114 protein-coding genes, 6 tRNA genes and 1 pseudogene (2 of these 121 cut by a window edge) are annotated in these 111,029 nt (G+C 62.0%); 54 read left to right on the forward strand and 67 right to left on the reverse strand.

Going from position 1 to position 111,029, the window contains the following annotated elements:
- The 3 genes from GJR96_RS10900 to GJR96_RS10910 all read right to left on the reverse strand — a co-directional run.
- A protein-coding gene (locus GJR96_RS10900; protein ID WP_058572141.1) for a 30S ribosomal protein S4 crosses the window boundary here: on the reverse strand, nt 1-181 show its beginning. 347 nt of this gene lie to the left of the window's left edge; 181 of the gene's 528 nt are visible here — the first part of the coding sequence; the start codon lies at nt 179-181; its stop codon lies off the left edge, out of view.
- Nucleotides 178-681, reverse strand: coding sequence for a 30S ribosomal protein S13 (locus GJR96_RS10905; RefSeq protein WP_151162950.1), 504 nt, complete (start codon nt 679-681; stop codon nt 178-180). The genes GJR96_RS10900 and GJR96_RS10905 overlap by 4 nt, the downstream gene beginning before the upstream one ends.
- 25 nt (nt 682-706) lie before the next feature.
- Nucleotides 707-791, reverse strand: a tRNA-Ser gene (locus GJR96_RS10910).
- A 204-nt stretch (nt 792-995) separates the two neighbouring features.
- Here GJR96_RS10910 and GJR96_RS10915 point away from each other — a divergent pair.
- The gene (locus tag GJR96_RS10915; protein WP_151162951.1) at nt 996-1,346 is read left to right on the forward strand and encodes a thioredoxin family protein; all 351 of its coding nucleotides are present in this window, start codon (nt 996-998) and stop codon (nt 1,344-1,346) included.
- Between the two features lie 61 nt (nt 1,347-1,407).
- Here the strand turns inward: GJR96_RS10915 and GJR96_RS10920 are convergent, their stop codons facing one another.
- From GJR96_RS10920 to moaA, 6 genes are all read right to left on the reverse strand, one after another.
- Nucleotides 1,408-2,085, reverse strand: coding sequence for a TetR/AcrR family transcriptional regulator (locus GJR96_RS10920; protein ID WP_151162952.1), 678 nt, complete (start codon nt 2,083-2,085; stop codon nt 1,408-1,410).
- 18 nt (nt 2,086-2,103) lie between these two features.
- The gene (locus GJR96_RS10925) at nt 2,104-2,508 is read right to left on the reverse strand and encodes a zinc ribbon domain-containing protein (RefSeq protein WP_151162953.1); all 405 of its coding nucleotides are present in this window, start codon (nt 2,506-2,508) and stop codon (nt 2,104-2,106) included.
- 257 nt (nt 2,509-2,765) lie between these two features.
- Entirely contained in the window at nt 2,766-5,240 is a 2,475-nt protein-coding gene (locus GJR96_RS10930) for an efflux RND transporter permease subunit (RefSeq protein WP_151162954.1), read from the reverse strand.
- 21 nt (nt 5,241-5,261) lie between these two features.
- Nucleotides 5,262-6,887, reverse strand: a complete 1,626-nt coding sequence (locus GJR96_RS10935) for a COG1361 S-layer family protein (RefSeq protein ID WP_151162955.1) — start codon at nt 6,885-6,887, stop codon at nt 5,262-5,264.
- A 225-nt stretch (nt 6,888-7,112) separates the two neighbouring features.
- Nucleotides 7,113-8,006 (reverse strand): universal stress protein, encoded by an 894-nt coding sequence (locus GJR96_RS10940; protein WP_151162956.1) that lies wholly within the window; start codon nt 8,004-8,006, stop codon nt 7,113-7,115.
- Between the two features lie 42 nt (nt 8,007-8,048).
- Nucleotides 8,049-9,011 (reverse strand): GTP 3',8-cyclase MoaA, encoded by a 963-nt coding sequence (gene moaA / locus GJR96_RS10945; RefSeq protein WP_151162957.1) that lies wholly within the window; start codon nt 9,009-9,011, stop codon nt 8,049-8,051.
- Between the two features lie 181 nt (nt 9,012-9,192).
- On the opposite strand from moaA, the gene GJR96_RS10950 reads away from it, so the two are divergent.
- The 9 genes from GJR96_RS10950 to arsN2 all read left to right on the forward strand — a co-directional run bounded on the left by GJR96_RS10950 (nt 9,193) and on the right by arsN2 (nt 16,183).
- On the forward strand, nt 9,193-10,236 hold the full coding sequence (locus GJR96_RS10950) for an Mrp/NBP35 family ATP-binding protein (RefSeq protein ID WP_151162958.1): 1,044 nt from the start codon (nt 9,193-9,195) through the stop codon (nt 10,234-10,236).
- Nucleotides 10,233-10,538 carry a hypothetical protein gene (locus GJR96_RS10955; RefSeq protein ID WP_151162959.1) on the forward strand — a complete coding sequence of 102 codons (306 nt, stop codon included), beginning with the start codon at nt 10,233-10,235 and terminating at the stop codon, nt 10,536-10,538. The genes GJR96_RS10950 and GJR96_RS10955 overlap by 4 nt, the downstream gene beginning before the upstream one ends.
- 175 nt (nt 10,539-10,713) lie before the next feature.
- Nucleotides 10,714-11,406 (forward strand): hypothetical protein, encoded by a 693-nt coding sequence (locus GJR96_RS10960; protein WP_151162960.1) that lies wholly within the window; start codon nt 10,714-10,716, stop codon nt 11,404-11,406.
- On the forward strand, nt 11,406-11,705 hold the full coding sequence (locus tag GJR96_RS10965) for a hypothetical protein (protein WP_191965848.1): 300 nt from the start codon (nt 11,406-11,408) through the stop codon (nt 11,703-11,705). Before GJR96_RS10960 ends, GJR96_RS10965 begins: the two co-directional genes overlap by 1 nt.
- Before the next feature lie 2 nt (nt 11,706-11,707).
- Complete coding sequence (locus tag GJR96_RS10970) at nt 11,708-13,831, forward strand: type B DNA-directed DNA polymerase (RefSeq protein WP_151162961.1); 2,124 nt, start codon at nt 11,708-11,710, stop codon at nt 13,829-13,831.
- Nucleotides 13,832-13,956: 125 nt separating this feature from the next.
- On the forward strand, nt 13,957-14,592 hold the full coding sequence (locus GJR96_RS10975; protein WP_151162962.1) for a uracil-DNA glycosylase: 636 nt from the start codon (nt 13,957-13,959) through the stop codon (nt 14,590-14,592).
- Between the two features lie 53 nt (nt 14,593-14,645).
- Entirely contained in the window at nt 14,646-15,401 is a 756-nt protein-coding gene (locus GJR96_RS10980; RefSeq protein WP_151162963.1) for a TIGR04282 family arsenosugar biosynthesis glycosyltransferase, read from the forward strand.
- Nucleotides 15,402-15,448: 47 nt separating this feature from the next.
- Nucleotides 15,449-15,532: transfer RNA gene (locus tag GJR96_RS10985), tRNA-Ser, on the forward strand.
- Between the two features lie 210 nt (nt 15,533-15,742).
- Nucleotides 15,743-16,183: an arsenic resistance N-acetyltransferase ArsN2 gene (arsN2, locus tag GJR96_RS10990; RefSeq protein WP_151162964.1), complete on the forward strand. Its 441-nt coding sequence runs from the start codon at nt 15,743-15,745 to the stop codon at nt 16,181-16,183.
- Nucleotides 16,184-16,207: 24 nt separating this feature from the next.
- Here arsN2 and GJR96_RS10995 read toward each other — a convergent pair whose 3' ends face one another.
- Complete coding sequence (locus tag GJR96_RS10995; RefSeq protein ID WP_191965849.1) at nt 16,208-17,089, reverse strand: CPBP family intramembrane glutamic endopeptidase; 882 nt, start codon at nt 17,087-17,089, stop codon at nt 16,208-16,210.
- A gap of 150 nt (nt 17,090-17,239) precedes the next feature.
- On the opposite strand from GJR96_RS10995, the gene GJR96_RS11000 reads away from it, so the two are divergent.
- Nucleotides 17,240-17,560, forward strand: coding sequence for a DUF5785 family protein (locus tag GJR96_RS11000; RefSeq protein ID WP_151162966.1), 321 nt, complete (start codon nt 17,240-17,242; stop codon nt 17,558-17,560).
- Nucleotides 17,561-17,596: 36 nt separating this feature from the next.
- Here the strand turns inward: GJR96_RS11000 and udk are convergent, their stop codons facing one another.
- A complete protein-coding gene (udk, locus tag GJR96_RS11005; protein ID WP_151162967.1) occupies nt 17,597-18,292 on the reverse strand; it encodes a uridine kinase in 696 nt (231 codons plus the stop codon).
- Between the two features lie 186 nt (nt 18,293-18,478).
- Between udk and GJR96_RS11010 the strand changes: the two genes are divergently transcribed.
- Both GJR96_RS11010 and GJR96_RS11015 read left to right on the forward strand, forming a co-directional pair.
- A complete protein-coding gene (locus GJR96_RS11010; protein WP_151162968.1) occupies nt 18,479-19,792 on the forward strand; it encodes an ABC transporter substrate-binding protein in 1,314 nt (437 codons plus the stop codon).
- Nucleotides 19,793-19,907: 115 nt separating this feature from the next.
- Complete coding sequence (locus GJR96_RS11015; RefSeq protein ID WP_151162969.1) at nt 19,908-20,987, forward strand: hypothetical protein; 1,080 nt, start codon at nt 19,908-19,910, stop codon at nt 20,985-20,987.
- A 48-nt stretch (nt 20,988-21,035) separates the two neighbouring features.
- Here the strand turns inward: GJR96_RS11015 and GJR96_RS11020 are convergent, their stop codons facing one another.
- From GJR96_RS11020 to GJR96_RS11035, 4 genes are read right to left on the reverse strand one after another with little or no spacing between them, the layout of a single operon-like run.
- Nucleotides 21,036-21,797, reverse strand: coding sequence for an ABC transporter ATP-binding protein (locus tag GJR96_RS11020; protein ID WP_151162970.1), 762 nt, complete (start codon nt 21,795-21,797; stop codon nt 21,036-21,038).
- Nucleotides 21,794-22,657 carry an ABC transporter ATP-binding protein gene (locus tag GJR96_RS11025; RefSeq protein ID WP_151162971.1) on the reverse strand — a complete coding sequence of 288 codons (864 nt, stop codon included), beginning with the start codon at nt 22,655-22,657 and terminating at the stop codon, nt 21,794-21,796. Before GJR96_RS11025 ends, GJR96_RS11020 begins: the two co-directional genes overlap by 4 nt.
- Complete coding sequence (locus GJR96_RS11030; protein ID WP_151162972.1) at nt 22,650-24,035, reverse strand: branched-chain amino acid ABC transporter permease; 1,386 nt, start codon at nt 24,033-24,035, stop codon at nt 22,650-22,652. The genes GJR96_RS11025 and GJR96_RS11030 overlap by 8 nt, the downstream gene beginning before the upstream one ends.
- Nucleotides 24,032-24,970, reverse strand: a complete 939-nt coding sequence (locus GJR96_RS11035) for a branched-chain amino acid ABC transporter permease (RefSeq protein ID WP_191965897.1) — start codon at nt 24,968-24,970, stop codon at nt 24,032-24,034. Before GJR96_RS11035 ends, GJR96_RS11030 begins: the two co-directional genes overlap by 4 nt.
- 331 nt (nt 24,971-25,301) lie before the next feature.
- Here GJR96_RS11035 and GJR96_RS11040 point away from each other — a divergent pair, with 331 nt between their 5' ends.
- Nucleotides 25,302-25,790 (forward strand): GNAT family N-acetyltransferase, encoded by a 489-nt coding sequence (locus GJR96_RS11040; protein WP_151162973.1) that lies wholly within the window; start codon nt 25,302-25,304, stop codon nt 25,788-25,790.
- An 11-nt stretch (nt 25,791-25,801) separates the two neighbouring features.
- Nucleotides 25,802-25,875 (forward strand) — tRNA-Thr (locus tag GJR96_RS11045).
- A gap of 90 nt (nt 25,876-25,965) precedes the next feature.
- On the opposite strand, the gene GJR96_RS11050 is transcribed toward GJR96_RS11045, so the two are convergent.
- Nucleotides 25,966-26,979: an alcohol dehydrogenase catalytic domain-containing protein gene (locus GJR96_RS11050; RefSeq protein ID WP_151162974.1), complete on the reverse strand. Its 1,014-nt coding sequence runs from the start codon at nt 26,977-26,979 to the stop codon at nt 25,966-25,968.
- Nucleotides 26,980-27,043: 64 nt separating this feature from the next.
- Entirely contained in the window at nt 27,044-27,463 is a 420-nt protein-coding gene (locus GJR96_RS11055; RefSeq protein ID WP_151162975.1) for a hypothetical protein, read from the reverse strand.
- 59 nt (nt 27,464-27,522) lie between these two features.
- On the opposite strand from GJR96_RS11055, the gene GJR96_RS11060 reads away from it, so the two are divergent.
- Both GJR96_RS11060 and GJR96_RS18135 read left to right on the forward strand, forming a co-directional pair.
- Nucleotides 27,523-27,684 carry a hypothetical protein gene (locus GJR96_RS11060; protein ID WP_154326218.1) on the forward strand — a complete coding sequence of 54 codons (162 nt, stop codon included), beginning with the start codon at nt 27,523-27,525 and terminating at the stop codon, nt 27,682-27,684.
- Nucleotides 27,685-27,725: 41 nt separating this feature from the next.
- Nucleotides 27,726-27,884 carry a DUF7563 family protein gene (locus GJR96_RS18135; RefSeq protein WP_191965850.1) on the forward strand — a complete coding sequence of 53 codons (159 nt, stop codon included), beginning with the start codon at nt 27,726-27,728 and terminating at the stop codon, nt 27,882-27,884.
- On the opposite strand, the gene GJR96_RS11065 is transcribed toward GJR96_RS18135, so the two are convergent.
- From GJR96_RS11065 to GJR96_RS11095, 7 genes are all read right to left on the reverse strand, one after another.
- Nucleotides 27,878-28,096 carry a TrmB family transcriptional regulator gene (locus GJR96_RS11065; RefSeq protein WP_151162976.1) on the reverse strand — a complete coding sequence of 73 codons (219 nt, stop codon included), beginning with the start codon at nt 28,094-28,096 and terminating at the stop codon, nt 27,878-27,880. The two genes, GJR96_RS18135 and GJR96_RS11065, sit on opposite strands and share 7 nt — an antisense overlap.
- Nucleotides 28,097-28,335: 239 nt before the next feature.
- Nucleotides 28,336-28,434, reverse strand: a tRNA-OTHER gene (locus GJR96_RS11070).
- Nucleotides 28,435-28,599: 165 nt separating this feature from the next.
- Nucleotides 28,600-30,447, reverse strand: a complete 1,848-nt coding sequence (locus tag GJR96_RS11075) for an FAD-binding protein (RefSeq protein WP_151162977.1) — start codon at nt 30,445-30,447, stop codon at nt 28,600-28,602.
- 55 nt (nt 30,448-30,502) lie between these two features.
- Nucleotides 30,503-31,384 carry a succinate dehydrogenase/fumarate reductase iron-sulfur subunit gene (locus GJR96_RS11080; protein WP_151162978.1) on the reverse strand — a complete coding sequence of 294 codons (882 nt, stop codon included), beginning with the start codon at nt 31,382-31,384 and terminating at the stop codon, nt 30,503-30,505.
- Nucleotides 31,385-31,386: 2 nt separating this feature from the next.
- Nucleotides 31,387-31,758: a succinate dehydrogenase hydrophobic membrane anchor subunit gene (locus GJR96_RS11085; protein WP_058572169.1), complete on the reverse strand. Its 372-nt coding sequence runs from the start codon at nt 31,756-31,758 to the stop codon at nt 31,387-31,389.
- Nucleotides 31,758-32,153, reverse strand: a complete 396-nt coding sequence (gene sdhC, locus GJR96_RS11090; RefSeq protein ID WP_058572170.1) for a succinate dehydrogenase, cytochrome b556 subunit — start codon at nt 32,151-32,153, stop codon at nt 31,758-31,760. Before sdhC ends, GJR96_RS11085 begins: the two co-directional genes overlap by 1 nt.
- Nucleotides 32,154-32,264: 111 nt before the next feature.
- Nucleotides 32,265-33,290 (reverse strand): succinylglutamate desuccinylase/aspartoacylase family protein, encoded by a 1,026-nt coding sequence (locus GJR96_RS11095; protein WP_151162979.1) that lies wholly within the window; start codon nt 33,288-33,290, stop codon nt 32,265-32,267.
- Between the two features lie 130 nt (nt 33,291-33,420).
- Here GJR96_RS11095 and GJR96_RS11100 point away from each other — a divergent pair, with 130 nt between their 5' ends.
- From GJR96_RS11100 to GJR96_RS11115, 4 genes are all read left to right on the forward strand, one after another.
- The gene (locus GJR96_RS11100) at nt 33,421-34,785 is read left to right on the forward strand and encodes a putative ATP-dependent zinc protease (RefSeq protein ID WP_151162980.1); all 1,365 of its coding nucleotides are present in this window, start codon (nt 33,421-33,423) and stop codon (nt 34,783-34,785) included.
- 47 nt (nt 34,786-34,832) lie between these two features.
- Complete coding sequence (locus tag GJR96_RS11105; RefSeq protein WP_151162981.1) at nt 34,833-35,414, forward strand: DNA-3-methyladenine glycosylase family protein; 582 nt, start codon at nt 34,833-34,835, stop codon at nt 35,412-35,414.
- A 111-nt stretch (nt 35,415-35,525) separates the two neighbouring features.
- On the forward strand, nt 35,526-37,502 hold the full coding sequence (locus tag GJR96_RS11110) for a 3-hydroxyacyl-CoA dehydrogenase/enoyl-CoA hydratase family protein (protein WP_151162982.1): 1,977 nt from the start codon (nt 35,526-35,528) through the stop codon (nt 37,500-37,502).
- An 86-nt stretch (nt 37,503-37,588) separates the two neighbouring features.
- Nucleotides 37,589-37,663, forward strand: a tRNA-Glu gene (locus tag GJR96_RS11115).
- 238 nt (nt 37,664-37,901) lie between these two features.
- Here the strand turns inward: GJR96_RS11115 and GJR96_RS11120 are convergent.
- The 3 genes from GJR96_RS11120 to GJR96_RS11130 all read right to left on the reverse strand — a co-directional run bounded on the left by GJR96_RS11120 (nt 37,902) and on the right by GJR96_RS11130 (nt 39,530).
- The gene (locus GJR96_RS11120; protein ID WP_151162983.1) at nt 37,902-38,294 is read right to left on the reverse strand and encodes a cupin domain-containing protein; all 393 of its coding nucleotides are present in this window, start codon (nt 38,292-38,294) and stop codon (nt 37,902-37,904) included.
- 360 nt (nt 38,295-38,654) lie between these two features.
- A complete protein-coding gene (locus GJR96_RS11125; protein WP_151162984.1) occupies nt 38,655-38,987 on the reverse strand; it encodes a DUF5789 family protein in 333 nt (110 codons plus the stop codon).
- A gap of 114 nt (nt 38,988-39,101) precedes the next feature.
- Complete coding sequence (locus GJR96_RS11130) at nt 39,102-39,530, reverse strand: DUF7539 family protein (protein WP_151162985.1); 429 nt, start codon at nt 39,528-39,530, stop codon at nt 39,102-39,104.
- Between the two features lie 215 nt (nt 39,531-39,745).
- Between GJR96_RS11130 and GJR96_RS11135 the strand changes: the two genes are divergently transcribed.
- Nucleotides 39,746-39,928, forward strand: a complete 183-nt coding sequence (locus GJR96_RS11135; protein ID WP_151162986.1) for a hypothetical protein — start codon at nt 39,746-39,748, stop codon at nt 39,926-39,928.
- Nucleotides 39,929-39,985: 57 nt separating this feature from the next.
- On the opposite strand, the gene GJR96_RS11140 is transcribed toward GJR96_RS11135, so the two are convergent.
- The 3 genes from GJR96_RS11140 to GJR96_RS11150 all read right to left on the reverse strand — a co-directional run bounded on the left by GJR96_RS11140 (nt 39,986) and on the right by GJR96_RS11150 (nt 44,304).
- Nucleotides 39,986-41,794: an SLC13 family permease gene (locus GJR96_RS11140; RefSeq protein WP_151164013.1), complete on the reverse strand. Its 1,809-nt coding sequence runs from the start codon at nt 41,792-41,794 to the stop codon at nt 39,986-39,988.
- A 579-nt stretch (nt 41,795-42,373) separates the two neighbouring features.
- Nucleotides 42,374-43,714: a hemolysin family protein gene (locus tag GJR96_RS11145; RefSeq protein ID WP_151162988.1), complete on the reverse strand. Its 1,341-nt coding sequence runs from the start codon at nt 43,712-43,714 to the stop codon at nt 42,374-42,376.
- 338 nt (nt 43,715-44,052) lie between these two features.
- A complete protein-coding gene (locus GJR96_RS11150) occupies nt 44,053-44,304 on the reverse strand; it encodes a hypothetical protein (protein WP_151162989.1) in 252 nt (83 codons plus the stop codon).
- A gap of 855 nt (nt 44,305-45,159) precedes the next feature.
- Between GJR96_RS11150 and GJR96_RS11155 the strand changes: the two genes are divergently transcribed.
- Nucleotides 45,160-46,488, forward strand: a complete 1,329-nt coding sequence (locus GJR96_RS11155; protein WP_151162990.1) for an MgtC/SapB family protein — start codon at nt 45,160-45,162, stop codon at nt 46,486-46,488.
- A 308-nt stretch (nt 46,489-46,796) separates the two neighbouring features.
- The gene (locus GJR96_RS11160) at nt 46,797-47,228 is read left to right on the forward strand and encodes a disulfide bond formation protein B (RefSeq protein WP_151162991.1); all 432 of its coding nucleotides are present in this window, start codon (nt 46,797-46,799) and stop codon (nt 47,226-47,228) included.
- Between the two features lie 21 nt (nt 47,229-47,249).
- Here the strand turns inward: GJR96_RS11160 and GJR96_RS11165 are convergent, their stop codons facing one another.
- Genes GJR96_RS11165 through GJR96_RS11190 form a run of 6 tightly spaced genes read right to left on the reverse strand, consistent with a single transcriptional unit; the run spans nt 47,250 to nt 56,960 of the window.
- Nucleotides 47,250-48,710: a DASH family cryptochrome gene (locus GJR96_RS11165; protein ID WP_151162992.1), complete on the reverse strand. Its 1,461-nt coding sequence runs from the start codon at nt 48,708-48,710 to the stop codon at nt 47,250-47,252.
- A gap of 55 nt (nt 48,711-48,765) precedes the next feature.
- Nucleotides 48,766-49,287 (reverse strand): DUF7344 domain-containing protein, encoded by a 522-nt coding sequence (locus GJR96_RS11170; protein ID WP_151162993.1) that lies wholly within the window; start codon nt 49,285-49,287, stop codon nt 48,766-48,768.
- 8 nt (nt 49,288-49,295) lie between these two features.
- Nucleotides 49,296-51,305 carry a SpoVR family protein gene (locus tag GJR96_RS11175; RefSeq protein ID WP_151162994.1) on the reverse strand — a complete coding sequence of 670 codons (2,010 nt, stop codon included), beginning with the start codon at nt 51,303-51,305 and terminating at the stop codon, nt 49,296-49,298.
- A complete protein-coding gene (locus GJR96_RS11180; RefSeq protein WP_151162995.1) occupies nt 51,302-52,621 on the reverse strand; it encodes a YeaH/YhbH family protein in 1,320 nt (439 codons plus the stop codon). Before GJR96_RS11180 ends, GJR96_RS11175 begins: the two co-directional genes overlap by 4 nt.
- Nucleotides 52,612-54,885, reverse strand: coding sequence for a PrkA family serine protein kinase (locus GJR96_RS11185; RefSeq protein ID WP_151162996.1), 2,274 nt, complete (start codon nt 54,883-54,885; stop codon nt 52,612-52,614). Before GJR96_RS11185 ends, GJR96_RS11180 begins: the two co-directional genes overlap by 10 nt.
- 2 nt (nt 54,886-54,887) lie before the next feature.
- Complete coding sequence (locus tag GJR96_RS11190) at nt 54,888-56,960, reverse strand: PrkA family serine protein kinase (RefSeq protein WP_151162997.1); 2,073 nt, start codon at nt 56,958-56,960, stop codon at nt 54,888-54,890.
- A gap of 502 nt (nt 56,961-57,462) precedes the next feature.
- On the opposite strand from GJR96_RS11190, the gene GJR96_RS11195 reads away from it, so the two are divergent.
- The 4 genes from GJR96_RS11195 to GJR96_RS11210 all read left to right on the forward strand — a co-directional run bounded on the left by GJR96_RS11195 (nt 57,463) and on the right by GJR96_RS11210 (nt 60,166).
- Complete coding sequence (locus GJR96_RS11195) at nt 57,463-58,545, forward strand: class I SAM-dependent methyltransferase (protein WP_151162998.1); 1,083 nt, start codon at nt 57,463-57,465, stop codon at nt 58,543-58,545.
- A 93-nt stretch (nt 58,546-58,638) separates the two neighbouring features.
- On the forward strand, nt 58,639-59,019 hold the full coding sequence (locus GJR96_RS11200) for a DUF5820 family protein (protein ID WP_151162999.1): 381 nt from the start codon (nt 58,639-58,641) through the stop codon (nt 59,017-59,019).
- 25 nt (nt 59,020-59,044) lie between these two features.
- Nucleotides 59,045-59,494 carry a UPF0179 family protein gene (locus GJR96_RS11205; protein ID WP_151163000.1) on the forward strand — a complete coding sequence of 150 codons (450 nt, stop codon included), beginning with the start codon at nt 59,045-59,047 and terminating at the stop codon, nt 59,492-59,494.
- A gap of 36 nt (nt 59,495-59,530) precedes the next feature.
- Nucleotides 59,531-60,166 (forward strand): HAD family hydrolase, encoded by a 636-nt coding sequence (locus GJR96_RS11210; RefSeq protein ID WP_151163001.1) that lies wholly within the window; start codon nt 59,531-59,533, stop codon nt 60,164-60,166.
- A gap of 24 nt (nt 60,167-60,190) precedes the next feature.
- Here GJR96_RS11210 and GJR96_RS11215 read toward each other — a convergent pair whose 3' ends face one another.
- Both GJR96_RS11215 and GJR96_RS11220 read right to left on the reverse strand, forming a co-directional pair.
- On the reverse strand, nt 60,191-61,039 hold the full coding sequence (locus GJR96_RS11215; RefSeq protein WP_151163002.1) for a succinylglutamate desuccinylase/aspartoacylase domain-containing protein: 849 nt from the start codon (nt 61,037-61,039) through the stop codon (nt 60,191-60,193).
- Between the two features lie 98 nt (nt 61,040-61,137).
- Complete coding sequence (locus GJR96_RS11220) at nt 61,138-61,623, reverse strand: DUF309 domain-containing protein (protein WP_151163003.1); 486 nt, start codon at nt 61,621-61,623, stop codon at nt 61,138-61,140.
- 91 nt (nt 61,624-61,714) lie between these two features.
- Between GJR96_RS11220 and GJR96_RS11225 the strand changes: the two genes are divergently transcribed.
- The 3 genes from GJR96_RS11225 (at nt 61,715) to GJR96_RS11235 (ending at nt 62,774) form a co-directional block, all read left to right on the forward strand.
- On the forward strand, nt 61,715-61,906 hold the full coding sequence (locus GJR96_RS11225; protein WP_151163004.1) for a hypothetical protein: 192 nt from the start codon (nt 61,715-61,717) through the stop codon (nt 61,904-61,906).
- 79 nt (nt 61,907-61,985) lie between these two features.
- Nucleotides 61,986-62,645, forward strand: coding sequence for a sulfite exporter TauE/SafE family protein (locus GJR96_RS11230; protein ID WP_151163005.1), 660 nt, complete (start codon nt 61,986-61,988; stop codon nt 62,643-62,645).
- Nucleotides 62,646-62,690: 45 nt separating this feature from the next.
- A tRNA-Leu gene (locus tag GJR96_RS11235) sits at nt 62,691-62,774 on the forward strand.
- Nucleotides 62,775-63,584: 810 nt separating this feature from the next.
- Here GJR96_RS11235 and GJR96_RS11240 read toward each other — a convergent pair.
- Nucleotides 63,585-63,866 (reverse strand): hypothetical protein, encoded by a 282-nt coding sequence (locus GJR96_RS11240; protein WP_151163006.1) that lies wholly within the window; start codon nt 63,864-63,866, stop codon nt 63,585-63,587.
- A 163-nt stretch (nt 63,867-64,029) separates the two neighbouring features.
- On the opposite strand from GJR96_RS11240, the gene GJR96_RS11245 reads away from it, so the two are divergent.
- From GJR96_RS11245 to GJR96_RS11255, 3 genes are all read left to right on the forward strand, one after another.
- On the forward strand, nt 64,030-64,827 hold the full coding sequence (locus tag GJR96_RS11245; RefSeq protein WP_151163007.1) for an inositol monophosphatase family protein: 798 nt from the start codon (nt 64,030-64,032) through the stop codon (nt 64,825-64,827).
- 63 nt (nt 64,828-64,890) lie between these two features.
- Nucleotides 64,891-65,361, forward strand: a complete 471-nt coding sequence (locus GJR96_RS11250) for an Lrp/AsnC family transcriptional regulator (RefSeq protein ID WP_151163008.1) — start codon at nt 64,891-64,893, stop codon at nt 65,359-65,361.
- Nucleotides 65,362-65,464: 103 nt separating this feature from the next.
- The gene (locus GJR96_RS11255; RefSeq protein ID WP_151163009.1) at nt 65,465-66,604 is read left to right on the forward strand and encodes a DUF63 family protein; all 1,140 of its coding nucleotides are present in this window, start codon (nt 65,465-65,467) and stop codon (nt 66,602-66,604) included.
- 193 nt (nt 66,605-66,797) lie between these two features.
- Here GJR96_RS11255 and GJR96_RS11260 read toward each other — a convergent pair whose 3' ends face one another.
- Nucleotides 66,798-68,486 carry a YcaO-like family protein gene (locus GJR96_RS11260; RefSeq protein WP_151163010.1) on the reverse strand — a complete coding sequence of 563 codons (1,689 nt, stop codon included), beginning with the start codon at nt 68,484-68,486 and terminating at the stop codon, nt 66,798-66,800.
- Nucleotides 68,487-68,550: 64 nt separating this feature from the next.
- The gene (tbsP, locus tag GJR96_RS11265; protein ID WP_151163011.1) at nt 68,551-69,375 is read right to left on the reverse strand and encodes a transcriptional regulator TbsP; all 825 of its coding nucleotides are present in this window, start codon (nt 69,373-69,375) and stop codon (nt 68,551-68,553) included.
- Between the two features lie 365 nt (nt 69,376-69,740).
- Between tbsP and glyA the strand changes: the two genes are divergently transcribed.
- The 7 genes and pseudogenes from glyA to GJR96_RS11300 all read left to right on the forward strand — a co-directional run bounded on the left by glyA (nt 69,741) and on the right by GJR96_RS11300 (nt 75,267).
- On the forward strand, nt 69,741-70,988 hold the full coding sequence (gene glyA, locus GJR96_RS11270) for a serine hydroxymethyltransferase (protein ID WP_151163012.1): 1,248 nt from the start codon (nt 69,741-69,743) through the stop codon (nt 70,986-70,988).
- Nucleotides 70,989-71,092: 104 nt separating this feature from the next.
- Nucleotides 71,093-71,639: pseudogene (locus GJR96_RS11275) on the forward strand (hypothetical protein).
- Between the two features lie 176 nt (nt 71,640-71,815).
- Nucleotides 71,816-71,965 carry a hypothetical protein gene (locus GJR96_RS11280; RefSeq protein WP_154326220.1) on the forward strand — a complete coding sequence of 50 codons (150 nt, stop codon included), beginning with the start codon at nt 71,816-71,818 and terminating at the stop codon, nt 71,963-71,965.
- Between the two features lie 913 nt (nt 71,966-72,878).
- Nucleotides 72,879-73,178 carry a DUF211 domain-containing protein gene (locus GJR96_RS11285; protein ID WP_151163013.1) on the forward strand — a complete coding sequence of 100 codons (300 nt, stop codon included), beginning with the start codon at nt 72,879-72,881 and terminating at the stop codon, nt 73,176-73,178.
- The gene (locus GJR96_RS11290; RefSeq protein ID WP_151163014.1) at nt 73,175-73,750 is read left to right on the forward strand and encodes a VIT1/CCC1 transporter family protein; all 576 of its coding nucleotides are present in this window, start codon (nt 73,175-73,177) and stop codon (nt 73,748-73,750) included. The genes GJR96_RS11285 and GJR96_RS11290 overlap by 4 nt, the downstream gene beginning before the upstream one ends.
- A 105-nt stretch (nt 73,751-73,855) precedes the next feature.
- Nucleotides 73,856-74,749 carry a bifunctional methylenetetrahydrofolate dehydrogenase/methenyltetrahydrofolate cyclohydrolase gene (locus GJR96_RS11295; RefSeq protein ID WP_151163015.1) on the forward strand — a complete coding sequence of 298 codons (894 nt, stop codon included), beginning with the start codon at nt 73,856-73,858 and terminating at the stop codon, nt 74,747-74,749.
- A gap of 17 nt (nt 74,750-74,766) precedes the next feature.
- Complete coding sequence (locus tag GJR96_RS11300) at nt 74,767-75,267, forward strand: NUDIX domain-containing protein (RefSeq protein WP_151163016.1); 501 nt, start codon at nt 74,767-74,769, stop codon at nt 75,265-75,267.
- Between the two features lie 112 nt (nt 75,268-75,379).
- Here the strand turns inward: GJR96_RS11300 and GJR96_RS11305 are convergent, their stop codons facing one another.
- The 3 genes from GJR96_RS11305 to GJR96_RS11315 all read right to left on the reverse strand — a co-directional run bounded on the left by GJR96_RS11305 (nt 75,380) and on the right by GJR96_RS11315 (nt 76,653).
- Nucleotides 75,380-75,613, reverse strand: coding sequence for a DUF7385 family protein (locus tag GJR96_RS11305; RefSeq protein WP_151163017.1), 234 nt, complete (start codon nt 75,611-75,613; stop codon nt 75,380-75,382).
- A 78-nt stretch (nt 75,614-75,691) separates the two neighbouring features.
- On the reverse strand, nt 75,692-76,402 hold the full coding sequence (locus GJR96_RS11310) for a DUF7117 family protein (protein WP_151163018.1): 711 nt from the start codon (nt 76,400-76,402) through the stop codon (nt 75,692-75,694).
- Nucleotides 76,403-76,443: 41 nt separating this feature from the next.
- Complete coding sequence (locus GJR96_RS11315; protein ID WP_151163019.1) at nt 76,444-76,653, reverse strand: hypothetical protein; 210 nt, start codon at nt 76,651-76,653, stop codon at nt 76,444-76,446.
- A gap of 128 nt (nt 76,654-76,781) precedes the next feature.
- Between GJR96_RS11315 and GJR96_RS18140 the strand changes: the two genes are divergently transcribed.
- Both GJR96_RS18140 and GJR96_RS11320 read left to right on the forward strand, forming a co-directional pair.
- A complete protein-coding gene (locus tag GJR96_RS18140) occupies nt 76,782-76,928 on the forward strand; it encodes a hypothetical protein (RefSeq protein ID WP_191965851.1) in 147 nt (48 codons plus the stop codon).
- Between the two features lie 524 nt (nt 76,929-77,452).
- Entirely contained in the window at nt 77,453-77,740 is a 288-nt protein-coding gene (locus tag GJR96_RS11320) for a helix-turn-helix transcriptional regulator (protein WP_058572205.1), read from the forward strand.
- A 6-nt stretch (nt 77,741-77,746) separates the two neighbouring features.
- Here the strand turns inward: GJR96_RS11320 and GJR96_RS11325 are convergent, their stop codons facing one another.
- Nucleotides 77,747-79,006 (reverse strand): AI-2E family transporter, encoded by a 1,260-nt coding sequence (locus tag GJR96_RS11325; RefSeq protein ID WP_151164015.1) that lies wholly within the window; start codon nt 79,004-79,006, stop codon nt 77,747-77,749.
- A 221-nt stretch (nt 79,007-79,227) separates the two neighbouring features.
- Between GJR96_RS11325 and GJR96_RS11330 the strand changes: the two genes are divergently transcribed.
- Nucleotides 79,228-80,580, forward strand: coding sequence for an aminotransferase class III-fold pyridoxal phosphate-dependent enzyme (locus tag GJR96_RS11330; RefSeq protein WP_151163020.1), 1,353 nt, complete (start codon nt 79,228-79,230; stop codon nt 80,578-80,580).
- Nucleotides 80,581-80,595: 15 nt separating this feature from the next.
- Here GJR96_RS11330 and GJR96_RS11335 read toward each other — a convergent pair whose 3' ends face one another.
- From GJR96_RS11335 to GJR96_RS11345, 3 genes are all read right to left on the reverse strand, one after another.
- Nucleotides 80,596-81,954, reverse strand: a complete 1,359-nt coding sequence (locus GJR96_RS11335; RefSeq protein ID WP_151163021.1) for a transcriptional initiation protein Tat — start codon at nt 81,952-81,954, stop codon at nt 80,596-80,598.
- Between the two features lie 68 nt (nt 81,955-82,022).
- Entirely contained in the window at nt 82,023-83,003 is a 981-nt protein-coding gene (fen, locus tag GJR96_RS11340) for a flap endonuclease-1 (RefSeq protein WP_151163022.1), read from the reverse strand.
- Between the two features lie 73 nt (nt 83,004-83,076).
- Nucleotides 83,077-83,682 carry a GNAT family N-acetyltransferase gene (locus GJR96_RS11345; protein WP_151163023.1) on the reverse strand — a complete coding sequence of 202 codons (606 nt, stop codon included), beginning with the start codon at nt 83,680-83,682 and terminating at the stop codon, nt 83,077-83,079.
- Nucleotides 83,683-83,741: 59 nt separating this feature from the next.
- Between GJR96_RS11345 and GJR96_RS11350 the strand changes: the two genes are divergently transcribed.
- Nucleotides 83,742-84,323, forward strand: coding sequence for a class I SAM-dependent methyltransferase (locus GJR96_RS11350; RefSeq protein ID WP_151163024.1), 582 nt, complete (start codon nt 83,742-83,744; stop codon nt 84,321-84,323).
- Nucleotides 84,324-84,344: 21 nt separating this feature from the next.
- Nucleotides 84,345-84,761 (forward strand): DUF3054 domain-containing protein, encoded by a 417-nt coding sequence (locus GJR96_RS11355; RefSeq protein WP_151163025.1) that lies wholly within the window; start codon nt 84,345-84,347, stop codon nt 84,759-84,761.
- A gap of 32 nt (nt 84,762-84,793) precedes the next feature.
- Here GJR96_RS11355 and GJR96_RS11360 read toward each other — a convergent pair whose 3' ends face one another.
- Entirely contained in the window at nt 84,794-86,074 is a 1,281-nt protein-coding gene (locus GJR96_RS11360) for an MFS transporter (protein ID WP_225317757.1), read from the reverse strand.
- A 299-nt stretch (nt 86,075-86,373) separates the two neighbouring features.
- On the opposite strand from GJR96_RS11360, the gene GJR96_RS11365 reads away from it, so the two are divergent.
- Together GJR96_RS11365 and GJR96_RS11370 are read left to right on the forward strand one after the other, a co-directional pair.
- Entirely contained in the window at nt 86,374-86,622 is a 249-nt protein-coding gene (locus GJR96_RS11365) for a hypothetical protein (RefSeq protein WP_151163027.1), read from the forward strand.
- A 72-nt stretch (nt 86,623-86,694) separates the two neighbouring features.
- Nucleotides 86,695-87,693, forward strand: a complete 999-nt coding sequence (locus tag GJR96_RS11370) for an ornithine cyclodeaminase family protein (protein ID WP_151163028.1) — start codon at nt 86,695-86,697, stop codon at nt 87,691-87,693.
- A 63-nt stretch (nt 87,694-87,756) separates the two neighbouring features.
- On the opposite strand, the gene GJR96_RS11375 is transcribed toward GJR96_RS11370, so the two are convergent.
- From GJR96_RS11375 to rqcH, 7 genes are all read right to left on the reverse strand, one after another.
- Nucleotides 87,757-88,308, reverse strand: coding sequence for a hypothetical protein (locus GJR96_RS11375; protein ID WP_151163029.1), 552 nt, complete (start codon nt 88,306-88,308; stop codon nt 87,757-87,759).
- 248 nt (nt 88,309-88,556) lie between these two features.
- A complete protein-coding gene (locus tag GJR96_RS11380) occupies nt 88,557-88,994 on the reverse strand; it encodes a hypothetical protein (RefSeq protein ID WP_151163030.1) in 438 nt (145 codons plus the stop codon).
- Nucleotides 88,995-89,049: 55 nt separating this feature from the next.
- The gene (locus GJR96_RS11385; RefSeq protein ID WP_058572216.1) at nt 89,050-90,120 is read right to left on the reverse strand and encodes an mRNA surveillance protein pelota; all 1,071 of its coding nucleotides are present in this window, start codon (nt 90,118-90,120) and stop codon (nt 89,050-89,052) included.
- A 45-nt stretch (nt 90,121-90,165) separates the two neighbouring features.
- Nucleotides 90,166-90,855 (reverse strand): DUF4013 domain-containing protein, encoded by a 690-nt coding sequence (locus GJR96_RS11390; protein ID WP_151163031.1) that lies wholly within the window; start codon nt 90,853-90,855, stop codon nt 90,166-90,168.
- Between the two features lie 174 nt (nt 90,856-91,029).
- The gene (locus GJR96_RS11395; protein WP_151163032.1) at nt 91,030-92,928 is read right to left on the reverse strand and encodes an MASE3 domain-containing protein; all 1,899 of its coding nucleotides are present in this window, start codon (nt 92,926-92,928) and stop codon (nt 91,030-91,032) included.
- A 188-nt stretch (nt 92,929-93,116) separates the two neighbouring features.
- Entirely contained in the window at nt 93,117-93,827 is a 711-nt protein-coding gene (locus GJR96_RS11400) for a DUF4013 domain-containing protein (protein ID WP_151163033.1), read from the reverse strand.
- A 178-nt stretch (nt 93,828-94,005) separates the two neighbouring features.
- Entirely contained in the window at nt 94,006-96,111 is a 2,106-nt protein-coding gene (rqcH, locus tag GJR96_RS11405; RefSeq protein WP_151163034.1) for a ribosome rescue protein RqcH, read from the reverse strand.
- A 99-nt stretch (nt 96,112-96,210) separates the two neighbouring features.
- On the opposite strand from rqcH, the gene GJR96_RS11410 reads away from it, so the two are divergent.
- The 3 genes from GJR96_RS11410 to GJR96_RS11420 all read left to right on the forward strand — a co-directional run bounded on the left by GJR96_RS11410 (nt 96,211) and on the right by GJR96_RS11420 (nt 98,269).
- Nucleotides 96,211-97,572, forward strand: coding sequence for a hypothetical protein (locus GJR96_RS11410; RefSeq protein WP_151163035.1), 1,362 nt, complete (start codon nt 96,211-96,213; stop codon nt 97,570-97,572).
- Nucleotides 97,569-98,012: a GNAT family N-acetyltransferase gene (locus tag GJR96_RS11415; RefSeq protein ID WP_151163036.1), complete on the forward strand. Its 444-nt coding sequence runs from the start codon at nt 97,569-97,571 to the stop codon at nt 98,010-98,012. The genes GJR96_RS11410 and GJR96_RS11415 overlap by 4 nt, the downstream gene beginning before the upstream one ends.
- A gap of 89 nt (nt 98,013-98,101) precedes the next feature.
- On the forward strand, nt 98,102-98,269 hold the full coding sequence (locus GJR96_RS11420) for a hypothetical protein (protein WP_154326223.1): 168 nt from the start codon (nt 98,102-98,104) through the stop codon (nt 98,267-98,269).
- Nucleotides 98,270-98,433: 164 nt separating this feature from the next.
- Here the strand turns inward: GJR96_RS11420 and GJR96_RS11425 are convergent, their stop codons facing one another.
- From GJR96_RS11425 to GJR96_RS11455, 7 genes are all read right to left on the reverse strand, one after another.
- Nucleotides 98,434-99,624 carry a mechanosensitive ion channel family protein gene (locus GJR96_RS11425; protein WP_151163037.1) on the reverse strand — a complete coding sequence of 397 codons (1,191 nt, stop codon included), beginning with the start codon at nt 99,622-99,624 and terminating at the stop codon, nt 98,434-98,436.
- Nucleotides 99,625-99,724: 100 nt separating this feature from the next.
- The gene (locus tag GJR96_RS11430; RefSeq protein ID WP_151163038.1) at nt 99,725-99,937 is read right to left on the reverse strand and encodes a hypothetical protein; all 213 of its coding nucleotides are present in this window, start codon (nt 99,935-99,937) and stop codon (nt 99,725-99,727) included.
- 143 nt (nt 99,938-100,080) lie between these two features.
- On the reverse strand, nt 100,081-101,727 hold the full coding sequence (locus GJR96_RS11435) for a tRNA uridine(34) 5-carboxymethylaminomethyl modification radical SAM/GNAT enzyme Elp3 (RefSeq protein ID WP_191965852.1): 1,647 nt from the start codon (nt 101,725-101,727) through the stop codon (nt 100,081-100,083).
- A 138-nt stretch (nt 101,728-101,865) separates the two neighbouring features.
- The gene (locus GJR96_RS11440) at nt 101,866-104,055 is read right to left on the reverse strand and encodes a DHH family phosphoesterase (RefSeq protein WP_151163040.1); all 2,190 of its coding nucleotides are present in this window, start codon (nt 104,053-104,055) and stop codon (nt 101,866-101,868) included.
- A 101-nt stretch (nt 104,056-104,156) separates the two neighbouring features.
- On the reverse strand, nt 104,157-104,759 hold the full coding sequence (locus GJR96_RS11445; protein WP_151163041.1) for a YIP1 family protein: 603 nt from the start codon (nt 104,757-104,759) through the stop codon (nt 104,157-104,159).
- 8 nt (nt 104,760-104,767) lie between these two features.
- On the reverse strand, nt 104,768-105,355 hold the full coding sequence (locus tag GJR96_RS11450) for a thymidine kinase (protein ID WP_151163042.1): 588 nt from the start codon (nt 105,353-105,355) through the stop codon (nt 104,768-104,770).
- A 98-nt stretch (nt 105,356-105,453) separates the two neighbouring features.
- On the reverse strand, nt 105,454-106,032 hold the full coding sequence (locus tag GJR96_RS11455; RefSeq protein ID WP_151163043.1) for an NADPH-dependent FMN reductase: 579 nt from the start codon (nt 106,030-106,032) through the stop codon (nt 105,454-105,456).
- 115 nt (nt 106,033-106,147) lie between these two features.
- Here GJR96_RS11455 and GJR96_RS11460 point away from each other — a divergent pair, with 115 nt between their 5' ends.
- Nucleotides 106,148-106,489, forward strand: coding sequence for a DsrE family protein (locus GJR96_RS11460; protein ID WP_151163044.1), 342 nt, complete (start codon nt 106,148-106,150; stop codon nt 106,487-106,489).
- A gap of 64 nt (nt 106,490-106,553) precedes the next feature.
- On the opposite strand, the gene GJR96_RS11465 is transcribed toward GJR96_RS11460, so the two are convergent.
- The 3 genes from GJR96_RS11465 to GJR96_RS11475 form a co-directional block, all read right to left on the reverse strand.
- On the reverse strand, nt 106,554-107,510 hold the full coding sequence (locus GJR96_RS11465; RefSeq protein ID WP_191965853.1) for a CPBP family glutamic-type intramembrane protease: 957 nt from the start codon (nt 107,508-107,510) through the stop codon (nt 106,554-106,556).
- A 193-nt stretch (nt 107,511-107,703) separates the two neighbouring features.
- Nucleotides 107,704-108,621 carry an A/G-specific adenine glycosylase gene (locus GJR96_RS11470; protein ID WP_151163046.1) on the reverse strand — a complete coding sequence of 306 codons (918 nt, stop codon included), beginning with the start codon at nt 108,619-108,621 and terminating at the stop codon, nt 107,704-107,706.
- Between the two features lie 79 nt (nt 108,622-108,700).
- Nucleotides 108,701-109,711 (reverse strand): hypothetical protein, encoded by a 1,011-nt coding sequence (locus GJR96_RS11475; RefSeq protein WP_151163047.1) that lies wholly within the window; start codon nt 109,709-109,711, stop codon nt 108,701-108,703.
- A gap of 197 nt (nt 109,712-109,908) precedes the next feature.
- Between GJR96_RS11475 and GJR96_RS11480 the strand changes: the two genes are divergently transcribed.
- Nucleotides 109,909-110,232: a hypothetical protein gene (locus GJR96_RS11480; protein WP_151163048.1), complete on the forward strand. Its 324-nt coding sequence runs from the start codon at nt 109,909-109,911 to the stop codon at nt 110,230-110,232.
- A gap of 39 nt (nt 110,233-110,271) precedes the next feature.
- Here GJR96_RS11480 and GJR96_RS11485 read toward each other — a convergent pair whose 3' ends face one another.
- The gene (locus GJR96_RS11485; protein ID WP_151163049.1) at nt 110,272-110,703 is read right to left on the reverse strand and encodes a hypothetical protein; all 432 of its coding nucleotides are present in this window, start codon (nt 110,701-110,703) and stop codon (nt 110,272-110,274) included.
- Between the two features lie 142 nt (nt 110,704-110,845).
- On the opposite strand from GJR96_RS11485, the gene GJR96_RS11490 reads away from it, so the two are divergent.
- On the forward strand, nt 110,846-111,029 hold the 5' portion of the coding sequence (locus tag GJR96_RS11490; RefSeq protein WP_058572233.1) for a BolA family protein. It continues 80 nt past the right edge of the window; only the first 184 of its 264 coding nucleotides appear in the window; its start codon is at nt 110,846-110,848; the stop codon falls past the right edge of the window.

Consider the following 111,029-nt stretch of genomic DNA (forward strand, 5'->3'; position numbering starts at 1 on the left):
CTTCACCGAGGAGGCGACGTGCCTCACGGCGGATGTTGCGCAGTTCAGACTGCGCACGCCAGAGTTCCTCTTTGTTCTTGAGACCGTAGCGAGAGAGGAGGTCCGCTTCCTGAGCGATACGCTCGCCCTGGAACGGGTGGTTCGGAGTCTCGTAGAACTTGGTGTTTTTACCAGTCGTCATTCTTCTGCTTGCGCCTCCTTGATCTCCTCGACGTTGACACCGATGGTGCCTTCAGTACGTCCAGTGGACTTCGTCCGCTGGCCGCGAACCTTCTGGCCGCGCTGGTGTCGAACGCCTTTGTAGGAGCTGATCATCTTCATGCGGTTGATGTCATGACGACGCTTTTCCTCGAGGTCCGAACCCGTGATGTGGGCGGTCTCACCGGAGAAGAAGTCCTTCTGTCGGTTGACCATCCACTCGGGAGAGTGGTCCTCGAAGTTCTCGACGACATCGACGACGGCGTCGATTTCGTCTTCGGGAAGCTTACCGAACAGCGCCGTTCGGTTGACTTCCGCGGCGTCGGCGATGATGCGCGCTGTGCGCTTGCCGATACCCTTCATGTCCGTCAGACTGCGCTCTACCGTCTTCGTTCCGTCAAGGTCGGTCTGACCAATTCGGATGAAGTAACGGAGGTCCTCTTCCTCCTCCGGAGAGCCGTCCTGTGGTTCTTCTGCACTCATGACTTGGAAAGTCTCGTGTTGTGAGCGTTGCGGCGGGGATTCGAACCCCGGGGGCTTGACGCCACTGAGTTAGCAACCCAGCGCCTTGGGCCAGGCTTGGCTACCGCAACACTGCGTTCGTGTGTTATTTTCGCCCTGTCGGACTCGGGGTATACACCCCTACAGCGATTGCATGCGATACGAGACGGGGGCGTTACTTAAACATCACGAAAGGGTTCCCCCGTGGTACGGCGGGACAGTGCCGCTGACGGGTATTGTGGTGTGTTGTGTCGTCTCACCAAAATCATAACTACCCCAGTTACGTATTCTGGACAATGAGTTCGACAGATTCGGTCACCACGCCGACGAAACCGGTTCACATCGACACCAAAGACGAGTTAGACGACCTCGTGGCTGAACACGACCGCGTCCTCCTCGATATCTACACGAGCGGGTGTGCCATCTGTCAGAGCATCGAACCAGTCCTCGGGACCGTCGCGAAAGTGACCGACGTGGTCGTCGCGATGCTCAACCCGAAGACCGACATGTCCGTCGCCGACGAGTACACCATCCGAAGCGTTCCGACGCTCCTCCTGTTCGAAGACGGCGAACAGGTCGGCCGACTCGACGACGGGTTCCAAGGGGCACAGGCTATCATCGACTTCGTCGAGAACCCGGAACAGTAAGCGCGCAGCACGGGAGTGATTTTCGCGGCGCAGTGAGCAAAAACTGACGAACAGCGACCGGTCAGGCGTCGTAGTCGGTCTCTCGGGTGGCTACGTCGCCCGGTTGACCGCCTTTCGGCATCACGTTGTCTAGCAGGAAGTAGACCGACTCTCGCATCGCCTGTGCCGACTCAGGTCGCGTCCCAGTGACACGGACGTCGAGGCTCCGAAACAGAAACGCCATCAGGTTCTCGGCCATCATCTCGGCGTTCATCTCACGGTAGCGTCCGGCTTTTATCTCCCGCTGGATGAGGGTCGCAAAGGTGTCTATCATGTACGATTCCATCTCGCGGAACTTCTGGCGGTAGTCCTCGTCGTGTATCGTCTGCGTCCGAAGTTCGAAGATGACGCGCTGGAACTGTTCGAGTTCGTCGAGTCCCGGCGGAGTGGCGTGCTCACCGTTGCACTCGTCTGTCGGGAGGACGTACCCGACGAACTTCCGAATTTCCGCGTCGGCTTCGTCGGCGTCGGGGTCGATGGTGGCGATGTAGAGGTCGATGACGTAGTCGAGGAACGCCAACAGCAGTTCGTCCTTGTTTTCGTAGTGGTAGTACAGGAGCGACGTGCTCTTTTCGAACTCGGTGCCGATGTTCTTTATCGAGAGGTCGGCGTAGCCGTGTTTAGCGAGCGCTCTGAGCGTGGCGTCCATGATTGCCTGCTCCGTCTCGCTTCGTCCAGTGTCGATTCGGTCGTTTTCCATGATGTCTCGCGTGATTTGTCAGTCGTCTCGTTGTTCGTCGAGTCGGGTCGTACACCAGTGACAGAAGTCGAGGTCAGGGTCGACGTCCCGACCACACTGTGGACACGACACGGCCTCGGACTCGTCGATGACTGCGGTTCCGCTCGGTTCAGACACCTGCTTCATGCCGAGCAAGAACGCGTCGAGGACGCTGACGAGACTCACAGCGAGGACGGGAAGCACGTCCACGAGCGGTGGTATCTCCCCGCCGGTCGCCAGTGATTCGACCGCTCCTGTGGGGACGAAGAAGACAGAGATGGCGAACGCGAGTGCGACCCAGAGGGCGGCACGACGCCATCGCCGCAGGTAGAGGTGGCCCAGTCCCGTGACGGCGAGGCCAAGTATCGCAGCGAGCCACGGACGAACCTTACTGAGTCCGGACATAGTTGAATTCGATTGGTTCTCGGTCATGAGCGTTCCGTTCGAGGAGTTTCGTGCGGGTGTTCGATGGGTGTCGTTGCGTGTGACGCCACGGTGGAGTCGGCGTGTGAGTGGTACGGGTCGTGTGCGGACGATACTTCCTGTTGTTTCGCGTGCGTCGCGTGTGAGCGCGAACCGGCGGGCGATGCGTCCGAGTGGGCTGTTTTGCGGGCGGTTCGGGCGAAGGGGGACAGGGGCGATTGCATGCAGTTGAGGGTGCGTCAGGGGGACGTGGTCGCCGCGGTGGTCGTCTCACGTTGTGTCAGCCGTTCCCAGACGACGAGCGCAGGCGGCGTGACGACGAGCGCGGTGAGGTACGAGTAGAAGATACTCAACGCAGTCACGATACCGAACTGTCCGAGGACGGGCGTGATGGCGATTGCGAGGACGCCGAGACCGGTCGTCGTGGTGAGCATACTTCCGGTCAGTGCGCCACCGGTCCCGCCGACGGTCAAGTGGAGTGCCTCGTAGAGGTCGGAACCCTCGTTGTACTCGTCGGCGAATCGGTGGACGACGTGGGCGGAGTAGTCGATACCCAACCCGATGGCGATGGCGAGAATCGTCGCCGTCAGCGCGTTCAGCGGGATGCCGAAGTAGCGCATCGACCCCGCGAGGAGTGCGAGGGTGACGACGATGGGAACGAGGTTGACCACACCGAGGGTCCACTGGCCTTCGAGGAGTTGGTAGATGAAGACCAAGAACACCGCCGTCGCGACGAGTGCGACGACGAGGCTCTGGATGGCGGACATGAAGATGGTGTCCGAGACGGCCTTGAACACGACGGTGTTCCCTGTCGCGACCCCGCTCATCCGGAGACGGTCGGCGACTTCCTGTCCGTCGGCGACGATGGCGTCTTGCTCGGCGTCGCCTTCGACGGTGTAGACGATTCGGGTCTTCCGGTAGTCCTCGGTGATGTACGAGGACGCCTGTCCGGAGACGGGCGACGACAGGAGTTCGTCGTATATCATGTCGAGGTTGTCGTCGGGGACGCCGTTTCCGTTGGCGTCGTTGCGGGCGACGAGCGCCGCGAACTCGGGGTCCTGCGCGGCGTAACTCTGGATGACTGTGACGATACTCGTCGATTCGGCGCGGCGGTCCTCGGTGATGAACGTCTCCGGTGGGTCCTCACCGTTTCGGTGAATCATCTCCAGCGTCGAGTCTTCCCGTAATTGCCCTTCGATGTATATCGTCACGCTGTCACCCTGCGTCGTCTCGAAGTTGTCTTCGAGGTAGTTGAGGTCCTTTGTGACCGTGTAGACACCGGGCTTGAACGGTTCGGGAAGTTGCTGGAGGTAATCGGCCTGTTCTTCGGGTGGCAGGAAGTCCTCCTGCGAGAACGACGTGTCGACGCCCGTCCCGTAGGACCCCGCCACGACAGTCGTCACGAGGACGAGGACGAGGAACGCACGCGGTGCTCGACGACCGATGAAGACACCGACCGAGAGGACGCGGGCGAGGAGGCCACCTTCGCTGCCGAGTGGTGCCGAGGCGAACTCGGGGACGTTGTACTTCTGGCGGAGTTGGTCCACGTACAGTTTCGCCGCGGGGAGGAACACCCCGAAGACGAGGAACGTAAACAGGATGCCGACGGCGGCGACGAGACCGAAGTCCTGAATCGGGCCGAGGTCACTCGTGACGTTCGCGAGGAACCCGAGGACCGTCGTCCCGGTCACGATGAAGAACGCGACGGAGAGTTGTTTGACCGTCGTCCGCATCGAGGGCACGGGCGCAACGTCCTTGACACGCTCTTCGCGGTAGCGATTGACGGCGTGCAGGCCGAAGTCGATACCGACCGCGAGTAAGAGCGGCGGCACCGCGATGAGCATCTGACTGAACGGGATGTCTGCGAGTCCCATGAACCCGAAGGTCCAGATAATCGCCAAGCCGAGCGAGATGACCCCGAGCAGCAGGTCGATGGGGTCGCGGTAGGCGATGACGAGGAACCCGAAGATGAGGAGCACCGCGGCGGGAACGACGAGCAACAGCGAGTCGGCGATGACGTTGCCCAACTCGCTGGAGATGATGCCGCTCCCGAAGACGGTGATATCGCTCTCTGCGACGGAGGTCATCGTCTGAATCTCGACTTGGATGTCCGTCATCGGACTCGTCCCCGAGGTTCCGGCGCTCGACGAGATGCCGGGGACTTCGTGGCTGACGACGCCGATAGTCGAGGAGGCCTTGACCGACTCACGGTTGAAGTCGTTACTCAGGAGCGAGGCGACGTTGGGGTTCGCCGTCGCCTGCTTCGCTGCGGCACGTACCTCGGCGGGCGACGAAGATTCGAGGACGGCAATCTGTTCTTCGAGTGTGGTCGCCGACGGGTCGAGCGTCTGGGCGACAGTCGAAGCGACGCTCGACGCCGACGTGGCGCGGAGACTCGGGCGGTCCATGATGCGCTCTTGGAGGCGCAACATGTCGAGCATCGCCGGCTTCGAGAGGACGTTCGAATCTTGTTGGATGAGTTGGGTACTCCCGGAACTCGTCTCGAACGCGGGGGAGAACTCGCGGTTGACGTCGTCGAGTGCCTCCTGTGCCGGCGAGCTATCGGTGAACTGTGAGGTACCGGCGTCGGTCGAGATGTTTCCGAGGCCGGCCCCGAAGACGAGCGTCGCCACGAAGAACAGGGCGATGACTCTGCCGGGGTGGGCAGTGATGTACCCACCGAGGCGGTCGACGTACACTTCGTAGTCAATCATTGTGAGGGAGAGGTGGGGCGATTACCGGCGGTACCAGAGGAAGCCAACGATGCCGAGGCCGACGACGAGGACGGCACCGACGAGTGGCATCGAGATACCACCGCCGCCCGTCGATTCAGTCACCTCGACTGCCACGGGGTACGAGTCGGAGAGTTTGCGCTCACCGTCCTCGTTTTCGTACTCGAAGTCGATATCGAACGAGTAGGTCTTCGGACTCGCCGACGCACTGGCGGAGAGTTCGAGGGGAACCTCGGTGGACTCGCCGGGTTCGAGTTCTTGGATGAACGCGGTGTCGTCACCGAGGGCCAGTGGACTGTCGGCGAAGGCCTTCGCGTCGATGTTCCGGTACGTCTCGTCGCCATTGTTGGTCACGACGAGCGTGATGGTCTCGGGACTTCCCGCTTCGAGCGACCCGTTTTTCGTCTCCACGCCGAAGAGGTTCTGTTTGGGCTTCACCTCGGCGTTCATCAGTAACGCCTTCGACTGCTGGGTGTCGCCGTCGGGGTTGCGGTACTCGACGGTGTAACTCAGTTGCCGCTGGCCGGCGTCTGCCGAGTCGGTCACTTCGACCGAGAACGCGAAGTCCGCGGACTCGCCCACGTCGAGCGTTCCGAGGGCGTACTCGGTCTCTTTGATGTTCGTGTTGGGGGACTTCGACGAGATGACGACGACGGCGTCACGGGCAGTCTGTGGGCCATCGTTCGTGATAGTGCCGCTGACCGTCGTCTCGCGTCCGACGCGGAGCGTCGAATCGGTCTCGTCGAGCGAGAACGACTGTTCCGCGAGCGGTGTCACACCGGTCGCGCGGTTCTTGGACTGCTGGGGCACGCCGTCTTCGTCTTCGTAGTTCACGACTGCCGAGAGGGTGTACTGCTGGACTGCCGCCGAGGGAGCGACAACGGTCTCGTATTCGAGTTCGCGCGTCTCGTCGACGCCCCATTCACCGGCGTATCTGGTCGCACTCGCGGCCTGTCCGAACGTGACTTCGGAGTTCTGCGAGGTCAGCGCGACAGAGGAGTCGTAGGCCGTCTGGGACCCGACGTTCTGCATGGTGACTGTCGTCGTCCCGCTTCCGCCGACCTGTGCGGTGGTCTCGACGGAGACGATTTCGAAGCGCGGTGCTTCTTCGATGACGACGGTGACGGGAATCTTGACTGTCTTGTCTTCTTCGTTCTGCACGTCGCCGTTGTCACGAACGGATTCGTCGTGTTCGAACGTGGCGGCGAGCGTCATGTCGTAGGTGCCGGGCGAGGCGTTCTCCTTGACTGACGTGGAGAACGTCGCTTCACGCTGTGTCGCGTGCGGGATGTCGCCGACCGGAAGCGTCGCGGTGTTCACCTCGACCGGTGCGTCACCGGACTTGAGGGTGAGTCGGACGTTCCGGGCGGACCGGACCTGCGCTTCGAGTTTCGCGCGTTGCTGGTCCGAGAGCGACGCAGAACTCTCCGACGAGGTGAACTGTCGGTATTCGGTGTCGCCGCCGTAGTTCGTGACGACGACGTTCAGGGGCGTCTCCTGCCCGGGGACGAGTTTGTTGCTCGGCGCGTATGCCTGAAGATTCGGTTCACCGACGATGCCGGCCATCGCTGGACTCGGGATAGCGACCAGGACGACCAGTAAGACGACGAGTGCTCGTGAGAATTTCATGGAGTGGGAACGGTGGTGAGTTGAGTGGGGTGTTTGGAGGTGGTTGGTTGGCGTTCGGGTGAGATACGGGGTGGGGAGAGTGTGTTGGTTGTTGGGTGGGGTGGGGTGACTACCGACGCACGCTCACGCCGGGTCGCCCCGACTGACTGAACGTACAATCAACATCGGGTTCTGAGGAGCGAACGAATATAAATTGAACGAAACTTCAAAAAACCCTCCAGAAATTTATTCGTCGCTCTTTGTCCGCTCCACACCGGGGTGCCGCGTCACGGACCCCTTCGGGACGACGAGGACCGGGACAGGCGCACGGCGAACGACGCGCCGAGCGACGCTCGTCGCAGTGTGTCGGTCGAGTGAGCGAGATGCGTCGGTGGGGACCACGACGAGGTCAGCACCAACCTCGTCGACGAAGTCGAGCAACTCGGCTGCCGGGACGCCGGTTCGAACGGTCGCAGCGGATTCGACTGCCGCGCGTGCGGCCTCGACGGCGATGTCCTTGACGAGGCCGCGTGCCTCGTCTTCGAGTGCGCGACGTAACCCGGGTGCGTCGCTGAAACGGTTGTCGACGATGGCGAGTGGGTCGAGTTTGGCACCGGTGGCGCTCGCGACGTCGATTGCCCGCGTCGCGGCGGCACGACCGACGGGCGAGTCGTCGACGAGGAGTGCAATCGTCTCGTACGACGGCGTCGCGTCTGCTTCTGCCGGGACGACTAACGTCACCGTCGGCGGGTCGTCGAGAACGCGTTCGGTGACGGACCCGACGAGGAACCGGCCGAGTCCGGTGCGTCCGTGTCGGCCGACGACGAGTACGTCTGCGTCGCGTCCGGCCTCGACGACGACTCTCGCTGGCGACCCGTCGACGACTGCCGTCGTCGTGGGAACGTCGGTCACGAGGGCTTTCCGCGTGACTGCTGCCACGGCCTCTTCGGCTTCGACGGCCGTTCTCGCGCGGACCGAGTCGGCGACTCTGGAGAGTGTCCCGTCGGGTGCACCGGCGGCAGAGACGACGTGCAGTCCGGCGTCGAAGGCGTCGGCGAGGTAGAGTGCGTGGTCCGCCGCGCGCACGGCGTTGTCGCTTCCGTCGGTGGCGAGGACCAGTCGCTCGACAGTCGGTGTCATGAACGCTGATACGTCGCCCGCCGAGAAAAGTTCGCCCGCCGCTCAGACGCCGATGTACTCTTCGTTGATGACCCAGTCGCCGTCGCCGTCGCGGACGAGGTACTCGCCGTAGTAGGGCACGCGGTTTTCCACGACTGCTTCGAACGTCTCGCGAATCTCCTCGCGAGTCATCTCGCCCATCGGGCGCAGGTCGTCGTTGCGGTTCAGACAGCCCTTGAGGTATCCTTTGTGCGTCACGCGCACGCGATGACAGTTCGCACAGAACTCGGGGTTCTCGACGGGGTCCACGATTTCGACCATTCCTTTCCCGACGTAGTAGCGGCGGCGGTGGTGCATGTCGCGTACCTCCACGTCGTCGGCGAGGTCGGTCAACCACCGGTGGACGCGGTCGATGTCGATGTTCCAGTCCGGACGACCCGTGAGTTCGGGCATGTACTGGATGAGTTGGAGTTGGAGGCCCTCGTTCTCGGCGACGTACTCGACCATCTCTTCGACGTACCCGGCCGTCTTCGTGAACACGACCATGTTGAGTTTGACGGGGGTGAGACCGGCCTCGACGGCGGCTTTGACGCCTTCCATCACCTTGTCGTACGCGCCGGATTTGGTAATCTCGGCGAACGCTTCGGGGTCGAGGGCGTCCTGCGAGACGTTCACGCGGTCGAGGCCCGCCGCGACGAGGTCGTCTGCGCGGTCACCGAGGAACGTCCCGTTGGTCGTCAGCGACGTCTCCATCGAGTCCGGCGTCCGACGGATAATGTCTTCGAGGTCGGCGCGGAGCATCGGTTCGCCGCCGGTGAACTTCACCTTGCGGACGCCGTACTCCTCGACGACTTCGAGGAACCGAACCACGTCGTCGGCACTCATCTCCTCGTCGGAGGGGTCCATCGGCCCGCGCGTGTCGCCCAACCCCTCGTTGTGGCAATAGACGCAGTCGAAGTTACATCGGTCTGTCAGAGAGATACGGACTCCGGTTACCTCGCGCCCGAAGTCGTCGACCAGCACCATACGTCGAACTCTGGCAGTGTACGTTGATAAATTCGCTGTCGATTGGGACCACGACGTAAGTGGTATTGGTTACCATTCACCAGAATTCGGAAACGTTCGCGTCAACCGCGTGGAGGGTATCCGATACTGTGTGACCACACCTTACAAAACCCTTATCGGCCACACCGCCGGATGAACCGACATGAACGAATCCGACGTACGCGACCTCTTGCGTGCGGTCGAGGACCCCGACCTCGGAGACGACATCGTCTCGCTCGGACTGGTGAACGCCATCGACGTCGACGGCGACACCGCCCGCATCTCGCTCGCACTCGGTGCACCGTACTCCCCGACCGAGTCCGACATCGGCCGCCAGATTCGAGAGATTCTCGCCGACGAGGGCCTCGAAGCGGACCTCACGGCCAAGATTCCGAATGACCGCGCGCCCGACGAGGAAGAAGTCCTCCCGGGTGTCAAGAACATCATCGCCGTCGCCTCCGGGAAAGGCGGCGTCGGTAAGTCCACCGTCGCGGTCAACCTCGCCGCCGGCCTGTCGAAACTCGGCGCGCGCGTCGGCCTGTTCGACGCGGACATCTACGGGCCGAACGTGCCGCGGATGGTCGCCGCCGAAGAGGCACCGCAGGCGACGCAGGACCAGACCATCATCCCGCCCGAGAAGTACGGCATGAAGCTCATGTCGATGGCGTTCCTCGTCGGCGAGGACGACCCGGTCATCTGGCGCGGTCCGATGGTCCACCAACTGCTCACCCAACTCGTCGACGACGTGCAGTGGGGCAGCCTCGACTACCTCGTTCTCGACCTGCCACCGGGCACGGGCGACACGCAACTGACTATCCTTCAGACGCTCCCGCTCACCGGTGCAGTCATCGTCACGACGCCGCAGAACGTCGCCCTCGACGACGCCAACAAGGGACTTCGCATGTTCGGGAAGCACGACACGAACGTCCTCGGCATCGTCGAGAACATGAGCACGTTCCGGTGTCCTGACTGTGGCAACAGCCACGATATCTTCGGCGCTGGTGGCGGGCGCGAGTTCGCCGCGTCGAACGACCTGCCGTTCCTCGGCGCACTCCCACTCGACCCGGCCGTCCGCGAAGGCGGCGACGGCGGAAAACCCATCGTCCTCGAAGACGACAGCGAGACGGCCGACGCCTTCCGCGTGATGACGGAGAACGTCGCGGACATGACCGGCATCATCCAGCGCCGGAGGGTCAGCGAGCAATGAGCGACGGCGGACGACCGGCCACCGAACAGGACGCAGGCGAGGGTGAAGACCCGGGCGAGGTCGATTGGGAGATGGCCCCCGACTCGGACGCCGAGTTTCCCGCGGACCCCGAGAAGATGGCGTTCATCCGCGAAATCGCCGACGACGTGTACGGCGACTCGTCGGAGAGTCGGCAGGTGTCGGCCATCCTCTATCGCGTGAGCGACCTCTACGACCCAGACGGCGACACCTCGCCAGAGGAGATTTACCTCAACGTCCGCCACATCATGGACATCAAAGCTCAAGGCGGCCTCGACCGGTAAGTCGCGTCTCTCTCCTTCGGATACTCCGTCCGCGTTCACTTTCACTCGCGCCAGACACTCTTTTCGCACGTCAACACACCACTCGGATTCTGAGCCGCCCCAACCCGACAATTTCACTTTCACTCTGCACCCATGGCTCGCACTTTACACGCCACACCACGACGTACGAACCGAGATGGGAACTGACACGCCGTCGGCGTGTCCGCGACTCGAACCGGGGGTGATGCTCCTCAGGCGTCCCCGAGAGGGCCGCCACGCGCTCCACCGACTGGTGACCGCCGAACTCGCCCGGCGTGACGGGAGCGCCTACTGGGTCGATTCGCGGAACGACGCCGTCACGCACGCGCTCTACGAACACGCACAGTCCAGACGGACGCTCCGGGGCCTCCGAATCGCCCGTGCGTTCACCGCCTACCAGCACCACGAACTCGTCTCGTCGCTTCCGGGGCGTGTCTCGTCGCGGACGGCGCTCATCGTCGTCCCGCAACTGCCGGCGCTCTACCGCGACCCAGACGTCCCTGCGGGCGAGGCGCGGACGCTGTTCGACTCGGCGGTGACTATCCTCGATGCACTCGCCGAGTCGCTGTCTGTCCCGATACTCGTGACCGCACGCGAGGGAACGGACGACCAGTTTAGCGACGTACTCGCCAACACTGCGGACCGGACCGTCGAGTGTCGCGACACCCGCGAGGGCGTGGCGTTCACCGGCGAGGACGTGCAGACGCTCGTGTATCACCACCGTGGCTACTGGCAGACGACGATTCCGTACTGGGTCGAACTGCTCGGTGTCGCGCCCGAGGGAGACCTCGCACACGTCGGTCCCACCACCGTTCCGACGCTCGACGCAGTCGCGGCGGAGGGATGGTGATGGGCCGGACGAATCCCACCTATCGGGACGCACTCCGACGGTACCGCGAGTCGTGGTCGCCGTACCGCCGTGCGCTCCGTGCGGAGGCGAAGGCCGACTTCGACCGGTTGTTCGAGCGCGCGCACGAACACGCTGCGGCGGCAGGTCACGCGAACCCCGCCGACCCGCATCGTGCAGTCGTCCTCTCGATGCTCCTCTCGCAGGAGCGCGAACTGCGACGCCTCCGTGAGCGCGTCGGTACAGAGATGGACACCACCCCAGAGACCATCACAGACGCCAGCGACGACACGGGCGAGTAACCGTGTTCGCGGTCGATTTCGACGGCGACGATGTCGTCGAGTGGCACCTCACCGACGACGGTGCCCGCTCGCACCGCGTGACCGACTACACCCCAGAACTGTACGTCTCCGGGCCGGAGTCGGTGCTCACCGACCTCTGTCGGCGTCTCCGCGCCGACCCCACCGTTGCATCGGTCGGCTACGAACGACTGTACCCCCGCCTCGACTCGCGCGAGCGAACCGAGGTGCTCCGCGTCGCTCTCGTGGCCCCGCGAGGTGTCCGCCGACTCGCTCGTCGCCTCCGCGACGACTTGCTCGGCCGGGTCTCGCCTGGTGCCGTCCGCTTCTACAACGTGGACCTCTCGCCGGGGTTTCGGTACTGTGTGCAGACCGAGACACCCCCGGTCCCATCTCGTCGTCCCCGCACACTTCGGCTCTCCTTACCGCAGAAGTCACTCGCCGACGGCGACCTCTCGGTGCTGTCTGTCGCCGGTGACCCGGTCGCTGGCGACGAACGCGGCGTTGTGGAAGTAGTCGCCGAAACACTCGCCGAACAGGACCCGGACGTACTCGTCGTGAACTCGGCGCGCCTCTTGCCACTCCTTCGTGACCGCGCCGCGCAGTTCGAACTCGACTGTCCACTCAGTCGCGACCCGAACCGTGGTCTCGAACGACTCGCCCGCCAGAACACCGTCGTGAGTTACGGGACGGTCCGACACTCGCCGGCGAGATACGCCGTTCCGGGGCGGGCTATCGTCGATACCGGGAACAGTTTCCTGTGGGCGGAGTCACGCCTCGACGGCCTGTGCTACCTCGTCGAGCGCTCGTGGAAACCACTGCAAGAGGCGTCGTGGGCGAGCATCGGGAACGTGCTGACGGCGATGCAAGTGCGCGAAGCGATGGACCGCGACGTGCTCGTGCCGTGGAACAAGCGCCGGCCGGAGACGTTCAAATCCGTCGAGACGCTCCACGCGGCCGACCGCGGCGGGTTCACCTTCGACCCGGTTGTCGGCCTCCACGAGGATGTGGTCGAACTCGACTTCGCCTCGTTGTACCCCCGTATCATCTGTGAGTGGAATATCTCGCCGGATACGCTCGGATGCGACTGTCACGCCGGGCGCGCCGACATCCCGGAACTCGACTACGCCATCTGTGACCGCCGCGGGTTCCTCCCCGACGTGCTCGAACCGCTTCTCGCCGACAGACGACGACTCAAACGCGAAGTCAGCGAAGCAACTGCAACGGGCGACGAGTCTGCCGCCGCCTCTGCGCGGGCGAAGTCGGGTGCCATCAAGTGGGTTCTCGTCTCGTGTTTCGGGTATCAGGGCTACCGGAACGCGAAGTTCGGCCGCATCGAGTGCCACGAAGCCATCAACGCCGTCGCCCGCGACCTGCTCTTGCGGGCCAAAGAAGCGGCAGAAGACGCCGGGTGGCGTGTCGTCCACGGCATCGTCGATAGCTTGTGGCTTGCGCAGGCTTACGAGGACCCGCAACCGCCTGCGGACCTCGCAGCGACGGTGACCGACGACTGTGGCATCCCGCTGGAAGTCGAAGCGACGTACGACTGGGTGTGTTTCGTCCCGACGCGTCAGATGGACCGCGGTGCGCTCACGCGTTACTTCGGCCGAACGAACGGCGGCGACTACGTCTACAAAGGCGTCGAGATTCGCCAGCGAAGCACGCCGACGTTCGTCGCCGACGCCCAACGTGACTTGATTTCGACGCTCGACAGACACCGCGGCCCGGCGGCGGTCTGTGACCGACTGGTCCGCCACCGCGCCCGTCTCCGACGGAGCGACGTTCCAACCGAGGAGTTACTCGTGACGAGTCGCCTCTCGCGGGCACCCGCGGACTACGACCGAAACACGCTCGTCGCCGCTGCCGGGAAGCGTTCCGTCGAACTCGGAGTGCCACGCGAACCGGGTCAGTCCGTCCGGTACGTCGTCGCCGACGAGGACGGGCGCGACACCGACAGAGTTCGACTCGACTTCGAGCGTCCCCGCGCGGACGACGTCGACGTCGACTACTACGACCGTCTCTTGATTCGGGCGGCCGAGAGCGTCGTCTCACCACTCGGGTGGAACCGACAGCGCATTCGCCGATATCTCTCTCCGGGGCGGGATGCGTCGCTGTCGGCGTTCGATTGAACGTAGTGAAATCGAGCATGCCGAGCTGTGCTCGGCAGCGTTCGACTGAGCGAAGCGAACTCGATGCGTGCTGGGCCGACTGCACAGACCGCGTCGATTTTGGTTCCAGAGTCGAAAGGGAGCGTGTGGACGCACACCAACGCCAGTTCCGGAACCCCTTCTCGATGGACACCGACTGCACCAACTGCGAGGCCCTCTGTGCGGCCCGCGAGCAGGTCGTCCACGGGTACGGCGACGTGGGCGCGGAGTTCCTCTTCGTCGGCGAGGCACCGAGTGCCGACGCAGAGCGGACTGGTGTCCCCTTCACCGGCGACGAGGCGGGCGAACGAGTCCAGCGAATTCTCGGTGAACTCGGCTTCTCGCGGTCCGACCCCGACGCCGAAGAACCCGACGTGCAGAACGTGTTTCTCACGTACCTGACTCGCTGTCGTCACCCCGAGCGCGGGCCGACAGAACACGAGATTTCGACGTGTGAGCCGTTCTTGAATGCCGAGATACGGATGATAAATCCGCACATCATCGTCCCCGTGGGACAGGCCGCGCTGGAAGCACTCGCGTTCGATTACACGACGCGCTCTGTGGACAGTTTCGATATCGAGGCTGAGCACGCGACGACCATCCGCGGGCGCGGGTTCGAACTCGTGCCGATGATGGACCCGGCCGAGCAGGCTGACGCGGACACCGAGGCGTTCGTCGAGCACGTCCGCGAGTCGGTCTTCGAGCGGGATTACCGCCAGACGAAGGGCCGCCGAAGTCGCTGACACGGGCAACGACAAGCGGCGGGTTCAAGGGTTCGCCGGCGCGAGGAGAGAGTATGACCGTCATCGCCGTCCTCGCCGAACCACCACGGCCCGGATTGGTTCTTCCAGACCTCGCAGCGACGAGTCCACTCACGGAAGACGACGCCGCAGACCTCTACGCCGCGATGCTGAAAGACATCTGCATCGCCGTCCAGCGCTCGGGCGGCGACCTACTCGTCAACTACCGGACTGACAACGACATCCCCGACGAATTCGTCGGTGAGCACTCGTCCGAAGCCGAGATTCGCAGCGTCGTCGCAGACGCACTCGGCGGAACCGACGACGTCAGATTCGAACCGCAGGTCGGGTCGTCGTTCTCTGCCCGCGCCGGAAACACCGTCACGCACCTCCTCGAAGAGGAAGACGTTCATTCGGTGGCAGTCGTCCGTCCAACCGTGCCACAACTCGGTCGGACACACATCGACAGCGCGGCGATGAAACTCCGCAGTACGCCCGTGGTGCTCGGTCCGTCGACCGAAGGACGGGTCTACTTCGCTGGCTTCCGCGAACCGCTCGACTTCACCGACGTGTACGAGGCCCCTGCAGTCGAGACGCTGGCAGAACGCGCCGACGACGAGGAGTTGGGGCTGGACTACATCCCGATGCTTTCGGTGGTCGAGACGGGTGCTGACCTCGCCACACTCGTCCCGATTCTCCGCTCGCGGGTCGAATCGGAGCGCGTCGTCCCCGAGCACACGACGACGTTCGTCTTCGAGGAGGGCCTTCGCGTCGAATCGACCGACGGGGTCCTCGAACTCGCCCGCGACTAATCGAGAGCGACAGGTCTTAGGTACCTGAATCGAAAGTGTCGGTCGAAGGTGGGATGGCGGAGCGGCCTAACGCGCCTGCCTTGAAAGCAGGTTTCCTCACGGAATCCTGGGTTCAAATCCCAGTCCCACCGCATTCTCAGAGAACCGAGACGCGCAGGTTTAGCTGCGCGTCTCCGGTGAACGTGTGCATAGGAACCGGGCTGGGATTTGAATCAGCGAGCAACGCGAAGCGTTGCGAGTGAGGTTCACAATCCCAGTCCCACCGCATTCTGACGCGACCAACCCAGCGAGCATCGCGCACCGGGAGAAGACATTAGCCGTTCGAGAGTGCGACAGTAGCTATGAGCGACGAGCGTGTGACCCTCCACCCGGCCGAAAGCAACCTCTCGTACGTCGAAAGCCTGCTCGACGCCAACGATTTACCGTCGCGTGACGTTCGGTCGAAGCCAGACTGTTTCTACGTCGGAGACGCTGGTGGGAAGCCAATCGGTGTCGGTGGCATCGAGCGATACGGTCCCGATGGACTGCTTCGGTCAGTCGTCGTCGAATCCGAGTCACGCGGGAAGGGACTCGGGACTGCCCTGTGTGACGCGCTCGAAACCGAGGCACAGTCCGAGGGTATCGATACGCTCTACCTACTCACGACGACGGCCCGCGAGTTCTTCGCCGACCGTGGCTACGAGGAAATCGAGCGAACCGACCCGCCCGCAACGATTCAGCAAACGACGGAGTTCGACGACCTCTGCCCTTCGACGGCCGTCTGTATGAAGAAATCCCTGTGACGTGGGGTCGTGGCGAGCGTTCGCTCACGGCCCTCCATCCGCGGCCACCATCGACGGCCCGGATTGCACGCCGAAGTCGTCCTGTCGGGCACCCGTGGCCCACCGTCGGTAGCCCCACACCGCGACGACGATGAGTGGGAGGACGAAGAGCATCACCTCGGTGACGGGTTCGCCACTGTCTCCCAGTACCAGAATCGGCTGGAAGTTGAACGTTCCGTGGAGGACGCCGGTGAAGACGACGTTCCGAGTGAGTTCGTATATCACGCCGAACAGGAGTCCGAATGCGACGAGGGCGGCGAGCGAGGGGACGAGGTCAGGGAGGGACAGTCCCTGGACGACGAGTCGTTGTGGGATGTGCCACAGGGCAAAGATGACCGTCGCAACGAGGATACTGACGACTTTTCGCGTTCGGTCCGTCCCGCCGTCGAAGAGCGCCACGAACTTGTTCTGGAAGTAGCCACGGAACGCGAACTCTTCGATTGGGCCGACGAAGATGAGTTGCGCAACGACCAGGCTGAGCCACTTCGCGGCGGTGAGCCCTGCGGGGATTCCACCCTCGACGTCACCTCCCACAGCGAGAGCGCCGAGGAGGGTTGCGACGGCCCATATCGCGGCGACGAGGACGACGCCCGGAACCACGTTCTGGAGCGAGAGTCCGACATTCGACGGTCGAAGCCCTTCGCGGCGAAGCGCACGCCACGCGACGAACCCGATGAGGCCGTACCCGAGTGCGAAATAGAGGACCGTCTCAAGTGGGGACATTGGCCCCGAACCGAAGAACCGGTTGGTGACGACGACGAGGACTGCTGCGAGCACTGTGGTGACGACGAGAAACGCACCGAGGGGTTTCAGTCCGCCCTCGAAACGCATCGACGCCGCCGAGCGTGAGGTTCCTGAAGTGGCCATGCCTAGAGAGAGGACCCCTGCCAAAATGTAAACGCGACACCATTCTCTCGTGGTGAGAGCGACGACAGCGCCGGGCACCGACACTGAATTTTCCATGACAGATATCAACAAATGCGTAACGGCTTTGAATCGGCCTCCCAACACTCGGGTATGGATTGGCCACACGACCCGGACGGCGAAGAAGGGAGCGAAGGAGGCCGGAAGTACGGCCAGGCAGTCATCGCCAAGAAAATCGACGAAGACGAGGACTTCCCGCTGAACAAAGCGGCGTTCGTCGACGAATTCGGCGACGACCCGATTCGACTCGACTACGAACGTGTCGTCTCGCTCGCAGACATCTTCGAACACGTCGAAGGCGAGGAGTTCGGCGACTTCGTCGAACTGCACAAGGCCGTCGGGAAAGCGATGCGCGAGAACGGCTTTTGGTTCTACGAAGGCGCGGACAAGTTCGTCAAGGGCAAGAAGGCGTAACGACCGAACAGCGATTTCTCGATTCTCTGCGGGCGATTAGTTGGTCGGCCCGTCGAACGCGGTTCGTTCTTTGACCTCTTGTTCGATAGCCTCGCGTTCCCACGTCCGCGTCTCGTCGCCTTCGACTTCGGCTTGAACCTTCTCTTCGAGGAGCGTCACGGCGACGCTGTTCGCGCCTTCCGGGATGATGAGGTCTGCGTGCTTCTTCGTCGGTTCGATGAACTGTTCGTGCATCGGTTTGACCGTCGAGAGGTACTGGTCCATGACGCCCTGTAGGTCGCGCCCGCGGTCGATGGCGTCGCGTTGGATGCGGCGGAGAATTCGAACGTCGGCGTCCGTCTCGACGTAGAGACGCAAGTCGAGCATCTCGTTGACGTTCTCGTCGTAGAGTGCGAGAATCCCTTCGAGGATGATGACGTCGGTCGGTTCGACGGTCACTCGCTCGGGTTTGCGGTTGTGAACCTCGAAGTCGTACTGCGGCATCTCGACGGGGCGGCCCTCTAGCAGTTCGGCGAGTTGGTCGCGCAGCAAGTCCCACTCGAACGCGGAGGGATGGTCGTAGTTCATCTGCTCGCGTTCGGCCATCTCGAGGTGGCTCTGGTCTTTGTAGTAGTTGTCAATCGGAATCCGCGTGACAGACTCACCGACGTTCTCGGTGATGAGTCGGGCCACGGTGGTCTTCCCGGCACCACTGCCCCCGGCGATGCCGATGACGAACGACGGGATGGTCATCTACCAGAAGACACCCGGCAATCGGTTTGAACGCAGCGATTCACGGCGTTCTCACTCTTCTTATTTAATACACGGTGATTGACGATGACAATCAGTGCTGTCTCGTACCGCCGTCACCCGCAATTTCCAGAGACGCCGAAACGTAGGGAGTAAATTTTATAAGGGGGAGTTGCCATTGCCTCACACATGGTACGTGATATCGTACGCCGCGACTTCCTCAAGGGAGTGGGAGCCGCGGGCGCGGCAGGATTGACTGGACTATCTGGATGTATCGGAGGCGGCGGCGGTGGCGGCGGCCCCGAAGGGCTCGTCGTCATCGGCTACCCGGAAAGTGGTATCCAGCTGTTCCGTGACTACTACAGCGCATCCGACGGGAGCGAAGAAATCCTCGTTCCTGACGGACTTCGCTCCGGGTCGATGCCCGGACAGGTCGGGAACGACATGGCGAACGTAACCGGGACGGCACCGGCGGCAGGCGGTCCGAATCAGGAGACGTTCAACCAACTGTTCCAAGACGAGTACGGTGCGGCACCCGGTGTCTTCACTTCCCAGTGTTACGACTCCGTCGCAGTTCAGCTCCTCGCGAACGCCGCGGCCGGTGAGAACTCCGGTCCGGCAATCAAAGAACAGATGCGTCGCGTCGCCAACCCCGGCGGCATGACCGTCGGCCCAGACAACCTCGTCGAAGGTGTCGAAGCGGCCGCAAACGGCGAAGACATCAGCTACGAGGGCGCGTCCTCGTCGGTCAACTTCGACGAGAAGGGTGACCCGGCAGAGGCAGCGTACTCCATCTGGGAGTTCGACGCCGCGAACAACGCGACCACGGACGTCGAAAAGCAGTCCTTCGAAGGCGAGAGCCCCGATGGTGCTGGTCCGGCGGCGGACAGCGGTCCCGGTGGCTCCGACCGCGAGATGACTGTCGGTATCCTGCTGCCGGAGACCGGTGACCTTGCCGCAGTCGGTCAGCCGATGATTCAGGCCGCCCAGATTCCGGTGATGCAGGTCAACGACGCCAACCCGGCAGGCCTCTCGGTCAACGCCGAAATCGAAGACACGCAGACGTCCCCGGACGCTGGTGTCTCCGCTGCACAGTCGCTTGTCTCCGCAGGCGTGCCGTCTGTGTGTGGGTCCGCGTCGTCCGGTGTGAACGTCCCTGTCTCGCAGCAGGCGTTCATCCCGAACGAGATCGTCGGCTGTTCGCCGTCCTCGACGGCACTGTCGGTCTCGAACCTCGAAGACAACGACTTCATCTTCCGGACTGCGCCGTCTGACTTCCTGCAGGGCCGCGTCATGGCGCAGGTCATGGCCGAACGCCTCGAAGTCAGCACCGTCTCGACGCTGTTCGTCAACAACGACTACGGTCAGCAGCTCTCCGAGCGCTTCTCGAACGTCTTCGCAGACCAGTTCGACGGCGAAGTGTACAACCAGGTCGCCTTCAACATCGGCGAATCCTCGTACTCCTCGGTCATCGAGTCGGCGCTCTCCGGTCCGGAGAACTAAGCGCAAAACTCGGATTTTTCTTTCGACGCAAAGTGGTGAGAGCGGTAGCGCTCTCGTTCGGTTCCAGACCGTGACGGACAGTAGACATTTCACCGCACGTCGAGACGTGTAGACGATGAATCGACGCCGTCTCCTCGGGGTTCTCTCTAGTTCAGTTCTGGTCGGCACCGGCGGCTGTCTCGGGACGACAACGACGACCCCGGAGGACACAACCGTGTCCGACGAGGCGACAGAGACATCCCCTGACGATGGCGTGGAGACACCGGGAGAACCGGTCGTTCGGTTCACTGTCGAAAGCCGCATCTATCGAGAGCGGTTCCTCTCGGTTTCCATCACCCGTGGCGGTGACCCGGTCATCACGCGGACGGTGAACACGCACGGAGTCGGCAAGCGAGGAATGGGCGGCGAACTCACCCCCGGTGAGACGTACCATATCGTCGCTGAACTCGACTCTGGCGACCGATTCGAGTCCGATTGGAAACTCTCGCCGAACGCCCAATTTCTCACCTTCGTCGTCACGGTTGACGAGACGATTTCAGTCGTCGAGGTGACGACCAGTGACCCCCTCGGTGCGGACTTTCCGTACACTATCGCCGGTGCGGAAGACATCTTCGTCCCACCGGGACTCGACGTGCGTAACGAGAGCGACGAGGATGTGACGCTCACCGTCGCACTCGAACACGACGGAGACCGATTTTTCGACCGGATACTCGAACTCGGGAGTGGACGGCAAACCACGACCGACCCCATCGTGGACTCACATGGAACCTACGACGTGGTCGTTGAGACGGCAGACGGGCGGCAGACTATCGACGAGTGGCGCGTTCCCGAGTCGTGGGGGTGGCCAACGTTGGCGGTACTCGTCGCCGAAGACGGGACACTCGGCGTCGGCGGTGGGTGGCCACAGGAAGTCGTCTTTCCCGTCGAAAACGAGGACGAGGCGGCGTCCGAGGTGGTGGCGACGATTACGAACCGCGACGAGGTGGTCGCAGAGACGAGACAGACCGTCGCACCGGGAACTGACCGGTTGACGGCAACGCTGCCACTCGGTGACGAATACGAGGTCACTGTCGAGACAGACGCTGGGAGAGATACCGCCGCCTACGTCGCCTGTGAATGTTGGCACAGCGAGGCGACGATACACATCGAAGACGGCGTCCCATCTGTCGAGACGGTCCAGTACTTCTGTAGCTGAGTGACGACTCTCCGCGTCGTCCAACTGCCAAAAAGGAATTGCCGAAGATTACCCGCCGAGGAAGTCCTGTCGGACCTGTTCGTCTTCGAGGAGCGCCGACCCGCGGTCCATGTAGCGGTTCTGTCCGTTCGCGAGGACGTACCCGCGGTCACAGCGTCGCAGCGCTTCCTTCGCGTTCTGTTCGACCATCAAGATGGCCGTGCCGGCCTCGTTGATTTCGTCGATTTTGTCGAACATCTCTTCGACGAGGTCGGGTGCGAGACCCGCAGACGGTTCGTCGAGGAGCAACAGGTCGGGGTCGAGCATGAGTGCGCGACCCATCGCGAGCATCTGCTGTTGCCCGCCGGACATGGTCCCTGCCTTCTGGTGTTTCCGCTCTTCGAGGATGGGGAAACGGTCGTAGACCGCCCGAATCGCGTCCTGCGGCACCTCGTCGAGGATGTACGCGCCCATCTCGAGATTCTCTTCGACCGTCAGCGTCGGGAAGACGTTGTCGTTCTGTGGGACGTACCCGATGCCGACGTGGATGATTTCTTCGGGTCGTCGGCCGGTGATGTCCTCGTCTTGGAACTGGACAGTCCCACCCATGAGGGCGGTGAGTCCGAAGACGGACTTCATCGTCGTCGACTTGCCGGCCCCGTTCGGCCCGACGATGGTGACGTATTCGCCGTCGAAGACGTCCATGTCGACGTCGGTGAGAATCTGCAGGTCGCCGTACCCCGCGTCGAGGTTGCGGACGCGCAGGAGGACGTCGCTGCGGTCCTCCACTCCTGCACCGCTGGTCGCGTCGGTGTTCGCGTCGACGCTCATACGTTTCCTCCGAGGTAGGCCTCGATGACCTCTTCGTTGCTCCGGATGTCGTCGGGCGTCCCCTCAGTGAGAACCTTCCCCTGGTGGAGGACGATAACGTGTTCACAGTTGTTCATGATGAGGTCCATGTCGTGTTCGACGAGCAGGAACGTGTAGCCCTGTTCGCGAAGTTCGTGGATGTGCGTGAGGAGTTTCTTTTCGAGTGTCGGGTTGACCCCGGCGAACGGTTCGTCGAGGAGCAGCATGTCGGGGTCCGTGAGGAGTGCCCGTGCCATCTCCAGGAGTTTCCGCTGGCCACCGGAGAGGTTGCCCGCGTACTCGTGTGCGATGTGGTCGATGTCGAAGAAGTCGAGGACTGCCCAGACACGTTCGAGGAGTTCTTCTTCTTGCTCGCGAACGTCGTCACGGACGACCGGTGCGACCGACCGCCACAGTTTCTCACCCCGCTGTTGTTTCGGCGCGAGCATCATGTTCTCGAGGACGGTCATATCACTCAGTTCCCGAGCGATTTGGAACGTCCGAACCATGCCACGGTTCGCGATTTCGTGGGGTTCGAGACCCGTGATGTTCTCGCCGTTGAACGTCACAGTCCCCGAGTCGGGTTTGAGCATCCCCGTGATGAGGTTGAACGTCGTGGACTTGCCGGCCCCGTTCGGGCCGATGAGACCGGTGAGCGTCCCCGCTTCGACTTCGAAGGACGCGCCGTCGACGGCGGTGATGCCGCCGAACGACTTGCGGAGTCCCTCGACCTGCAGGGGGAACTGCTCTGTCGTCTCGACGCCGGACGCGAACGCACCGAGTGCGCCATCGTCGGCGTCGTTCGCGACGTCGTCGGCCGGTGGGTTGGCAGCGTCACTCATCAGAGACACCTCCTTCGACAGCGGCCGTGCTGTCGTCTTCGGTGACCCCACCGTCTGTCCGTACCTCTCCATCGGTACCGCCATCGGCGGCGGTCATCGACTTCGGACGGTCGAGCGAGATGACAGAGGCCGTCTCCTTGCGGTGACCGAGGAGTCCCTCCGGCCGGTTGTGCATCAGCCAGATGAGGACGAGACCCATCACCACGAGTTGGAGTTGTCGGATACTGTCGACCGTGTAGAGCATGAGTGGCACGGGGTCGAACTGGGAGATGAGCGGTGAAATCGCCTGTCCGAACCCGGACGGCGAGTCGAGGTTGGGGAAGACGGTTCCCACGAGGTTCTGGAAGTACCGGGGCCCCTGGTAGAGCACCGCGGCGAACACAGCACCGCCGAGAACGCTCCCAGTGTTGGACCCTGCTCCACCGATGATGAGGGCAATCCAGACGAAGAACGTCACGCGCGGACGGAAGAAGTTCGGCGTCACAGCACCCTGTGGCATGAGCCAGAGGATGCCGGCGAGGCCCATGAGGGCACAGCCGAGCATGAACGACTTGATTTTGAAGCCGTCGGTGTTCTTCCCGAGTGCGTTGGCCACGTCTTCGTCTTCGCGAATCGCCTTGAGAACCCGGCCGAACGGCGACTCACCGGTCCGCTTGAGAAGCCAGTAGTACACGGCGACGAATCCGAGGAGCAACGCCCCGTAGATGAGACCGTCGACGACCGGTTTTGGATTCCGCGGAACGATAGTCTGGAACGCATCGACGAACCCGAGGTAGGCACCCCAGAGACCCACAGAGCGGAACAACGCTTCGAGCGGTGGAACGAAGTCGAGGATGAGCCCCGACCCGCCACCGAACCCGACTCTCGTTCCGAACAGGGTGAACTCCTGGAGGTTACCAGAGAGGAAACTGAAGCGGACAATCTCTGACATGGCAATGGTCACGATGGCGAGGTAGTCCGCCCGCAACCGAAGCGCTGGCAGTGCGACCACCAGCCCCAGTATCGCGGCGGCGAGCATGCCGGCGATGATACCGACCCACAGCGGTAGACCGAGTCCACCGACTTGTGCGGCGCCGCCGGCGACGAACACCGGTTTCGAGACGAAGGCCATCACGTACACACCGACGGCCATGAAGCCGACGATACCGATGTTGAACAGCCCCGTGTATCCCCAGTGGAGGTTGAGCGCGAGCGACAGCATCGCGAAGACGCCGATGTAGAACGTCAGCGTCGCGATAGAGTTGAGTTGCCCGCGGAGGTCGTACCCGAGTCCGATACCCGCCAAGATGTACAGCAGGTACGCAGACGCGAGTATCAGGACGATGAGACCCGCGTCGCCACCCGGAATACGGGCGGCGATGTCGTCTCTGACGCTCATGCGGTCGACCTCCCACTGAAGAGACCGGACGGTTTCACGAGCAGGATGACAATCATCACGACGAAGGCTGCTGCCCGAGCGAACGCCGACGGAATCCACAGAACCGCCATCGAGGCGGTGAGGCCGATGACGAGGCCGCCGGTAATCGCTCCGTAGATGGAACCGATACCGCCGAGGATGACCGCGGCGAAGATGAGAAGCAGCAAGAGCCACCCATCGTTGAAGCCGAGGGTTCCCTTCCAGAGGATGAACATGTAACCGGCGATTCCCGTGAGGCCCCCGCCGATAATCCACGTCGAGCGAACGACGCGCTCGGTCGGAATACCGGTGATGAGTGCGAGGTCCTGATTGTCGGCCATCGCACGCATGGCCTTCCCGAGTTTCGTCCGCTGCAAGAGCAGGTGGACGCCAATCATCAGACCGGAAGCGATGACGAGGAGCGTGATGTCGTGCGCGTCGATGAAGACTGTCCCGTCGATAAGGTACAGTCCGATAGACGGCGGTTGCGCGGTCGTTCCGCGAACGTCCGACCCGAAGACGAACTGCATCAGGTAGCGGAGCGCGAACGCGACACCGATACTCGTGATGAGCAGCGTGATGCCGTCCTCGTTCCGCACCGGTTTGAAGATGAACCGGTCGACACCGAGCGACAGCGCGATGGCGAACGCGCCCGCGACGACGATACCGGCGACGACAGCCAGCGGCGTCGAGAGCATCCCGATGCCGATGGTCCCACCGTAGACCGACCCACCAGCACCGACGAGGAGCAGCGCACCGATGTCTGCTCGGCCGAGGCCGGCGATGAGGTACGTGGTTGCCCACCCGGAGAACGCCCCGGCGGTGATGTAATCCCCGTGCGCGAAGTTAGCGAAGTTCAGAATACTGTACGTCATTGACAACCCGATGCCCGCGAGGCCAATTACGAGCCCCCGCATCAGACCATCCCAGACGAGCGTGCCGATATCGGCAAACTGCGTCTGCCCAGTTGCAAGCCCGAGGAGAAGGTCACCGAGCAGTACTGCTGCGATGACTCCGAGTACGAGCGCGAACGGACGCTCGATAGCGAATTCCCTGCCCCGGGAGTAGGTTTCGGCGATACCCATTGATAACTATCCTCATGGTATGTGGGGCCGATTAACGGACATAAATCTTTCTCATGCGATTGCAGGTCAATACCCCCATCTGACTGTCTGCGGCATTGCGATTGGACCTGCCATCCGGGAAATAGCGATACTTAAAAGCGCTCTCGGGGCCGATAGAGCGCATATGCGGGTCACTCCGGCCACGATGTCTGACCTCGAATCCCTCGCCGACCTGTGGGTCGAACTGGCCGCCGACCAGAGGGCGTTCGGGTCGCACCTCCGTGCCGAGGTGAACCGTCCCACGATTCGAGAATCGTTGGCCCGTCACATCACTATCGATGGCGTTCTCGTGGCCCGCGACGAGACAGACGACGGTATCCTCGGGTTCGTCATGTTCGAAGTCGAGGCGGGAACGTACGAACAGGACGTGACACGCGGAACTGTCAGTAACTTGTTCGTCGTTCCAGAGAGACGCGGCGACGGACTGGGTGGTCGTCTCCTCGACGCTGCGGAGACGGAACTCCGTGACGCCGGCGTCGACGTGGTCACACTGGACGTGATGGCGGACAACGAAGCGGCCCGCCGATTCTATCGCCGCCACGGGTATGGTCCACACCGAATCGAACTGGAGAAATCGATACAAAACGATACACACTCAAAGGAGGACCGATAATCGGAAGACGCGCCAGGAGAGCATGGGCGGTTCATGCACTCGACTTGTAATCGAGACTTCGTGGGTTCGAATCCCACTCCTGGCTCTGTTCTGCGGACCGACGTGACGACCGAAGACGGGAGTCACGAGTCGAACTCGACCAGTCACAGACCGACCGAACCGGCCTGTGTGTCTCCTAGATGGTGACGACGAGTTTCCCGACGCTGTCGCGGTTCTGCATGGTCGCAAAGGCGGCACCAGTCTCTTCGAGTGGGTACGTCTCGTCGATTTCGGGGACCAGTGACCCGTCGGCGACGAGGTCAACGAGTGTTTCGAGTTCTGGTTGCGTCCCCATCGTACTCCCGACGAGTCGCTTGTGCTTGAGGAACATACCGGGAACGTCAATCTCAGAGAATCGACCGGCAGTGCCACCGCAGACGACCATCGTCCCACCACGGCGAAGGACGTCGAGACCGACCCGTGTGAACTCACCACCGAGGTGATTCAAGACTGCGTCCGGAGCCCCAATTTCTCGAACCGCGGCGCGTATCTCGTCGGCGTCGGTCGAGTGAATCGCGTGGTCGAGGCCGAGGTGTTCCATTCGGTCGAGTTTCGCACGCGACGACGACGTTCCGATGGTCTCCGCACCGAGGGCGGTGGCGAGTTGGATGCCGGCGACGCCGACGCCGCCCGTCGCACCGGGGACGAAGACGAGGTCCGTCGGCCCGACTGACGCCCGGCGAAGCATGTGGTACGCGGTCATGTACGCTGTCGGAAGAGCGGCGGCGTGCGTCGTCGAGACACCGTCGGGGAGTGCGATGAGACGATTCGCGTCGACGAGGGCGGATTCCGCGAGGCCACCGTGGAAGAGCGAGAACGACTCACACAGATTCTCGGGGCCTTCGTAACAGAATCGGCAGGAACCGCAGGTCTGGTTCGGGCAGAGCACGACGCGGTCGCCGGGAGTGACTCCAGTCACGCCGTCACCGACGGCACTGACGGTGCCAGCGAGGTCGAGGCCGCTGACGAACGGAAGGTCGTCGTCGTCGAACCGCGTGTCTGCACCCTCCAGAATCCAGAGGTCGTGGCGATTAATCGAGGCGGCCTCGACGTCGACGACGGCCTCTCCCGGCCCCGGTTGTGGAGTCGGTCGGTCGAGTATCGAGACACCGTCGGGACCGGTCATGTCGGTGAAGGCTGCAACGCGCATCGCATCGTGATTCGGGTGGACAGACTAAAAGAAGTGAGGCCACTGTAGCGGGGCGGTGTAGGCCTCAGTTCCGCCTCGACGGCGGGCGAACACGGATGAGCAAGAGCGACCCCGGGACACCGAGCACGAGCGCACGAAACGGATTATGTTTGATGATAATATCGGGATTGAGTGGCTCTGACTGGAGGTCGGTGATTCGGATGCACGAGTAGTAGACGGTCACGTGCGTCAGGGTGTAGGCGAACGCCGCCGGAACGACGATTGGATAGTGGATACCGACCAGTGCGAGTCCCTCGAACGCGAACGCAGTGAGTGCCGAGATAGAGAGCAGATTACCGAGTTGGAGCGTCACACCGGTCACCGCGGTGATTGCGGTGTCGAACAGCGAGGCTCCGTACGGCGTGTACGTGAGTGCAGTCACGACTGCGATTGCTCCGAGAAGGAGGCCGACGAGCAACCCAGTCATCGCATACACATACTCCATTAGGCGCTGATACGGTGTCCACGGAGCCCTCGAATTTAGTTCTATCTCCGTCATTATCGATGGAGAAAATCAGAACGACTCGAACACCCCTCGACGTGAGGACGATTTATTTCGACGGAGAACGTCACTCCACTATGAACGCGACAGACCAGTTCATGCTCGCGGTGTCACTGCTCATCTTCGCGCTCCTCGTCATCGGCGGCCTTCTCGCGTATTTGTAGGGAGAAAACTTATGTGACATTCATGATGGATATTAGATACCATGCCGGAATGTCAGAACTGTGAATCGTTCGTGACGCCCGCGTACGCTCGGGTCTTCGCACCCGACGGGATGGACAACCCGCGAGTGTGTCCGTACTGTGAGGACATGGTCCGTGACGGCGCGGACGTCCGGCCGGCGCGGTCTCCGCGCAGTCACTGAGCGACGTGGTATCGCTCGGACTCCTGTCGAACGAGTTCACGCTTACAGAGCGTGCTGAGGATGCTGTAGAGTGAGATTTTCTTCATCTCGAGGCCGTCCTGTAGTTCGGTGATGGACGCCCCGTCGTGGGTTGTGAGATACAGATACACGAGTTTCGCCGAGGGGGATTCGAGCTCGCCAGGGAGTTCGATGGTCGGAACCGTCTGTTGCATAGTCGTCGTCATCCTCTTTGCTTCGACGATAATAAAACTCTCTTACAACAATCGTCGAACATCGAAGGACGCGACTGAGGCCACGAGGTACTCGGAATCGAGCGAATCGTTGTGTTCGTCACGAACGTACATGCGAGAAAACACGGCTTGCGACGGTCTCGACTTCGACTGTCGTCGAAGGTTCGAGTGACCGCTCACGTGGCGGCCACTCGGGAATCAGTCCGCACACGGCGAAGCGACGGAAGGGGCGGGAGTCGAACCACGCGAAGCCATTGAAATCCACCGGATCGACCGCGAGCGGTCACTGCCGGTGTGCTCTACCACTGAGCCACCCTTCCGGGCGAACGTAGGGCACCTCCGGCAAAATAGCCGTTGGTCACCCACCCGGTTCTGATGGGGGATTCAGCCGACGAGGCGAACGAAGAGGGCCACACAGCGCAGTCACTCGACAGGGTGGCGTCGAAAGAATTCGCAGTCGTGAGGCCCGACGGGCCGAAGAGCGCTTAGTAGCTCCGGACCTTCGGTTCGTACGTCTTGTTCTCGCCTTCGAGGATGACCGGCTTGTACCAGAGTTCGGGTTCGCCGTCGTTCCACGAGAGCAGCGTGTGCTTGAGCCACTCTTCGTCGCGGCGTTCCTGGTACTCCTTGCGCCAGTGGGCACCGCGGAACTCGTTGCGCGCGAGTGCACCGAGCGTGATGCCTTCGGCGATATCGAGGATGTTCCGCGTCTCCAGCGTCTGGAGGAGGTCCGTGTTGAACGTCCGAGACTTGTCGCCCACGTAGACGTCCTGATAGAGTTCGCGGGCCTCGCGGATGTCGCGGAGTGCGTCCTTGAGGGCCTCTTCTTCACGGAAGACGTTCACGTTGCGCGTCATCGACTTCTGGACGCGTTCGCGAATCTCGGCGTGCTGGATACCGTCTTCTTTCTCCAGCAGTGCGTCGACGGTCTCACGCTCGTCTTCGACGGTACGTTGGACGAGGTCGGCACCGGAGACGGAGGCACCGGAGTCGGCCGCTGCGCCGCCGTCGGCGACGACGTCCTCGCCGATACCGACTTCACCGAGTTGGACCGGCGATTCGAGCTCGGCTTCCTCGTAGTCGCCGACCTTGCCGGTCGTAATCTTGGCTTCTTCCATGTCCTTGCCTGCGGCGTGGTGGCCGGCGCGCTTCCCGAAGACGATGAGTTCGGGGAGTGCGTTGCCGCCGAGGCGGTTGCCGCCGTGGACGGACGCACAGGCACACTCACCTGCGGCGTAGAGACCGGTGATACACGTCTCGCCGTTCTCGTCGGTTTCGACGCCACCCATCGCGTAGTGCTGGCCGGGTTTGACCGGCATCGGTGCGTCGAGTGGGTTGACGCCCTCGAAGTCCTCTGAGAGGTGGATGATGTTCTCGAGACGGTCGATGATGCGCTCTTCGCCGAGGTGGCGCATGTCGAGGTGGACGTACTCGTCTTCGATACCGCGGCCTTCGTTGACTTCCGTCAGTTCGGCGCGGGAGACGACGTCACGGGAGGCGAGTTCGCCGAGGTTGTTGGCGTACCCGTACTCGAACATGAAGCGTTCGCCGTTCTCGTTGTAGAGGATACCGCCCTCACCGCGGACACCCTCGGTGATGAGGACACCAGTCGAGGGGAGCGTCGTCGGGTGGAACTGGATGAACTCCATATCCTCCATCGGGACGCCGGCGCGGTAGGCCATCGCGACACCGTCACCGGTGTTGGCGACAGCGTTGGTCGTGTGGTCGTACACCTGTCCGAGGCCACCGGTGGCGAGGATGACGCCGTTGCGGGCGCGGAAGCCTTCGATTTTTCCGGTCTGTACGTCGTAGGCAACGATGCCGTGACAGGTCCGGTCTTCCGGCCGCTCTTCGTCGGAGACGGCGAGTCGCGTCACGTGCCACTCGTCGTAGACTTTGATGCCGCGCTTGACGAGTTGCTCGTACATCGTGTGGAGCAACTGGTGACCGGTCTCTGCGCCCGCGTAGGTCGTCCGCGGGAACGAGAGGCCACCGAACGGGCGCTGACTGACGCGTCCGTCGTCGTCACGGGAGAACGCCATCCCCCAGTGTTCGAGTTTGATGGTCTCTTTCGGACTGTCCTTACAGAGGGTCTCGGCCGCCGGTGCGTCGGCGAGATAGTCCGAGCCCTTCATCGTGTCGTAGGCGTGGTCCTCCCACGAGTCGGCCTCGCGGAGTGCGGCGTTGATGCCGCCCTCGGCCGCGCCCGTGTGACTTCGGACCGGGTGAAGCTTCGACACGATGGCCACGTCGGCTCCTTCCTCGTGTGCCGCGATAGCCGCGCGCAGGCCTGCCCCGCCCGCGCCGACTACGATAACGTCGTGTTCGTACATGGTGTGTTTGAGTGTGTCGTAGGGTTGTTCTGACTTCAGGGTTTCACCGAGAAGTTCACCAGAACTTCAGGTTGTTCTTGATTGCCTCACGCTTGAGTTCCTGGATGTGCTCGGTCAGGGGGATGTCCTTCGGGCACACCTCGGTACAGGAGAACTGCGTCTGGCAGCGCCAGACACCGTGTTCCTGCTCGAGAATCTCGAGGCGACGCTGCTTCATGTCCTCACCTTCGCGTTCGTCCATCGCGAAGCGGTAGGCCTTGTTGATGGCCGCCGGGCCGAGGTACTCGTTGTCGCCGGCCGCGATGTTACACGAGGACATACAGGCACTACACCAGATACAGCGCGTCGACATTTTGACCTTCTCGCGGTTCTCGCGCGTCTGGCGCTGTTCGTCGAGTTCGCCGTCGGGAAGCGAGTTCGTCTGGAAGTACGGTTCGACCGCTTCCATCTGGTCGTAGAAGTGCTCCATGTCGACGACGAGGTCCTTGACCACGTCGGCGTGCGGGAGCGGTTCGATGCGGACGGGTTCCGCGAGGTCCGACAACTGCGTCTTACAGCCGAGTCGCTGCGACCCGTTGACGAACAGTGCGTCGGACCCACAGATTGCCTGCCGGCAGGAGTGCCGGAAGGTGAGCGAGGAATCGTAGTGGTCGCGCGCCCACATGAGGGCGTCGAGGACCGTCATCCCCTGTTTGTACGGGACGTAGAAGTCGTCGAAGCGTGGTTCTTGCTTCTCTGGCACCTCGGGGTCGTACCGGAAGACCTTGAGGTGGTACGTGTCGTCCTCGGAGCGCGCTTTCTCGGCCGCTTCGGCCTCACGCTGCTCTTGGATTCGCTGCGCACGTTCGCGCTTCTTCTGGTCGCGCTTCTGTTTGCCGGGTGAGACGGATTCAGCGGACGATTCGTCTTCGACGTGTTCGGGAACTTGCGTACTCATGGTTAGATGGGGACACCTCCGGCCCACGCGAGTGCGGTGCGGACGCCCTGCACGATGAGGACGAGGCTCGCGACACCGAGAATCGCCTTAACCGCCGTCTTCCGGGAGCCCGACAGGCCCATGTTGACGAGGGCGTTGTAGACGCCGTTGACGCCGTGGAACGTCGCGGTGATGAGGAACAGAATCATCAGCGAGAAGTACGTCAACTGCTCCATCCGCGCCTGCGAGAGGGCGAACGTCACTTCGTCCGCGTGGTTCAGGAAGTGAAGCAGGAAGAAGTGGAACGCCAATACGACGACGAGGAACGCGGCGGTGAGGCGCTGCCACAGCCACCGGCGTCCGCCCGGTTCGAAGGACGTGTATCGTTCTGCCATTAGATGCTCACCCCAGAGAGGAAGGTTGGAACGCTCGCGATGACGATGACACCCGTTAGGATGAGCGAGGCGTAGAAGCTCTGGTCCTGTGCTTCCAAGCCGACGCCCAGGTCGACGAACAGCAGTCGCAGCCCATTGAGGATGTGGAACACCGCCACAGCGAGCAGTCCAACTTCGAGGATGCGTACGACGAGAAGGCTCTCCAGTGCCTGAATCGTGTTCGTGTACGCCGCCGCGCCCGAGAGGGCCGTCGATAAGACGGCGATGTGGGTGAATAAGTATCCCACAAGCACCCAGCCGGTGAACTTGTGGAAGATCCAGGCCCACATGCCGGCCGAGAACTCCCGCCATCGACTGAAGTCCTCGATGAGGCCCCGATTGTAAGACTGACTCATGCTCTTGTGAGCGTCGGGACGGGGAGGGTATAGAACTTACGTGTATGATGTATCATCAAGGTTCGCAAAAATCGCCGGACACCGTATCGTCTCCTTTACCCCCCGCTTCGTTCACACGGGCGATTCGGGCGATGCGGACTGTTCACGCTCCACGACGCGCCGAACGTTGTCCTTCAGTTCGACGAGGTGGCACAGCGGATTTCCGGGGTACACGACGGGGTTTTCGAGGACACCGACGAGCAGTCCGGTGAACGGCGCGACGACGGTGACGTTGTCGTCTTTGAACGGGTTGGTGATGGTACAGATACGGTCGCCTCGGTGAACGAGTGCGCCGCGTTCGTGGTGCATGTCGACGATGCCTCCTGCGTCGGCGCGGAGCCACGTCTTCTCGTTCTCGTCGGAGATGACGGTGCGCCACCCGGGCCAGTTGACTGTCGACGTTTCACGGAGGCCGTACTCCGCGAAGACGCTCTCGACGCCCGCGAGTGCCTCGTCGATGAGTTCGCGCTGGAACCGGTGTGCTTCGCCCATCTCGACGGTAATCGCCGGCGTGCCGCGGTTGGACGCTTCGGTACGGAGCATCCCATCGCTCCCGGAACTGTCGATGATGACGTGCGACCCGAAGGCGTTGGCGAGGCGTGCCACTGCGGGGTCGGACATGTCGGCACGGACGTGCAACATGTTCGTTCGCCCACGCGTGGACGTGTGAAAGTCGATACCGAGGTCACAGGGGGCGATGAAGTTCTGATAGATTCGGTGAGCCATTCGTTTCGCTCCCGTCGACGTCTCCGACCCGGGGAACGACCGGTTCAGGTCGCGGTCGTAGATAGGGAGGTATCGCTGCTGGGCGAGGAACGCGGGGACGTTCATCACCGGCATGCAGACGAGGGTCCCCGCGAGGTCCGCGAGGTCCCACTCGTAGGCCACCTCGCGGACGACTTCGATGCCGTTTAATTCGTCTCCGTGGGCGGCGGCGGAGAGGAAGACTGTCGGTCCCGGTCTCTCCCCGTTGATGATGGTGACGGGGATGCGGACCGGGTCACCGAGATACGTCTCCGAGATGCCGTACCGGATGTCTTGTGTCTCACCCGGCTCGACCTTCCCTCCGTTGTAGGTGAAGGCCTCGTTGTCGGCCATGCACACCGATGGGGCGGCCGGGCTTATAAACGGTCGCGCCGCGCCAAACTGGACGATTCTTCTACCTATTAGTCCCTAGACACGGGAATCGACCGTCATACCTTTGAAACCCGCCCGAGTTCGTTTGAGTATGTCCACCAACAACAGCGACGAAGTACGTGTTGGGGTTCTTTCACTCCACAACAGCAAGGAGACGAAAGCAATCCTGAACGCAGTTGAGGACCTCGGCCACGAACCGGTCTGGCTCCGACGTGAGAACGCGGCAGTCAGTATCGAGGACGGCGAGGTGACAGTCGAACCTGAGGTGGACATCATCGCGAATCGACTTCTCCTCTCGAACACCGAGGAACCGGCCGAACTGCTCGGCCTCGCGACGACGTTCAACCGCATCCGACCGATGCTCAACGAACCGGACGCGGTTCTCGCGGCGATTCACAAGTTCGCCACGGCCGCGACGCTCGCCAACTGGAACATCAAAGTCCCGGACGCGCTTCTCGCACTCTCGAACGACCGACTCAACAAGGGCCGAGAGCGATTCGGAGAAGTCGGCGTCTACAAGTCCGCCATCGGGACGCACGGCGGCGGCACGTGGAAGGTCGACCTGACCGAACCGGTCAATCCGAAGGTCGGCAACCGGCAGGCGTTCCTTCAGGAACTCATCGACCACGACGACCAGCGACACCGTGACCTGCGCGTCTACATCGTCGACGGCGAAATCGTCGGTGCGATGTACCGCTATGCGCCGGACGGCGACTGGCGAACGAACGTCGCCCTCGGTGGTGAGGTACTCAACGCGACGGACGAGATGCCCGAAGAAGCCCGCGAAACCGCGCTCTACACGGCCGAAGTCATGGAGATGGACTACGTCGGCGTCGACTTGGTCGAGAGCGACGACGGCTGGTTTGTCCTCGAAGCCAACCCGACTGCCGGGTTCAAAGGACTCTACGAAGCGACGGGCAAGAGTCCCGCGCCGTACATCGCCAAACTCGCTATCGAGCGCGCCGGCGGCGAAGTCGACGAGAAACGTGTCGAGGAACTCTCGGCCACGCTCGACGACTCCGTGCCGTCCTGCGCACCGGCCGAGTCCCCCATCTTCAACGGCGAAGCACCCCTCATCGGCTACATCGAGGAAGTCGTCGTCAACGGGACCAAAGGCTCCCAGCAGACGCTCGCCAAATCAGACACGGGTGCGACCCGGACGAGCATCGACACGAGTCTCGCCGCCGAAATCGGTGCCGGCCCAATCAAGAGCATGACGCGCGTGAAGTCCGGCAGTCTCAAGCGCGGGAAGGCCCGCCCTGTGGTGGACCTCGTCATCGGTATCGGCGGTACCCAGCACACGGTGACTGCGAGCGTCGAAGACCGCTCGCACATGGACTACCCGCTCCTCCTCGGCCGCGACATCCTCGAACACTACCGCGTGGACGTTCGCCGCCGCGCCAACGCTGACCGCGACGACGAGAACGACGAAGAAGAAGAGATGCTCGAAGAGTAGGCGGGCGACGCACGACTTTTCTCTCCGACCGCCGTACCTCGAGCAGAATGAGTGACGACGCCTATCAGGCACTCCGAACCGACCCACACCTCGGCAGTGTCGTCGAAGACCACGGCCCCGTGACACTCGACCCAGCGAACGACCCGTTCGAGCGACTGGTCGTCTCTATCGTCAACCAGCAACTCTCGACGACTGCCGCCGCGACGATTCGTGACCGCCTGTTCGACCGTGTCGAGGTCACACCCGCTGGCGTCCTCGCGGCAGACGAAGACGTGCTTCGGGACTGTGGTCTCTCCGGCCAGAAAGTGGGCTACGTCCGCAACGTGGCCGAAGCGTTTCAGGGCGACCTGTCCGCGGACGCACTCCACGTGATGAGCGACGACGAGGTAATCGACGCACTGACCGAGATTCGCGGCGTCGGCGTCTGGACGGCGAAGATGTTTCTCATCTTCGTGCTCGCGCGTGAGGACGTGTTCCCCGTGGAGGACCTAGGGATTCGGCGCGGGATGGAACACGTCTTCGGCGTCGAAACCGACGCCCTCTCGCGAGGGGAGATGGCCGAACGCGCCGAGACGTGGACGCCGTACCGAAGTTACGCCAGTCTCTACCTCTGGCGGAGCGTTGACTGACCTCGGCAGTCTGCCCTCGAACCGTCGTCAAACGTCTCAATTAAACGAGGAATGAGTTTACATTTCACGTGATGGAAACGTTGAAACCAATGCACACTGTAACGTTTGTCCATGAAGGTAGACGATATCAACACCATCACTGTTCTCGGAGCAGGCAACATGGGCCACGGCATCGCGGAAGTCGCCGCCCTCGCCGGGTACACCGTCGTCCTCCGAGACATCAAAGACGAGTTCGTCCAGAAAGGCTACGAGCAAATCGAGTGGTCGCTGAACAAACTCGCCGAGAAAGACCGACTCTCGCAGGAAGACGCTGACGCCGCGTTCGACCGCGTCACACCGGTCGTCGACCTCGAAGAGGCAGTTGCAGACGCCGACGTCGTCATCGAGGCCGTTCCCGAGAAGATGTCCATCAAGAAGGACGTGTACACGGACCTCGAAGAGTACGCACCGGACCACACCGTCTTCGCGACGAACACGTCCAGTCTCTCTATCACCGAACTTTCGGAAGTCACCGAGCGACCCGAGCGCTTCTGCGGGATGCACTTCTTCAACCCGCCGGTGCGCATGGACCTCGTCGAGGTCATCTCCGGCGCGCACACCGCCGACGAAACGCTCGTCCTCGTCGAGGACCTCGCAGAGAAGATGGGCAAGACGCCCGTCCGCGTCCGCAAGGACAGTCCCGGGTTCATCGTCAACCGCATCCTCGTCCCACTGATGAACGAAGCAGCGTGGATTGTCCACTCCGGTGACGCGACGATGGCCGAAGTCGACGCCACGACGAAGTACGACATGGGCCTCCCGATGGGGAGTTTCGAACTCGCCGACTACGTCGGCATCGACGTGGGCTATCACGTCCTCGAGTACATGCACGAGGTGCTCGGTGACGCGTACAAGCCGTGCCCACTCCTCTCCGAGAAGGTCGAAGAGGGCAACCTCGGCCAGAAGACCGGGAAAGGGTTCTACGACTACGAAGACGGCGAGGGTGCGCAGGTTCCCCACGACGAAGGCAAGGAGTCCGTGAAGAACCGCCTGCTCGGCGTCATGGCGAACGAAGTCGCCGGCCTCGTCGGGAACGACGTCGCCCACGCCGAAGCAATCGACCGCGCCGTCAAACTCGGCGGACGCTTCCCCGACGGCCCAGCCAAGATGGCCGACAACGAGGGTATCGCCACGCTCGTCGGCACGCTCGACAAACTCCACGATGAGACGGGCGAGGACCGCTACGAGGCCGTCGAGTACCTCCGTGACCTCGCCAAATCTGGCGAGGGCTTCTACGGTGGCGAAGCAGAAGGTGAGGCGGAACTCGCCTTCGACGACATCCGCGTCGACGTTCGCGAGGGCGTCGGCCACATCACGCTCGACCGACCACACCGCATGAACACCATCAGTACAGAACTGATGGACGAACTCTCGGAGGCGCTGGACGTCCTCGCGGACGACGACGACGTTCGCGCCGTCCTCCTCACCGGCGCAGGTGACCGCGCGTTCTCGGCAGGTGCCGACGTGACGAGCATCGCCGCAGGTGGTGCAGACCCCGTCAGCGGCGTCGAACTCTCGCGCAAGGGCCAGCAGACCTTCGGCAAACTCGAAGACCTCGACAAGCCGGTCGTCGCCGGCATCGACGGCTTCTGTCTCGGCGGCGGGATGGAACTCTCGATGTGCGCTGACCTTCGTATCGCCACCGAGCGCTCCGAGTTCGGCCAACCCGAACACAACCTCGGCCTGCTCCCCGGATGGGGCGGCACTGTCCGCCTCCAGCGAATCGTCGGCACCGGCCGTGCGAAGGAGATTATCTTCACCGCCGAGCGCTACGACGCGGCGACGATGGCCGACTACGGCTTCGTGAACGAAGTCGTCGGCAACGACGACTTCGAAGACGCGGCGTTCGAGTACGCCAAGCAGTTCGCACAGGGGCCGCCAGTCGCACAGCGCTACACGAAGCGCGCGATGCACAACGGGTGGGAAGACACCGAGTCTGGCCTTGAAGTCGAGGCACAGGCGTTCGGCCTCCTGTTTACCACCTCCGACCTGATGGAGGGTATCGCGGCGTTCACGAGCGACCGCGACCCTGAGTTCACGGGCGAGTAATCGCCCTCCGTGAGTGGGTTCCTCTCACTCACCGGCGACGGAACGCAACTCTTAAAATAGTCCAACTACCACTCGTGAATGCAGAAGCTCGGTTGGTGTAGTCCGGCCAATCATCTTGGCCTTTCGAGCCGAGGACAGGGGTTCAAATCCCCTACCGAGCACTTCTCTGCTGAACTACCTTCCAAGCGACCGCTGTGCGTGTCGCGCGGACTGTGAAGTCAGAAATGTGAGTCAGGGGATTTGAACTAGCGAGCAGCTTGCTTCGACTGAGGTTCAAATCCCCTCCCGGACACTCTCAAAGACTCTAGCGCGTGCGTTCAGCCGTGAGGTGCTAAAACTGTGTGCTCCCCACAGGCCGATTCGATTCGTCGTACCAGCCACCCTGCCCCCGCAGAGTGATTACGAACTCTGTTCCATGTTCCTCTGGATTTGATCCATCACTTCCCCGTGTTCGTGCTGAGGGCTGAACAGAACGAAATCCGTGTCTTCATCGGCCCGGACAGTATGTCCCGGTGGCCAGTAGAACAGGTCTCCGGTTTCGTCGGCTTCGTTGCTTCCATCGGAATATGTGACGGTGAGCGCCCCGCTCACCACGTATCCCCAGTGAGGGGCCTGGCAGAGGTCATCTTTCAGCCCCTTGAGAAGTGGTGTGATGTCGGTTCCCTGTGCGAGTGTGAAGTACTCTGCTCCGAGTGTCCCGTAACCAGTCGTGTCTCCGAAATCCGGTTGTTGGCGGGCGACGGCGACAGGGCTGTCGATTCTGGTCGGTACGGCGTCTTTTGCGACTTTCATGATGTTTGTTGGAGAATCCCTGAGAACGGCGTATTGGGTCGCTCAGAACGGTACCAAAGTGGACGTCTCCTCGGAGTCTCAATAGTATAGACGGCGGGACAGGGGTTAAGTATATGTATTTATTTTTATATATTTAATTTTGTATTAACTGCATTGTTTTTATCTCCAAAAACCCATGCTGTGAGGTTCCGGTTACTCCCAGCCCTTCGAAAAACCGATTCCCCAGCCCAGTAGGACGGCGTCGGACGACAATATAGCTCCTCTCGGATGTAGGGCCTCTACAATTTTCGGAGTCCCACTTTGATGAGCGCCTCTTGTGGCGAGTCTGTGGGAATGAACCGACTCGTGACGAGGGAGGTGTCAACGGTGTATCAGGCCAAGTATCCGGCTTCGGACGTCATCGGCGGAGTCGTACGTTTGGTTATGTGTTGGTCCGAGCACTTCTTCGAGGGATTCCGTCCCGCCCTGCGTTTCGATCTCGTAGTCGCCATAGGCCTCGACCAATTCATCGGTCGTGATTGGGTAGTCCTGGGCTTCGAGTACCGCATCAAGACCACCAAGCCGCCCACCAGGGTCGCCGCTCATCGCTCGGGGTTCACGAGCGCGGTCGCGTACCTCCTCTCGCTTCCGCTCTGGCTGTTGTCGCTGTTCGTCGTCTGGGTTCTCGTCTTGGCCCCGATTGTTGCCAGTCATCCTTCTATATAGGCGCCCGGTTCGCATAACTGTGTGGACACTTGTCGGTGTGAACGCCTCGGGTACATAGAGCATTGACGCGTACGATCATCCGAAAGTGGGTCTAACCGGGGGTTACTGCTGTGTTCGGCGGATGAACTCGTCGAGTTTTGCTTCGATGAGGGTCGCAACCCGTTCGCTATATCGCCAGAGCGCTGCATTGAGTCGCTCTTCGGTCTCGTCGTCAAGTTCGTCTCGCCCCCGAAGGACAGAGTCCTTAGTGATTTGTGGGTGATAGACACAGACTACACCAAGGGAGGTGTCAGAACTCGATGTCCCAGCCGTATGGATTCCGTACTGGTCAGTTCCCCAGACACCATCGCCGCCCTCTCGCTCCAGCTCGGAATCGAGCGCGTCGAGCAGACGGAGTTCCGCTTCGGTGAGGATTGGTCGGTCGCCTTCGAACAGTTCAGCGTATGCCTCCCTCCGGGCATCTCTCGTCCATTGATCTAACTGAGACCGCGCACGCAGTACGATCTGTCGCTCGTCAGGGAACTCTGCCATAGCTCTAGGGAGGGCGGCCAAGTCAATCAACGTTCGTACCGTGGCCCAGACTGACGGATATGCTGACGATGATACTGCGATAAGTAAGACGGGTCTTCGGTAGGGATACCGAGAACAATGGCTCCTCAGCAGACGTTCGGAACGCTCCTGTTCACGACCCTCTCTTAGTGAAGGTGGCCCTCCACGTTATGGACGTGGCCGTTCAACGCTAGGGCATGGCAACAATTGTCTACCAAGGTGTGGACGACACTGTCTCGGAAGAGATCGACGACGAGCAACTGAACTACCGAGAGGACCACTGGCAAATTCATCACGGCGACGACGAGTACACGTACATCCCGAGAGAGCGTATCTATACGGTACAGATGAACGACCCACACGTCATAATGGACGAGTAAACACGGTGAAGAGGACGCTCTGGGTCCTCATCTCACAGCGGAGTCAGAACACCCGTGTCACGCGCGGACGCCCCAGAAGAACGCAATTCCGAGGACAGTTACCACCGACAACAACAACTGCAACGGCGCACCGACCCGTAGGAAGTCCGAGAACTTGTAGCCGCCGGGGCCGTACACGAAGAGGTTCGTCTGGTATCCCACCGGAGTCATGAACGCCGTTGAGGCGGCGAACGTCACGGCGAGGACGAACGCGAATGCATTCGCACCAATCGACTGGGCGGCGCTGGCAGCAACCGGAATCATCAACACGACGCTCGCGTTGTTGCTGATGACGCTCGTCAGTAGACCGGTTGCGACGTAAAACACCCAGAGAACACCGATTGCTGGCAAGAACACCGCGGTCGAAGCGACGAGGTCTCCGAGAAGCGCCGCCGCACCCGTCTGCTGGAGGGCGATACCGAGCGGGATGACGCCAGCGAGGAGGAAAATCACGTTCCACTCGACGGACGAGTAGAGTTCGGTCGGCTTGAGGACGCCAGTGAAGACCATCGCCACGACCCCTGCTAACGCAGAGACGACGATTGGCAGAATGTTCAGTGCTGGGAGTGCGACGACGCCGGCGATGATTCCAACCGCGAAGGGAATCTTGTCGCTCCGATAGGTCACCTCGTCGAACTCGTGGGCGACGATGAAGTCCTCGTTCTCGACGAGGCGGGTGAGGCTATCCGGAGGTGCCTGCACCAAGAGCGTGTCACCAACCCGGATACGGATGTTCTCGAACCGGTCCCGGACGACGTCACCACGGGTTCTGAAGGCGAGGACGTTCGCGTCGTAGCGCTGTCTGAAGGTCGAACTCGCGAGGGTCTCACCGACGAGGAACGACCCCGACGGAATGACGACTTCGACGAGCACGGGTTCTTCGTCGTCTGGATGCAGGTCGTCTTCAGTTCGGGGGCCACCTCTCAAGGTGAGGCCTTCTGTGTCCATGATGTGCTCGAGCGTCTCCCGGTTCGTCCTGAGTCGGAGTGTGTCACTCTCGCGGATCTCCTTGCGAGCGAGCGGTTCCGAATAGCGCTCGCCGTATCGAATCAACTGTAACACGTCGATGTCGAGTTCGTCGTCTCCGAGTGCCTCCTCGACCGTCTTTCCGATCAACGACGAGTCCGCTGGAACGACGACGTCCGCGAGGTACTCCTGAAGGGCGTACTCCTCGACGAGGTCCTCGTCAGCGGGAATCCGTTCGGGGAGCAGTCGAACGCCGACCGTCATCAGATAGAGCGAGCCAACCACGAACACGATGAGTCCGAGTTTGGTGAACTCGAACATGCCGAACGCGTGGAGGCCAAGTTCGGGGGACTCTGCTCCGAGTTGGGCTGCGATATCGCTCGCGAGGATGTTCGTCGACGTCCCGATGAGCGTCAACGTGCCGCCGAGCATCGAAGCGAACGACAGCGGCATCAGCAATTTCGACGGAGAGGTGTTCCCGTTATGTGCGAGGTCGTTGATAACCGGGACCAAGATAGCGACGACCGGCGTGTTGTTGATGAGTCCCGAGATAGGGCCGGTGATGCCAATCGTCGCCGCGAGCTGCTTGCGTCGGTTTGACCCCGCGAACGCGGCCATCTTCCGACCGAGCAACTGGACGATGCCGGTTCGGTTGATTCCGGTACTCAGGATGAGCATGGCGAGGACGGTTATCGTGGCAGGATTCGCAAATCCCGAGATTCCCTCCCGAGCCGATATCTGCGTCCACGGTTGGAGTACAATCAATAGCACCATCACCAGAATCGCGGTGACGTCGATGGGAAACCACTCGGTCGCGAACAACACGAGCGCGAGCAGAATAATCGCAAAAACGACGAGCATCTCGGCCGTTACAGACGGGATGCCGAGACCCTGGACTGCCAACGAAACGATAGAGAAGTCCACACCAAATGGAGACGCTGACGCGGGAAAAGGACTGGTATGCACACCAGCGAGTTGGGTAGCGAAACAGTCCGAAAACTACCTCGGGACGATGTCCCGAGACACTCGCCTCGTTCTTCTGTCGAGATGGGCTGTTCGCTCAGATACCGACCATCCTACGAACGCTTATCGGCTTGTCGCTCACATGCTACCATAGAGGATGGGATTTTTCAGACGCGCCGGGCGACAGGTCGAACAGTTCAAGCAGGCGGCTACCGAAACCGCTACCCAACGGTCAAACTACCGGTGCGAAGCGTGTGAAGCACGCTTCGATACCCGGCACGAGCAGTGCCCGGAGTGCGGGGCAGGGCCTCTCGTTTCGGTAGACTCCGAGGAGTGAAGTCCAGTTTCAATCGGTCCGAATGGAGGCGGTGTCGTAGAACCACTCTTTGTCTCGCTTTGCTCTCTACTTGGTAGTTGGTGACGCCCTTAGAACGTGCGCTACTACCACGCTTTTCGCTCGTGAGTGGCACTCAGACGCTACTCGTCGTCCGAGTCCTGAATTTCCTGTGCCTCTCGAATCACGAGTCGTTCGATTCGAGTATCGTCGACAGCCTCGACCTGAAGCGCGTACCCGTCCGCATCGACCTGGTCGCCCACTTCGGGGACTCTGCCGAGGCGACTGAAGACCAATCCACCGATCGTCTCGACGTCGTCGCTCTCGAATCGAGAGTCGAGTTGGTCGTTCACGTCCTGAATGGAGACCCCTCCGTCGACAACGTACGCTCCGTCGTCCCTCTTCTGGATGGATGGCTCCTGTGCACCCGTATCGAATTCGTCTTGAATATCGCCCACAATCTCTTCGAGGATATCCTCGATGGTCACGATGCCCTCGAAGACACCCCACTCGTCGACGACGACGGCCATCTGGCCTTCTCCACGCGTCTGAAAGTCGGCGAGAATTGCGTCGATACGACGCGTCTCCGGTACCGTGAGGACCCTTCGTGCGAGCTCACGCGCTGTGGTCGTGCTGTCTTCTTCCGTCTCAGCTTCGGTCGCTCGCAGGATGTCCTTGGCGTGGACGAATCCAAGCGGTTGATTCCCGTCCTCGTCGAGCACGAGGTAGCGCGTGTAGGTCCCGTTTGCGACGACCGACCGGAGTTCCGAGAGCGGCATCGAGGCAGTCACAGTTTCCACGTCTGGACGCGGAACCATGACCTCCCGAGCGACCGTGTCCCCGAGTTCGAAGACGCTCTCGATCATCTCGACTTCGTCGAGGTCGATGTGTCCCGTCTCCTCTGAACGGGTGAGAATCATACGAATCTCCGCTTCGGTGTGAGTTTCCTCACTCTCGGACGCCGGAGAGACACCCGCGAGGCGGGTGAAGTAGTTGGCCGTCCCGTTGAAGACGATGATGCCGGGCACGAACGCGTAGTAGAAGAACTTCATGAGTGGGGCGACGAGGAGCGCGATACGTGGGGCCTCCTGAATAGCGAACGTCTTCGGGGCGAGTTCGCCGAACACCACGTGGAGGAACGTGATGAAACCGAACCCGAGGACGAAAGCAACGAGATGAACGATTTCCGCAGGGAGCAACTGGCCCAAGACCGGTTCGATGAGCGCTGCGACAGCCGGTTCACCGATCCAGCCGAGGCCGAGTGACGAGAGCGTGATACCGAGTTGACTGACAGCCAGATAGTCGTCCAGATTCTGGATGACGTCCTGCACGAGTGCTGCCCCCGGTTTGCCTCGTTCGACGAGCGCATTCACCTGCGTGGGACGGACTTTGACGAACGCGAACTCCGCAGCGACGAAGATTCCGTTCATGACGACGAGGAAAAAGGCGAGAAACAGTCCGCCGAGAGAAATCAGATCTACCATAGTCAATTACGGACACGTGGGCACTTGTAGGAATGGATAGTGAATCACTCCTCTGTACTCATTGATGCTTCGACAGCAGCGTCCGGGCCGGTGTCGCCTTCCGCGATGATTCGATGGGCGACATATGTGACTTTGGTCTATTTTGAGACGTCCGTTCACGAGAGCAGGAGCCGTCGCAATCCACCAGTTAGAAGTCAACTAGGGCAACCGAAAATCTACCCGACGGCGAGACAGTAGGCTTGGCGCTGGTGCTCCGGGGTCTTGTTCCCATGTCCGTACCGAGTTTTTCGTAGAAAGTGGAAAGTTCGTCTCGAGGGACAGACACCCGACAAGACCAGTTAGTCGGTAGCGAGGGTATCGAATTCGGTGTCGTACTGCTCATAGGTAATCGTCAGTTTCCCTGTCGTTGGCTCCTTCGCAGCGTCTCGGAGTTCTTTGAACGCGGCTAACAGTTCATTCGCGTCTTCGGACCCTTCTCTGACACTTCGTGACTCCTCGCGGACGGTGTCGTATACCTCTTCCAGAATCCGGCGGGCAGCCTCTAAATCCGTCTTCGAGTCGATGGTGAACGAAGCTTCGTGCAGTGACATACGGAGGGTCGGGTCCCCACACGGTTAATCTTCCTCATACTGAAAGTACGATTGTCACTACCCGGGAATGTCGTCGATATGGGGTATCTCAGAACGATTCCAAAACTGGCGGCAGGTACTTCCCCGTGAAGACGCTATATAATAGCACGGACCAAACACACTGTGCGTTTGGCCCTCGACGTGAGGGCCGCTTGAAACGGGACGACCGTTTTCCAACATTCCACTTCTCTTCGCGTTACACCGCGCGGAACGCATCACTAGTGAGATGTTCCGCAACAGAGACAATCAAAGAATGTCCGCACGAACACGCTCCGGAGGAACGATTTCACTTAGTGATTTGTTCAACGCCATGAGCCACGAATACCGCCGTCGCATCCTGTGGACACTAGCCAACCAGGGTTCAGGAACTGACGGAGGAATCAGGCTGAATCGGTTCGCAGGCGACGATAGTGAACCAGATATCCTCCACCTCGAACTCGTCCACAACCACTTCCCCAAGTTAGAACAGTACGGACTCATACACTGGAATCCTCGGACAGAAACGGTGACACGAGGACCGCTGTTCGAGGATGTCAAACCGTTTCTCACGTTGATGGATTCTCATCAAGACAAGTTACCAGACGATTGGCCATAGTCATCCACAACGTTCTGCTATCACACCCTCGGAGTTTGGATTACTGTTGGGTGTCTTATCTCACATCAGTTGAGTATGGTTAGGCTCACATCTATCATTCTTCGAGTTCGCCAATAACCGAGGCGTGACGAGGTTACACGTTTTTATCATTCCGAGATGAATGGATTATATAGGATGCTTCTCAGTCGCCCCCGAAGGAACGTGGCTACGGACGTGCTGTGATGGTTCAAGAGGTGTTCGCGTCTGTCGACCCCATCGTCGCCCGGTTGTTCATCGCAGCGGCACTGGGGATGTTCCTTGGATTGGAACGCGAGCGGTCGGGAAAGACCGCTGGGATGCGGACGTTCACGCTGACGAGTCTCGTCGGAGGAATCGCGGTCGCAATCGACAGCGAGGTCATCCTCGCAGTGGGCGGGTTGCTCGTGGTCGTCCAAGCGGTCTTGCTCGGGAGCCGCGGAATCGCCAAACTACGGACTGGGCGCGACGATTCCGATGCAGATACGTCCGAGTTGGACCGGACCGACACGGTCGACGCTGGCGTGTCCGACAGCACAGTGAGCGCGAGTCTGTCACTGACCACGTCCACGTCGCTCCTCGTCGCGTACGCAGTCGGTGCCGCAGTCGTGGGGGGGTACGTCATCGAGGGGGTAATCGTCGCACTCACGACCTCACTCCTGTTAGTACTCCGCCGGGAACTCCACGGGTTCGCCCACCGGCTGACCTCCGACGAAGTTCGGAGCGCAGTCGAATTAGCCATTATCGCGTTCGTCGTCTATCCATTGCTTCCGAACGAGGCGCTGGGTCCGTGGGGCGCGGTCAACCCGAGAACGGTCTGGCTCCTCGTCATCGCAGTGAGCGCCATCGGCTTCGTCAACTACGTCATCATCAGACGGTACGGCGAACGCGGTATCGCCATCACGGGATTCTTCGGTGGCCTCGTCAACTCCACAGCCGTCATCGGTGAAATCGCGGGGCGTGCGGAGCGAAATCCCTCGATTCGACCGCTCGCCGTCGGCGCGATTCTTATGGCCGACGCCGCGATGGCGGTCCGAAACCTCGCACTCATCGTCGTCTTCGTACCCGAAATCGCGTGGCAAGTGGGGATTCCACTCGCGCTCATCACACTCGTGGGTGTCGGCTACGCACTCGCCACGCGCGAATGGGGCGTCGACCTGGACGTGGCGTTCGAGTCTCCGTTCAGCCTCGAAGGTGCACTCAGATTCGGACTCTTCTTCCTCGTGGTCTTGCTCGTCTCTGCGGCGGCACAGGAGTACTTCGGAGCCACCGGATTCGTGGTGACGAGTTTCCTCGGGGGGTTGGTCTCCAGTGGGTCGGTCGTCACGACGACAGTCACACTCTACGGCGGTGGACACATCGAAAGCACGACCGCCATCGTGGGCGTGTTGGCGGGGACAGCAGCGAGTATCTTCGTCAAGATTTTCCTCGCTGCGAGCATCGACCGCGAACTCCTCGCACCCGTCGCTCGAAAGAGCGCGCTCCTCGTCACGAGTGGAATCGTCGGCGTCTTCCTCGTCGTGTCTCTGTCGTGAATTCGTCGCCGACACAAACTTCATAACCTATTGCCCCACCAGTCAAGACGCACTGGTTCGGTGCATACCGTTCCGTACGTGAGTCGACCCCCGAAGATTCGCCCGACTGGTCGTCCCCCGGTCGGGCGAGGGTCGCTCATAGACTCACCCATCTAGCCGATGGTTTCAGGTAGACTGCCTCGTATCGTGTGCCAGAGCAGCAGACAGCCAATGAGCCGTTACGTCACACACGACTGGAAGGTGGGGGCACTGCCAGCGAAGCGACAACGCGTACTCGGGGTGCGCGACACGACCGACGGAGGCCGACCGTGAACGATTCGATACGAGCGATGCTCGCCGTGGGCACACTCGTCGCACTCGGCGCGACGGCGGGCAGTCTCTACTTCAGTCTCGGACTCGGACTCACGCCCTGTGACCTCTGTTGGTACCAACGCATCTTGATGTACCCACTCGTCGTCGTCCTCGGAGTGGCCGCCGTCGAAGACCGAGGCGGTGTCTGGAAGACGGTGTTGCCACTCTCACTCGGCGGTGCTGCACTCGCGGGGTACCACACCTACCTGCAAATCACACCGGGCGCGACCTGCACGGTTGGCGGGCCGTGTACGAGCATCCAGTACCCGATGCTCGATGGACTGCTCACGATTCCGCGACTCTCGCTCGTCGCCTTCGTGCTCCTGACGCTCCTCTCGATTGTCGTCGGGTGGTACAACAAACCGAGCGACAACATGTGGGTCGCCTGAGCACGCTTCAGATTCGCCGACTTACCTGAGTTTCTCGTAAGATTTCTCGAGGTGTATCATCGGTTCGGGGTAGTCGTCACCCAGTTCGACGCCGTACTCGGCCTGTTCTGCGGGCGTCATCGTCCACGGTTCGTGGGCGTAGTTCGGCGGGAGGGCAGCGAGTTCCGGAATCCAGTGTTTCACGTACGCGGCGTCGCCGTCGTACTGCCGCGCCTGTTTGACGAGGTTGAAATAGCGGTCCCGCGAGTCGTTGCCGACGCCCGCGATGTACGCCCAGTTGCCGTAGTTCGACGCGGGGTCGTAGTCGACGAGGTGCGTCTCGAAGTACGCCGCGCCGCGCCGCCAGTCGAGGCGGAGATTGTTCGCGAGGAACGACGCGACGTTCTGCCGACCACGGTTCGACACGTACCCCGTCGCGTTCAACTCCCGCATGTTCGCGTCGACGAAGGGGATACCCGTCTGGCCGGACGCCCACCGCTCGAACTGTGCGTCGTCGACCCGCCAGTCGATGTCGGTTCGGTGCCTGATGCCGCCACGCTGGAAGAACTCCGACCCGTGTTTGGCGAATTGGAACTGGAAGAAGTCGCGCCACTGGAGTTCGAACGTGAGCCAGTACGTCGAGTCGTTCTTCACCCGCCGGACTTCGTAGCGGTCGACTTCGGACTGTACGTACCGAGGCGAGAGACACCCCTCGTTCAGCCACGGAGAGAACTTCGAGGAGTAGTCTGACCCGAGCATCCCGTTTCGCGTCTCTTTGTACGCCCGGAGGTGGTCACCCTCCCAGATGTACGACTCCACTCGGTCGAGTGCTGCTGTCTCACCGCCGTCGAATGGAAGGACGCCTCGGTCGTCGTGTGTCGGCGGCGAGAGTGTTGAATCGAGGTCGGAGACGGTCGGAATGTCACCCGCGATGGGTGCATCCGCCGGCAACGGGGGCAACTCGGGAATCGGACTCGGTGTGCGAATCTTCGACTCCGCTTCGACTGCTTTCCGGAACGTCGTGTAGGTGTCCGGTACGTCGGCGAGGCCCATCGGCAGGTCGTCGACGTGGGTGAGCGTGTGGCCCCAGAACTGCCGTGACCCGACTCCTGCCTCGTCGAGCGTCTTCGTGACTGCTGCTTCGACCTGTCGCTCCTCGGCCGTCGGCCACGTGTGCATGGTGACGACGTCGGCGTCGACGGCGTCTGCGACCGAAGAGAGCACAGATTCCGGGTGTCCCACGCGGACCACGAGTTCGCTCCCACGGTCACGCAGCGACGACCGGAGGTCGGCGACCGATTCGAGGCGGAAGCGGGCGCGGTGTGCACCGGTCTTCCGGAACACGAAGGAGTCAGTGCCGCCAAAGTCGCAGGGGCCGTAGTCTCGTGGGTCGAAGCAGTAGACGGGAACGACGTGGTCTGCCTCGCACGCCGCGGCGAGGGCGTCGTTGTCGTGGAGGCGAAGGTCGCGTCGAAACCACACGAGCGCAGTCGAAGCAGGCATCTCAGCGGCGCTTAGGACGGTGAGAACTTGAGTCGAGCGGCCGTTTCACCGGGGGTTACATCCGACCTCGCGTCGCGAGGCCGAGTTCCGCCCCAGTGACCAGAGTGACGAGAACGAGGGCCACGATAGCGACCAGTCTCGGGTCGACACGGTCGATGACTGGCATGCCCATCCAGCCTGCGAAGACGAGTGCGAGGCCAGCGAGACAGGTGGTGAACGTGAGCATCGCGAAGGGCGACTGGACGGTGTCGTCGACGAGGTACGGTTCGAGTTCGACGGCGCTCGTCCCGAGTGAGACGACTTTCGCCGACGAGTCGTAGGTGACGATGTGGAGCGTGTCGAGTTTCGGGAGGTGCGTCTGGTGCAACGAGATGTAGACGCTCTGGCGAACCTTTCGCGGCGGCGGTGACTCACCGGACTCAACTTCGGCGATGTGCTCGGCGAGGTCACCGACGGCCTGTTCGTCGTCAGTGTCCCGAAGTCGTTCGAGGACGAGTCGGCGTCGTTCGTTCCGGAGCACGTCGTGGATGACCGCCTCGTCGAGCGTCCCGTCGGCGTGGCGGTCAGCGAATCCCATCTCCCTGTTCAGAGCCAGTCATCGGGCTTCGTGTCGTAGTCGATATCGCTCGCGGCGATACGCGCTTCGAGTTCCGGGTCTAGGTCCCTGACGGTGAACTCGGTTCCGTCGTACCGGATGCGAATCGCGCGCTCTACCGGCGTCGGTTCGCGCCCGCGGCGACGGGCGACTTCTACTTCGTGTTCGTCGAACTCTTTGATGATGGTCATCAGGTTGACCGGGCGGCCCCACAGGTGGTAGACCCGTTCGATGACGCCGCGGGCTTGCTTCACGTCGAGGATGACGCCGTTGTACTGGTGGCCGAGCAGCAGTTCACCGCGGTTGTCGAAGTTGCCGTCGTAGACGGCGATAGTCGGCTTTCCGAAGTTCGTGAACTGGAACAGCAGTTTCTTCTTCACGTCTTCGTACTGCGTCGACGAGACGCGGAACTGCCGCGACGACTGGGAGAACTCGTACGCGAAGTAGTGGTTCACGCGGACGAACTCTTCGGTGAGGAAGGCGTCGAGGAACGTCACGTCGTTGTGACTCTCGCGAATCTCGCGCATGCGGTCCCACCCCGCGGCCTTGTCGACGTCCGCGATGGCGTCTTCGACAGTCTCGTACAGTTCGTCGTCGAACATGTAGCGCGACAACTGTTCGAGTTCGGACCGGCGGATGCGCCGGAGGAATCCGCGGTTCTGTGGTTTGACGAGCGAGTAGTGTCGCGCTGCGAGGCCCTCGTACGAGAGGACTTTCCACGGATACGCGTCCACGTCGATGGACTCGTCACCCGAGAGCGCTCTGTCGAGCATCTCGTGGTCCACTCGCGGGTCGTCCGGACCGAGTGCGGCGAGTTCGTCCAGCGAGTCGGCGTCAACACCGTCGATGACGGGGTCGGTCCGAAGCGACGACTGCACCTCGTCGAAGTCGACGACTTCGTGGAAGTTGCGCCACGTGATTCCCTCGACGCGGAGGAGTTTCTCGGCGACTTCGGCGCGGTTCGTCGTGTTCTCGATGTACTCCCAGAGTTCCTTGCCCAACTTGTACGGGTTGAGGCCGGGCGACCCGAGGACGCGCGACTGGTGGTCGGCGTACGTGATGAACTCGTCCGTGCCGGCGAACCGTTCGTCGCCCATCATGAGCGACTCCCAGTAGGCGGCCCACCCCTCGTTCATGACTTTCGTCATCTTCTGGGCGGCGAAGTAGTACGCCTCTTCGCGGAGCATGTCGAGGACGTCCTTCTGCCACGGTTCCATCTCCTCTGCCTTCCCCGTCTCTTCGTCGAAGCGCATGCCGTGTTCGCGGATGTACGCGAGCACGTCTTTCCGGGGGTCGGTGAGTTTCGCGGCCTCACGTTCGGCCTCCTCGATTCGGTCCATCCACGCGTCGTCGAACACCTCACGGCGCACGTCGTCAGAGATGTTGAGGCTCTTCAGTTGTGACCGGATGTCCTCGGGAATACGGCCGTCGTCGTCTTTGGCCGCCTCACGAATCGACCGATGTTGGTCGATGGTGTCTTCGAGACAGAGAATCGCGTCGATGAACTTCTCGACTTCGTCGCGACTGATGTCCGGGTTCTGGACGTAGCGCTCTATCGATTGTGCGTGCCGTTCGAGCATCGCGGCGGCGTCGAACTGCCCCTCGTCGGAGAACAGGCCGAACCACTGGTTCTTGTTGAAGAAGTCCGAGTGGGCCTCGACGTGGGTGATGACGGCCTTCTGGTCGGCCAGCGAGTTCGACTCCTGTAAGAAGGCGTTCGCCGGTTCGTCGTTGTTGACGATTTCGAACGCCTTGCCCATGCCGAACTGGTCGGTCTTTCGTTGCCGGTCGTAGGCCATCCCCCATCGCCAGTGCGGATAGCGCTCTTGGAACCCGCCGTAGGCGATGAGTTGGTTCATCTCGTCGTAGTTGACCACCCAGTAGTTCACCGGGTACGGGTCCAACCCGAGTTTCCGGGCGAGTGCGCCCGCTTCACGAACCGGTTCGTCGAGGCGAGCGGCCTCTTTCTGTGCGTCTCTGCGGTGTCGTCTGAAACTCATTCTACTGTCGCCTCCGTGCTGAGGATGCGGTATATCGCGTCGATGACGTCGTCGGGGTCGGAGACGTACGCGACGACGACGTTGCCCTCGTCGCCGAGGGTCCGTTCGACTTCCTCGGCGTGGGTCGCGTTGATGGCGGTGCCACCGGGTTGTGTCTCGACGTACGCGTGGAGGTTCGCGTCGATTTCCTGCATCATCGGGATGACGCGCTCTTTGGTGTCGTTCGAGGAGTTCTCGGAGTCACCAGCGGCGAAGACGTAGCGGTTCCACTCGCGCCACGGGTAGCGTTCTTCGAGCACCTCTTTGGCCAGTTCGTAGGCCGAGGAGATGCGCGTCCCACCGCCCGAGCGGATGCCGAAGAACTCGTCGCGTTCGACTTCCCACGCCTCCGCGTCGTGGGCGATGTAGACGAACTCGGCGTGGTCGTACTTGCCTGTGAGGTACCAGTCCAGTGGCGTGAAGGTGCGCTCGACGAGTTCGCGTTTCGTCTCGCGCATCGACCCGGACACGTCGCGGATGTTGACCACGACGACGTTCGAACGCTTCTTCTCGATTATCTCGGGGTGACGGTAGCGTTCGTCCTCGCGGCGGAACGGAATCTCTTTGAGGCCGTCGCGGCGGATGCGCTGGACCGTCGTCGTTCGCTCGACGTTCGCTTCCATCTCCTCGAACGAGGCCCACGTGTCGCGTTCGTCGTCGGGGATGCGTGTCCACTCGTCGTCGACCCATGCGAGCGAGACGAGGATGTTGTTCTCGCGGCACCAGCGGTAGACGTCGTCCGGTGTCGTGTCTGCGACTTTCATCGCCTCGCGGACGAAGTCTTCGTCGAAGTCCATCGCCAGTTTGCGCTTGAGACCCTCTTTGAACAGGCGTTCGAAGTCGAGGGTGCTGTGCGGGCCGCTTCGGGTGATGTCGGTGAAGTCGCCTTCGACTTCCTCGATGACCTCCTTTCCCTTCGGTTCGAGTTGCAAGCCGAGTTCTTCGTCGAGAGCCTCGGCGAACTGCTCGGGGTCCATCTCGTAGTACTCGTGTTCGGCCCCTTCTTCGCCGGGTTCGCCCTCGTCACCGTCGCCGGGTGCGGGTTGTGGTTGGCCGAGCGGTTGTCCCACGTCTGGCGTGCCACCCTTTCCTTGGCCGACGCCGCCCATGTCGAGGCGGTCGTAGCGGAACTCCGGGAGGTCTACGACCTTGATTGGTATCTTGATGTCTTTCGCGCCGGACGCGCCGAGGTCACCGTAGGAGATGAACTCCTTGAGGTCTTCGCGGCGTTGTTCGCCGACTTCGCGGAATCGTTCGAGGTCGTCTCTCAGTCCCATGTGTGGCTCACCTCCTTCATCACGACACGACTCGTGAGTTCGGCAGACGCGGCGGAGTAACCGCGGTGTCTCATCTCGTCGATGGTCCGTTCTTTGACGCGGGCCGTCTCGGTGTTCGCCGGCGGGTCGTCCCACTGCCGGGGGTCGAGGTCCGAGAAGAGACGGCGCACGTCCTCCCACGCGTGCGTCTCGAGAACCGTCCGAATGACGGGAATCTCGGTGAGGTCCACGTCGGAGACGGTGAATCCTTCGTCGCGGTTCTCCCACGCGTAGCGGTTGAGTGCGGTGATGACCTTCTCGTTGCGGAAGGCTTCGACCGCCGCAGACGGGTCGTTCCCCTCGTACTCGTTCTTCGAGAACCGACCGAGGTGTTCGGTCTCGAAGAGTTTCATCAGCAGGGGGTCGGGGTCGATGGGACCGCGTTCGGTCTCGATTTGGCCGTCGGAGGCCCACGCGTAGACGTGTTCGACGTACTCTTCGACCGTCTCGCGTTGGACGCCCTTGTCGGCCAACAACGCGTCGAGCACGTCGCGTTCCTGCTGGTCGAAGATGTACGACTTGACCATCGCGATGCGGCCTTCGTACTCGGACGACTCGGCGCGTGAGAACACCGGCGCGTCGGGCAACTCGTCGACCATCGCGTCGAGCACGTCTGCGGGCATGACCACGGCCGACACGTCGAGGTCGGGGTGGTGCCTGTCGACTCGGTCGTGGAGCAAGTCGGCGATGACGTCGCGGGTGAAGGTCACGGGAATCCCGTGTGTCCCCTCGGTGTCGCCGATGAACTCGAACGCGGATACGTCGCGGCGCTGGTCGCCGACCTGCAGGTAGCCACGGTCGAACAACAGCGCCTTGTCCACGAGGTTCAACTCCAGTTCGGGGTCGAGCGGAACGTCTTCCGCGTCGAGGCGGGTCACGACGCTGTAGAGCGCCGCCGCCTCGATGGTGTGGGGTGCGAGTTCGCGTGTGCGGACGGCACCCGGTCCTTCTCGAACGTCCAGCGCAATCGCTTCGGCGACGCGTTCGGCCATCACCTCGGGCGAATCGGTCCAGACGCTCGTCTCGTTCGCCAGTTCACGTCGGATGAGTTCAGCCTCCAGCGAGAGGTTCGTCAGGTAGCGGAACTCGTGTTTGTTCAGGCGACGCTTGAGCGCCTTCAACGGGTCGCGCCCGTTCCTGTCGGCGAACTTGTCGAGTTCGGCGTCGAGGTCCGGGTTCGAGATGATGACGAGTTGGGTATCGATATCCATCCCGATTCCCTTGTCCAGTTTGACGTGGCCTTCGTCGGGCACGTTCAGGAGTTTCTGAAGCAAGTCGGCGTGCTGGGTCGCGTCTTCGACGATTGTCAGGAGGCCGTTCCCCTGCGAGAGGACGCCGTCGTAACTGAACGCCTGTGGGTTCTTCCGGCCGCGGGAGTTCAGTTCACGGAGCATACTCGGCATCCACGACCCGACGAGTCGCTCTTTCGGCGACCCGTCGTCTTCGGAGTGGAGGACGCCGATGCCGCGCCCAACGTCGACGACGTAGTTCTTCACGCGGAGGTGCTTGTCGTCGGTGGCGGCGCTGAAGAGGTCCTGTCTCCCGGCGCGTCGGTACTCCTCTTCGAGGTAGACGTACGCCTCGCGGCAGAACGGGTCGAGAGCCTCGTCGACATCGACGGGAACGTGGTCGCCGTTCTCGCGGTTGAGGTCTTCGAGCAATCGCTTTCGCACGTCGCTCGGGAAGACCGAGAGTGGATGTGACTGGACTGGACTCTCGTACCAGTCTTCGTCGTCTGACTCGACTTCGCCACCGTACGAAAGACCGCGAGTGTCTGCGGCGTTCGCGATGTTCCACTCGACGGTGTATCGTCGGCCGGCGTCGGTCTTCGAATACTCTCGGAGGCCGTTGATGAGACAGCGTTTCAACTCGGACTTGCCCGTCGCCGTCGGCCCGTCGAACCAGACGATTTTCTCGGCTTTGCCGCGGTCGGCGGCGATGGTTCGCAGGTCGTCGACGAACGCGTTCAACACGTCCGTGTTGCCGAGGACGGCGTGTTCACCGTCGTTGGCGGGGTCGTCGAAGAAGCGGTAACGCTCCTTCTGTTCTCCCTGTTCGACCACCGAGCGGGTCCCCATCGACTCGATTGCTTCGAGGAGGTACTTCGACGCGTGCGACGCGATAGATGGCGACTGGAAGGCCGCTTCGACGTACTCGCCGAGGCTCATGGGCTCCTCGTAGGTGCCGCGGAGGGCCTCGTCGGCGTCGCGAATGTAATCTCGCATGGTCAGCCTTCGAGTTCGCTCTTCGCCACCTCCGCACCGGCGAACTCGAGCACCTCCCGGGCTCCGTCGCGCGAGTATCCTTGGTCGACGAGTGCGTCGACCCACGCGTTGCGTTCGTCGTCGTCGAGTTCGTTCGCACTCACGAGCGCCGAGAAGTTGATGTTGTGTTTCTTGTCTTCCCAGAGTTTGCGCTCGAGGGCGCGGCGGAGTCTGTCGTTATCTTGCGGGTTGAACGAGGTACCCTCGCGTGCGCGCCGCGAGACCCAGTTGGAGACTTCCTGCCGGAAGTCGTCCTTGCGGTCCTCGGGGATGTTGAGTTTCTCTTCGACCGCTCGGAGGAACTTCTCGTCTGGCTCTTGGTCGCGACCCGTCAGTTCGTCTTCGACCGTCGCGTCGTCGATGTAGGCCATGACGTGGTCCATGTACTTCTCGCCCTGCCGGCGAATCTCGTCGATGTCGTACGCGAGGGCGTGGCGAACGTCCTCGATGGCGCGTTCTTTGTACTCTTCGCGGACCATCTCGAGGTAGCGGTGGTACCGTTCGAGATTCTCTTCGGGAATCGACCCGTGGTTCTCGAGGTTTTCTTCGAGGTGGGTGAACGACGAGAGCGGTGAGAGGTACTTGCGACCACGGTGGGTCGCGTCCATGATTGCCTCGGCAATCTCGTCGCCGATGAACCGGGCCGAGACACCGTCCATCCCCTCGGCGATATCGGCTTTCTTCTCACCCTCCTCGCGGAGTTTGCGCACGTCGACGTCGTCACCGTCGTCTAACTCGCCGTTGTAGGCTTTCGCCTTCTGGACGAGCGTGATGGTGTCCGAATCGGGTTCGACGATACGGGTGAGGACGCCGAAGAGGCCGGACATCTCCAGCGTGTGGGGTTCGACGTGGATGTCGGGAACGTCGGCGTTCCGGAGCATCTTGCGGTAAATCTCCGCTTCCTGCTCGTATTCGAGGACGTACGGGAAGTCGATGCGCTTCGTCCGGTCGTTGAACGCCTCCATCTTCTCGTCGCCTTTCTTCTCGCGGTACTCGGGCATGTTCGTCCGCCCGACGATGACCTGGTCGATGTCGATACGCGGGTTGTTCTTCGGCTTGATAGTCTGTTCCTGCGACGCGTGCAGGAAGTCGTAGAGGAACTCACGCTGGAGTTTCAGCAGTTCCTCGCCGGAGAAGATGCCGCGATTGGCGTTACAGAACGCCCCCGCGTAGTCGAACGCTCGCGGGTCGGACTCGCCGTAGACAGCGAGTTTCGAGTAGTTGACGTCACCGGTCAGTTCGGTCTCGTCTTGGTTCTTCTTGTCCTTCGGTTCGAACGTCTCGACGCACTGCCGTTTGTTCTCGGAGGCGACGAGGCGGATGATTTCGATGTGGTTCTCCACCACCGACTCCAGGTCGTCGTCGTAGTGGGCGAGCAGTCGGTCCATGTAGAACTCCGAGGCAGGGTCGAGTGCCTGGTCGTTCCTGATGGTGTACGGTGCGTCGAGATTCTCGTTGAGTTGCTCGATGACGATGTCACGCTGCTCTTGGGGGAGCAACACGAGTGGGTCTTGATTCATCGGCGACTGGACCACGGTGTCGGAGGGGTCCTGGTCGCGGATGACGTCGCCGAGGTTCGTCCACCGGAAGGTGTACATGCGGCCCTCGTCCCGCATCGTGTAGTCCTCGAAGTAGCGTCGGGAGAGCCAATCGAAGTGTGACTTCCCGGACCCGACGGGTCCCAAGAGGAGTTTGATGCGTTTTTCGGGGCCGAGGCCGCGGGCCCCTGATTTCACCTTGTTGACGAACTCGTGTATCGACTCGTGGACTTCGCGGCCGTAGAAGACGTTCTCTCCGTCGTGTAACGAGTCCTCGGAGGCCATGAGGTACTCCACGACACCCGCGTCTTCGTCGTAACGGGTGCCGTAGAAGTCGAACATGTCCGCCACGCGTTGGTGGGCGTTGCGAGCGATTTTCGGGTCTGCGTAGACCTCTTCGAGATACCACTCGAAACTCTTTGCCTCGCGCAGGTCTGCGGGCACGGAGTCTCTGTAGTGTTTGCTCAGGTCTGCGAGTGTTTCAATTTCGCCGGTCATTGTTCGTGGAGCCTCGTCGGACCGGCCGTCCGGAGACGGTCGAAGGCGACGCGCCCGCGTCTGCGGGTCGCAGACGACACCGACCGACCCGAACGTCGCGTAGCACAGGGCTACGAGCGACGGGGCGATGGGCACCGCCGTCGCTCCGCGCGAGCGACATGGACGGCGACTGGCGACAGAATCGGCGATTGGGACACGATGCGCGGGGCGACTCGCTCGGTCCAGTGACCGAGACTAATTCTCAATGAGAGACGTTAACATATAACGCTTTCTCTGTAAATAGTCAGGATATTGTCTAGACCGAGATTATTTCCGGATTCATACCACTCGTTGTGACCCTCCGGACGACCGACGTGTGTCGATTTAATCGCTGGTTCAGCGACGTGACGGAGTCGTTAATCGAGTCGTCTCGAAATCATGTCCTCCTTCATAGGACGTTTTATCGACGGTTTTCCGGCATACTCGGCAGGTATTTGAGACTGTTCGACATCTCTCACGACGAATGGGGGATTCACCATCTCGGCGGGCCGAACTCGTCGAACGGATTACGGACGCGACGCTGGGGTCACTACTCCTCTACACGATATACATCGGCGACGAACTCGGCCTGTACGAGGTACTTGCGGAGGGCGACGCACTCACGTCAGTCACACTGGCCGAACGGACAGGAACCGACGAACGATACGTCCGTGAATGGCTCGAACAGCAAGCCGTCACGGGCGTTCTGGACGTCGACGACGAGCACGCAGCCGCGACGGAGCGACGATTCAGGCTCCCATCGGCACTCGAACCGGTTCTACTGGAGCAAGAGAGCGTTCACTACATGGCGCAGCAGGCACATCTCGTCGTCGGCGGTGCGCAACCCCTCGACGACGTCGTCGCCGCATTCCGTACCGGTGGCGGAGTCCCGTACGACGCCTACGGGCCGCTACGAGAGGGGCAGGCACGAACCAATCGGGCCGAGATGCGGTACCGACTCGGCACCGAGTGGGTGCCGTCGATTCCCGACGTCGATGATACGCTGAAATCGGGTGACTCCCCCGCAGTGGCCGACATCGGTTGTGGTGCGGGGTGGGCGTGTATCGGTATCGCCGAGGGCTACCCCGACGTCGCCGTCGACGGGTTCGATATCGACGGGCCGTCCGTGGAACGCGCCCGAGAGAACGTGACTGCCGCCGGCCTCGACGACAGGGTGACGATTCACGAACGGGACGCGGGGTCCCTCGCCGCCGAGCAATCGTACGACCTCGTGACGGCGATAGAAGTCCTCCACGACCTCTCGGACCCCGTCGGTGTCCTGCGGACGATGCGGCGTCTCGTCCGCCCGGGTGGAAGTGCCCTCGTCGTCGACCAGCGCGTCGGAGAGACGTTCAGCACCGACGTCTCACTCGCTGAGGAGATGATGTACGGGTGGAGCGTGGTTCATTGTCTGCCGGTCGGAAGGGACGCCGACCACTCTGCCGCGACAGGGACGATTATGCGAGAACGAACCGTCCGCGAGTACGCCGACGAGGCGGGATTCGAGGACGTCGAGGTACTCCCCATCGAGCACGACGGGTTCCGTTTCTACCGACTCACTCCATAGGACCGAGGACCGCCAGACAGTGACGTACTGCGCGGCAGTCCGTCCCGCTCTCCGACCGAGAAGGCTTAGGAACCCGGGTCACTAGGCGGGTGTATGACCGACCTGCCCGACGGGTGGACGCTCTGGAACGACGAACACCAAGGCCGTCGAATCCTCGCGTATCGGCCGGACGTGTTCAACGAAGCGTCGTTCCCCGCGGAGTGTATGCCCACCATCTTCGTGTGGAACGGGTCGCGGGCCAAGCGCCCCGGTGCGTCGCAAATCCGCACCGACACGTGGCACGCCGTCCTCTTCATGGAACCCGAAATCGAAGTCCACGTCGAGGAGTTCGACTCGCGTGAGGCGGCAGTCGAGGGTGCGACAGAGATTGCTGGACGGTTCTCCGAGGGCGAGTTCGACTACCGTGAAGCGTACCAAATCCCGCGCGAGGACTACTTCGACAAACTCGACGAACTGACCGGGCGGGAACCTTAACCACCCCGCGAGTCAACGGAGTGGCATGACCTCCGTCACTCTCGTCGGTGCCCGCCTGACTGAACCGGGTACCGAGTTCGTCTACCACGGTGAATCGAGCGCCTGCGAGGGGTGTCCGTATCGTCGGCAGTGTCTCAACCTCACCGAGGGCGTTCGCTACCGTGTCATCGGTGTCCGCGAGAACACCCAAGTCCTCGACTGCGCCGTCCACGACGAAGGCGTTCGCGCCGTCGAAATCGAAACCGCCGCTGTGACGGCAAACGTCCCGTCGAAAGGGGCCTACGCCGGCAGTAAGGCTAGTTTACAGGGACCGTGTCCCCACACCGAGTGCCCAAGTCACCAGTACTGCGTTCCCGAAGGCGCGGAGTTCGACCAGGAGTACCGCATCAGCGAAGTCGTCGGCGACCCGCCGCACGACCACTGTTACCTCGACCGGAACCTGACGCTCGTCGAGTTCGAAGCGGCAGACGAGTAGCCCGGTTCTTTACGTCTCTGACGTCATCTCTCTGGCATGACACGGGCAGTCTTCTTCGACCTCGATTTGACGCTCCTCCAGTACACAGAGGAGTTCGAGACGATATTCGAGACCGCAGTTCCGAACGCGCCAGATGGTTCCTACGAACACTACCTCTCCGTGTTCTTCGAGGCGTTCGAGCACCTCTCGACGACTCCCTACCGTGACGGCTTCGAGGCCGTGGTCTCCGAGTTCGACGTCGATGCCGACCCAGAGGCACTCGCGGCGCGGTACCACGAAGCCGAACTCGCGGCGACGACGGTCCGCGAATCAGCACGTTCGGCCGTCGTCCGCGCCGCATCGCGAGGGCCGGTCGGAATCCTGACGAACGGTGCCCCAGCGATGCAACGTGCGAAACTCGAACGCCACGGACTCGACTCGGAAGTGGACGCCATCGTGATATCGAACGACCCAGACGTCGCCGCTCGGAAGCCCGATACAGGTATCTTCGAGGCAGCCGAGACTGCTCTCACGGCCGACGAGTACGTCTACGTCGGCGACACGTACGACGAAGATATCGTAGGTGCACGTCGTGCTGGTTGGGACGCGATACACGTCGGGGACGACGGGCCGGCAGAGGACCCAGCACGAGTCGAGTCGGTCGACGACGCAGTCGCTCGATTGTTCGACTGAGGGCAGAACGGAGAGCGAGACTGACTACGGCAGTTCGCCGACTTTCTCACCAGCGTAGCCGAAGATGTCGGCGTACCCGTATGCAGAGAGTAAGATTGGGTAGAAGTCGCGCTCGGCGGCGAACGTCTCGGCGTCGGCACGTGCGAACACCTCCCCGGATTCGACCGGTTCGAAGTTGTGTGCGAGAACCTCGTACTCGTCGGCGTCCGGCTTGGGGAGTCGTTCGAGGAGTTTGAACACGTCGAGGCTGTTCTCTCGGGGGGCGGCGAGTTTCAAGCGGTCGTCTTCGGTCTGTGATTCGATATCGTCGCCGCCGTCGCTGGCGACTGTCGGGGCGGGGAGGACGTTCGTCGCCGTGAGGAACGCGCGGATGAGCCAGTAGGCGTTTTCGGCCGCTTCGTCGGACTTCTGGAGGCCCGCTTCGACTTCGACGGTGTGGGCGTGTTCGATGAGTCGCCCCTCTGCGAAGTTGTTCGTCTCGACGGCGACGTCGACGGGGAGACGTGGGAGAATCGACCGCGCGATTGCGTCGACGGTGTCGACGATGGCGAACGGTTCGGCGTACGACTGCGTCGAGTGGATAGAAAAGGCAGTCGTGCCGCGGACTTCCCGGCCCAAGTCGTGCGCGAGGCGACGCTCGTGACTCTCCGCGTGTGGGTCGCCGGGGAAGGCGCGGTTGAGGTCCTCGTCGAGGTACCGAACGTCCGCGTCAAGGGCCTCCTCGTTGGCGATGATGAGTTTCACCGGGCGTTCGACGTCTGGGTCTTCCGCAACGAACCGTTCGATGGCGCGCGCGCCACACGGTTCGTCACCGTGAATCGACCCGACGACCGACACTTCCGGGGTGCCGTCACCGAGTTCGTAGATTCGCATTGCCGGGTCCTAGAGCCAGGGGCTAAAGGCCTTTAAGATTCTTCCTGTGTGTTCACAGACAAAATTTGGTCGACTCCGACGGTACCGACTGCGGGGCGTCAGTGGTCCAACTGCGCCGCGTAGTCGTAATCGGCAGGGTAGGCAGTCGCCTGCTGTCCATCGAGTGTAATCTGCCACTCGTGGAGTTCTGTTGGGTCGTCGAGTGCCGCCCGGAGTGTCGCTCGAACGTCGTCTACGTCCACGCCGTAGAAGTCGCTCGGAGTGCCGCGGAGGTACTGCAAGGCCGTTTCGAACAGCGAGCGCATCCCGACGTCGTTCTCGAAGTCGAAGTGCTTGTACGCGCCTGCGGCCACCTGTACCATCCCGTGGAGGAAGGCGCTCTCTGTCGTTCCCGCGCCGTAGTTGTACCATTCGTCTTCGAAACAGTCGTGACTCTCGTGGAAGTCGGCCGAGTTGAACAGGCGGACGCCGTGTTCGACTGCTCTCCGGAGCGTCGCGTGTTCCCACATCCGTACGTCCGCGTTCCACCCAGACGGGTTCCCGAGTGGCGGGGCAACACTCGGGTCTCGGGTGTGTTCGTCCATGGAGAGGAACAGGTCGGGTGTCCCGGTAATACCATCGGTGGTGCGGTAGCGCCGCAGAGACCTTTACTGGGTCGGCGACCAACCACCGTATATGACCGACTCAGGGACCGAGTGTACCTACTGCGGATGCGACGTGTACCGACACGACCCCGTCTTCGTCGAGGAACTGGAGAATGGCGAACGCGTCTCCGCCGGTTCGTTCTGTAACTACGCGTGTCTCACGTCCTACGTCGAGGCCGAGAACCTCTCGCTCGGCGCGACCTGTGAATTACCTCCAGAGTGACCGAGACCGGACGCGGGTTCACCAGACACTTCGCCGCAATGCACGTCATATTTACGTCCAGTTCGCACACTCGGTAGCAATGGCACTCGCATCTGCACTCGTGGCAGGCGGCGTCATCGGTATCCGGCACGCGCTGGAGGCCGACCACCTCGCCGCCGTCGCGACGATGGTCGAAGACGACGGAAACCCGAGCATCGTCGGCGCTTCGTGGGGCGTCGGTCACTCGATTCCAATCGTCGTCGTCGGTCTCCTGTTCGTCGCACTCGGTGTTCGCCTGCCCGAGTCGGTGACGCACTTCTTCGAGGTCACCGTCGGTGCGATACTCGTCGTCCTCGGGGCTCGAATGCTCCTTCGTGCTGCTGGCGTATCGTTCCCGACGTTCCGGAATCACGACCACGGAGCGCAGACCCATCGACACGTCTCGCTCGGCAGCGTCGCACTCGGGACGAAACACACACACGTCCACGACGAGTCGTTCGCCGTCGGCGTCCTCCACGGATTCGCCGGCAGTGGAGCACTCGTCATCGCGATGGTGTCCGCCGCACCCGGAATGGGGCAAGCCGTCGCGTTCCTCACCGCGTTTAGTCTGCTGACGGTGGCGACGATGGCGACTGTCTCAACGCTCTGGGGGCGGTCGATGGACGTTGGCGGGACGCGCCTCCTTCGCGCTACAGCAGGCGTCGTCGGCGTGGTCGTGGGCGGACTCCTCGTCGTCGAGCAGGTTGGACTCTTCGTCTAACGATTCGCAACGTTTTAGCGGTCCCCCTGACCTATCTTCATACGCGCGAGGGTAGCTAAGTCAGGAAAAAGCGGCGGACTCAAGATCCGCTCTCGTAGGAGTCCGTGGGTTCAAATCCCTCCCCTCGCACTTGCTCCGAGAAACGAAGTGACGAGTGGCAAGTGTGCACGAGGGATTTGAATCAGGAAGCGTCAGCGACCGTGGTTCAAATCCCTCCCCTCATACACAGAATCGACACGGCCACTGCCACAGTCTGACGACTCCGCACTGTCACCAACATACCCACGAATATGTCTAAACCATCAGTAATTTTACTACCAATTAAGCCACCATTTATCACGACCGTGTATATCCGTCGTCGTCTCGAGTCGGGTCTCGCGCTCACTCGTGGGGCGTGGTACCAACAGACCACGTTTCTCGTGAAAACCACGAGACTGCGGTCTAATCGGTACGACATTCGTGGTGTGATAGAAGGAGCGACGAGCGCATGAAAGTCCAGTTAGGAGACCTGAATTTCGGTCGCCACTGACGTATCAGAGAATATCAGAAACATTCATTATGTTATCGAGCATACTATAGTATTGCCGGAAGCGCAAGGACGCACCGGATGACCAAACCGAATCCAATCGGGCGGTGTGAAAGGCACCGACGATGGTACGCATCGCAAGATGCGGAGGAATGGGATCGACATGAACACCGAGTCTTTCGTAAAAGGAAGACGAGGTCAAAGTGCCGAAGAGGAACCGAAGCAACCCCGCTAACCACACTGCGAGTGTGTGGCACGAAAGCCAAGTACCGGACCACGAGGAATCGGAGTTCGGGAAGTCGGCGCAAGCCGAAAAAGGCTGTGAGGGTTGTGGAAAACGTCTTCCGTCCGGGTTCTAATTGCGAATTCTGGCGTTTTCCGTTATCCACCCGCCGAGCGAGTGGACCGTGTTTTCAATCGTCGTCAGACTCAGTGAGCAGTCGCTTCATCGCGCGGAGGTACTCGGATGCGACGACCGGTTCGTCCGCCGCAGTTCGCTCGACTGCGGCAAGTCCGTGTTCCAATCGTTCGTTCACCAATCCCGGCGGCACCTTGTGGTGGACGATACGTCGTGCTTCGTCGGTACACTCCAGTGCAGTGCCGGTATCACCACGTCGAACAGCGTCGCGTGCCTCGTCGAAGGCCGTCGTGAGCGAATCACGGACGCTCACCGGGAGGTCGCCTGCATCTCTCACGGATACCGATAGGCGAGTCAGTGTGAAAAGCCACCGGGCCGACGTCGTCGCGCCGCAGGCGGCCGATTAGCCACCAGTCAGTTGCGCCGCCACGTCGTCAGCGACCGCGTGCCGACGCTGACCGGTCGATGGATATAGGCCGCTTCCCGCTCCTGTCACGTCCATGAACGAACTCGGTGCCCGTGCGGACCGTGCGCAACGCGCGGCACGTGACGGCGGCGCAGTCGCGCGACGAGCCTTCCGAACCGACATCGCCGTCGAGACGAAAGGCGGAAAGACGGACGTCGTCACGGAGGCGGACCGGGCCACCCAACGACGCGTTATCGACCGTATCCACGGTTCGTTCCCGGACGACGCCATCGTCGGGGAAGAAGAAGACGAGCTGAAGTCGGTCCCAGACGAGGGGGCCTCGTGGGTCATCGACCCTATCGACGGGACGAACAACTTCGTCCGCGACATCCCCGTGTGGGCGACATCCGTCGCGGCCGTCGTCGACGGCGACCCCGTCGCGTCCGCGAACTTCCTCCCCGCCCTCGAAGACCTCTATGCCGCCGACGACGAGGCCGCCTACCGGAACGGTGAGAAACTCTCTGTGAGCCAACGCGACGACCCAGAGACGTGTACGGTCTGCCCGACGTTCTGGTGGAACTACGACGCTCGCGACGAGTACGCAGCAGCGACGCGGGCCATCGTCACACGATTCGGAGACATGCGTCGCTACGGGAGCATGCAGATAGCACTCTCGTTCGTCGCCGACGGCGCACTCGACGGCGTCATCACGAACAAGCGTGCGAACCCGTGGGACTCGGTGGCCGGTGTCCACCTCGTTCGGATGGCCGGCGGACGTGTCACCGACCTTGACGGCAACGAGTGGCGACACGACTCGGAGGGACTCGTCGCGTCGAACGGACACGTTCACGACACGGTCCTCGAAGCGGCCCGCGAGATTGCGGACCTGTAACTGACATTTAACGTCGTTCGCGCTTCCGCAAATGCGAAGTTAGCCCCCTCAGTACATGGCCGTATGGAACTCGACGCGACGGACAGGGCTATTCTCCGCCTCCTGATGGAGGATGCGCGGACACCATTCAGTGAGATTGCTCGCCAAATCGATATGTCGAGTGCGACGGTCCACGACCGAGTCGGACGAATGGAAGACGCAGGCGTCATTCAGGGGTATCACGCACACGTCGACCCGCGGAAAGTCGGGTTGGGCACGTCGGCACTCGTGGGATTCCGCGTCAAGCAAGGACGCGAAAAAGAGGCACTCCAGCAACTCCGCGAGATAGAGGGCGTCCAGGAGATAAACCTCACCACGGGCGAGTGGGACGTGATGCTTCGCGTGTACGCCGAAGACACCGACGCTCTTCGCGAACTCATGTTCGACCACATCGCGGAACTGGAAGGCTTCTCTCGGTCACAGACGATGGTCATCCTCGGAACCGAGTACGACGACCCGGTCTTACCGATTCAGGGCCCCGAAGACGACGGGTGACCGGGAACTGACCGACCGTGTTCACCACGGCGCGCAGACGTGGCGTGCAGTGAGAGTGCGATAGACCGGAACCCTAAACAGTCCCGCCGTCGGGGTTTCGGCTATGGCAACGGTATCAGAGCGAATTGGTCTCGACCCCGAACGCCTCTGGGGCCTCGGCGTCGCGGCCATCCTCGTCGCACTCGTCGGCGGGTCGCTCGCGTTCCCTCGCGTCGTCTACGACGGCTTCATCTGGAAATACTTCTGGGGCCCGGTCCAGGCGGACGCGAACTCGGCGGTCTGTGCGACGCGGGCAACCGGCGTCACGGAGTACCTCGGTAGTTCGTCGGCGTGCGCCGCCGCGGCCCAACCGGTCGCGTATCCCGGCTACACGCTCGTCTCGGAAGTCGGGTACATGGTCACGCTCGTCATCGCCCTCACGGGCGTGGTGTTCCTCCTTCGTCGTCTCGACATCGGCGAGAAACCACGGTTCTTCTACGCCCTCATTCCGTTCATGTTCTTCGGCGGCGCGTTCCGTGTCGTCGAGGACGCGAACGACGCACCGGGAATGGTGGACGCACTCATCACCTACCCGTGGAACACGCTCGTCATCAGCCCGGTCATCTACGTGACCGTCTTCGCGATTACACTCGTCGCCGTCCTCGGGAGCGTCGTCGCCGAACGGTCGGGTGTCATCGACGACTACGTGAAACCGCTGTTCGGGGCTGGCGTCGCCATCCTCGCAGTCACGCTGGGCTACCTGCTGTTCATCGGTGTCACGGGCGCGCAGGGCGCGACGTTCTACCCGCAAGTTCTCGTCGTCATCCTCGCCGGAGCGACTGCCGTCGCCGGGGTGACATGGGTCCTCCTCGAACGGTTCGCACCCGAAGTGAACGCCGGAACCGGTCTCATCGGCCTCGTCATCATCTGGGGTCACGCCGTCGACGGTGTCGCGAACGTCGTCGGACTCGACTGGATGACGGCGCTCGGTGCCGGAAACAACCTCATCCCGAAGCACCCGGTCAACAGGGCCGTCGTCGACTTCACCGCCTCGACGCTTCCGGAGTCTATCCTCGCCGTCACCGGTGACGCGTGGCCGTTCTTACTCGTCAAACTCGTCGCCGCGACGGCCGTCGTCTGGGTGTTCGACGAACAGATATTCGAGGACAGTCCGCGCTACGCCATCTTGCTCCTCATCGCCGTCCTCGCCGTCGGTCTCGGACCGGGGACGCGTGACATGCTTCGCGCGACGTTCGGCGTCTAGGCACCCAGCGGGACGATTACTCTTCTCTCACGTCCGCCGGCTTACTGCCCGCCGTAGGTTCATATACGAATCGGCGGCCAGACCGCGTGTGCTGTAACGACTACCGCACGACGGTACGCGGGTGTCCGACACTCCGTCGTGTGGCCTGCGGTGTGTCGGCTGTCAGCCACGAGTCAGTTATCGAACCGGTTACCTACGGGAACGGGTGGTACTCGCGGTCCAATCGAGGCTCAAAGCCGAGTTCGCGCGGGACGGACTCGGCGCGGTCAGCGAAGAACGGGTCGCCGATGAACAGGGGTTGCGCCTGCGGAACCAGCACGCGGACCGCCTCGAAGCCCAGTTGCTCCACATCTCTCGGCGTGGTTCGTGCGACGTAGGCGTCGAGGCCGGCGTCTGTGATGTGTTCGACGACTGCATCGAGTTCTCCCTCACCTTCGGGAACTTCGTCCGGTCCGACGGAGTCAGCGGGGATGGTCGCGTCGGGCGTGACGAACGCCTCGGCCGCCTCGGGGAAGTCTGCGTACGTTGCAATCGCACCGCCCTGTGTCGCCGCCTGTTCGGGGCCCATCGCTCGGAGTTCAGTCCAGTTCTGAAGTGCCTCTGCGAGTGCCGACCGAGCGGCGCTGTTGGCGTCGAGGTCCGCGCCAGAACCCATCGCGAACTGTGGCCACTCGTCGTCGCGGTGGACCGCGACGGCGACGACGGGCACGTCGACGTCCTGCGTGACCAGCAGTGCCGTCACGTCGAGGGCTTCCGACCGTGCTCGGGCAGCCAAGGTCTGGAACGTCTCGTCGGCCACGTCGAGCCCCAACGGGTCGAACGTCGAGTACCACGCGAGCATCGTCGCGTCGCGTTCGATGGTCTCGTAGAGGCCCGAGAGAATCGCTTCGGTCCCGGAGTTCCCGAGACCGAGTCCCGTCGTAATCGACGGTTTGTGTCGCTCTGTCGGCGGCGGGTAGTGGACGAACTCAGCGGGAAGCGACACAGACTCACCCGTGGCAAGGTGCTCGCCTTCGACCCACTGAATCGGTTCGTCTGGGTCAGGGTCACGGTACGAGTCGGGACGGACGAACCGACTCGGCGGGACCGCCCCCGGCCGTGAGGCGGCGGGTGCGACGGCGAATTCGCTCGACCGATAGACGCCCGCCGAGTAGCGTTCGAGCGCTTCGCCGAGTGCCTTCATGTAGGCTTCGTCCCACCCGGCGGCAGCGCCGCCGGCGAGTTCCGCCGCACGGGTATCCGCGTACGCCGTCGTGTCGGCGGTCTGTGCCATGTAGTACGGCAACGGGAACGACTCCCGTTCGCCGACCTGCGTGACGATACCGACACGCTCGTCGACGGCCATCTCGGCCCGTGCGAGTGCATCGTCTAGCTCGACGCTACGGAAGTCGCGTCGGACGGTCCGGTCGCGGTCGGTCGGCGATGGTGCCGGCAGAAACGACCGCTCCCGGCCGGGGACTTCGACGACGGTGCCTGCGATATCGTCTCCGGAGAGGAGCGAGATACCGCGCCGACCAGCAACCGCCCCGGCGAGACGGACCGCCGCCCGGTCACCCGAGGGCCGCCCGCTCGATTCGGTGGTCGACGCGACGCGCGCACGGAGGTCAGTGAATCCGCCACTGTCGTCGTCGAACGCCGAGACGGCGGCATCGATGTCGGCGATGGCGTGCCCTCCGATGCCGCCGATTTCGACCGCAATCCAGCGTCCGGCGGCGTCGTCTGCCACGTCGAAGGCCTCGTCACCGACTGCTGACACGACGAACCCGAGGTCGAACCCATCGAGGGCGTCAGGGGTCGTCTCGGTGACCGGTGCGTCGATGTCGGAACAGGCCGCGCGAATCGACTCGGCGGCGGGACCGCTCCCGACGAGTCCGATGTTCATACACGCGACGACGAACGGTGACGCAAAAAAGCGGGGGGTATCGGCGGACGGGTACCGACGTGCGTTATTCGAGGAGGCTCTGTGCGACCTCGGCGAGGTCGTCCACGTCAGCGTCGGCGAGTCGGTCGTCGCCGAGTTTCAGGCGGAGACGCGGGCGGCCAACGTCGATGGGGACCTTCTCGGTGTCGATGAGGCCGAGTTCTTCGAGTTTCGTCTTCGTCCGGGAGAACGTCGCCTTGCTGGCGATGCCGACGTCTTCGCCCCACTTGGAGATATCGTAGAGAAGCACTTCGTTCCGTGCGGCGACGAGGAGCGAGATGGTCACTTCGTCGAGGCCGTCGCCGTCACCGCGTGCGGACGAGAGCGACGCGAGCACGGCGTCGAAGTCGGAAAGCGTGTCCTCACCGATGTCTTCGGAGAGTGTCTCGCGGACGCGGGAGAGTGGTGGCGTGCGGAGTTTGAACTCGGGTGCGTCTTCCCAGTGCGCGCGGTGCGCGTCGAGTGCCGTCTCGACGAAGTCTTCGTCGTCGGTGACGAGGCCGGCAACTTTGCCGCCCGCGCCGACGAGTGCGACGACGGAGTTGGGTGTGACGAACAGCGTGTTCTCGACCTCGTCACGCGCGGTGCGCATCGAGAGTGCGCCGTCGACGACGAGGTTGGCGGCGTTGGAGGCGACGATGAAGTCGTCCATCACGTCTTTCAACACACTCTCTTCGGCGACAAGACGAATCTGTGGGAGGTCAGACTCAATCTCGGTGGCGACGGCCACGAGTCCCTCGATTACTTCGGCGGTCGGGTTTGCGACTAAAACCTCGTCCGCCGTCGAGGAGAGGACCGATTCGATGATATCCTCTACCCCCTCAGCGAGTAGATTAGAACGAATAGCCATGGCTTGAATATCGCCAGTAATATATTTAATATTAACGCAAGACGACCATCAGAACGTATCCGAATTCGAGTTGTACCAACTGTTTTACGGGCGAATTGAGCAACTTATTTCAGAAATTTTACTGCTGGATGCTCGTGGGAAAACTGGTATCGTCGGGGGTGGACTGCCGTAGTCGAATTAGACGGGGTTCGGCCGACTACGGAACCGGGTTCGGCGGTGAGACAGGTCAGTATCAGACACTCTCTACGCGTTCGTGCATTTGTCACCGCGCCCCACGAGGGGTGTATACATCACCGTGCAACACAACACCGGCAGGCGTAGCCAAAGGGGACACATTTATGCCCTAATTGGGCTGGATACTACACATGGACTACAGCCACGTCCGCGACGTCGACCCCGCTGTGGCAGACGCCCTCGAAGGTGAGGTCGAACGCCAGCGCGACACACTCGCGATGATTGCCTCGGAGAACCACGTCAGTGAAGCGGTCCTCGAAGCACAGGGAAGTGCGCTGACGAACAAGTACGCCGAAGGCTATCCCGGCAAGCGCTACTACGCTGGCTGTGAGTACGCCGACGAGGTAGAGAACCTCGCCATCGAGCGCGCCAAAGAACTCTGGGGTGCCGAGCACGTCAACGTCCAACCGCACTCCGGCACGCAGGCGAACATGGGCGTCTACCTCGCCATGCTCGAACCCGGCGACAAGATTCTCTCGCTCGACTTGACCCACGGTGGCCACCTGAGCCACGGTCACCCGGCGAACTTCACGGGCAAACTCTACGACGTAGAGCAGTACGAAGTCGACGCCGAGACTGGCTACATCGACTACGACCAGTTGGCAGAAAAGGCCGAGTCGTTCGAACCGGACATCATCGTCTCTGGCTACTCCGCGTACCCGCGCGCCGTCGAGTGGGAGACGATTCAGGACGTCGCCGACTCTGTCGACGCACTCCACCTCGCCGACATCGCCCACATCACGGGCCTCGTCGCCGCCGGTGTCCACCCCTCGCCCGTCGGCGTCGCCGACTTCGTCACGGGCTCCACGCACAAGACCATCCGCGCTGGCCGTGGTGGCATCATCATGTGCAACGAAGAGTACGCCTCCGACATCGACAGCGCCGTCTTCCCCGGCGGTCAGGGCGGCCCGCTCATGCACAACGTCGCCGGCAAGGCGGTCGGTTTCAAAGAGGCACTCGAACCTGAGTTCGAGGAGTACGCCCAGCAGGTCGTCGACAACGCGAAGGTCCTCTCCGAGACGTTCGAAGAACACGGCCTCAGCGTCGTCTCCGGCGGCACCGACACGCACCTCGTCCTCGTCGACCTGCGTGACTCCCACCCGGACCTCACCGGTGGCGACGCCGAAGACGCGCTCGAATCGACGGGCATCGTCCTCAACGCGAACACCGTCCCCGGCGAGACACGCTCCGCGTTCAACCCGAGTGGCATCCGCGCCGGCACGCCCGCACTGACGACCCGTGGCTTCGGCGAAGAGGAGATTCGAGAAGTCGGCGAACTCATCGTGAAGGTCGTCAACGACCCCGAGGACGACGACGTTCTCGCCGACGTCTCCGACAGCGTGCAGGAACTCTGCGACGCGCACCCGCTGTACGAGTAAGCGCATCCCACTGTTCTGTCTTTTTGACGTCCCCGTGAGTCGTGCGTCCGACCCGACACAGCGACCCGCTTTTTGTGGGCACCGGTCGTATCTCCTGTCTCCCAATGCGCAGACGTACCCTCCTCGACACACTCACAGCGTCGCTCGCCGAAGTGGCCGGATGTACGTCGCCGGGTGGAAGCCAACCCATGACCGACGAGACCGACAGCGAGGCGACGCCGACGCAGACAGGCGACGCCGACACCACGGCCCTACCGGACGAGACGACGGATCCGGATTCGACAGAATCCACCGTGACCGACGGTGGTCAACCCGAAGACGGGGACAGCGCTGGCGACAGTGACGAACTTGACTTGCGCGAAGCGAACGTGATGGCCGTCTCCGTCGAGCAATCGGGCGACGACTATCGATTCTCCGTGACGCTCCTCCACGACGTTCACGAGAGCATTGCTCTCGTGAGCCAACCAGAACGCTTAGCGTTCTGGTGACGACGACGGCGAAGATGGCTACGCGAACTGGTGGGTCGTCCGCGGGCACGACCAGACCCACGGGTACGGGGGGCAAGCGATGCTCGTGAACCTCGAAAGCGGTACGACGCGCGCCGAGCGACAGGGGCCGGAGCCTCGGTCGTTCGCCGACGCGACGTGCTGAGAGACAGATTCTGTTGAACTACTCTGTTGCTTGGTACTTTGTCGGGTCTGTGCTGAATACAGCGCGCGTATCGGTCACCAACGGGTGGTCAATACCAACATATCTGGATGGGCCGATTGAGAGGGTACACCTACCGTGGAAAAATTTATAATGATTTGTCAGTCTCTATTAAAGTAATGCCAGATTTTGAAGGGGGGTATGCCGCTGTCGGTGCCGCACTCGGGATACTGTTTGGCCTGATGCTCGGTGGCCCGTTTGGTGTGGTCTTGGGAGCCTTAGTCGGTGGAGGAATCGGGTGGTACCTCGAACGCAATTCGGCCGACTAGCTACCGACAATACCGACGGAGTCATCGGTCACGACGTGAAACTAACCGGCACCGAGTGCTGAACTCTCCCCTCTATTCAGCACGCTTCTTCAGACAGTGTTCGGTGAGATTTCTGTGGTTGTGCTGAATTGATGGTGCTTATACACCATAGGAGAGTGACAGAAAGCAAGTCATCATATCATGGATAATCGAAAAAATCGAGGCGCCGTATACCTCGTTGTTGGCTTAGGCCTGCTAATTAGTGCCGTCTCCCAATTGTTAGGTTGGGTTGTGATTACGCTACCGCCAATCGTCTATCTCGTACTGGGGATTGGCATATTCATTTACGGGCTGTTGCAAGCCACGTAACTGCAAGACGAACTCCCTGTATGTTACACTCCTTCTGACAGTGTTCGGTGAGGTTTCTGTGGCCGTGCTGAATACAGGGCGCGAGTCAAGCAGTTGCATGTACTACGTTCTTCTTAGACCTCTGAGATTTCAACAGGACTGAAAAATGATGTTTGGGCATCACATTTAATAGTGTGTGTGTAACATGCACAATGCCGGGGTGCCTCTGACATTAAACGCCGGCGTCTTACCTAACCGAGATGCCCGCTCGGTTAAGGGTATGGTGGTGGGGTATTCCCTCACCCTTTGTACAAGTACCAGAAGTTGGATAATCGAAATAGGATATTCGGTATTTCAAAGTTTGAACTAGACTCCTGTCGGAAATGGAACTGTGAGAAACGCGGAGTGACAACTCAATTAACCTCCTAATCGATGACCATATCTCCGAGGCCATGCTGAACTCACCCTCTGTCTGTGTCACGCCATTCCTGACAACGTCTGAGGATTTCAACAGAGTCGAGAGACGAGGTACTAACACATCCCCTGAGTAACACTATTACACACGGGGCCGTACACCCGGACGACTATGCCACCGATTCGTCGCCTCGTCCTCGACGTGCTGAAACCACACGCTCCGTCGACGGTGGAGTTCGCTCGGAAAGTGGCGGCCGCATCCGGCGTGGACGGAGCGAACGCCCTGCTCCTCGAAACCGACCGCGAGGTGCAGAACATCCGACTCGTCGTCGAAGGAGACTCCATCGACGTGGACGAAGTCGAAGACAGAATCACGAATCTCGGCGGGACGGTCCACTCCATCGACGAAGTCGTCGCCGGCGACGAGATGGTCGAGTCGCGAGACGTGCCACAAGACTGGTTACCGCCGTGACCCCGGACCGCGTCGTCGAACTTCTCCGGCAAGACAGCGTCCGCGCCATCTCTCGACGCTACCTCGTCTCGAACGGGTTCGACGGGGCGTTGACCTGCATCGGCATCGTCGTGGGCGCGTTTCTCACAGGCGTCACAGACGGGGTGACAGTCGTCAAAATCGGTCTCGGTGCCGCCGTCGGCCTCACGACATCCGGCGTCTGGAGCGTCTGGGAGATAGAACGTGCCGAGAAGTTGGCCGAACTCGAACGCATCGAAGAAGCGATGCTGACCGACCTGCGTGGGACTGTCGTCGAACGCGACAAGACCGCCGCGAGAGCCATCAATGCCACGGCAAGCGGACTCGGCCCCCTCGTCAGCATCGTCGTTCCGTTGCTCCCGTTCCTCGCTGTCGGGTCGCTCTTCTCGATGTTCACCGCGACGGCTCTCTCCGTCGGACTCGGGACGACCATCCTGTTCGTCTTCGGGTCCTACATGGGTTCCATCTCCGGCCAGCGGTGGTACGTCGCTGGCGTTCGGATGGCACTCGCCGGTGTCGCCGTGGCGGCCGTAAACCTGTTGTTTGGCGGGTAGGTCAGCGAGCAAATAATCACAAATGTGTATATTTACTCCGTTTTGAAACGCAGAATAGGCACGATTCCGAATCTTTGAAATGGTCGGGGCACGGTGTCTGAGCCAATGACGACTATCATCGACGGGAACGCCGTCGCCGAGGAGATTCGGTCCGGTCTGACCGACGCCATCGACGCCCTCGAAGACGCCGGCGTGAAACCGGGTCTCGCGACAGTGCTGATGAGCGACGACCCAGCAAGCCAGACGTACGTCTCGATGAAACAGCGCGATTGCGAAGAAGTCGGCATCGAGGCACTCGACTACGAACTCGACCCGGACACGCCCGCAGACGAACTCTACTCGCTCGTCGACGACCTGAACGCAGATGACGACGTCCACGGCATCCTCGTCCAGATGCCCGTCCCCGACCACGTCGACGACCGGACCGTCCTCCGCCGTATCGACCCCGCGAAAGACGTGGACGGGTTCCACCCCGAGAACGTGGGTCGCCTCGTCGCCGGTGACGCACGTTTCAAGCCCTGCACGCCCCACGGCGTCCAGAAACTCCTCGCGTCCGTCGACGTGGAGACCGAAGGCGCTGACGTGGTCGTCGTCGGACGCTCCGACATCGTCGGCAAGCCGATGGCGAACCTGCTCATCCAGAAGGCCGACGACGGAAACGCGACGGTGACGGTCTGTCACTCCCGCACGAAGGACCTCGCCGCGAAGACCCGTGAGGCGGACATCGTCGTCGCCGCCGTCGGCGTCCCCGAACTCATCACGGGCGACATGCTCTCGGACGATACCGTCGTCATCGACGTGGGCGTCAACCGTGTCGACGCGGACAACGAGAAGGGCTACGAACTCGTCGGCGACGTAGACTTCGACTCCGCGAAGGAGAAGGCGAGCGCCATCACGCCCGTTCCCGGCGGCGTCGGCCCGATGACGCGCGCGATGCTCCTCTGGAACACGGTCAAAGCGGCCGCAGAAGCAGAAGGCGTGGACGTCGACCTTCCCTGACGCGGAGCGGGTTTCACATGGGTTCTCCGCCCGGAATCGATGGTGAGTGGCACGTCGACGACGATGGCGTCGTCCAGCGACGCAGTCGCCGCTCTCTCGATGCCGACACGTTCGAGCGAATCGCCGCCCGAATCCGCGACGGCCTCGAGTGGGGCGTGGCCGGATTGGCCGTGCGAGACGGGGCGGTGCTCCTCGTCCGACAGGATGGCCGCTGGGTGCTCCCCGGTGGCGGCGTCGAATCAGGCGAGGCGAAGACGGCGGCCCTCGTCCGCGAGATGCGAGAAGAGACAGGTCTCGACGCGACGGTCGGCCCACTGCGAGTCGTTACGGAACAGACGTTCACCCATGGAGACGAGGAGGTGATGTTCCACTTCGCCATCTACGACGTCGCCGTCGAGGGCGAACTCACTGGCGACCCCGGCCTCGAAGACGAGTCGGTGACCGACGTGTCGTGGTTCGAGACGCTCCCCGACGACACACTCGATAGACCACTCGTTCGATTCTTACGCGACGACTGACGCCGCTCACAGGCTATCGACGCGGCCGCTTCGCTGCAATCGTTCTCTCGTTCACGTCTTCGTTCTCTCGTTCACGTCTTCGTCCTCTCGCACCGTCTTCGTTCTCTCGTTCTCACTCGTGTGTAGCGATGAGCATCCGTTCGTCCTCCCGCCGGACGCAAAATCTCGTGTCGGCATCGATATCGAAACTGTGCGCCGGGCGCTCGGAGATGAGCAACTGTGAGAAGGTGTCGCCGCAGGCCGGACAGGCCACGCCCTTTCGGTTCTCGATGAGCATGGTGTCGCCGTCGTCGCGGAGCAGTTTCACACGGTGCCGAACCTCGTGTACGTCGAACCCGGCAGTCATCGTCGGCGAAGGGTCGCCGGAGGGCAAAAACGTTCGGTGAACAGATGAGTGGAAGTGGCGGAGGGCGTCGAGTAGCGTTTAGAAGAGCGCCGAAAGTTGGTCACGCGCCGATGCGAGTGCGTCTAGGTCGTCGTCGGTGAGGTAGGTGTAGATGTCGCGTGCGACGCGAACGAGGGCGTCGGACTCGTCAAGCGGAATATCGCCTTCGAGCGCTTCGACGCGTTTGAGGTGGTTCGAGAGCGTTTCGAGCGTCGTTCGGGCCTCCCGGTCGGGGTGGTCGTCGAGCCACATCGTGAGGTCGGCGTGGTACGCTTCGAGCGCGTTCGCGTAGGCGAGTCCGCGAGCGTCGGTGAGGGACGACGGGACGGCCTGTTTGTCGGGGCGCGTCCCTTCGTCGGCACCGCGAAGCAAGTCGAGGACGTAGAGTTGTTCGTCGTCAGATGGGCGATTCGACCGTGCGACCACGTCGACGGCGTGGAGTAGTTCGTGGGCAGACAGCGACGTGTCGTCGAGCGGAAGGAGTTCGCCACCGTGGATGTACCCCGTCTTCCGAATGTACTCGCGGAGGTCGGACTTCAGCGCCGGTGCGGCGTCGCGGACCGTGCCGTCAGCGACGGCGGCACGATGCGCAGAGAGGTCGAGAACTGCCTGCGCGGCAGTGTGGCGTTCCCTGTCGCCGACGCCGACACTTCGAAGGCTTCCGCAGTACGGACACGACACACTCCCAGTTTCGTAGTACGACCACTGGCGGCCGCAGTCTTTGCACTCACGCTCGCCGCGTATCTCCATGTCGCGGTGTTCGTTCTACCGGCGCAAAAACACGACGACACTCAGACGAAGAGTGCCGCCACGACGGTGGCCGCCCCGAGGACGGCACAGACCAGTCCGGCCAGACGCCAGCGACATCGACTGCGACTGTCGAGGGCCGACTCTGGGTGGGAGACGTCACGAAAGTCACAGAATGGGGAAGGGTCGTAGGCGACGAGGACGCCGACGGTTCCGAGGAAACTTCCGATGGAGACGAGCAGGATGGGGACCATACTCGGGGCGTCGAATCGAGCCCACATAATAGTTAGACAAATTACACGAATCGGGGAGATGACGACAATAGTTGGACAGGTTACACGAATGCCGTGTGTACATACGTCCGGGGGACCAGGGGCGATACATGCGCAGTGAATCGGAGGTCCGCGAGCAGTACGAGTTTCTGAAAGACGAACTCGAATCCGAAGAGATGCGGCACGAAGGCGTTCGAAAACTCCTCACACACTACAAACGGGCGCTCGGGTGGGTTCTCGAAGAAGAGCACATGTGAGTACGGGAGAGACAACCGTATCCGTACAGTATTGGTATCGTATACGTATCGTTCTGTTGTCAGTGATTGTCACTCGTCGTTATCTTTAAGTGAAACCGACGGGTAGCCGATAGTGACGCTTCGCTTTGGAGGGCCGAAGCGTCAGCGGGGACCAATTCAGGGCGGCACGCCGTGCCGGAGATTTCCGGCACGGCTTGCTTTCCTTCTGCTGAAACTCACGACGAGAGAGTCACGACGCTGTCTTCTCGTCCCGGTTCCGACACAGAATCAGAGTGCTGTCACTACCAGCCGTGAGTGCCGTCTCACCCGCCAAATCGTGACACAGTATACCAATTAGCATGCGAGAGTCATCCAGATATGGACATATCCGGTTCCCGAAACCGAATATCGTCTCGATTAGTAAATCGAACAACACAAAATAGATACGCATATTCTGGTGTGTCGGGCCGTACGAACTGAGAATCACCGATTGAGGCCGACATGTTTATTTGAATTAGACAATAACATACAGTTCGAATTTACCGATGTACGACTTGACAGGATTCCAGCGAGACCTTCTGTACGTCATCGCAGGACTGGACGAGCCACACGGATTGGCAATCAAAGAGGAACTCGAAGCGTACTACGAAAAAGAGATTCACCACGGGCGGCTTTACCCGAACCTCGATACGCTCGTCGAGAAGGGTCTGGTAGACAAAGGGCAACGAGACCGTCGGACCAACTACTACTCGCTGACCCGACGTGGCCGCCGCGAAATCAAGGCGCGCGACGAGTGGGAAGCAGAGTACATCACCGAAGATTTCGAAGCCTGAGTCGGCTTATCCGTCGAGGCTCGCGTCTGAGGTCGACCGCGAGTCTCGACTCGAGAGGTCACTATCTCGTTCTGACAGTTCCGTCGCGATGTCGAAGTCGTCCTCGGCGTCTTCTTCTCCGTTCACAGCACTTTCCGCGTCTGCGACAGCGACTGCGCTGTCTACCGTGTTCTCGTCGACGAGGTACGCTGGGTCGACCGTATAGGGGCGAATCGGCTTGCCGGCCAGTAACTCCGGGAGCACGAGGCGGGCGAAGTTCACGAGCAACACGAGAATCATCGGCATGAGGAAGATGCCGTACCACCCGAACATCAGCGGACCGAAGGTGTAGGCTATCATCACGGCCCCGACGTGGAGACTCCGACCGGAGACGTACGGTCTGAGGACGAGGTCCGGAATCGTATCGACGATGACGAACGAGACGGCCGCGAAGAGGAAGACGAACCACAGGCCCGGTGGATTCGCGATAAAGGCCTCTCCGCCCATGTATATCGCGACCGGAACGTAGACGAGTTTCATCCCGACGACGGGGATGAGGCTCGCGACACCGGCGAGCAACCCGACGAGCGCCGGTGCAGGAATCGAGACGCCGGGAGGTGCGATGACGTTCAAGAGCGAGTAGGCGATGACGCCGATCGTACCGGTGAGAACCGCGTTGAGGATGTTGCCGAAGAAGATGTTGTTGAAGTCTCGGTCGACGGCACGGACGTACGCCTCCAAGATTCCCTGGTCGTCGGCGAACATCGACCGCCCCCAGCGACTGAGTTTGTGGTCGTCGCGGAGGAGATAGAAGGCGAACGCGATCATGATAAACAGGTGAATCGCGCCGATACCGAGGAACGTGAACGTGTTCGCGGCCACACTGAGCGAATCGAACACGGACGACGCGGCACTCGGGGTGAGGAGTGATTGAAAGTCGTACTCCAAGAGGGCCTGCGGACTGGCGATACTTTCGACGAGTTTCGGGTCGATGCCGTACGCGGCGAGGTTGATAGACGTGCCGTCAGCCGAGACACGATTCGCGTACTTCACGAACTCACGGAGGGCAATCGTCGAGGCGTAGGCCATCAAGCCGAGTGCGGGCAGTGCGAGGGCGAAGAGCGCCACAGTCGCCGCGAGACTCGGCGGTCGAATCTGTCGCCGAATGCGGCGATAGATGGGACGCGTCGCGTAGTAGATGAAGAGACCGAAGACGAACGTCCCGATGAACGAGTAGACGACGTAGACGAACGCGCCGGCGAGGGCAAACGCGACGGCCCACCACATAGCACGGGAACGCTGAATGTCACGGAGAGCCATACACAACAACGGAGTGGGAAGCGGCAAAAGCCTATCGCGAGTTCGACAGGTCTGGACACCAGTCCGTCACGTTTGCCTGTCGTGTACGAAAGACTGAGCATCGAAATCGATAGACATCGGTACGTCCTCGCCGATATTGCACCATTGATAACGAATATCTTAACACATGGGTCTCCGTAGCGCCCCGCATGGACCGAGAGACGGTGGTTCCCCACGTCGATTCGATGCCCGGCGACCGGGCCAAAGAGTGGGTTTCGTACCATCAGGAACACGCCGCACCGAGCACCTACGTCTACGACTTCGTCTGGGACATCACCGAAGACGCCGAAGGACCGTTCTGTACGGACGTCGACGGCAACGTCCTCCTCGACTTCACGAGCCACGTCGCCGCCGCGCCCCTCGGCTACAACAACCCGAAAATCATGGACCGGATGGCCGAGTTCGACCTGGTCGACCCGACCAAGATAGCGGGACAAGACTTCTACGTGAGTGACGGGTCACGCCCCGGCGAGGAGCAGTTCCCCGGCCCCGCCGCACTCATGGACAAACTGACCGACCTCACGAGTCACTACGGCATGGACACGGTCTTCCTCTCGAACTCTGGCGCAGAAGCCGTCGAGAACGCCATCAAAATCTGCTACGACAACTCCGGTGGCGGCAAGTACGGCATCACCTTCGAAGGTGCCTTCCACGGCCGGACACTCGGTGCGCTCTCGCTCAATCGTTCGAAATCCGTCTACCGCCGCGACTACCCCGAAATCTCGGGTGTCGTCGACGTGCCGTTCTGTGACGACCGGTCGTGTACCGCCGAGACCTGTTCGTGTGGGTTCTTCGCCGACCACGAGTTGGCCATCTCGAAACTCCGGCAGAAACTCCACCCCGAGAAGGGCAGCATCGACGCCTCGGAAGTCTCCTACGTCATCGTCGAACCGATACAGGGCGAAGGTGGCTATCGCTTCCCCTCGGACGACTTCGCCGACGAATTGGCGTCTGTCGTCGACGACTACGACCTGACGCTCATCGCCGACGAGATTCAGACCGGTGTGGGCCGAACCGGCGAGATGTGGGGGTCGGACCACTACCCGATGGAACCCGACGTCATCACGGGTGCGAAGGGTCTCCGCGTCGGTGCGACCATCTCCAACGCGGATATCTTCCCCGGCGAGAAGAGTCGCCTCTCGTCGACGTGGGGTGCCGGTGATATCATCTCCTCCATGCAGGGTGTCTTCACCCTCGAAGCCATCGAGGACTACGACTTGCTCGACAACGCCGTCGCTCGTGGCCGGCAGTTCAAAGAGACGATGCGCGACGACGCGCCCGACACCGTCGTCGACGTGCGCGGGAAAGGCCTCCTCCTCGCCGTCGAGTTCGACACCAAAGAACGCCGCAACGCTGTGCAGGAAGCGGCACTCAAGCGTGGACTCCTCACCCTCGCATGTGGGTACAAGGTCCTCCGTATCCTCCCACCACTCGACGTGACTGAGCGCGAAATCGACATCGGCGCGACCATGCTCCTCGACGCTATCGAGGACGTGTCGTAAGGCAATTTCTCGGTTTTACCTGCTGTTTTCGGCCGATAAGAGAGGGTCGACAACGTCCCCGAGATTTCGCATCATCCCCTCGCCGACGAAATAGTACACCGCAGATTCGACGCGAAGTTGCCACCGCGGAACACCGTCGCCGATTTCGAGGCCCACGTCACCACCGCGGATTCGACTCGCCGCCTCGCTCGCGACGACGCCAGCGAAGTGCGAGTCGAGCTCGCGGTGCGTCTCTCGAAACTCGTGCATGGCACGGCGCTTCGCACGGAACGACCGGCCCGAGTCGTAGTCGGAGTCCTCGGGTTCCACGTCGAGTTCGGAGAGGGCGAACTCGTGGGCCTGCCGGGCGAGCAGACTCTGGGCGCTGTCGACGAGGTGTTTCATGGTCAGGTCGCGCTCGAAGTCTCCGATGTACCGAAAGTCGTTGTCGAAACACAGCGTGAATAATTCCCAACGGGCGGCCCCGTAGGGCGTCGACTGGTCGAGGTCGAGTTCGTCTTCGAGTTTCGTTCGCATCTCGTCGCGCGTTGGGTAGCGGTCGATTTCGGCGAGGATGCCGAGCAGCGCGTCGTCCAGTCGCTCTCTATGCGACCGTGGGTCGTCTCCGAGACCCGAACGATACTGCTCGCGGTAGTACCGGGCGGTTCGAATTCGCTGTTTCGCCTGCAGATGCGACCCCCATTCGGCGGCGAAGTCCCGCGGCGAGTAGTCGTCTACCACGTTAGACTCGTCGTCAGCGGACCGGTCCCATCCGATGTTGATGCGCGCGAATGAGAGGAGTCGTTCGACCGAATAGAGGTATGCGAGGTCGCGACCCGGATCAGAGACGCGGTATTCGGAGATGGAATCGACGGTTTCGTCGGTCGTTCGCTCTAGTTCACGGGAGCGCTCGACGAGGAACTCGGGGTCGTCTTCCCCGAGAGCGACCTTCGCGTAGCCGATCGTCTCACCGGCATACTGGAGGCCGGTGGTCGCATGCTGGAGTCGGTCGCGAGCGTTCAGCTTGTCCCTCGCAGATTCGAGATGGCCGCCTGCTGGCGACCCGCGGAGGTGAAAACGCATGTCTTCGTCGATTGTATCGAAATCGACCTGTGAGGCCAACACCGTCGCACGCTCGACAGTCTCTTCGAGTCGCTGCACCGCCTCGTCGGCGTGTTCGTCGCTGACAGGTGGCCGCCAGACGTAGTTACTCGACGGGTCTGGATACATCGTCGTCAGGGTGTCCGTCACGGGGTCGGGAAGCCACTCGGGGGCGAACCAGCCGATGCCAGCGAGAGCACCGCCGCCGCCGAGCAAACCGAGGAGTTGGCGGCGTGAGAGGGTCGAACGCTGGTCGTCAGAGTGGGTGGAGGGACGCTGCTCGTCGGGGGACATACGCCGGACCTCGAAAGCGACCGACCTAAACGTGTTGGCTTGCCGTTACGTTTGTTGGAGCAGGTCGCCTACGTCCAGCGGTCCAGTCCCGTCTGCGTGACGGACTCCTCGATGCGCTCGAACCCACGGCGGACTTCGTCGGCGTCGACGTCCCACGTCTCGGTGACGTACTCGCGGGCGGCGGCCACGTCCGGGTCGATGCTCGTGCCGTAGTCGTAGTCGTCGGTGACCGGCGGGTCGAGGAAGAACTCGCGCACGCGGTCCGCGTTGGGAATCGTCTCTTCGCGCGCTTCGAGGACGGCCCACAGGTCGCCGTGTTTCTTGACTTCCTTCACGGCCGTCTTCGGCCCGACGCCCGTGATTCCCTCGTTGAAGTCGGTGCCGCAGAGCATGGCGATATCGACCAGTTGCTCGTAAGAGATGTCGTGTTTCTCCAGCGTGCCTTCGAGGTCCATCAGTTCCGGGTCACCCTTGCTCGTGAGTTGCCGGAGCGTGTACGGCGCGCCGAAGAGGAGTGTGTCGTAGTCCTCGCTACCGACATAGTCGGCGTCGCCCTTGCGGGCCATGTAGGAGGCCTGTGCCTCGCCCTCTGCGGGTGCTTCGACCACCGGCACGTCGAGGAGACAGAGGAGTTCCCGACTCGTGTCCTGAATCGTCTGCGTGAGTCGTTGCGTGCGCGCTTCCATCCGTGCGGCCTCGACGGCATCGCCCGCTTCTCGTGCCTCTTCGAGACGTTCTTCGGCCTTTTCGCGCTGTTCGCGTCGCTTGGCCACCTCGTCGTCTTTCATCTCGGTTACGCCGCCGTCGAAGACGAACACGGGCGTCAGGTCGTGTTCGAAGAACTTGGGGAGACCCTGAACGATGCCGACGAGGTTGGCGACTTCCTCACCCTCGCTCGTCGTGTATTTCTCCGAACTCGTCCACTTGACCGTCGTCGTGAGATAGCGATACAGCCAGTTGTGCGCGTCCACAGCGACGACGCTCCCGGCCACCTCGTCGAACGAGACGTCGGAGAGTGCCGCGAGGGTCCGCAAGTCTGCGTTTCCCATTTGCCGGCAGTTCGGGGGGCGAGGGTTTCAATGGTGCGAGTGTGTGCGCGACGTGGACGGGACGGTCCGAGAGTCACTGTCCGTCCATCGCAGGCGGGTCTGTCCCCTCACGTGCCGCCAGAAACGACTGTTCTCGGTCGTCGTTGGCACGGCCACGGTAGCGGTCCAATCCCGCCTGATACGTCTCTCGTGATACTGTAGCGGGTTCTGTGGCCGGGCGCTCCAAGACCAGTTCGGCCATCCCCGTCTCGCGCCCGGTGAACTCGAACCCAGCCTTGTGGCACGCCTCGTAGGCGAACGAGTTGTTCGTGGCGATACGGACCGTCTCGTAGCCCCGTGATGCGGCGGCGTCGGCAGTGCGTCGGAGGAGTTCGGGGCCGAGACCCTCGCCACGTCTGTCTCGTCTGACGGTCACGTACCTGAACCACAGCGTCGTCGGGTCGGTCTGGTCTTCGTTGAAGGCGACTGCTGCGACGACATCCTCGGCGAGTGGCGGAAGCGAGTCCGGCCCACCTGTCGGTGGGGGTCGTTCGTCGTCGAGCGGTGGCAACGGCGCGTCGTCCCGGAGGACCGCTTTCCCCGTCTTCGCCGTGACGAACTTCCCGGCGTAGGAGAACCGCCGGTAATCGAGACGGAGTCGTGGGCCGTCCTCCGGCCACCCGAGGAGCGCGAAGTTCATACCTGCACGAGGGTCTCCATCGCGGAAGAACCTTCCCCGGCGGACGCGTCGAATCGTGCATGCACGGCGTCGGCGACGTACGCTTCTTCGACCGAATCGCACCGCTCTACGACCTCGTAATGCCGTCCGCCGAGGCGGAGACGCTCAACGCCGCCCTCGCTCGCGCCGACAACCCGGTCGAACGCGTTGTCGACATCGGCGGTGGGTCCGGTCGGGCGACGCTCGCCCTCGACGCACCCGAGCGAATCGTCCTCGATAGGTCTGCGGGAATGCTCGGCCGAGCACAGAACCGGGGCCTCGACTGCGTGCGCGGTGACGCCCGGTCCCTCCCGTTCGACGACGACTCGGTCGATGCGGTGACCGTCGTCGACGCCTTCCACCACATGCCGAACCAGCAGACCGTCGCCGAGGAAGTCTATCGAGTGCTCGCTCCCGGCGGTGTCTTCGCCATCAGTGAGTTCGACCCTGAGACACTCCTCGGGAAGGGATTAGTCGTCGCCGAGCGACTCGTGGGGTTCGGGTCGTCGTTCGCGGCACCGCGCGAACTCGCTCGGTTTCTCGAACGAGTCGGATTCGAGGTGTCACTGCTCGACACGGGGTTCGAGTACACGATGGTCGCGAAAAAACGGGAGAGCCATTAGGGGGGCCACGAATTCACGCGTATGGCAACCTCGACGTCCTTCCTTGAGGAGCGACTCGATTCCGGGGCCTTGCCGCTCGCCGTGGGCGACATCCTCGTCATCTTCCTCCTCGTGACCGTCGGCGTGGTTCAGCACAATGGCGTGTCGTACCTCTCGGCCAACCCGGTCGGATGGGTTCTCACCGCCGTTCCGTTCATCATCGCGTGGGCACTCGTCGCGCCACTGTTGGGTGCGTACTCCCCCGGTGCCGCCGAGTCGGCGAAGTCGGCCGTTCCGCTCGCCATCCGGTCGTGGCTCGTCGCCGCGATTCTCGGGGCCGTGATTCGGTGGACGCCGCTGTTCGAAGGCGGCGCAGAACCCGTGTTCATCGCCGTCATGCTCGTCCTCGGGTCGCTCGCGCTGGGTGTGTGGCGAACCGTGTACTTCCGTATCGTCTGAAAACGAATCTTTTCGATGACCGCCTCGCCGTCTCAGGCGGAGGCGGGCCGCTTTCGTAACAACGTCACACCGAGGAGCGACGCGACTGCTGCGAACCCGGCGAGGACGAAGAAGAGCGTCGTCGGCGTGGCGACGGTGAGGATGAACCCCGCGATTGCACCGCCGAGTGCGCCCACGCCGAACACGCCGAGGTAGGTGAATCCGTAGGAGAGGCCCCGAAGGCCGGCGGGCGTATACTCGGCGACTGTCGCCTGATAGAACGGTTGGACCATGAAGAGGAAGAAACCCAGGAGGGCGCAGATGGCCAGGAGTGGAATGATTCCGAGACTCGCGACGGGGAGGAACGCGAGTGCGACGACGGCCAGTGCGGCGAACCCGACGACGATACCGCGTTCGGTTCGGATTCTGTCGGTGAGTTTGCCGCCGACATACTGCCCGAGGACGCCGATGGTGAGGAGGCCAGCGTAGACGTACAGTTCGACTTCGAGGGTCGGGGCGGCGGCGGCAGACCCCGGGAGCAGGAAGGCAGGGAGCAGCGCAGCGATTGGAATCGGTTCGATGCCGATGACGTTGCCGATGAGGTCGGGGAGGAACGTCGTGACCCCCCGGTAGTAGAGACCGGAGAACATCACGACGGCGAAGACGAGTGCGAACCCGCCTGCGAAGAGGGCTTTCGACTCGGTGACGAACTCACCGAACGACGAGACGCCCGTCGAGGACTTGTCGTCGCCGCCGCCTCCACTCCCGTCTGCCGCCGCGACGGCGGCCTGTTCTTCGAAGTCAGCACGCGTCGCGAACACCGCCGCGGCGAGTGCTGGGATGGCGAGGACGCCGGCGACGACGTGCCAGTCGAAGAAGAGCAACAAGAGTGCCGTGAGGAACGGCCCGAATCCGATGCCGAGGTTACCCGCGATACCGTGGTACGCGAATCCCGTCCCACGTTCTTCGACACCCGTGCTGATGAGACGGAGTCCGGCCGGGTGGTAGACGCTCGCTGCCGCACCCCAGAGGACGAGAGCGAGGGCGACGACGACGAGATTCGGCGCTGCTGCGAGGAGGAAGAACGACCCCGACATCCCAGCGAGACACCCGACGATGAGGCGTTTCGAACCCACACGGTCGACGAGAATTCCACCGGGAAGGGCACCTAACCCGAACAACGCGAATCCGAGGCCGGTCATCACGCCCAGTGAGGCCGCCGTCACGGGAATCGCCGAGAGGCCGAGGTCGATGATGGCGTACTCGCGAAGCCAGATGGCAACGAAGATGGGAATAGACAGTTCGTAGGTGTGGACCATCCCGTGTGCGAGCATCACCAGAGCGACGATTGCGCGGTCGTTACGGTTCACGTGCGCTGGCAGGAGTCCAACACGGTTAACCGTGTGGAGTCGCGGCAGTTCCCGCGCGCACAGAAAGTTGTGTGCTTTCTGTTCAACACAGCACACGACCGACATTCTCGGGGGTCTGAAATTCTCACACAGCGTATAGGTCTACGCTGTCCGTCGATTTTTCTTCTATAACTTATGAGAATGTATTCTCGAAGCCACAGCGAGAATATCAATCATCTATGGGAAAGAACTATACCAGTTACACACGTATAATAATATATATTATGACCGGATATTACGACTACATTCTTGGGCTCATCCCGCTCGCACTCATCGGAATTACTGGCACCCTCGTCTTCGCAGGGTTGCAGTTAACCACGGCAGTTCCGATGGCTGCAGGTGTGTCCGCGCTCCTCACCGGCCACGCCCTCTTCGTGAACGGCCCATCGACGTCCGCTCCAGTTCACCGACAGGTTCGCAACTCCGGTCCATCCGACGCAGCACCGGCCCCCTCCGTTCTCGACGCAGACTAACCACGCTCGCTGCACCGACCGACCGCCAGTTCGGCCCGCAGGGTTTTGACCGAAGGTCACGTCTCGCTATACATGACAGAGACATTGTTCCTCACGAGCGACGACGTGAGCGGGTTAGCGACACCCGCCGAGTACGTCGAAGCGGTTCGAGCAGGCTATCGACAGCGCGGAAACGGGGCTCCTGCGGAACCCCGGACGAAACTTCTCAACCGTGAGCCACCGGGGATGTTCACCACCTACGCCGCGGTACTCCCCGAGACGGGCGCGATGGGCGGGTACATGTACTCCGCAGGGTTCGGCGCGACGGACGCGTGGTTCATGACGCCGTTGTTCGACGCCGAGTCAGGCGAACCGCTCGCACTCCTCGACGGCGCGAGTATGAACCCGTTCAAGACAGGCGCAGCAGGGGGCGTCGCAGTCGACGTCCTCGCCCGCGACGACGCCTCGACGGTGGCAGTCGTCGGAAGCGGTCCGCAAGCGAAGGGCCAACTCCGCGCCATCGACGCCGTTCGTGACCTCGAAACGGTCTGGGTCTACTCGCCGACGAAATCCAACCGTGAGGAGTTCGCTGGGGAGATGGACCGCCTACTTGACGCGAGCGTCGCCGCCGTCGCCTCCAGCGCCGCGGCAGTCGAAGGGGCAGATATCGTGGTGACGGCGACCACCGCCGCAGAACCCGTCTTCGACGGCGACCTGCTCGAACCCGGTACCCACGTCACGGCGATGGGGCAGTACCACCCGGACAAGCGCGAACTCGACACGACGACCATCGCCCGGGCGAAGTACGTCCCCGACCTGCGGGAACGCGCCACTATGGACGCTGGGTCGTTCCTCGCCGCCGTCGAGGAGGGCGTCGTCGACGAGGACCACATCTACGCCGAACTCGGCGAGGTGGTCGCTGGGGCTGTCCCCGGCCGCGAAGACGACGACGAGATTACCGTCTTCGACAGCGGTGGAACGGGTATCGAGACGGTCGCAGCGGCGCACATGCTCTCCGAGAAAGCCCGCGACGAGGGCCTCGGGACGACGATATACTTCTCACCCGCGAGCGAGTCACTGACGGGCGAATAAAGCGGATAAGTGTCGTCCATCGCCACTGCACAAAAATTGGTCGTCTCTGGTGTCGACTCTGGCTCAGAACGTCTCTGGCCACGGACGGGGGAAGTCTTCCGATAGTTCGGTGTTCCCCGGTGCGTCTGCGACACGTTCCGGAACGATGGGGCACAGGACGACGGCACCGGGCTTCGAAATCGTGACCAGTCCAGCGTCTTCCGCCGCCCGAATGTCTTCGACGTCGTCGAAGAGTGCCTCCGGATAGTGTTCCGAGACGTACGGTGAGGCGACGATATCCGCTACCGTAACCCCCGTTTCCGTTTTGACGAGGTTGACGTTCCAATGGGGTGAGTATCCGGACTCTCCGGGAATGAATTCGACGACCTGCGCTTGCCACACCCTGTCTCCACCGATGAGGTAGATGTCGTTTTCTCCGCGTTCCGTCACTCCTTCCTCCACCCCGTGAGCGACGTAGTATATCTCTTCACCTTCGTACCACCCGTTTGCGACGGGGACACCCGCCGCGACGGTTCCAGTCGCACCGACGCCGATGGCGAGTCCGCCTACGAGCAGTCCGGACGTTCGGAGGAACCGACGGCGGGTCGGTCCTCCGGTGTCTTCTGTGTTCGTCATAATCGTTCTCCTCACGAACCGACGAGAGATGGGTAATCGCGCCCGACTCGCCGGTTCGACCGAACGATGACCGAGAGGATTGATAGTGATTTTTCGAAATCTCGCACCACTCTGTGTTGATTCTCTTCCAAATCAGGAGTGAATGTGTTCCCGACGCACGCACCGAGTCGAGTACTGGTGATGTCTCTCGGAACTCGGCTTTCACAAACGGCCCGAGATTGCGGACAGACCGACTGAACCGCGGCCAGTCACAGCGTCAATCGTGCGGTCTGTTCGACGCGCTCGACAACCGCCGGCAACAGCGCCAACGCGCCGGTGACGACGATTGCAGGGACGACGATGCCGGCCCAGAACCACCCAGAGTGGACCTGTACTGCGGCTCCGAGCAGCGACGTGCCACCGACCACGAGACTGTAGTACGCAGACCGCAGGGGAAGCGTCGGGAGATGACCGGGACGCGGCCACGACCCCGTCGAGACGTACTGGCCACGAAAGGTCCCGACGGCCGCAGCACTCACGACGAGTGCCGTGATGCCGGACAGCGACACCGCTTCCGGTGGTGTCGCGGCCAAGAGCATCCAGAGTATCGGAATCACGAGGACCGACACCTCCCACCCGGCGAAGAACACCTGGTCGAGCCATCGGTCGACCCGTTTGATGGTCTTCGTGAACACGCCCGATTCCACACTAGACCCTCGGTCGCAGGCGTCTAAACGATTGCTCCGCGTGTGCAGAACGACGTTACTGGAGTCGGTACCGAAGGATAGCCGCGATGCCGCCGAGGTTTTTCAACTGCTCACCGGGTTGGAACTCGGCCGAGAAGACGGTCACCTCGCCGCCTTTCTGTTCGACCGAGTCGATGATGTCGTTCACGTCCACGTCCCAGTCTCCCTCGCCCTGTCGCTCCGCGCGGAGTCGAGAGTCGAGGAGGAGAAGGTTCTCGACGGCCCCGAACTCGGCCGCTTCGGCGACCTGTTCGACGCCGTAGGCGGCCTTCGCGCCGGTCGAGATGTTCTCCATCAACTCGTCGATGAGGTTGGCTTCCTCGGCGATACGCGTCTGTTTCTGCACGTCGTCGACGGCACCGCGTTTGAGGACTTCGTGGACGCCGCGGTCACCGACACCGGCGGTGTCGACGGTGGTGACGATGTTCTCGGCCACGTCGGCGTAGTTCTCTTGGAGGTAGTCCATCGCGTCGTTCTTCGTGAAGCCCGGACCGGCGAGGATGATGGCGTCCACGTCGAGGTGCGAGAGGGCCGACCCGAGTTCGTCGAACAGTTCGGAACGAGGACGAGCGTATTCGCCTTTGCCGGTCGGTTTCGTGAGCGACGCGTACTCTTCGGTTCCGTACTGGGCGACAGTGTGGATGTACGCGGCCCCTTCTTCGACCGTCGCGATAGCCACGTCGGGGTTCTCTGCGGCCTGTTCTGCCGTCTCGATACGGTCTATCTGGTCGGCTTTGAAGTGCTTCTCGATGGTTATCTCGGCCCGCTCTTCGACGTTGATTGTGTGGTGGTGGCCGAGTTGGTCTTCGCGGGAACACGAGGTGATGACGCCGCCGACGCGGAGGCGATTGGCGAAGCGGGCGAACTCGATATCGTCGACTTCGATGGTCACGTGGAGGTGTTCACGCTCGCCACCAGTGTCTCGCATCTGTTCGTCGTCGCGCTGGATGCGGCGGGTGGTGTCACCGGAGACGAGGTCACCCGGTTCGAGGACGTACGAGAGATGCCAGAGGTCGTCGACGTTCTCGGGGACGAGCGTGATTCGCTCGCGCCCCTCTTCGCCCCGACCGCGACTCGAGATGCGCATATACGTCCGGTCGTCGCGGAACGGAAAAGAGTCCTGCTATCGCGGTTACCAGCCCGACTGTTGTCCGACGCCGTCGGCGTACCCTCTCGCCCACAGGTAGTACGTCGTCACCTGGACGTAGAACAGGATGAAGACGCCGACGAGGATAATCGAGAGGAGACTCCCGATTGTGCCGAGGACGAGTGCGACGACGATGGCGAGAACCCACGCGACGGCGTACTCGGCCGTGAACGCACCACTGAGAATCGTCCGGACGTCGAAGCCTGCACCGAGGTTCCCTTCGATGGCGAAGTTCGCGCCCGCGGCGGGGACGATGTACCCGACGACGAGCGAGAGTGCGAAGACGAGCAGGCTTCCGAGAATGGCGACGATTCCGATTCCGAAGTTGCTCGCCGGTTCGGGTGGCATGCCCGCGCTGGTCGTCGTTTCGGCGACTGCAAACGTGCTGAGTCCGATAATAGCCGAGAAACCGATGATGGGGATAATCGCGAGGAGCGCCCAGACGAACGTGACGACGAACAACTTCAGGCCGTCGACGAAGAGTGCACCCCAATCGGTGAACGAGGGTGCCGCTTCCTCGCCGCGGGCCGCCGCCTGCATGGCCCGCACGTAGTATCCTTGCAAGATAATCGCGGGGAGGATGAGGACGGAGAGGAGCGAGAGCACACCGCCGATAATCGTAGTCGCAACCCAGTCGTCGCTTCGCTTGAGGAACGACAGTGCTTCGGAGAGCATGGTGAGAAGGTGTCGCTCCGCTACCGGCTTAGATATTCCGTCGAAACTGAGACTTCTGCGTTTCGGAACCCGTCCGAACCCGGCGTGGTCGCATCGGAGACCAAACGAGGGTGGGTGCTGTGGTTGTGGCGTTGGCCGTGGCAGCCACTGCCCGCACAGTGATGGCACATCTGGTCAGTTCAAGGATGCCGTGGGTGTCGCTTCGTCGGCGTGCGGGCTGAACGGGACAGTCAGAGTGACGACACTCCCTTGGGGCTCCTTGTCGGTGATATCGACACTCCCACCGGCCTCCGAAACGATGTGGTTGACTACTCGCAAGCCCATCCCACTGCTATGGTTTAACGCGTCGATATCTTCACGACCCGTCACGAGTTCTCGTTCGACAGCAGGGATACCGGGGCCGTCGTCTTCGATTACTATCTCCACGCACTCGGCCGTCGACGCGAGGGCGATATCGACGCGTGGGGTGTCGCTATCGGTGTGTACGACGGCGTTCTCGACGACTTCCACGAGCGCAAGTTCGAGTTCCGGAATCGTCTCGACCGACAACTCGTCTGGCATCTCGACAGCGAAGGTGGCGTCGGGGAATCGCTCTTCGAACTGGTCGACGACTGAAGTAACGACCACGGTGAGGTCCGTGGGGACGGGCGACGGTGGGTCGAGCAACAGATTGACGATGCGGCGCTCCTTTCGAACCTGATTCAACAGTCGTGTGCCAGCGCCTTGGATTCGACTTCCCACGCGGTCGGTGTCTGCTTCGCCGTCACCGAGCATTTCTGCGTACCCGAGTACGATATTCAACTCGTTGCGGATGTTGTGTCTGAGCACCCGGTCCAGCACTTGGAGATGGTCGGCCGACCGCTGGAGGTCCTCTTCGAGTTCATCTCGGTAGGCAACTCGTTCGGAGATATCCGCGTTGATACTGACGAAGTTCTCGATGTCACCATCGGTGCCGAAGACGGGCGCAATCGTCTGGTGGACGACGAATGCGTCGCCGTCTTTGTCGACGTTTACGACATTACCCTCCCAAGTCTCGCCCGCAAAGATGGTCGCCCAGAGGTCCTCGTAGAACGCGTCGTCGTGTTTTCCCGAAGAGACCAGCCGTGGATTCATCCCGACACACTCCTCGGCGGTGTAGCCGGTCAACTCCTCCCATGCCCGATTAACGTACTGAATGGTCCCGTCTCTGTCAGTGATGAGGATGGCGTGACCCGAGTAATCCGCGGCCTTCTCGAACTTACGCGCCTCACTTTCGCGTTCTGCGAGGCGTCGGTAGAACGTTCGCTGTGGTTCTTTGATGCTCGTTTTGACGATGGCGAGGTACAACAGATAAAACGAACAAATCTTCAACGTGTGGCCGACTGCATTCGAGAGGTCGTACACGTCGATGTAGAGCGTGAATGCGAGTTCCGACACCATGCTCAACATCAATGAGGCCGCAAGTAGCTGGAAGATGCGCCGAGAGAAGGCGGCACGCTGACGAACTAACAGGCCGAGTGCGACCCCGAAGAGACCGATGATAGCGTACTCACTGTAAATTTTGAACGTCGTCAACCCCTCACCAGCGACGTACGCAGTCGGAAAGACGTCCCAGGCGAATATCGACGCGAGTCCGAAACCGACGACTGCGGTGTAGCCCCCGGCGAGCCAGACGAGTTGCCGAGAACCCAAGTCGACGGTGACAGCATCGTGTTCGACGATAGAGTAGCTGAGAACCCCCGCTCCGACGAGCGTGAACGCCTCGATACCGCGTCCGAACACCCACAACTGCGTCGGGAGGTCTGCGCCTGCCGCGGGGAACACTCCCATGCCCTTGTATGCGAGCGTGTGGAGGAGGTCGATGCCACCGATAAACAGATACCCGATGCCCAACACGGCGAGGTACGGGTCGTCCAACTGGTCGGCGGCGTTCCAAACGAGGATGAAGACGGCGAACGCGATGAGGATACTGAGAATTTCCGTGATTGCGTGGAACAACAGAAAGTTTTCGACCAACACGAGAGCGGAGACGACGGCGGCGCTACTTCCGACTAAGAGAGTGAGATACTGTTCTCTGTTTAAAAGCGGAAGCATGGGCAAGTCTCCTAGTCGGCATGAAATCGGAGACAACGGTTGAAAAACAATCAGGTCCAATTACAAAAGTTGAGAACGAACACAGACGAGACGACGACCATTCTCTCCGTTGGTGGTCTGTCCTCGGCGAACAGAGTCCAGGCTCAGAACGTGTCGCCAACAAAAATTGTGAGAAACAGACGGCGGGTTCAGACGGCGGGTTGCTCGCCGGGTGTCTCGCCTTCGTCCATCATCTCGATATCGTGGAGTTCGCCCCACGTCTTGCCGATGATGTAGTAGGCGGCCACCGAGGCGTAGAACGTCACGAACGCGCCGACGACGAAGCCGAGCATCGGGATGACGTTCAGGATGCCGACGACGAGGGACGCCGCGAACAGCACCACGAACGCCGTGAGCCACGCAGTGGCGTACTTACCCGAGGTGAGGATGGGCCGGAGCGTCCCGAAGTCGAAGCCTGCACCGAGGCGGTCCGTCTCCGCGTAGTTCGCGAGGGCCGCCGGGACGAGGTACGCGGCGGCGAGGCTGAGGACGAACGCGACCAACAGGCCGAGCAGCGTCACGATGCCGCCGAAGGCACCCGCGGCGTCAGAGCCACCGCCGGCGACGATGCCGACGAGGCCTGCGAAACCGAACGCCAGCGCCACGATAGCGGGGATGAGGAAGTACACGAACACGATAGCGAAGCCTTTCAGGCCATCGACTAACATGTCACCCCATTCGTCGAACTCAGGCGGTTCTTCGTCTCCTCGCATCGTCACACGGACGACGCGAAGGAGATAGCCGATGACGAGGAACGTCGGGATGATGAGGAAGCTTAGCAGGCCGAGTACACCGCCGATGAGGACCGTCTTGACCCAGTCCTCTCCGTTACGGAGATAATTGATTGATTCTGAAATCATTGGAATTCACCGAGCGCCGTCACCCGACCACGAGGCACCGAGCCAACTGATGTGTTAGGTATCGCGCATGCGCTCAGGGATACGTTACGGTGAGAAAGTATATAATCTTGCGCCAAACACCCACGAATAATGGACTATTAATCGACTAAACGTCGATTTCTGGGCGGCAGGGGCGGATTCAGTCGTCGAGGATATCGCTTCCACCCGGCGGCAAGAACTCCTGAATTTGGTCGGGAGACGCAATCTTTCTGACGAACGACTTGTCCGCGAAGCGTTCACGGAGTCGCCGGTAACAGAGTTTGGCCGCGTCGTTTTGCGCGTACTGGCCGGGTGTGAGCGTCAGCATCGTCTCCGCACGCGTCTCGATTGCCGACGGCGGGCCGCCGACGACACGCGTCTCGTCCTCACACTGGATGCCGACGGCGACTTTCGCGGGGATGTCTTCGAAGTACCGACGGTCCCCGCGGACGACGAAACTCCCCTTCTCGACGTATTCGCCCGACTCCGGCGTCTTCGACACCTGTGACGGTTCGACCATGTAGGCGTCGTCGGCGAAGCGGCCTTCTTTCCAGATAGAGGAGTACGACACGGCGAACTGGGCGGCCTCTCGAAGCGTCTCTTCGGAGAAGTCGACCTTCTGTGCGGGTTCGCTCGGCCCGGTGGCCTTCAGGAGTGTGACGGGGCCACCGTGCGCCTGCGTGTGGAAGAACCGGTCGTGTTTGCTCATGTACTTCTTCACCAACTCCTCGTTCTGGTCGGCGTTGCGTCCGCCGACGACGAGGTACCCGTCGGAGGTGTGGAACCACCGGAAGCGCTCGAACCAGTGTTCGGTCGATTTGACCGGGACCGAATCGAGCGAGAGCCAATCGGTCTCTTCGGGTTCTTCGTCCTCGTCTTCGTCTTCGTCCTCGTCGTCTGCTTCCCACTCGTCGCGGCGTCGTTTGGCCGCTTCGAGTTCCTCTCGCGTGTCTTCGATAGCCGCGAGGGCACCCTGTTTCTTCTCTTGGATGCGCTTGGCTTCGGTGTACAGGCGGTCGGCGTTCTTTTCGACGCCCATCGACACGTCGACGGTGACTGTCGTGTCGTCGAGGGCGATGGTGGCCGTTCCGTTCGCACCGTCGACGTCTTTGACGGCCTCTGCGGCGGGGATTCCCTGTTCGGCACCTGCGTCGAGTTTCGTGGCGATGTCGTCCCACGGGACGCCCTCCTCGCGTGCACCACGAATGGTCTCGATAACGTCGTCGACGAGGTCGTAGTTCGCGTAGAGCAGTTCGGCCCGGTGGCGTTCTTCGTTCGCCTGCTCGTCGAAGCCTTCGATGGCCTGTTCTTGTTGTTCGATGATGCGCTGTTGCTTGGCGATTTGTTCCTCGAAGTCCGGGCGGTTCGAGGTCGCCTCTTGCTCGTCTGCGGTCAAATCGAGGCGGAAGAAGTAGTCGTCGAGCGCATCGTTGAACGAATCGTGGGCCTCCTCGTCGAGGCCCTCGTTCTGGTGTTCTTCGAGTGGGAACGGCGTCACGTCCACGACTGCCCCCTCGTCGTCGAGGTAGACGCGCGGTTCGAACTCACCGGACCGGACTTGATGGCGAAGTTCGACGATGGCGTCGTAGATTTTGTCGTAGTCTTCGTCCGACGCGTCGGTGATGTCGAGCGTCTTCTCCACGCCGGCGCGGGTACAGATTTCCTCGGCGTACAGGCCGCCGAGGTTTAGTTGCGTCGCGATGGTGCGGACTACGTCGGTGTCCGACTGGTCCATGTGGCGGCCGAGTGCGTCGCGACTGATGGTCAGCGGGTCGAGTCGAGAGGAGGGATACTCGTACTGTGACCCCGGTGCGACGGTCCGCGATTTGAGACGAACGGTCTCCAGACTGCGGACGACTTCGCCCGTCTCGTCGAGGACGGCGATGTTGCCCTGGCCGAACAGTTCGACCACGATTTTCGTGTTTTCGTCGCCGCGTTCGAACGAGAATGTGAGGATGCGGTCGAACTCGTACTGTTCGACGCCGGCGAAGTCCGCCCCGTTGAGTCGGTTACGGAGCATCATCGCGAAGTTCGGTGGCCGACCGGGGGCGTCCGGGACGTGCTCCTGTGCGGCGAGGTGTGCCCGCTTGATGTCGCCGACTTCTAAGAGGAGTTCGAGACGCCCACGGTCGAAGTCCCGCATCTTGAGGCGAAGCAGGTCGTCGCCGTAGAGGTACGCCTTGTCGACCTTCGCACCCTCGTACCGGTTCAACTCGGTGACGAGAGCCGCGAGGTCGACGCTCGTGAGTTCCCGCTTCGGGTCCATGGACTCGCTTTTCGGCGGCGACGGAAAAGGGGTGTCGTTTCCGCAGGTGGAGTCGTCGGGGAGAAGACACTTATCACCGAGTCGAAATCTATGCGGTAGATGAGACTCCGCGCTGCCTTCTTCGCCCTCCTCGTCGTCGCTTCCGTGCTTCCAGTTGCGGTGGGGCCGACGACAGCTAGCTCGCCGCCGGAACCGGTGTGTGGCGTCTGTAGCGACCCCTTCACCGCTGCCGCCGACGATGCAGGTGTCGACCTCACCATCGAATCCAGCGAACTCGACGTTCAGGTCGGCGACGACGGAGTCGGCTACTGGACTGCCTTCGTCACCGTCGACGAGCAGTCTGCGGCAACCTTCCGCGAGAATCCGACCCTCCTCGACAGCGTCGTCCGACAGACGTTCGAGAGCCATCGCCCGTTCGTGGACGACCCGCGAAACCTCGACAGCCGAATCGACGGCCGCACCGTCGTCGTCACGTTCGACGTTCCGGAGATGGCCTATCGAGGCTACGGTGACGTCCTCCTCGTGGACTACTTCAACGCCGACGGCGACACGCGGTACGTCTACGTGGACGCAGACCGGTTCAGGGTCAGTGGTCCCGAGGGAACCGTCCTCGTCAACGACCCAGAGCGGTTACACACTGGCGACGACACGAAGGCGACGTGGATTGGCGGTGAACGTGACCGGACATCCATCGACGACGAGACCTACCTCGCGTTCGGCCCCGACAAGGGGATTTCGACGCAAACCGCCGCCTACGCCAGCATCGCTGTCGACTCAGCACCGTATCTCGTCTCCGACCTCGTCGGTGCGGCGTTGGTCCCGACGCTCCTGATGGCACTCGGTGTTGCGGGAATCCAGTACGCGACACGGCGATTCGACACGAGGGCAGACTCGGTTCGAACGCTCGGATACCTCGTTTCGGGCCTCGGCGTCGCGTGGATGTTGGGTCTCGTCGCCCTCGGGGTGTTCGCTGGCGGACTCAGCGCAATCGCGTGGACGCTCGGCCTCCAGTTCGTCGTCATCGGTCTCGTCGGTGTTCGGCGGCCGGATTGGCTGACGTTCTGGCGACTCGTCGCCGCGACTGTCGGCCCTCCACTCGTGGTTGCAAGCGCTGTCTCACTCTTCACGAGGACGGGCCAACTCTGGGGCATCCCGAGCGCCCTCTCTCTCGGCACGACAGTCGCGTTGTTCCTTCCGCTCGGCTACGCGGCCCGGCGGAAAATCGACGCTCGTCCGCTGGCGCTCGCCATCGTCGCCGCGCCCGTCGTCTTCACCATCCCGACGCTCCCAATCGGCGGGTTCGGTCCCGCGTTCATGGCGATGCTCCTCGTCGGGTGGACGCTTCTTACGCTCGCCGCGGGGATACTCGTCTACCGACTCGGGTGGGCGCTCGGTGGCGAGACGACCGGCGAGTCGCCTCCGAAATCGTCAGGTAGTCACCCGCAAAACCACCGGGCATGACCGAGACCGAAGTCCGCGTCGTCTCGACTGACGACGAGCGCGAGGACGCCTTCGCCGTCAGAAAGGCCGTCTTCGTGGACGAACAGGGCGTCGACGAAGAGATAGAGTGGGACGAGTACGACGAACCCGAGTCGGACGCGGTTCACTTCGTGGGCTATCGGGGCGGCGAGGCAGTCGGTGCGGCACGACTCCGCGAGTACGAACCCGGCGTCGGAAAGGTCGAACGCGTCGCGGTCCTCGAATCTGCTCGCGGAGAGGGATGGGGGAGACGGTTGATGGAGACACTGGAATCCGAGGCACGGAGTCGCGGGTTCGACACACTCGTGCTTCACGGACAGACCTCTGCAGAAGGTTTCTACCACGGATTGAACTACGAGACGACGAGCGACGTGTTCGACGAAGCTGGGATTCCGCACGTCGAGATGGAAAAGAACCTCTGACGGACGGGAATGGCGGTAGGTACGCCAGACCTGAACGATTGCTCGGGTTTATGCTACAACTTAGCATAGTCCCTAGTGGGGTGGGACAGATGTCCGCCGTTCAAACCCTGAAAGCGGTCCTCTTTGGAACCGTCGATACCGAACAGTACAACTATCAGTGTGAGGTGTGCCACGCCGAGTTCACCTCGGAAGAACAGTCAGTACAGACAGTCGCGTGTCCGGAGTGTGGGTCATACAACATCCGTGAACGCCTCTAACAGGTGGTACTGCGTACCAGAGGCGTTTGCCGAAATGGAGTCGAAGACCCAGTCGGCGTGAGTCGAATCCACGACACGAACCGAGTCTTTCGCTTCCACACCCACGCGTCAGTTTTTCGAGCAGAACGCCGAGAGGGCACGGAATCAGACGTGAGGCGGTGCGTTCAGTCCTCGTTCGAGACCGACTTCGACACGGGTTGACTGCGGCGTTCGTTCCGGAGTTGGAACCCGTCGGCCTCCTCGCGGGCGAGGAGTTCGCGCTGCGGGAAGGGTATCTTGATTCCTTCGCGGTCGAACGCCGTCTTGACGTTCCGAAGCACCTCGGCTTTCGCTCGCATTCGGCGCGGGGCCGAGGGGTTCGTAATCCAGAACAACAGTTGCAGGCCGATAGACGAGTCACCGAACGTGGTCGGCACCACCTGTGGTTCCGGTACGCTCTCGACGAACTGGAGGTCGGTCAACGCCTCCCGGGCGACGTCTTCGGCGTGGTCGATGTCTGTCTCGTAATCGATACCGACATCCATTCTGAGTCGGAGTCGGTTGCGCTTCGTGCGGTTCGTAATCTTGGCGTTCGTCACCCGGTCGTTGGGGAAGACGACCGTCTCACCGTCGGCGTTGCTCAGACGGGTGTTGATGATAGTGATGTCGGTGACGATACCCTCCGCGTCGTCGATTTTGACCCAGTCACCGAGTTCGAACGGCCGAGAGAACATCAGGACAAACCCCGCGATGAGAGAGCCGAGGGTCTGTCGGGCGGCCATACCGACGACGATACCGAGGAACCCGGCACCGACGAGGATGCCACCGATTTCGAAGTCCCAGACCGTGAGCGTTGCCATACCGACGGCGAGGAGGACGACCACCTGAAGGACACGGAAGGCGATTCCCTGTTGATGAGCGTTGATGTTCTCCGAATTCTTCGCGTACGCGTCCAGTTGTTCTTCGAGGACGTTCGTCCCAGCGAGCGCGCCTGCGAAGAGGACCAGTGTCACCCCGATTTTAGCGAGGTTCGGAACCGCGACTTGAAGCACAGCCACGACGTCGTCGGCGAGGCCGGTGAATCCCCAGAGCCACAGTAACGACAATCCAGTTCCGACGAAGATAGCGACTTGAAGTGTCCGCACGATGATCGTGGTCGGGAACATCCACGTCACGTCGGTGACTGGGTCGGGAACTTTCGAATGTTCGAGGACCCGGTCGTGGAACTCCACCCTCACGCGTGAGACGATTCGCGGCGCGAGGAACAACGCGATTCCAAGCGCGAGTACCACGAGCGCCGCCGAGAGACCGATTCGTTCTTCTGTCGAGACGAACTGCGCCAGCGTCGACCTGAGGTCCTCTACCCACGGTGTCACGTCTGGCGACCCCCCTTTCCTGCCATCGTACCAGTCAGTCGTCTGAAAAAGCAAAAACGTGGCGGAGCGAGTCTCAAGAGTGAAAATCACTTTTAGACGTTCATCGTTCTTTCAGACCCTCTTCGAGGAGCGAGAGCACCCAAAACACACAGCCGACGAGTACTCCGAGACTGACCAGACCAAGGACGTACTGCCCCGACCCGAGTGCGCGAAAGGTCGTTCCGAACGCGATGATACCGACGACGGCGAGGAGACCACCGAGAATCGCCCGGTGGACAGACGACACGAGTTGGTCAGTGTGTGACGAGTCCATCGCCCCGGAAAAACAGTTGCTTCGCTGATAAATATGTCCGTGTTGCCGCTCACTACAACCGCTTCGACACGGACGACCCAGTCCCACCTTTTTCCGGCCCTCACTTCGTTCGGGCCACAAAAATCTGGACCAAAAAGACTCACCTACAACCGCTTCGACACGTACGGACCGTCCTGATAGTACCCGAGTTTCTCCTTGTAGTACTGGCGGACACCGATACCCGAGATGACCGAAATCTTGTCGTACCCGGCGTCACGGGAGAGTTCTTCGGCGTGAGCGAGAAGTTTGCGGCCGTAGCCCTTGTGCTGCCAGTCGCCGTCTGCGCCGATGCCGGCTTCCGACCCGTAGACGTGGAGTTCACGGACGAGCGCGGCGTTCTGAAGCTCTTTCCGAACCGGGTTTCCGGGGAACCTAAGGCGACAAAAGCCGATGAGCAGGTCTTCGACGGGGTCTTCGAACGAGATGAAGTGTTCCGTCCCGCCGGCGACTTCGTACGTCATCACGTCGAGTTCGACGCGGTCGAGGTCCGGGTCAGCCTCGTTCATCCCGACTTCGCGGGCGCGAATGTCGCGCGGGACGATACCCTTCTCTTCTGCCCGCTGGCTGGCGAGTTGGCGGAGGTTGGACTTCCAGACGCCGGCGTCGATGAAGTCCGCAGGGATGTCGCGCTGGACGCGCTGGAGGCGCGTGTACTTCGGAATCATACCCATGACTTCGGCGACGATGTCGGCGGCCTCCTCGTTGTTCAGCGGTTCGTACTCGCCGCGGCGCCACATGTCGTAGGTGATGGTGTCGCGGACAATGAGCGTCGGGTAGATTTTGAGGTAGTCCGGCCGCCAATCGCTGTTCTCGAACAGTTGGCGGAAGTCCTCCAGACACATCTCTTTCGTCATGCCCGGTTGCCCCGGCATCATGTGGAACCCGACTTTGAACGCCGAGTCGCGGAGGCGGCGGTTGGCGTCGATGGACGCCTGCACGCCGTGGCCGCGGTGCATCTCACGGTTGATGCGCTCGTAGGTCGTCTGGACGCCGACTTCGACCTTCGTCGCACCCAAATCGAGCATGCGGTCGATTTGCTCGGGGTCGCACCAGTCTGGCTTGGTCTCGAACGTCGTCCCGATGTTGCGGATGTCGGCCGTCTCGTTCTCGGCGATGACGTCTTCGAGATATTTGAACTCGACATCCTCGGGGTCGGGCTTGAACGACTCGTTCTCGGCGGGTGCGGGTTCCTTCGAGAGGTCGTAGTCGTTCATCGCTTCGAGCGCCCGCTTGACGAACCACTCTTGATAGTCGTGGCTCCGGGCGGTCATCGTCCCGCCCATCAAGATGAGTTCGACCTTGTCCACTGGGTGGCCGATGTGTCGGAGTTGTTCGAGGCGAAGCGTGACCTGTCCGTAGGGGTCGTAGTCGTTCTGGACGCCACGGGCGGCGGCGGGTTCGTGACCGGTGTACGACTGCGACGAGGAGAACTCGCTCGCTGGGCCACCGGGACAGTAGAGACACTTCCCGTGCGGGCACATGTGCGGCGAGGTCATGATGGCGACTGGTGAGACGCCGGAGGCGGTTCTGACGGGCTTGCGTCGGACGACCTCTTTGACCTCCTCGCGGCGGTCTTTGGGTGCGTACTGGAGAATCTCGGTGTTCTTCGGCACCTTTGGCGAGGAGTGTTCCGAACAGGCGTCGAGTTTCGCCGACTCGAGGTCGTCGCGGTCGACTTCGCCCGCGAGGATGCGCTCGACGAGCGCTTCGCAGGTCCGCTCGAACGCCTCGGACTCGGTTTCGGCGCTCACGGACTCACCTCCCGGGTGGCGACGTGGTGACGGTTCATGGGCGCGAATCGGGTCGTTTCGTGGATAAGCGTGTCGCTCGACGGTGTCGAAGTCGCGGTCCTCCGTCGAGAACGAACGAGGAGGAATCTGGATTGTGGCTTAGAACTGCTCTGCCGCGGCCTCGAAGACGGCGTCGAGGGCCTCGTCACGAGCGCCGGAGAGGAACTCGATGCGGCCTTCGCGGATGCCGGCGGCGGCGAGGCCTGCTGCGGGGGCCTTCGCGGACGCCGATTCCACGAGTGCGCGGAAGTCGAGGTCGCCCGTGCTACGGAGGTACAGTTCGTCCGTGCCGAGTGCGATGGTCAGGAAGTGGTCACCCTCGCGGTTGCGGCGGTGGAGTTCGTCGACGAGGAGCCCAGTCGGCGGGAAGTCGAAGCGGTGACTGTAGGCGTCGGAGTCGAGGACGACGCCGGAGACGTCGTCGTAGCCACGAACCGTGAGGTTCGCTTCCGCGGTCTCGACTTCCGCTTCGACCTTGATGCGGAACTGTTCGGAGACGTGGCCAGCGAGGGCCTCGTCGGCATCGAACAGGAGGTCTGCGATGAGTTCGCGCTTGTCCTGGTACGACTGGTAGTACGCTTCCAGCGCGATTGCCTCGCGGAGTTCGCGGACGAGGTCGGCGTCGAATCCGTGGTCTGCGGCGAGGTCGAGGTACTGCTGCGGGCAGTTCTCCCAGTAACTGACGGCGGGGAGATGCGACACGTCGTCGCGCACGTCCTCGTTGACGGCAGCGGCAAGCGTCGCGGCCAGCGCACCGACCGAGAGGTCGCTCGCGTCGGCACCCTCGCGGGCGGGGTTGACGAGAACGTCCACTTCGGCGGCGACTTCTTCGTCTGCGGGCGCGGCGTCGACGACGACTCGCTCGGAGCCGTAGACGCCGAGCAGGCCGAGTCCGTCGAGGGATTCGGCGGTCGACCCGGCACCGAGGAGGAGTACGAGTGGAAGCTTCTCGTCGTGGCGGTCACGGTCTTCGAGCATCCGCGTCACGTCGTTCGTGGCGGCATCCATGCCGTAGACGGCCTCTTCGAGCGGACGGCGGGTGAAGTAGTGGTACTCGGCGTCGTCGCGTGGGTGTTCCGCGCGAATGAGCGGGAGCACGGCACGTTCGACGGCGGCACCGGCGACGTAGCCGTCTGCCGTGGCGGTGTGGCGGACGACGATGGGGCGCGATTCGAGGACTGCACGGCGAATGGCCTCTGTGGCGTCGAGCAGCGACTTGCCGACGGCGGCGACCGGTTCGTGGGCCGCGAGCGGTGCGATTGCCTCGGGGCGCGCTTCGTCAGAGAGCGCGTCTGCGAGTCGCTGGGAGATGGTCTCAGCGGCGTCGCCGTCGAGAACGGTCAGTTCCTCGGTCTCGATTTGGAGTTCGCCGCGACGTCGTTCGACTTCGCCGTCGATGCGGACGTAGTCGCCCACTTCGACTTCGGGGTACGCACGGACGCCGGCCTCGACGAAGGCAGCACAGTCGGCGACGGCCGTCTCGTCACGGAGTTCGAAGACGGTCGGACCGCCAGTCTGGCGAACGCTCGCAACTTCGCCTTCGACGCGAACGTCGTTGCCAACGTGGTTCTCGATGTCGGCGAGCGTGACGCGTTCGAGTTCGGCCGGTTCGTCTTCCGCTTCGTCCTCAGTTTCGACAGGGTCGGCTTCGACGGCCTCGGCTTCAGACTCGGCCTCGGTCGCTTCGGTCTCTGCCTCTTCGATGTCACCGACGACATCCTTGGCGGTCGGCGCGCGGCCTTCCTCGGCAGGTTCTTCGGAGACCTCTTCTGTCTGTGCGGGTTCGGCAGACTCTTTGGAGACCTCTTCCGCCTGTGCGGGTTCGGCAGCCTCTTCGACAGGTTCGGCTTCAGATTCAGTCTTCAGACCGACGGGGCGCGTCGTTTTGCCCGTCTTCGGGCGCGTCTTGACCGTCGTGGGGCCACTGTCCGACACCTGCTTTTCGATGGGTTCGCCGTCGTGGTCGCCGTCCGGGTCGTGGACGCGAGCGCCGCGGAACTCGGATTCGGTCTCTCGAATCGACCATCCGAGGTCGACGTTCCCGTTGTCGCGGACGTTCTTGACTTGGACGAACACGTCGTCGCCGGGTTCCCACTCGAGGGTCTCGAGGCGGCGGTCCAGTTCGCTACGGTGCAGTAGTCCAGTCACGTTCGGAGCGAGGTCGACGAAGACACCGAAGTCGGCGTACCCGTCGACGGTGCCCTTGTAGAATCGGCCGGGAACGAGTTGATGGGGACTATTTCCCCGGAACTCGAACCAGACGTCCTCCTCGTGCGTAATCCAATCCATTGGATTTAGCAAACAACCCCTAACTAAAACGATTGTCGAAAAGCGCTCAGGCTAGAGAGACGCGCGTACGAGCGAATTCCCCCGGCGTTTCGACGGGAAATCTACACCAGTGCGAGTGCGGCGGCGAGGTCCGAAACCGCCCGAAACCCACCGAAGGCGTAGCCAAAGACGACTCCTGCGGGAACTGCCGAGGCCAGCACGGCCTTCGCGAGCGACGTTTGATGGACCTCACTGATGCCGATTGCGAGGAGTGCGGCACCGTATACCGCACAGAGTGCGCGGAGACCGGGGATGGGCAGACTCGCGAGGGCACACGGGGCGGCGGCGTAGGCGATGACCTGAACTGTCTCACTGACGCCGGCACGCCGCGACAGCAACGGAATGAGAAGTGCCGTCTGTATCGCTGCGGTCAGGTGGAGGAGCGCCGGCGCGACGAAGAGGGCGATGACGAGGAGTGCGACCACCGCAGAGACGACTGGCCCGCCTTCGATGGCGGGGATGGTCGATGGGGTGAGGGCGTACTGGAGACTCTGGTAGACGAGGGCGACCGAAATCGCAAACAGCAGTCCCGGTGCCTGGTCGCCGGGTGCGACGCCGTCGCGGAAGAACTGGCGGGGGCGAACGAGAACGGCGACCCACGCGCGGAGGACGCCAGCGACGCCGCGGTCACGGCCCTCCCGGGGGGTCTCGACCCAAGTAGTCACGCTAGCCTCTAGTCACGCCGGAGCGTATGACAGTTCCGGCACCGTGCTTCGTAGGACTCCTCTGCGCCGACGAGGACAGTCGGTTCGTCTACGTGGGCAGGTTCACCGTCGATGAGGCGTTGGTTCCGGGTCGCCGGTTCCCCACAGATAGTACAGATTGCCTGCAGTTTGTCCACGTACTCGGCGAGTGCCATCAGTTGCGGGAGTGGTTCGAACGGTTCGCCGCGGTACGTCTGGTCTAGCCCGGAGATGACGACGCGCTTTCCGTCGGCGGCCAATCGCTCACACACGTCGACCAACTCGGTGGAGAAGAAGTTCGCCTCGTCGATGGCGACGACGTCCTCACCGTTCAGTTCGTCCACGATTTGCCAGACGCCTTCGCCTTCGGAGGGGACGACACTCGCTTCCCACGACCGACCGGCGTGGGACCCGACAGTCGTCTCACCGTATCGGTCGTCGACTTCCGGTTTGAACACGGAAATCTCCTGCCCCGCAATCTCCGCGCGACGGAGGCGTCGAAGCAACTCCTCTGTCTTGCCCGAGAACATCGACCCAGTGATGACCTCTATCCACCCACTCTGTGTGATGGCGTGCATATCTCATGAGGGAGACGAGGAGGGTCAAAACGATTGTTCATCTCCGGCGACTCTCGACGACTGGTGACTGTCACCAGACACGACGCGTCGATGTGGCGTCAGTCGTCGGCACCGACGTTCTCGTCGCTCTCGAACGTCGACGGTTCGGGTTCGATGTTGGCGTACATGACGGCGTCGCGGCCGAGTCGTTCGATTCGGTCACGGAGGCCACCGTCTACGAGTTCTTCCCCGTCGAACGCCGAAGAGGCTCGCGGGACTGCGGCCTGATGCGGGAGGACCCACGCGTTCAACGACCGGCAGACAGAACGAAGATGTTCGAGTGCCGTGACCGGGAACGACCCACCGGCGACTGCGAGCAACCCGACGGTCTTCTCACTGAACTCGTCGAACCCACAGTAGTCGAGGGCGTTCTTGAGGACCCCAGAGTACGACCCGTGATACACAGGCGTGCCGAGGATGACGGCATCTGCGTCGTCGATGATGGAGGCGAACTCGACGGAGTCACCCTGTTCGTCGTAGTCGGCGTTCAGTGGCGGGAGGTCGAAGTCGCGGAGGTCCACGAGTTCGGTCGTCGCGCCGGCGGCCTCGGCACCGTCGAGCGCGTAACGGAGCGCGTACCGAGTAAAACTGTGGTCGCGGAGACTACCGACGACAGCGACCACGTGTGTCTGGTCCATACGCTGTCTCACCGGGTCGGGAGTAAAAACAGCGTCGGCCCGGCGCAGGGACGTCACGCGACCGCAGACGCGAACAGGCGCAACAGACACGAGACTCGCGGTCGAATCAGAGACGATGAACGTCGTCTTCCACCTGTCAAGCGGGACCGAATCGGAGGTCCGTCACGCCCTCGCCAACGTCAGCAATCTCCGCGACGACGAGACAGTCGAAACCGAGTCGGTCACACTGCTCGCGAACGGCGACGCCGTCTCGTACTTTCTCGGCGAGTCACCCGTCGCAGACCGAATCGAATCACTCCTCGGAGATGGCGTGCGCTGTCGCGTCTGTCAGAATTCGTTGGACACCCGTAACATCGACGCGGCGTCCCTCGTCGCCGGCGCGGAGGTGGTCCCGTCGGGTGTCGGTGAACTCGTCACGCGACAGGCCGCGGGTGATGCGTATCTGAAAGTGCCGTGACGGTCGAACGAGACCCATCGCCGGGGGGAGAAGTCCGGCCGTTAGACGTGCCGGGACGCAGTCGTTAGGACGCCACCCCCGAACTCTTCGCCCGCCAGTGCGCGATATCCGACTCGATAGCGAGTTCTCCGCGAGTCAGGTATACCCACGTCAACAGGCAGGCAGCCCCGACAACGACCTTCCCAATCGTCAACTCGTACAGACTCGCCGTATAGGCCACCTGCCCGAGCGCTGGTGGCGTCGGCGTGACCCCCGTTGGTTGCAACACGACAGCGGCCCAGACGTTGTGTCCGAAGTGGAGACCGACTGCGACCGACAATCGGCCGGTCAGAACGTACGCTCCGCCCCACAGCAACCCCAACAGCGCGCTCGTGAGTACGATTTGGACGCTCCGTCCTTCGACTCCGCCCCCTCCCTGACGAACGACGTGCATCACGCCGAAGAGCAGCGAACTGAGCAGGAGAGCGGCACCCACAGCCGCCTCGTCTGAGACGTCTCTGGCTGTGAGTCCTTCGGCGAAGTTTGTGAGCATGGCGCTCCGGAAGACGAACTCTTCGAACGTGACCTGAAACCCGAAGGTGACGATAGCTGCCACGGCCAGTACCGCGACGACGCGAGGGGCGCTCACAGGAGAGACGAGCGTCCGTTTCAGTTCGGCATCGCCGGTGAAGAGAAACACGCCCGTGGGGACCGCATACGTGAGCCCACCGATGACGGTCCCAGCGAGCAAATCGAGTCTATCGATTCGAGAAACACCGAGACCGTATCCCGACAGCGTTCGCTCGTCTAGCCGGCGAGCGACGACGACCGCACAGAGCAGTCCGATGGCAGAGACGAGACCGAGCAACCCGAGGTTTATCATCTGTCTGAGTTCGGGTCCGAACTCGGCCACCTCGAACAGCGTGCGGATGGTGGAGGCGAGACCGGCCAGTGCGAGCAGTTGTATTCCGAACCCGACTCCGAGGGGGATGAGACTCCGCCACGTCGCTCTCACCCGCGTCTCCTCCGAACCGTTCGTCAAAAGGCGTACCCATCGTTTCAACGATTGCATAGGCCTTACAGACAGGAGATAGGCGGGTGCCAACAATGACACCTTTGATACTATAGAATTCTAACAGTTTTTCACAGTTCGGGAGACACTCCGCCGGGCGTGTGCTTCGCTGTCCATCTCGTTCAGCGGGGACAAGTGACCGATTTCGGACCGCTCAGATGGGTCATCGGCGGAGGCTGGCAGTTGTCTCGCCGCCGCGTTCCTCGATGGCGACGAGGCCATCAGCGGAGAGGTCGTCGAGGAGTCCACGGAGCCACTCCTCACCCGTCTCGCCACCGTAATCCACTCGCACACGCGGCCCGAGTTCATCTAATCCTAATTCGTCGTACTCGCCCAGAATGCGAACCACGCGGCCTCGCATCTGTCTCCTGCTCCCCTCGAACTTCGGTTGCGTCGGGACGTCGGGCGCGGTGAAATCACCCGTCTCGTAGGCGTGGCAGAACTGCCGCCACGGACACCCAGACTCGTCGCACCTCGGCGTCTTCCCGCAGGCGACGCCGCCGAGTTCCATGATGGCGTTGTTCCAGACTCGGGATTCGCCCTCGGGCATGAGTTCTGACGCCGCCACCTCGAACACCGAATCGTCGTCTGGGACGGCGAAGGCGCGGTGGAGGACGCGCTTGACGTTGGTGTCGACGACGGCGTCACCGTTGTTGAACGCGAAAGAGGCGACTGCGTTGGCCGTGTACGGGCCGACGCCCATGAGTTCCGAGAGGCCGTCCGGGTCCTCGGGGAACGACCTATCGTGGTCTTCTGTAACCTGTCGCGCCGCTTCGTGGAGGTACTTCGCTCGGTTGTTGTAGCCGAGGCTGTGACTCGTCCAGAAGGCGACCACGTCCGCTCTGTCGGCCGCCGCGAGGTCCGACACCGTCGGCCACTCGGCGAGGAATGCGTCCCACGCCTCGACCACACGTCCGAGTTGCGTCTGTTGGCTCATCACCTCGGAGACGAGAATCTCGTAGGGGTCGTCGGTACGACGCCACGGGAAGTCCCGGTGGTCGGCTTCGTACCACTCGACCAGCGCCGTCTGGACTGCGTTGCGGTCGAGGTCAGAGGGGAGTGCGGACTCCGCGTCGCTCATCGCCCCGGCTTAGGACGGGGCGCGTTTAGCCGTGGCGATGCAAGGTAACTATTCGGTGGTCACCCACCGGCCCTCCCGTTCACTCCACGGAGACGATTGGGCAGTTGACGTTCGCCGCACCCGACGCGAGTTGCTCGGCGTCGGTTGCCGAACCGAGGTCCGAGACGGCGTCGAAGTCGGCGTTGTCGTAGATGTTCACGAACCACAGCGGCGAGTACCCGGAGTCGTCCGGCAGCGTGGCGACGACGTTGTGCGTTTGGTCGCTCCCGTCTTCGGTCACGAAGCCAGATGGCGGGCCACCGCCGTCCTCGCCGGGGTTCACGTTGAACGTGACGTAGATTGGCGACAGCGGGACGCTGTCTCCACTCAGTGTGAGGGCCGCTTCGGTGAACTGGAAGTACGAGACGACCATACCCTGATACCAGCCTTCGACGAGACCCGTGTCTTCGTCGCCGTAGCGCATCGAGGCAGTCGACCCGTCGGGGACGACGGGGCAGTTCACGAGCATGTCGGTCGCCTCCATCTCGTACCCGGCGTCTTCGATGTCGGCCAGACTCGTCGCCGTGTTCGCTTCGTAGTCCTCGGGGACCGTCACCTTGTGAACGTGCCAGAAGTCGTTGTAGCCCTCGTCTCCCGGAATCACGTCGATGACGTTGAGTTGTCCTTCGACCGGCGTGTCCTCACCCTCGCGGAAGAGTGCGTAGATGGGTGCCGGCGTCGTCGCCTGCACGTCGAAGTTGTAGTATCGGACGACTTCGCCGTCTGGGCCGAGTCCCTGCGTGATGAAGGGGCCGCCGTCGAAGTCGACTGCTTCGTCCGGGCCGGGCAGGCCGTTTTCGTCGGTGCGGACCATCAGCGTCCCCGCCGCCTCGCTGAACCGGTCGACGGTTGCTCTGGGGGCCGACTCGGGGTCGGTGGGGGTCGAACCACTCTGTTCGGTCGTCGACTCAGTTGTCATCTCTTCGGTGGTCGCCGTGCCCATCGTGCCACCGTTCCCGCCACCGGTCGACCCGGTGCACCCTGCGAGGAGCGTCGTTCCAGCCAATCCTGCTGCGACGAGGAATCGTCGGCGTGTCGTGTGTTTCGACATTGTCGATAGAGAGGACTCCCCCACGACGGATAGCGATTTTTTCACTTTCGACCGCACTCTGGACAGAATCGGTACGTACTCTGTTTCGACTCTCTACCAAATTCGTCTCGGGAGCGGTTGGTGGCGGACCCGACGTGGTCGTCGCGGACGTTCCGCGGTCGAAACGCGTATGCCCCTGACGACCCCATCGCCGGCCGATGACACTCGACGAACTCTCAGACGACGTGACGGACGCCTACAGCGACCTTGGCGAGGAAGTGGCGGTCTCGCTGGACCGCGAGACACGCCACGAACTCGCGATGCTCGTCGCCCTCTACGATACCGACGACGTGAGCGAACTCGTCCGTCGCGGGATTCACGCGCTCTTCCAGTCGGAACTGGACCGCGGCAAACTCGACTTTCACATCCGACAGGGATACGATGTGACCTACGACGAGTACCTCGCGGGGATGACCTACGACGAGATGACCGGGCAGGCGCAAGCACCCCCGCGGGACGACGTTCGACGCTACCAGATGTAAGTCTCGGCCGGCGTGTCGGAATCGCCGAACGAGTCGGCCTTAGCACACCTCGATTTCTATCGATACGTCCTCCGTCCTGACGTAGCGTTCCGACTCGTCGGACGTGACGTCGAACGTCCGCAGGAGTATCACGAGTCGTTCGTCGCCGACTGTCGCGCGAAGGACGACACCTTCGCCAGTGACGACGACGTACGGTGGGGCAGCGACCGGTGGCGCAGGCATCGGGCGTCCGGTGGCAGTCACCGCGTCTGCGAGTGCGCGCGGGAGTCGCGAGAGTGCGCCAGACCCGTCGAGTGCGCGGGCGAACGGCGGCACGACACGGTCACGGTCGGCAACCGAATCGCCGTCCCACTCGGCGACGACGGCGTCTGCGCACTGTCCAACGACTGTCAGCAGTCGGTCGTGTTCATCGCGGAGCACTCGCTCCACCTCGTCGAGGGCCGTCGTGAGTGGTGTCGTCCCGTCTGTCACAGGTCGGGGTGAGTCGGCATCGGGTATAAACCTCCGCAGAATCGAGAGGGTCGAATCGTCGTCTCGCTAGTCCCTCGGCCGAGTCGTCACCACCGGTGACGCTCCCGGACGATTTTTCCCGCCGCACACCCCGAGTACGCACATGGATATCGCAGACATCGAGGCACTCATCGAGTCGAACATCGAAGACGCCGAGGCGACCGTCTCCCGTCCACGGTCGGTCGACGAGAACCACGAAGACGCCCACTTCGCGGCCCTCGTCATCTCGCCTGCCTTCGAGGGGAAGTCGCTCGTCCAGCAGCACCAACTCGTCTACGACGCCCTCG

This window comes from Haloferax litoreum (assembly GCF_009674605.1).
Classification (GTDB): Archaea; Halobacteriota; Halobacteria; order Halobacteriales; family Haloferacaceae; genus Haloferax; species Haloferax litoreum.

Bases quoted from the DNA above. Each gene is read 5' to 3' on its own strand.
- GJR96_RS10905 (WP_151162950.1), bottom strand. From the start codon at position 681: ATGAGTGCAGAAGAACCACAGGACGGCTCTCCGGAGGAGGAAGAGGAC.
- GJR96_RS10915 (WP_151162951.1), top strand. From the start codon at position 996: ATGAGTTCGACAGATTCGGTCACCACGCCGACGAAACCGGTTCACATC.
- GJR96_RS10920 (WP_151162952.1), bottom strand. From the start codon at position 2,085: ATGGAAAACGACCGAATCGACACTGGACGAAGCGAGACGGAGCAGGCA.
- GJR96_RS10925 (WP_151162953.1), bottom strand. From the start codon at position 2,508: ATGTCCGGACTCAGTAAGGTTCGTCCGTGGCTCGCTGCGATACTTGGC.
- GJR96_RS10930 (WP_151162954.1), bottom strand. From the start codon at position 5,240: ATGATTGACTACGAAGTGTACGTCGACCGCCTCGGTGGGTACATCACT.
- GJR96_RS10935 (WP_151162955.1), bottom strand. From the start codon at position 6,887: ATGAAATTCTCACGAGCACTCGTCGTCTTACTGGTCGTCCTGGTCGCT.
- GJR96_RS10940 (WP_151162956.1), bottom strand. From the start codon at position 8,006: ATGACACCGACTGTCGAGCGACTGGTCCTCGCCACCGACGGAAGCGAC.
- moaA (WP_151162957.1), bottom strand. From the start codon at position 9,011: ATGGTGCTGGTCGACGACTTCGGGCGCGAGGTAACCGGAGTCCGTATC.
- GJR96_RS10950 (WP_151162958.1), top strand. From the start codon at position 9,193: ATGAACGAATCCGACGTACGCGACCTCTTGCGTGCGGTCGAGGACCCC.
- GJR96_RS10955 (WP_151162959.1), top strand. From the start codon at position 10,233: ATGAGCGACGGCGGACGACCGGCCACCGAACAGGACGCAGGCGAGGGT.
- GJR96_RS10960 (WP_151162960.1), top strand. From the start codon at position 10,714: ATGGGAACTGACACGCCGTCGGCGTGTCCGCGACTCGAACCGGGGGTG.
- GJR96_RS10965 (WP_191965848.1), top strand. From the start codon at position 11,406: ATGGGCCGGACGAATCCCACCTATCGGGACGCACTCCGACGGTACCGC.
- GJR96_RS10980 (WP_151162963.1), top strand. From the start codon at position 14,646: ATGACCGTCATCGCCGTCCTCGCCGAACCACCACGGCCCGGATTGGTT.
- arsN2 (WP_151162964.1), top strand. From the start codon at position 15,743: ATGAGCGACGAGCGTGTGACCCTCCACCCGGCCGAAAGCAACCTCTCG.
- GJR96_RS10995 (WP_191965849.1), bottom strand. From the start codon at position 17,089: ATGGCCACTTCAGGAACCTCACGCTCGGCGGCGTCGATGCGTTTCGAG.
- GJR96_RS11000 (WP_151162966.1), top strand. From the start codon at position 17,240: ATGGATTGGCCACACGACCCGGACGGCGAAGAAGGGAGCGAAGGAGGC.
- udk (WP_151162967.1), bottom strand. From the start codon at position 18,292: ATGACCATCCCGTCGTTCGTCATCGGCATCGCCGGGGGCAGTGGTGCC.
- GJR96_RS11010 (WP_151162968.1), top strand. From the start codon at position 18,479: ATGGTACGTGATATCGTACGCCGCGACTTCCTCAAGGGAGTGGGAGCC.
- GJR96_RS11015 (WP_151162969.1), top strand. From the start codon at position 19,908: ATGAATCGACGCCGTCTCCTCGGGGTTCTCTCTAGTTCAGTTCTGGTC.
- GJR96_RS11020 (WP_151162970.1), bottom strand. From the start codon at position 21,797: ATGAGCGTCGACGCGAACACCGACGCGACCAGCGGTGCAGGAGTGGAG.
- GJR96_RS11025 (WP_151162971.1), bottom strand. From the start codon at position 22,657: ATGAGTGACGCTGCCAACCCACCGGCCGACGACGTCGCGAACGACGCC.
- GJR96_RS11030 (WP_151162972.1), bottom strand. From the start codon at position 24,035: ATGAGCGTCAGAGACGACATCGCCGCCCGTATTCCGGGTGGCGACGCG.
- GJR96_RS11035 (WP_191965897.1), bottom strand. From the start codon at position 24,970: ATGCGGGGGCTCGTAATTGGCCTCGCGGGCATCGGGTTGTCAATGACG.
- GJR96_RS11040 (WP_151162973.1), top strand. From the start codon at position 25,302: ATGCGGGTCACTCCGGCCACGATGTCTGACCTCGAATCCCTCGCCGAC.
- GJR96_RS11050 (WP_151162974.1), bottom strand. From the start codon at position 26,979: ATGCGCGTTGCAGCCTTCACCGACATGACCGGTCCCGACGGTGTCTCG.
- GJR96_RS11055 (WP_151162975.1), bottom strand. From the start codon at position 27,463: ATGGAGTATGTGTATGCGATGACTGGGTTGCTCGTCGGCCTCCTTCTC.
- GJR96_RS11060 (WP_154326218.1), top strand. From the start codon at position 27,523: ATGGAGAAAATCAGAACGACTCGAACACCCCTCGACGTGAGGACGATT.
- GJR96_RS18135 (WP_191965850.1), top strand. From the start codon at position 27,726: ATGCCGGAATGTCAGAACTGTGAATCGTTCGTGACGCCCGCGTACGCT.
- GJR96_RS11065 (WP_151162976.1), bottom strand. From the start codon at position 28,096: ATGCAACAGACGGTTCCGACCATCGAACTCCCTGGCGAGCTCGAATCC.
- GJR96_RS11075 (WP_151162977.1), bottom strand. From the start codon at position 30,447: ATGTACGAACACGACGTTATCGTAGTCGGCGCGGGCGGGGCAGGCCTG.
- GJR96_RS11080 (WP_151162978.1), bottom strand. From the start codon at position 31,384: ATGAGTACGCAAGTTCCCGAACACGTCGAAGACGAATCGTCCGCTGAA.
- GJR96_RS11085 (WP_058572169.1), bottom strand. From the start codon at position 31,758: ATGGCAGAACGATACACGTCCTTCGAACCGGGCGGACGCCGGTGGCTG.
- sdhC (WP_058572170.1), bottom strand. From the start codon at position 32,153: ATGAGTCAGTCTTACAATCGGGGCCTCATCGAGGACTTCAGTCGATGG.
- GJR96_RS11095 (WP_151162979.1), bottom strand. From the start codon at position 33,290: ATGGCCGACAACGAGGCCTTCACCTACAACGGAGGGAAGGTCGAGCCG.
- GJR96_RS11100 (WP_151162980.1), top strand. From the start codon at position 33,421: ATGTCCACCAACAACAGCGACGAAGTACGTGTTGGGGTTCTTTCACTC.
- GJR96_RS11105 (WP_151162981.1), top strand. From the start codon at position 34,833: ATGAGTGACGACGCCTATCAGGCACTCCGAACCGACCCACACCTCGGC.
- GJR96_RS11110 (WP_151162982.1), top strand. From the start codon at position 35,526: ATGAAGGTAGACGATATCAACACCATCACTGTTCTCGGAGCAGGCAAC.
- GJR96_RS11120 (WP_151162983.1), bottom strand. From the start codon at position 38,294: ATGAAAGTCGCAAAAGACGCCGTACCGACCAGAATCGACAGCCCTGTC.
- GJR96_RS11125 (WP_151162984.1), bottom strand. From the start codon at position 38,987: ATGACTGGCAACAATCGGGGCCAAGACGAGAACCCAGACGACGAACAG.
- GJR96_RS11130 (WP_151162985.1), bottom strand. From the start codon at position 39,530: ATGGCAGAGTTCCCTGACGAGCGACAGATCGTACTGCGTGCGCGGTCT.
- GJR96_RS11135 (WP_151162986.1), top strand. From the start codon at position 39,746: ATGGCAACAATTGTCTACCAAGGTGTGGACGACACTGTCTCGGAAGAG.
- GJR96_RS11140 (WP_151164013.1), bottom strand. From the start codon at position 41,794: ATGCTCGTCGTTTTTGCGATTATTCTGCTCGCGCTCGTGTTGTTCGCG.
- GJR96_RS11145 (WP_151162988.1), bottom strand. From the start codon at position 43,714: ATGGTAGATCTGATTTCTCTCGGCGGACTGTTTCTCGCCTTTTTCCTC.
- GJR96_RS11150 (WP_151162989.1), bottom strand. From the start codon at position 44,304: ATGTCACTGCACGAAGCTTCGTTCACCATCGACTCGAAGACGGATTTA.
- GJR96_RS11155 (WP_151162990.1), top strand. From the start codon at position 45,160: ATGGTTCAAGAGGTGTTCGCGTCTGTCGACCCCATCGTCGCCCGGTTG.
- GJR96_RS11165 (WP_151162992.1), bottom strand. From the start codon at position 48,710: ATGCCTGCTTCGACTGCGCTCGTGTGGTTTCGACGCGACCTTCGCCTC.
- GJR96_RS11170 (WP_151162993.1), bottom strand. From the start codon at position 49,287: ATGGGATTCGCTGACCGCCACGCCGACGGGACGCTCGACGAGGCGGTC.
- GJR96_RS11175 (WP_151162994.1), bottom strand. From the start codon at position 51,305: ATGAGTTTCAGACGACACCGCAGAGACGCACAGAAAGAGGCCGCTCGC.
- GJR96_RS11180 (WP_151162995.1), bottom strand. From the start codon at position 52,621: ATGGGACTGAGAGACGACCTCGAACGATTCCGCGAAGTCGGCGAACAA.
- GJR96_RS11185 (WP_151162996.1), bottom strand. From the start codon at position 54,885: ATGCGAGATTACATTCGCGACGCCGACGAGGCCCTCCGCGGCACCTAC.
- GJR96_RS11190 (WP_151162997.1), bottom strand. From the start codon at position 56,960: ATGACCGGCGAAATTGAAACACTCGCAGACCTGAGCAAACACTACAGA.
- GJR96_RS11195 (WP_151162998.1), top strand. From the start codon at position 57,463: ATGGGGGATTCACCATCTCGGCGGGCCGAACTCGTCGAACGGATTACG.
- GJR96_RS11200 (WP_151162999.1), top strand. From the start codon at position 58,639: ATGACCGACCTGCCCGACGGGTGGACGCTCTGGAACGACGAACACCAA.
- GJR96_RS11205 (WP_151163000.1), top strand. From the start codon at position 59,045: ATGACCTCCGTCACTCTCGTCGGTGCCCGCCTGACTGAACCGGGTACC.
- GJR96_RS11210 (WP_151163001.1), top strand. From the start codon at position 59,531: ATGACACGGGCAGTCTTCTTCGACCTCGATTTGACGCTCCTCCAGTAC.
- GJR96_RS11215 (WP_151163002.1), bottom strand. From the start codon at position 61,039: ATGCGAATCTACGAACTCGGTGACGGCACCCCGGAAGTGTCGGTCGTC.
- GJR96_RS11220 (WP_151163003.1), bottom strand. From the start codon at position 61,623: ATGGACGAACACACCCGAGACCCGAGTGTTGCCCCGCCACTCGGGAAC.
- GJR96_RS11225 (WP_151163004.1), top strand. From the start codon at position 61,715: ATGACCGACTCAGGGACCGAGTGTACCTACTGCGGATGCGACGTGTAC.
- GJR96_RS11230 (WP_151163005.1), top strand. From the start codon at position 61,986: ATGGCACTCGCATCTGCACTCGTGGCAGGCGGCGTCATCGGTATCCGG.
- GJR96_RS11245 (WP_151163007.1), top strand. From the start codon at position 64,030: ATGAACGAACTCGGTGCCCGTGCGGACCGTGCGCAACGCGCGGCACGT.
- GJR96_RS11250 (WP_151163008.1), top strand. From the start codon at position 64,891: ATGGAACTCGACGCGACGGACAGGGCTATTCTCCGCCTCCTGATGGAG.
- GJR96_RS11255 (WP_151163009.1), top strand. From the start codon at position 65,465: ATGGCAACGGTATCAGAGCGAATTGGTCTCGACCCCGAACGCCTCTGG.
- GJR96_RS11260 (WP_151163010.1), bottom strand. From the start codon at position 68,486: ATGAACATCGGACTCGTCGGGAGCGGTCCCGCCGCCGAGTCGATTCGC.
- tbsP (WP_151163011.1), bottom strand. From the start codon at position 69,375: ATGGCTATTCGTTCTAATCTACTCGCTGAGGGGGTAGAGGATATCATC.
- glyA (WP_151163012.1), top strand. From the start codon at position 69,741: ATGGACTACAGCCACGTCCGCGACGTCGACCCCGCTGTGGCAGACGCC.
- GJR96_RS11280 (WP_154326220.1), top strand. From the start codon at position 71,816: ATGCCAGATTTTGAAGGGGGGTATGCCGCTGTCGGTGCCGCACTCGGG.
- GJR96_RS11285 (WP_151163013.1), top strand. From the start codon at position 72,879: ATGCCACCGATTCGTCGCCTCGTCCTCGACGTGCTGAAACCACACGCT.
- GJR96_RS11295 (WP_151163015.1), top strand. From the start codon at position 73,856: ATGACGACTATCATCGACGGGAACGCCGTCGCCGAGGAGATTCGGTCC.
- GJR96_RS11300 (WP_151163016.1), top strand. From the start codon at position 74,767: ATGGGTTCTCCGCCCGGAATCGATGGTGAGTGGCACGTCGACGACGAT.
- GJR96_RS11305 (WP_151163017.1), bottom strand. From the start codon at position 75,613: ATGACTGCCGGGTTCGACGTACACGAGGTTCGGCACCGTGTGAAACTG.
- GJR96_RS11310 (WP_151163018.1), bottom strand. From the start codon at position 76,402: ATGGAGATACGCGGCGAGCGTGAGTGCAAAGACTGCGGCCGCCAGTGG.
- GJR96_RS11315 (WP_151163019.1), bottom strand. From the start codon at position 76,653: ATGGTCCCCATCCTGCTCGTCTCCATCGGAAGTTTCCTCGGAACCGTC.
- GJR96_RS18140 (WP_191965851.1), top strand. From the start codon at position 76,782: ATGCGCAGTGAATCGGAGGTCCGCGAGCAGTACGAGTTTCTGAAAGAC.
- GJR96_RS11320 (WP_058572205.1), top strand. From the start codon at position 77,453: ATGTACGACTTGACAGGATTCCAGCGAGACCTTCTGTACGTCATCGCA.
- GJR96_RS11325 (WP_151164015.1), bottom strand. From the start codon at position 79,006: ATGTGGTGGGCCGTCGCGTTTGCCCTCGCCGGCGCGTTCGTCTACGTC.
- GJR96_RS11330 (WP_151163020.1), top strand. From the start codon at position 79,228: ATGGACCGAGAGACGGTGGTTCCCCACGTCGATTCGATGCCCGGCGAC.
- GJR96_RS11335 (WP_151163021.1), bottom strand. From the start codon at position 81,954: ATGTCCCCCGACGAGCAGCGTCCCTCCACCCACTCTGACGACCAGCGT.
- fen (WP_151163022.1), bottom strand. From the start codon at position 83,003: ATGGGAAACGCAGACTTGCGGACCCTCGCGGCACTCTCCGACGTCTCG.
- GJR96_RS11345 (WP_151163023.1), bottom strand. From the start codon at position 83,682: ATGAACTTCGCGCTCCTCGGGTGGCCGGAGGACGGCCCACGACTCCGT.
- GJR96_RS11350 (WP_151163024.1), top strand. From the start codon at position 83,742: ATGCACGGCGTCGGCGACGTACGCTTCTTCGACCGAATCGCACCGCTC.
- GJR96_RS11355 (WP_151163025.1), top strand. From the start codon at position 84,345: ATGGCAACCTCGACGTCCTTCCTTGAGGAGCGACTCGATTCCGGGGCC.
- GJR96_RS11360 (WP_225317757.1), bottom strand. From the start codon at position 86,074: ATGCTCGCACACGGGATGGTCCACACCTACGAACTGTCTATTCCCATC.
- GJR96_RS11365 (WP_151163027.1), top strand. From the start codon at position 86,374: ATGACCGGATATTACGACTACATTCTTGGGCTCATCCCGCTCGCACTC.
- GJR96_RS11370 (WP_151163028.1), top strand. From the start codon at position 86,695: ATGACAGAGACATTGTTCCTCACGAGCGACGACGTGAGCGGGTTAGCG.
- GJR96_RS11375 (WP_151163029.1), bottom strand. From the start codon at position 88,308: ATGACGAACACAGAAGACACCGGAGGACCGACCCGCCGTCGGTTCCTC.
- GJR96_RS11385 (WP_058572216.1), bottom strand. From the start codon at position 90,120: ATGCGCATCTCGAGTCGCGGTCGGGGCGAAGAGGGGCGCGAGCGAATC.
- GJR96_RS11390 (WP_151163031.1), bottom strand. From the start codon at position 90,855: ATGCTCTCCGAAGCACTGTCGTTCCTCAAGCGAAGCGACGACTGGGTT.
- GJR96_RS11395 (WP_151163032.1), bottom strand. From the start codon at position 92,928: ATGCTTCCGCTTTTAAACAGAGAACAGTATCTCACTCTCTTAGTCGGA.
- GJR96_RS11400 (WP_151163033.1), bottom strand. From the start codon at position 93,827: ATGATTTCAGAATCAATCAATTATCTCCGTAACGGAGAGGACTGGGTC.
- rqcH (WP_151163034.1), bottom strand. From the start codon at position 96,111: ATGGACCCGAAGCGGGAACTCACGAGCGTCGACCTCGCGGCTCTCGTC.
- GJR96_RS11410 (WP_151163035.1), top strand. From the start codon at position 96,211: ATGAGACTCCGCGCTGCCTTCTTCGCCCTCCTCGTCGTCGCTTCCGTG.
- GJR96_RS11415 (WP_151163036.1), top strand. From the start codon at position 97,569: ATGACCGAGACCGAAGTCCGCGTCGTCTCGACTGACGACGAGCGCGAG.
- GJR96_RS11420 (WP_154326223.1), top strand. From the start codon at position 98,102: ATGTCCGCCGTTCAAACCCTGAAAGCGGTCCTCTTTGGAACCGTCGAT.
- GJR96_RS11430 (WP_151163038.1), bottom strand. From the start codon at position 99,937: ATGGACTCGTCACACACTGACCAACTCGTGTCGTCTGTCCACCGGGCG.
- GJR96_RS11440 (WP_151163040.1), bottom strand. From the start codon at position 104,055: ATGGATTGGATTACGCACGAGGAGGACGTCTGGTTCGAGTTCCGGGGA.
- GJR96_RS11450 (WP_151163042.1), bottom strand. From the start codon at position 105,355: ATGCACGCCATCACACAGAGTGGGTGGATAGAGGTCATCACTGGGTCG.
- GJR96_RS11455 (WP_151163043.1), bottom strand. From the start codon at position 106,032: ATGGACCAGACACACGTGGTCGCTGTCGTCGGTAGTCTCCGCGACCAC.
- GJR96_RS11460 (WP_151163044.1), top strand. From the start codon at position 106,148: ATGAACGTCGTCTTCCACCTGTCAAGCGGGACCGAATCGGAGGTCCGT.
- GJR96_RS11470 (WP_151163046.1), bottom strand. From the start codon at position 108,621: ATGAGCGACGCGGAGTCCGCACTCCCCTCTGACCTCGACCGCAACGCA.
- GJR96_RS11475 (WP_151163047.1), bottom strand. From the start codon at position 109,711: ATGTCGAAACACACGACACGCCGACGATTCCTCGTCGCAGCAGGATTG.
- GJR96_RS11480 (WP_151163048.1), top strand. From the start codon at position 109,909: ATGACACTCGACGAACTCTCAGACGACGTGACGGACGCCTACAGCGAC.